The following is a 115343-nucleotide window of genomic DNA, read 5'->3' as shown; positions in this document are numbered from 1 at the left end:
CGATATTGCGGACGGCGAGACCATTTTTGAGGGCAGAGTTAACATTTGACAATCCTTCATAAATCATGGTTTGGGCGATGATCACCGAACCGACATTGGTATTGAGGTTATTGATATGTTCATTAATACTGCTCAGATATTGTTCATGGGTGGCTTCCGCGCTGCTCCGGGCAAGACCATTCTGATTTACGGCTGCTAAGTGCTGTTTGTCAAAAACTGCTTTTTGGCCCTGTACCGAAATCGCTGAGCCACCTAGCAGGATCAAGTCCACAATTAAAGCGATCAGCAATCTCATGGATGTAAGTATTTGGCATTCTGTATAATATCACGAGCGATACCTTCGTCCGCATCGATGAAATTCTGAAAAGGGTTTGCAGCTTTTAGAAGCGAGGCAAGACTGGAATACTGCATCATACTGAGCATGTTTTCCGACAGGTCCTGAATTTTGCTTAATTCAGAAAGTACATAATCAAAAAGGATTTTACGGTCGGATATTCTCATCTGGTTTACGGCTCCTATGGAGAGCGAAAGCCCTGTCATATATGCTATGAGGCTCCTGGCCTGAGAAGCAAATTGTAAAGCGGATTGATAGCCTACCGCGGTCAGTGCAGGGTTTTGATCGACCAAATGCAGAATCATCGCCTGATTACTGATAATCCGGTTGACCATCGGCGTGGCGTAAATACCGAGATCCGCAACATTTATCGCTGTGCCGAGGGCGTTATAACGTTGCTGCAAGGTGCGGTACATAACTTTAGTTTTGTCCAGGAGCGTGAGGTTGACCTGTTCATTTGCCGATACCTGGGCCTGCTCATTTTTAGCTTTAACCTGAAGTTTATTCTCCGATTCTGACTGCCCTACAAGTTGATGAAGCGCCGGGATATCCAGTACTTTTTTCTGAGCGAAAGCAACTGTCCTTTCAGCTGCCGAAAGCACCAGCAATACCACCAACGTTTTTATGATGGGTATTCTATTAATTTCTTTCATTGTTTTAAGTATTTGGCGTTGCTTAGTACCTCGTTAGCGATGCGTACATCCTGGTTCTTCCATTCAGCCCAGGGATTCAACGAGTGTAATACGCCGTTGATTTTTGCCCAATACATGGCCCGGTTCATACCATAGGCGATTCCTCGGAGAATACGCAGATGATCGGCAATATGATTAAGTAATTTCCCGCGTTCGCCGGAATCCATCAGGTTTCCTTTTCCTCCTTTGAGTACAAAAGCACTGACCTCCGCCGCGAGCATTGATGCGCGTTCTTGAAAATCCCTGGCCCCCTGTTCTGCAAAAAGCAGCAGGACAGGGTCTGATTTGGCAAGTTTCACCGCTGATTCAACGTCTCCGATAATATCCGACCCGCATTGCGCAATGTCCCTGATAGCGGATAGGTTATTAATTACAGCGGACACTTCGCTAAGGCCTTGATAGATCTTGTTTTGAAGGTTATTCACCACAGTCAACTGGCCGCTTACGGCAAGCTGCCCTTTTTGAATAAGGTCCAGCTTATCATTGGTATTGTTCAGTTGCCCGTTGATTGTGGACGAGCTGATCAGGATTGCGGAGGAAACTGCGGGGTCAACCACGAGTTCCTGCCCCCAGCTCCGGCGTAGACTTAAAACGAATATCAGCAAGACCAGGCCCGCTATGCGTTTAAGAAAATTCATCTTTTATATTATTAGTTTGTGCAATGAAAGCAGGCAGGGACTTCCCGCTGCTTTTGAAATCTGCGATAAATGCGTCAAGCCCGTCAGGGTAAGAACCATATTGCCTCACATAGCGTTCAACGGCAGACTTCTCGGGTTTCTCCGTGGTGTAAGTCAGGTATTGTTGCAGCGAAACTTCGACACCGTATACCTCACCGACTGCACCGCGACGGATATACACTTCCTTAAAGCGTCCCCGGTTTTCTGTATTATCTAGCTGATTGATCGTAAATATTTTCCGTCTTTCTGTTTCGTTGATAGAGAGCAGGGCGGCGATCTCGTTATAATTATCTTTAAATTTCGTCTGGTCCAGCAGGCAAACTGTATCCGAATTATTGATGATGCTGTCTTTAACTACCGCATTTCCAATAATATCCCCTAACTCCTGCGTGACTACTATGGCCTCGCCCCAGAACTTACGAATGGTTTTATAGAGATAAAGTAAATACCCCGCCATCAGGGGACTTGCAATCGCTTTCCACGCCTCCTCAACTACCAGCGCTTTTCGCCTGTCCGAGCGATAACGCATCTTTTGGATAAAGACGTCCATAATGATCAGCGTCACGATAGGGAAAAGTATCTTATGCTCTTTGATGCTGTCTATCTCGAATACAATAAAGCGCTCACTAAACAATGAACGGTCAGCTTCCTTATTCAGGATACTTGCGAATTCACCGCCCCTGTAAAACTTTTTCAGAACGTAGCGGAATTCATCAAAATCAAAAGCAATCTTTTCTTCGGTCCTGATCCGCGGAATGCGCTCGAGTGCAAACTCATAAAAAGTATTAAAGCTTAATTCTCCGTTCTTTGCAAAGAACTCGCCATAATAAGCAGTCACAACATTAGCGACGACATCCCTTTCGACCGGGCTGAAGAGCCCGTCAGCTCCTTTCCACGCTACGCCGATCAGCGTACACAGAAAATCTTTTTTTTCAATGTTATATTCCGTTTGATCGATACGAAAGGGATTCATGGTGATAGGCTTCTGGTCGGTATAGGTAATATACTTTCCGTTATAATAGGAACAAAGACCGCTATAGGAATGGCCCGTATCAACGATCACCATATCCATATTATACAGCATGTATTGTTCGATCAGGCTTGACATAAAAAATGACTTACCCGAGCCTGAAGGTCCTAAACAGAATCTATTTCTGTTGTTGATGCGCCCCGTTTGCATGGGCAGGTCAGAAAGATCGATCCCGATCGGCACTCCCTGCCTGTCGGTAAAGCGCAGGAGAAAATCAGAGGGTTCATCTTTAGGAAGGGACTCCTTGAAAAAGAAACAAAGGGCCGCATCGCAAGTGGTAAGGAACCAATCATATTCCTTCAATTCCACGCCGTTTCCCGGCAGGATTGTTCTGAAAAGTTCCAGTTGATTGTAAGCATTCCTGCTGGGAATAATACCAAGCTGAAACAAAGATGCTTCAATAAAATTAATGGCCTTTTGGATGGCTGAATTCCCTGTAGTGACCACAATATTAAAATGGCAGTTGACCAGCATCTGGTTCTCACGGGCGACGTCGTTCAGTAAATGATCGATATCTTCGACGCAAAGCAGGTTTGCTGGATCAGGAATCCCGGAATGGCGCTTCTTTTTCTGCTCCAGCTTTCTAAGGGTCATCACCTGGTTTGGAATTTCGATAAGCTGGTTAAATAAAATGGCATCCGCCCCGGGAACCTTAAAAAGGAAAGAAAGCAAATCCACAGGAAAGCCACGCATACTTTCTTTTTCATTCAGTTCGGTATGTGCAGTTACCTCGATGGGGAGGTCAATATGATCGATATTGACCAGACTGATACAACGCACTGACCTTTCCCCTATTTTCAATTCGGTTTCCGATGGCCGGATATTGTCGAGCGCCAGGGAGCCTTTACTGAAATTCATGTTAAGCACTTGCAGGACAAATTGGTTAAGGTCAGCCTCGCGCATCGGATGGGCTGGCGGGAGGATACCAACGATTTTCCCGACCGCATGCCTAAAGTCCGTGAGCATCTGTGCGTCATAGGCGTAAAAAGCCCCCTTTTTCACTACTCTGGTTATGGTAAGATAAGTACGTACCTCCAGGCATTCGCGACCTTCGAAATGGGCATTGTAGTGTTTTTGCAGGTATTCGTTTACGGGCTGGCTTTGATATGGATACCTGCTGATCACATCTTGCTTCTGCAGTATATAGCCATCGCCCAGAATCTTAACAATGTTGATCAGCTGACGATGAAATTCCTCGTAGCCGGCAGGGTAAGCAGAAAACCGAACAACCGGATTTTCCATACGGATGACCACAGAACATTCCCCATTGAGGCCAATCAGGAGGTCGTAGTCATCGTTTTTGTCAACGCCGGCATAGGGTATATTAAACATGTTTTTGATGCCCATAACGGTTGAGGATAAAAATTTTTGAAGTGCGGCTTTTTGCATGAAGCCCACCTTTTTGTCTGGCAGCAGTATAGAGGAGTCCGCCTACGACAAAGCCAATGAGGACAAGTGCGCCCAACCACATATTGATCATGGTCATCGTAAGAGCACCGAACACAAGGCCTGCCAGCAGGGAAGCGATTCCCCAGTAAATGAACTTACCTCTGAAGCCTTTAAAAATAAGGGGCTGCTGGAGCCCCTTATAAACCGGATATTTCCTGGCCATTACAAACCAAAGAAAGCTTTGATGATCAATGCGGAAACCACCAGAAAAACTGCTGATCCACCCCATCCCATCAACTCTTTGTTGATGTCCTGATCACCCGAGTTCCACTTCGAATAAACACGGATGGCCCCCACTATGCCAACGATACCGCCGATGACGAGCGTGATGTTGGTGACCGGGGCAATGTAGGTTTTAAGTGTTGTTGTTGCGGTGTTTAGTCCGTTAACACCATTTTGCGCGAACGCGGGAGCAGTAAGGGCCAGCAATAAGGCCAGTGCCCATAATTTTTTTGTTTTTGTAAACATTAAAGAGGAGAAAAAATGAAGGCGGAGATCTTTTAGGCCAACCTGGAGACGGGAGGCTATGGTAAAGGGCCGTTCAGATCACGAACAACGACCCTGTGGGATTACCCAATAGAAACAGGCTTGAGGTGCCATATGAGCCGGATTGCGGCTAAGAGAAGAAAATATTCCAGGAATCTTTTACAGATAAAGGCGATGAGCCATAGAAAGCCGGGGCAGTCAGATTCCGAATAATGCCCACAAAATGAATACGCTTAACCGGAAGCCCGGTAAAAATGTATTTATGACTGCTAAGTCCCGGCCGGACGTAGAAATCATAAAAAAACAAACCGGCCGGTAACTCAGAAAAAGGAAACGATAATATCAGTGTTGCTCAAGCGGATATACGAGCGATTATCCGTGGCTCAGAAACTGACCGCTTTTATATATTCAACAGATTCATCCCTGGCAAGGTTAAACAGGTCTTTAAGAGACACACCACCAGATGATATCACGGGAGATTCGGTTGTTAAAGCATCCGGTTCATCTCGTACCATGTGTACCGGTTCATCATCAAGAACAAAGGTCAGTTCCTGTTTATCATCGGAATGTCCGGTATACTTCGAGCGGAAGAGGTCCCATAAAATCAGGATTGCATAATAGCAGGTATAGATACCGAGCAACCAAACTGTAAATTTTATCCAGTTCATAATATCGTATTTTGCATGTAATTCCGGATCACTGTGATCAGTACCGGCTGGGTTTCAAAAAGATGATCAACAGCGAATGCGATCAGTTTGCTCATATCTACTTTGGTGGCCAGCTTGAATTTATTAAGCCTTTCGACGGTCAGTTTATCAACCCTGACGTGAACAAGGTTCCTGTGTTTGCTGTTGTCGTATCGGTATAGGGCCCGGAGGATACTGCCATTGTCAGCGGCTATTAAGTCGGCCGGCAGGATTCGGGGTTCCTCTTTGTCGTATCCGGCTACCGAAGCTCCGGGATCAGGAGCAGGTTTTGGTTTCGTTTTTTTTTCGGCCAGGACGCTCCGAGCAGCAATCCCAATCCCCCAAAGGATCAATCCAGTTTTAACATATTTCATAAACTTGAATTTTGAATGAACTGTCTAATTACTGTTTTTAGTTCAGGATTATTGTTGATCAAATGCCTGACAGCGAAAGCCACAAACCTGGTAACATCAACGCCTGTGGCTATTTTAAATTTATTGATAAAGTCGGCAGATTCCTTATCCAGCCTGAAATGAACCATTGTTTTATGATCGCTGTTATCATAATCCATTAGTTCGGTTAATATTGGGCTGCGAATTGTTCTTTCACCCTTAACGGTGGCTTTTTTGGATGGTCCAGCTTTGGCATTTTTTACCTCAGTCGCGGGTTTCTCCGTAGCTTTTGCCATTTGCTCGCGGAGCTGGCTGGCTAACGATTTCATTTTTTCCATAGGCGGTCTGCAAATATTTCTTCGAAAACCGGTGCTATAACCGGATAGAGGGACAGTGGCATCTGAAAAGTTGTAATGCGCTGGAAATCGATCTTGTCGGGCAAGGGCCGTGTGATCCTGCCGAATTTCGAGAGCTGTTCATTGACCTCCGACATGATCTCAAATTTGACGTTGGCCTTGATACGGTTAGGAATAAAAACCACATCGATCCTGGGGTTCACTTTTTTAATAACTACAGTAAACAGCACTGTGGATTCAAAAGTAAACTCCTCATAAGCGAACGGACAAACCACCATATCAGCGGATTTGAATACCGGAATGAGGCCATCATCATCCAGTTTACCGGGCAGGTCGATCAAAATCGCGTCGTTCTTACTCTTTGCTAGGACGGGGCTCAGCATGGGAAAAGTCTCCAGCGTTGAAGGGATTACCTCATAGGGTTCCGCATTCTCAAGGATCTTCGCCTTTTCGTATTTCTGTGAAACAGACTGCTGATAATCCATGTCGATTATAGTAACCGGCCATTGTTTAGCCAGGCTCAGGTAATTTCCTGACATAACGGTAAGCGTACTTTTTCCAACGCCTCCTTTTTGGTTTCCGAATAAACATATCATAATTTTTGAATAGAGAAGTTTAGCAATACGGTTCGTCAGCGCGTATTCGTCCTCGCTTTTTTCATCCTTCTGCGTTTCATCCCCAGTACCTGCTGATCATCGACGTCCTCAGCGATTATAATGGGGCCGATAAAGTCCTGAACAGAGGCATATTCGCTGTAAAAACCGGGTTGACGGTCGCATGGGTGACTATCTTTCCCAATTTCCCGGACGACAAACGCGGGTATGTGGCTTGCGGAACTGTCCAGTAATAACTTAAGACTGAGTATCTCGCTGCCCTTAAAAACCTGCCTGGTGTGGTGGTCAATGACCGTATATCCATACGGTTTTTGGCCTTGTGAAGAATGAAAGATAAATTCAACATTATAAGCCTCTTTCATGACCCGAATAAAATCCATCTCATGTTTTTTCGATTTAAAAAGTGCTTTGAGCACTTCGATCCGCTCTTTATCAGGGACGTACTTATCGATTTTTCGCTGTAGCTTTTCTTTATTACGATAGTCACGGCCAAGGAATCCGCTGTTCTCCAGGATCATATAAAACTGGGCCACTGTACTGAAACGATATTGCAAAGCGAAGGTATAGCCAAGCACCTTGTCAATACTTTTTAACGCCTTGTCATGTTCAAAATCACGATTGATCTGTATGCCATTTTTACCAACCCGGGAGCTGACTATATGTACATGATTATTGTCAGTGTCCTTATGAAAAACAACGAGATAGGGTTGATTGCTGTAGCCCATCTCCTTTAGCCACATCACTGCTGTCTTTGTCAGCTCCTGTTTATCATAATTTCGCCCTGACGCGGAAATCACAGCATGAAACTGTGTGTTCTTTTTTATCCGGGTGTTTTGAGAGGAAATCATCAACAGGTAATTGATCAAATCCTGCGGACGCGGGTGATTCAATCCCTGCAGTGCACCAAAATTGGCTTTCAACATCAGTTCTCCCCTGTTGAGATCCATTTTATCTGTATTGTACCGGACTCCTGCAAAAGTCATCGATGGTTTTTCGAGAATGTGTGCGATCATGAGTATAGAAAAGGTATCAGTAAATCGCGGGATCAAAAGAACAGCCGATCAGTCGAACAGGTCATCATGGTAACAGGAGATCAAGTTACCAGCGGCACTATCTAACGGATGATAGCCGGATCATTGGATCTTGAGAGAGTGTAAAATAAACTGTGTCAAGCGTTAAATGTTAACTTAAAACACAGTTTAAGATGAAGAGAGAAGAAGAATCGCTCGAATACGAGCAAATGAAAAAGAAAGCCCTTGAGCAACTCCGCTCGGGCAAATCGCTTTATGGCAAGGATGGAGCCTTTGCACCGTTGCTAAAAAGTTTCCTTGATGCCGCCCTTGAGGCGGAATTGGAAAGCCATTTAGATGAAGCAGAACGCAGTTCAGGCAATCGCAGGAACGGTAAGACCAGTAAGAATATCCGAACCTCTGATGGCACCATATCTATTAGTACCCCTCGTGATCGCAATTCCAGTTTTGAACCCGAACTGATCCGCAAACGGGAAACGATATTAGCAGAAAGTCTTGAATCCAAGATCATCGGCATGTATGGACTGGGCATGAGTTTCCGCGATATATCAAAGCATATCAAAGACATGTATGATACAGATATCAGTCACAGTACCTTATCTGCTATAACAGATAAGATCATTCCTGAAGTAAAAGAATGGCAATCAAGGCCGCTGGATGAACTTTACACCATTGTTTGGCTGGATGCGATGCATTACAAGGTTAAAGAGGAACACCGCATGGTAGCGCATGCTGTTTATAACATTCTTGGTATTGACCGTCACGGTCACAAGGAGTTGTTAGGAATGTATGTATCTCAAAGCGAAGGCGCTAATTTTTGGTTAAGTGTATTGACCGACCTTCAAAACAGAGGTGTAAAAGACATCCTGATTGCTTGCATTGATAACCTCAATGGATTCCCACAGGCCATAAATACAGTATTCCCTCAAACAGAAATCCAGACCTGTATCGTCCACCAGATACGCAACAGCCTGAAGTACGTGGCTTCTAAAGATCAAAAAGTATTTATGAAAGATCTTAAGCCGGTGTACCAGGCAGAAACCCTCGAACTGGCAGAACTTCGTTTAGAGCAATTAGAAGAAAAGTGGGGTAAGAAATATGAAAAGGTATTGGAATCATGGCGTAATAACTGGTCGAAGCTGACCACGTATTTTCAGTATGATACCACTATTCGTAAACTGATCTATACCACCAATACCATCGAAGGGTTTCACCGGCAAATCAGAAAAGTAACCAAAACCAAGGGTGGTTTCACATCCGATATGGCTCTGTTAAAACTGATCTATCTGGCTCATAACAACATTAAACAAAAATGGACGATGCCACTTTCTAATTGGGCGACAACGGCCCAGAAGCTGGCCATTTGGTTTCCTGGGAGAATGATATTAGATTTGATGTAGCAATCAGCCCCTGCCGGCCCATGGGCCGGCAGGGGCTGACACAGTTTATTTTACAGACCCGATCTTGATAACAAACGACCAGCTTAACAGAAGATCACGATATCGATAGCTCTGGCTAACGAATGATCTCCAGATCAATCGATCTTGATAACGAATGACCTCACGATCATGATGACCAGGAATCAATTCATCAAGGGATCGCCCGATCTGCCGCGCATACGATCTTCTGATCAGCTTATCTTCGGAACATGTGAACCAAAGAGAAGTATATCAACATGCATTTGGAACAGCATATCAACCAATCATCAGATCGTGATATCTGACCACCTTGCCCAGGCAATCTTTTTATAAAGTGATAGGATCTAACGCCCCATAGCCCTGATGATCTTTCGGAAAGTAGCCTCCAGGGCCTGCTGAACTTTGATATAATCATTAAACAGGTAGTTAAACCTATCGATGATCAAGGGATCCAGCTGGCCTTTCAGGCTGAGAACATTGGCGTGCTTTGTCAGCTGGTTAATATTATTGCCAATACGTCCCATCTCAGCACCCACATCATCAAGGTATTTGATAAGTACCCTGGAATCAACGACTGTTTTGCGACTATCAGCGAGGACGCGCATTCTGATAAGTTCTGTTCTTGATACGCCCAATTGCTGCTCCAATTCCACAATATCCTTAAACTCATCCTCTGTGAACCTGACGTTAACAAACTTAGTCCGCTTCCCATCTTTCACAATTGGGCGCCCCATCAGTTTCTTTAACTCAGCCATAGAAAAAACGAGTTGCGAGTTTTTTTAGTTCCTCCCGGGAGGGCAAGAGACTTTTTGTGTAACAAAAAGACATCTTGCCGTTGAAAAAACAACGGAATTTTAGCTTATGAATCAGCGATCAGATCGCTGAAATGGTAGGTTCCGTTTACCTCATTGAGTTCCGTCGCCTATGCGTTTTATGACGATTTGAATAAATTCGACGGAGTAGCTTATACACCGTAGTTAAATCCCTTACCTTACATGAAGCTGCCGTTGCGGCTTATTTCAAGATCAGGTTTGGTAATCTTCAATTGGGCCTTGATTTTGTCATTGTAGTCGTTAAACCCGTCATAAACATTCGACCGGTCTGTTGCATATGGTAAAGCCTTCAAAAACTCGCGGGTCGCGAGAACACCAGCTTTGTCCCTGTCAAAATATACATCGAGAGAGGAATACGCCTTGGCCTTATTGATACCCTGCTGTAAAAGCGACAGCGTATTCAATACGATGATAGAATGGGTCGCATCAGGATTTTCAAATCGCCAGCTTAGAAAGTCGATAAAACCTTCAAATATGGCTGCATTTTTCTCGTGAGCCGGAATAAATGTTATGGCTTTGTGTCCCATACAGCCTTTGAAATAACGGTTGCGAACCTCCCAGGATTGTTGCTCATTGAGCCAGCCGGCTGCGAAATAGTGTTTCCTGGTGTTCTTTTCATCCTCCATATAATAATATACCTCGCTGAGGTAAAATTTGGCAACTTCATAAACACCGCGGCTCTTCAGATAATCCGTAATAGCCGGATGGTTGCCGATTGGTTTGACCCGTTCAACTACATGATAGGTTTTTGTTTGTTTTCTCGGGCGTTTTTCCCTGACCGGTGCCCCATCCGGTGTGCAGATGTTCTGGATTCTATTGACCACTCCATTAAAATCCAGGTTCTTCCAGAACAAAAGTCCGAAATCAATAATGTTCCCTCCTTTGCCGATACCGTGATCGAACCATACGCCGAGGTCATCATTTACAGCAAACGAAGGATTGACATCGTTATCGCGGATCATACTGACGTACATTTTTTCTTTTCCTCTTTTAGGTACAGGATGAAATCCTAAGCGGGCCAAAAGATCGACAAGGGAAACCTGTTCCTTTATTTCTTTTGCAGTTATTGAATTTGACATAAATAATTATTAAGCGTTGATAATTAACCCTGAACATCTATTGGTACCGGCAGCGGGTAATGAACCCGTGATTGCTGTTCTGCCGGTATATATGATTCGGGACTACTCACGTCGGCTCCTACGAACCGGGCTTGCACCTGCCTATGCGTTTTCAGTTTGATTGCTCTCCCCTTCGCAATATTTCCCGCGGCTAAGCGGGATAATGCTTTGTCCCCCAATGTCAAAGAACCTTGTTCAACCTGTTAAAGCCCGGTCAAGCTTCCCACCGATGTGGATAAAGGTCTCCGGTAAACCTTTTGTCAGTGACTCGAGCCTCCGGATAACTTACCGTTGGTATCGTCACAGGAGGGATTGGCCGCCAGCCCGGCAAGCGGACCTTGTGACCAATCTTTTGTCCCGAGATATCCTTTCAGCTCGTTGAGATCAAAATTGGAGCTATTGCCAAAGCATTTTTCAGGAGCTTTTCGGTAGTACCGATAAATATTTTTGAAAAAATTGCTGAGCTGGAAGGATAAGGAATGTCCTGAAGAAATAAACCTCAATAGCCCAACTTACGTTAAGGTGCTGATAAAGAGATGGTAAAAGAAAGCTCTTGCCGTAAATCAGTTGCCGGTCAAATTTCGGCGCTTAAGAAATCTGACAGCATGCCAACTCATCAGAAATAGTGCAGCACAAAAAATGGCGCTTTTAGCGCCATTCGGTTATAAAGAATTATTAAAGAGTTCGTTTTACGAAAAAAACATAGTTGCTGGCTAAAAAGAAAAAGATCAAGCCCTCCCTAAGTCGATCTTACGGAGAACGGATTCTTTCATCTGATCGATGTACTTCGTATTACTAATGCGTTTACGTGATTCAATTTCCGCGAACCTTTTTTGGATGACTCCAATTTTAACCTGCAGATGAAATTCCATCCATCTGACAATCTCTGCAAGATTTGCGTTGCCGTCATTCAATTGTCCGGTAAGCCACAGTCCGTAAATCAGTTCAACAAGGTTGACAACATCTCCCGTCCATCTTAGAATAGGACTTTTCGCCCCGGGCTTTTGAAACTTTAAACATTCAGGATTAGTGAGTTCAAATATCTTCTCCCTCAACAGGTTTTGAATATTTTCATAAGCTATGAACTTGGCAAAAAGATAACTCATGGGTGTCGTATAATGAGTGTCAGCTATCTGAATTTCCGTCGAAGGAACCGGCAAGGGGCCGGATTCCCGCAGGAAAAACAACTCATCGAATGCTGTTGCTTTAGTTCGGTAATACTGATAATGAAATGCGTTCAGGCGGAAGAAACTTTCGAGTGATTCGATTTCCTTTTTATAATAATCCACTTCGACATCTAATGCCCCAATTGGTTTGTTGATCACGATGTTATAATTAATAATTTCTTCAATTTTCAGGGCGATGATCTGCGGCTTTATATTTTTGAAGAAATGAATTTCTTCATCAGGACCATCGAAATCCTCAATTTCCATTAATTCATTCAGCCCGGTTATCGCCTTTTCGACCAGCTCAAGTACTGCTGTAAGTTTCTCAAATGGGTTCTCGATTTGGTTGCTTTCGTCAAGAGCGGTGGTAAGCTCACTCCTTAGTTTTTCTATTCGCGCGTTTATCATAAGAGGTTTAGATAGATGTTTTTAATAAAAAGCACTGATATAGGATTCTCAAGAATACGGGCATGGCGTCGCCCGCTGTATCCGGCAATTAATTTCTTTTACATATTCATTTAATTAATTTATAACAACTGTACGGGAAATAACATCATTGGTAATTGATGCTTTGCTGCCGAGCAGAATCCAGCGCTTCTGCAACGATAAAATATGATGCGGATAAACGTGGAAACATCGAAGTAATAAGGAACGACAAAACGACAGATACCATGAATGTAGTGTAGTCCATACTTTTTTCCAATCTCAGGAGGCCCAGCGTAAAAACGATAATCACCGCCAAATTGCCGATGCATTCGAGCAGCAGGCTTTGTTTTACCAAGGCCATACCTATTTTTCTTTCAGAATCAATATAATTTTCGTGCAAACTTCGATGTACATTAATTTTCTTGCTGGTCTCCTGAGCGTTCAGGCCATTAAAAAATGGAAGTTCTGTCCTTATTTTCTGCTCAGCATTAGCAAGAGCACTGTGGCGTTCAGCCGATAAATACGAGGCTTCAGGGTAATCCTTCATAATGAAAAAAACTGAAATCAAGATATACAATACGATGATAAAGCACGCGAGCGGAAAGAAGTATGTCAATAATACGATAGATGAAAATAGAAAAGAGCCTTCTGTAAGGGCACACGATATAAATGTGGTAAGTCCCGCTTGTATTTTATGTGTGTCATTCAAACCATGTTTTAAGTTGGCAAACTCAGGATCACCAATTCCACCACGACCTTTGGTCAGAATATTTTCAACGAAGCGAGCAGTGAACTCGACGCTGATTCTCTTATTGATCGTGAGTAAAATTACCTGCCTCACAAAGCCCATCAAACTTTTAAACATGCTGATAATTAACAAGAGAACAGGTAATGCTATTAAATAAGATAGTGATTTATCAGCAAGGGAATTTGTTAGTCCCCGCTGTAATGTCCAGGTAATCGCAATGCCGCAAAGCATCGCCCCGACATTAATCAAAGGTATACTGCACCAGAGAGCGGGAGGAATCAGCCTCCGAAAAGACATCCATATCCATTTTAGTTTTAAACTATTAACAGATCGCTCGGGTAATTCATCGAAATACAGTGCCGCCTTGCTCTCCCACATATCATCGAGTTGGTTCTCCTTGCAATAGAAAACCTGTTTTGCGGGATCTGCGAGCAAGAATTCAACCTTCCCTTTTCTGATCCGGGAACCGAAGCACACCAGGTAATGGTATTCCTGGTATTGATTCAACACATGAAGAATAACAGGCTTGTGGATAGTTTTCAGGTAATCAATTGACATTTCAACGCTGCGGCATGGAAATCCAAGGGTTTGCGCCTGATTGGCCATATCAAATAACGACATTCCGAACTCTTTGACCCTGATTCCGCTGCGGAACGCCGCAATCTCCGGTCCGCGACCTGTATAATTCAGAATCATGGACAGGCAGGCGGCCCCACAATCAAAAGTCGACAGTTGTCTGACGAAAGCCTTTCGTACGGTAGAAATTTTAAACATATTTGACAGTATAGTATGTAGAATTTAGATAAAGTAAAGTTTCATGCTGTTCCTGGGAAAAACATGAGGCTTACGAATGTTACAAGACAAACCCAAATAAAAAGAGCGGGTAAATATGAGCTGACAACAATTTTTAAAGAAGCATCATAGGACATGCCTGTTACTGTTGATATTCCAAAACCAAGGATAAACCAATATACCACCTCAAAGACATTTAAGGTCTGTAAAGCATAGTACCAGTCCCCCGGAACAGCATCAAACATCGATAACGCGGAGAGCACATAAGTTTTGTGCCAGTCCGCTAATGTAGGATCATGATAATAGAAATAAAACCAGATGATCTTAATTAATGCTGGAACCAGAAATATATATTCCGACAATACAATTATTTTAAAAATCGCAGCAAGCGTCACAGTTTTACCCGAAAGAAACAGAGCAGTGTAAAAAATTAACGACAAGGCGAATAATTTAATCAGCAGATATATTGCTTCAGAGAAATATATCCACTTTTTCATATTTTCATAAACAATGATTTCTCCGCCGGGAATTCCGGACAAGGCACTACCGCTCCTCTGATAAAAATCGGGCGTTAAGATGTAATAATTTGTCAGCGCGATTAAAACATAAGTCAGCGCCAGCAGTACAGAAAAATAAAAAATACTGGATTTCGCGATCGAATTCATACCTAAAACTTTTAGGTAAATTTCTGTTTGATGCGGGCCAAAGACAATTACCGAGCACAGTAAAATATTAATTAAAGTAATTGCATGATTTTAAAATAATACTTATGTGAGATAGTCACAATTTAATCTGACAGTTACGATTAATTAACGCACGTAACAGAGATTAGCATTATGACAACCCAAGCAAAGATCATCAAAAACAAGATGGGCATATTGGAGCTTGCCCAGCATTTAGGTAACGTATCACAGGCCTGTAAAGTGATGGGCTATTCCCGTGATAGTTTCTACAGGTTCAAGGAACTTTACGAACAAGGTGGCGAACTGGCCTTACAAGAGATTAGCAGACGGAAGCCGATTTTAAAGAACCGGGTAGAAGAGCATGTAGAAAAAGCCGTTGTTGAAATGGCTATAGACCAGCCGGCCTTAGGTCAGTTGCGGGTATCCAATGAACTAAAAAAGCAAGGCATATTAATATCTCCGGGAGGCGTAAGGAGCATATGGCTTCGCCACGATCTGCAAACATTCAAGCTTCGTTTAAAGGCATTGGAAGCTAAGTCGGCACAGGAAGGATTAGTATTAACCGAAGCACAGGTAATTGCTTTGGAGAAGGCTAAAGAGGAAAAGAAAGCCCATGGCGAAATAGAAACGCATCACCCCGGCTATCTGGGTGCACAGGACACTTACTATGTCGGTAACATCAAAGGTGTCGGCCATATTTATCAGCAAACATTTATCGATACTTATGCTAAAGTAGCCTTTACCAAGCTATATGACCGCAAGAATGCACTCGTGGCGGCAGAGATGCTCAATGATAAAGTGGTGCCGTTTTATGAGCATCATGACCTGCGCTTATTAAGAATACTCACCGATAGAGGTACAGAATATTGCGGGTCAAGAGAGCAGCACGAATTCCAGTTGTACCTGGCTATAGAAGATATAGACCATACCAAAACAAAGGCTAAAAGCCCTCAAACCAATGGAATCTGTGAGCGCTTCCACCGCACTATCCAGGATGAGTTCTATGCTATCGCTTTTCGAAAAAAGATCTATCGCAGCATAGCTGAACTCCAGGCAGATCTGGACAGATGGATGTACAATTATAATAATGAACGGACACACAGCGGGAAATACTGCTTTGGTAAAACGCCCATGCAAACGCTCATCGACAGTATACCAATGGCACAGGAAAAGTTATTGGAGAGGCTCGCCGATGACCAGATTCTTCAGAGCCCTCACAAAAAGGGCTCTGAAGAATCTGAGTCGATGCATTTACACGAGAAAAAACTATATTCACAAATTCAATCTGACAACTTATAAAACACACAACTGTCAGATCAAATAGTGGCTATTACAACTTATGACTAAATACTTTCTACCCGATTCCTTTTCGCTTGCGCCTGCTACTTACACATTAATGATCTCCATTCTTTTTATCAGTGTTATAGGATTTTATCATCAAGCTTTTTTCTACAAACTTATTCTTCACCCATATACTATCGTACACAAGCGGGAATACTATCGCTTGTGTACATCTGACTTCGTACATGTAGATTTTGTTCACCTTATACTTAACCTGGTAGCCTTCTATGTTATTTGCTCAGATTTAGAAGAGCTGCTTAATAAAAAATCTGTTCACGGAAGCCTTCATTTTTTGACTATTTATGCAATAAGCATGCTGACTGCCAATATAACTGCGACAATAAGAAGCCGGAATAACTTTAATTATTCAAGTGCGGGGGCATCAGGAAGTATAATGGGCTGTCTTTTCGCTTTTATGCTTTTAGATCCATTTGGCCATGCAGTGAACATCGCGGTTCTCGGACCTGTTAAGAATATTTACACCGCTCCTTTATATATCGCGATGCTAACATATTATAAGTGGAAGAAGAAAAATGAAGCAATTAATCACGACCTGCATTTGTACGGCGCGATTGGAGGAATTGCTGCGAGTTTATTATTTTAAAGATATAGCCGGAAATAATCCGGCTATACTTAGGATTAGAGGATGCCCAGGCATGCTGGGCCCACTGCTGCTGCGATCCCGCCGACTACGGCACCAACACCGCCAAACAGGCCACCGATCGATGCGGAAAGAACAATACTTGTCGCACAAGCGCTAGCGCCTCCTGACAATTTCTTAGATTTTACCACTGAAAGTTCGTTCATTTTATAATTTTTTCAAGTTTCTTCCCCTTATTGGGAATTATTGTAAAAGTGACAGTCATTTTCCGCAGCGGGTACAACCTAAAGTTTTAATATATTATATTTGCTTATTGTTAATTTAATATTAATTATTATGACACTACCTATTGGAGAGAAGATTCGGTTGGAAAGATTAGCGAAGCAATACAGTCAGGAATATATGGCCTGGTCGCTCGAAATATCTCAGGCAGCATATTCCAAAGTAGAGAGAGATGAAACAGAATTAACAATACGGAGAATCTATCAAATTGCTGAGATACTTGAAATATCACCGTTCAGACTGTTGCCTAAACCTAAATACGGAACGGCTATTGTTGGTGAGTATTTTTGGAAGATGATCGCAAAAATTTGCGGGCTCTGGCAAAATAAGTCACAGAACAGAACTCCTGATGGGGTCTTTTAAAAGACCTGATTCCATCTCAAAGGGACATTTAGAATACCTTTTTTAAATAAATTAAAACTACTGGTTGTAATTTATTTCGTCACCATTTTTCAATTTCACGACGATACAGTCAACTGAAATTGAAGGCAATGGACTATAGATCGTACGAAAAACGTCTTGATTACGTATTGGAGCTAATAACGAAAAACCGATTTCGGTCTATTGACGTTGTTGCACAAAATTTCAGCTGCAGTACGCGTACGATCAAAAGAATGATCAACCACCTTCGCGACCGTGGCCACAACATCGTTTATGATAAGCGATTAAAAAAATATCTGGTCAAAGAAAAAGAGTGACATTTTCTGTCATTTGCTCGCCCCTACCTTTAATTCATGCTATCAAACATGAATCACAAGGAAAAAATAGGCCGGGAGATAATCAATGTATTACTAATCTTCTTATGGGTTTACGCGGCTTTCAGTAAGGCAATTAATTATCATTCCTTTATCTGGCAGATCAGGAACCAGGAACTTTGGCCCACGCTGAAAGAATTGGTTGTAAAAACCCTTATTCCCATTGAATTGATCACCGCACTTCTTCTGCTAATCCCCGGCATGAGAAGAACGGGCCTTCTGATCTCAGCACTTCTGCTAGCAGTATTCACCATTTACATTGCGCTTGTTATCCTTCATTTCTTCCCTAGAACCCCATGCTCCTGTGGTGGCATATTGGAAAGAATTGGTTGGAAGACGCATTTCTTCTTTAATGTTGGCTGCCTAATACTCAATATCGCATCATTAACACCTGAAAAAGAAAGGAGGTCTGCAACGAAATAAAACAACAACAGCAGCTCCTGGCAAGGCCTGCCTGCAGGCTATCGAGCCTACCATAAAGAATAAATCTAATCATTAACTAAAGTTTTTGTTGCTTTTTGATTTAACAAAGCAAAACATCGAAATGAAAAAGTTAAATATTAAGCTTTCCGTACTGGCAATTGTTTTAGGTGTAAGTGCAGCTTATGCATCTAAGCCGGAAGTAAAAAAAGACACCCATTTATGGGGGAAACAATCTTCGGGCGTTTGGCTGAACATCGACGGCAGAACAGAGGACGACACAGCCCCTTATGTTAGCAACAGCTACCGTTGTGATGAGAGTGCAAGCAGCTGTACTGTTCAGGCTGCAACACAACCCGCTAACGGCAGTGACCCTGCCGGGGCAACACTCGGGACATTTTCAATCAATAATTAATTGAAAAGGGCGGCAAAATGCCGCCCTTTCTTACCTTGGATCCTGTTCAATTCCGCTTCTTTGAATTTCATCAGGAGGAATCGGGAAAACATACTTTTTATCATTTGGAGGCAGTAAGTAGGTTACCCCTTCTACGACCCGCTTCAATGTGGTTGCCGTAGCTTCATTCGTATTTAACCTTCTCAAATCTGTCCACCTTAAATCCCGTCCAATCAATTCCTTTCTACGCTCTTCCAAGATTACCTTTAGGGTCGCGTCGCGATCATTTGCGACAATTGCTTTATAGGTACCTTTTTCATATCTTGTTTGCAGCAATGCATTTAACGTCATAATGCCAGTTGCCACATCCCCGCTCCTCACCGCGGTCTCCGCTTTGATCAGGTATTGTTCATCTATGCTCATCCCGTTGAAACCGGAATAGATAACACCGGTAGCCCCGATTTCGTAAAAAAACATTGGCTTTCTCAAATCGGTCGCAGCATAGGAACGGTAAACATTCGAATCTACCAGTATCCTTCCCCTGGAAAAAAAAGAGTATGGTACGAAACCCTGATAAAACAGCACCTCTTTATTATCATTCGGCAATGGCTCAGGAAATGGGAAATCAGTGTTCGGATCGAAATCATCAAATTCATACAATTCATTGGTCATCGAGAGACATTGGTCGGCCATTGCACCAGCATTCTTATAATCGCCCATACATAGATATACACGTGCCAATAATGCAGCGCAGGCAGCCTTAGATGGCCGGTTTTTGAAGGAGGCTTTTACCGGCAACAATGCTAAGGCCGAGATTAAGTCACCGACAATTTGCTTATAAGTGCCTTTTAAAGTCCCTCTGCCAACCTTTACATTAACATCTGAACTCAGGCGGACAGGTATGCCCGGCAGATTCGCCGCAGTAGCTTCGACATAAGTAGCTGCGAAGATTTGTGACAAATTGTAAAAGGCCAGAGAGCGATAAAACAAAGCGCTGCCTTTAAGGTTATTGATGGAATTATCATTGCTTCCGTCGCTTACTTTACCTGCCAGGCCGTCCAAAACTACATTGGCATAAAAAACCTGTTTGTACGGCGTATTCCAGTCTGAGGCAGTCTGTCCTTCAAAAATATCATCTTTCCACAGGTAACTGTTTTGCTGTACAGGCAGCAGGCTTTTAACTACATTTCCTGGAAGGTAATAATGATCGCTCGCAATGGTACCCAAGCCGGGCATGACGTTCATTATATTATAGTTGTCAAGGATTGCCTGAAAATCAGCAGCATCGGTCGGCACCAGCAGTGATTTATCCGGTTTCTTATCCAGGAAATCCTTTGTACAGGATGACAGGAGGCATAGTGCTGTAATATATAGGAATGTTATTTTCATTTTCTTATTATTAAAATCTGCTTCTTAAACCAAGTGAAACTGTACGGGGCGGCAAATAACCGCTCACGACATAATCGGGATCGTAACCACTTTTTGTTGCCTTCCAGATCATCGCAACATTGTCTGCATAACCATAAATGAATATTTTGCCCCACTGATAACCCAACTGAATATCCTGGAGCCTGATGTGATCGCCCTTTTCAACCAGAGCGGATGAATACGTATAGAAATGCTCCCTGTAATAATCGATCTGGTCGGGCGCAGATGGTACATTCGTGATCAGCTCATCACCGGGTTTCCGCCAGCGCTTGCTATAATCGCCGTTACCGCCAATTCCTGAAAGTACGGTTGTATAATCGACAGATGGTTTTCTGAAATAGTAATGCAGTTTGTAATTGATACTAACTGATAACGAGAAGTTCCTGTAGGAAAAATTGTTGCGCACCGCACCAAAAAATACAGGCCTCGCAGAACCATTGTAAATCATGTTATCCTTCGTGGTAGCATTGACAATCGATCCATAGCCCTGGCTCAATTTACCGTCAAGGTACCCCTGCGGATTGCCGCTATCGTGATCAAGACCACCCCATTTATAACTATAAATAGCGTAGAGCGGTCTCCCTTGTACAGGGATGCCTTGAGTCTGGATATATTGTTGTCCGCTGTAAAAAGTCTGGTACCTGCTAACCGCATCGTGCACGAAACTAAAAAGCGTCGCGGTATTCCATTTGAATTGCCCTGTCAGGTTTTGTGTTACGAGGTTTATGTCAATACCTGTAGTTTTGGTGTCTGCGGTATTTCCACGAAAACTTAAAATGCCGGTGGAAGGCGCAAAAGGCATATCTCCGATCAGGTTGATACCATTTTTTTGATAAACATCGACCGAGCCGCTTAAACGACGTCCTTTTGATGCAAAATCGATTCCGGCATTGATGATCTTAACTCTTTCCCAGCTTAACTCAGGATTTGGTGGATTGATGATCTGCGCATAGGGCTGCCGTATCTGTGAAACCGAACTTCCAAAGTACTGAGCCGTGGTATATGCTGATAACGTTTTATCTATGTTGCCATTGTAACCAAAGCTTAGCCTGAACTTCAGATCGGGCAGAAATGAAACGTTATAGAATTTCTCTTTCGATATACGCCAGGCCAAGCCAGCCGAGTAAAGCGGTACTCCTTTTTGATTGGTCTTAACACCGAATAAATTGCTTTTATCGACACGTCCGCTTGCTGTCGCAATATACTTGTCGTTGAATGTATAGGTTGCATTTGCAAAATAAGAAATGTAGTGATCGGTCAAGTCCCCGTTAGTTATATAATTGGGGACGTTAGTCTTCGAACCCGGGTTATAATACAAAGGGTAAAGATTGACATAATCGACATTTGAGTTTAAATCATGTTCTTCATCATAACCATATTTACGGTTATTGCCACTTTTTACATTGACGCTTTTTAGCTCCGCTCCTCCCATGAACTCAATATGGTGCACGTTATCCCAATTCTTATCAGCATTAACCAGCAACCTCACATTGTTACTTTCCAGCACGCTGTTGTAGGTGTCTAAAATGCTTCCTCTTGGAACGACATAGGAAAGGCTACCATCTGCTGCAACCTGGGTAAAACTGTTAACGAGATTCCTTGTGAAGTATGATTGCTCATTGTGAAGGTTCTCATTATTGTTTTCCGAGCGCTCGTACAGGTATTGCAGATTAGCATTCAGCCAGGACAATATCTTGTATTTCAATCCGCCCTGCAACCGCAGGTCCCGGGAGTAGGAATAATTCTGTTGCTGACGGAGATCATCCAGCGGGCGATAATTCCAATCGAGTAATTTCTGTTGCGCGGGATCGTTAATAAAAGACAGGGCGTAATCACGAACTACCGGTAGCGCGTTTCCCCTGGCATCTGCGAGACTCGCATAGGGATATAATGCAGTGCCGTTATTCCAGGTCAGGTCATTGATATTACTATTGACGGCAGCTTTGTTGTAAACGAAATTGAAGGCAGTATTGAGAGACAATTTATGATTGAGAAAGTCAAAAGTATTGGAAGCATTCACCGTCACCCTTGAAAAATCATTTCGCACCTCGCTCTCGCGATTACGATCAAGTCCTGCTGACAAGTAATAAAGATTATTGTCGCCTCCACCCGAAATATTCAGGGAGTATTGCTGCTTTACGCTATTTCTGTAGAAGTACTTGGCCAGGTCGTTCCTGATGTCTTTAGTTTTCATGACTGCGATACTTTGATCGGCTGATTGCTGAGTAACCAAGCCATTCCGGGTCTTAAAAAGCAGATCGACAACCGGTGAAACGGGTGATTGGTCGCTCGTTTTTTCGAGCCCATCATAATAGCCTTGAGAAAACAACAGTTTTTCGACATCAATAAAATCAGCGGAAGACATTTTTGGCTGGTAGAATAATCCCGGTTTTGCCCCAATCGTCAGGTTGGAATTAAAGGAAATCTGTGTCGGCGAACCCAATCGCCCCTTCTTCGTAGTGATTACGATAACACCATTACCGGCACGGGCACCCCATATGGAAGCTGATGCGGCATCTTTCAATACAGAAACGCTTTCTACATCATTGGGATTGATATTGGAGATATCGCCATCGTACGGAAAATTATCGACAACAATCAATGGTTGTGCATTACCATAAATTGTGCTGGTACCACGTATGCTAATACTGTTTTGTCCCGCGGTGAGGTCATGATTAAATATCAGGCCTGGGACAACATCCTGCAAGGGCCGTAAAACATCGGTACTCACCACCCGTTCGATCATACTCCTGCTCACTGTAGATACTGCGCCCGTCAGGCGTTCGGGGCTTATCTTCTGATAGCCTGTGTTTACCACTACCTCATTGATATTAATAAGTAGCGGCTTCATAACTAGAATAACAGGCTTTTCATTTATGATGACTATCGTGTCAATGTTATGGAAACCTGCACAGCTGACATGTACATTCAGCCGCTGATCTTTCCCCGGCTTTGCAAAGAGAAAAGCGCCATCTTTGTCAGAAAGTGTCGAGCGCTGCCATTCTTTAATGCTTATAAATGCTTTTGATATTGGCGCTTTGTCGGCTGAGTTGATCACCCTGCCACTCATGCTACCGCGCCCCTGTGAAAAACAGGCAGCAGCGTATAGTTGGAAAATACAAAATATATAAAAGTTTTTTTTAATCATCATGGTAATTGTTTAGGGTTATCGTTGACAGTAAGCATGGGAACATCCAATCTCTTTTCAATGAGCTTTAGGTCGTAAGCTTTAAGCGCCTGGTTCAAGGAGTCCACGTTGGACATATTGGCCTCCAGTTCGATATCCACGGTTTCCTTATAACCGGTATCATCGACAAGTGGAACCGGATTCAATTGCAGATAAGATGCATTGAGATAATTGACGAGCTTCGAAAGTGGTTGATTTCGCATCACACATCCACCGGGCGCCCACTTGAAAACATACTCGTCGTGTGTCGAGCCGATCAGGTCTGTTGTTGAGGTTCGGACAAGGGCGAGGCATTGAGCGTTCAGAGGTTTGATTTCTGCAGAATATTGCGGGAAGCGTTTTTGCAGATCCTTTTGCATCAGTTCAAAGAAAGAAGAGTTTAAAGCGGCAGGGACCGAAAACTCATAGCAATAGGCATTTTCCCTTGCCCAATCGTGGTATTCCGCGCCCATTTTCTTCGAAGTAAAATGGGATGAATCCCTGGTTTTATAAAGAATACGGTTTGGAGCGAGATACATCTTGCCTCCTCCATACGCTATTCTGTAGATCCAGTCGAGGTTGATATTGATGAAAGTAATTCTCCTTCCCTTTATACTATCTATCGCACCTAAACGATATTCAGCGATAAAGCCATCAGTGAATGGCGTAAGCACCGACACTGGCTGCCCTGCTTGTTTCTCTTCAATATTTTTGAAGCTTGCCAATGATTGCCGAAAATCAAAATGCACTGCTTTCGGATCCACCTTTTCGCGAAAATGGAACTTCTCCCCTTTTAACATCAATGCGATATTTTGGGCTGTCACCTCTCTAAATTCAGTGATCGCCTGCACAATCCCGTCCTTATCGATCCATACGAAATGAGGTAGGGTATTATGCGGAAATAAGAGCGTCAGGTTTTTATCAGCGACCACATCCGGCAAAGTGAAATGCTTTTTATGCTGTTTTTCAAATCTTGACAGAAAGGCCTGCACTTCGGCAACTGACTGGTAAGCTACGGGCAATACCTGGATTTTGCCTGCGAACTGGCTTTGCAACGAATCCAGTTTAGGGATCATAGCGACACAGGGAGAACACCAGGTTGCCCAGAAATCCAGGATAATTAGTTTCCCTTTGAAGTCGCCCATGGACACATGTTGTTTTGGATAGTTCAATACATTGGGGAGTACCAGGTCTGGTACCTTGTCCCCTATTTTCAGGGCTTTGAATATTGTATCCGTCTTCCTGGTATAATTGAGGACTGCCGTAGCCGGATTGATGAACAGATAAACTAAGAATGAGAAAGACAACAGCAATTGCTTGCGAAAGGAAAATTTAGGCAATAGTTGTCCTGTAAAGCAAATTTCCAGCTTCATGAGATATTAGATTAGGTAAAAAAATAGTTGAACAGGACTAAAAAAGCCCCGTAATCTGGGTTTCTCTAAACCAGAGGATTATCTATTTTCCGGTGCCTGTGGAGTTTAGGCCGGAACAATGAAAGCATGTCTTTGCGGGCTGAACTATCTCCTATAGTTAACCCAGAGAAAAACCAGTATCCACAGGATAAAAAGTGCGATCAGGTAACGAAACTGATCTTTTTTGTCTTTTTGATTTTCCATTTTTCAGTCTAAAAGCTTCATTACAAACAATAGCATTCCAGGAAGCCTAACAGCTTCAATTTTGGGGGATAGAGAAATCGGATATAAAGGAATAGCGGCAGTTAGAGTTTAACTATTAACTGACCAAACTGCCGCTATCCCTATTTTCATTCAGGAGGGCAGATAACTACAGAAAGGATGTTTTTACCAACTGTCATTCTCCGCTTTTTTTGATGGTTACAAAAATCGTAAGATGAGCCGGCCATAAAAAGTAAAGCGTGGAACTCAGCTTACTGTAACTTGGTACCTAGGAGAACCGACCACAATAAGTGAGCCCACGCTTATAGCGTGAGCATAACACTTATCATCTCGCGGTCATTGAAATTTCCTAGGTTTCAGTTACGAGATTCAAAGCGAATGCTTCAGATTTTAAATATGAAGAAAACGCAAATTTAAAATGTACTTTATATAATTCCTATTTTGAACTAATGAAATGCTAATATAAGCAAAAAAAAATAATTGTGGCAGAACTACCACAATTATTTTTAACCAATTGATCGACTTTTCCGATTCAAACGATGAAGGAAAAAGAGGAACACATATTGAAGACTTTAGGTGAAATAGTTCTGAGAATTCGAACTGATAAATCACTTAGCCAACAAGAAGTTTCTAATCGTTGTGATGTTGATCGAGCAAAAATCAGCAAAATTGAATCAGGATCTGCCAATTATAATATTACGACACTGATAGAGTTGGCAAAAGGTTTAGGGGTGTCTCCCAAAGATTTATTAGACTTTTAATCACTCTTAAAAGCTTGGCTACATTCAGCTATATAGGTCTGTATAAAGTTAAAAGATTTTAAGTTCCCGTTAATTCATTTCACAGGATAATCTCGTTTTACCTTAAGTTTTTGATACTCAAAAGCATTATCTGGATCAGTGGATATGGCATCATCATAATACTCATTTGTTAACTTTTTAAAGGCACCAAACTGCTTTCTACGTTCAGTGATTTGTTTATCGTTAAACTTCCAACTCTGATCATCTGAATATTGATAGCACAATTCACTACAAATTTGCGCGAGTAAGACTTTTAGCTTAAAATCTTGCATCTTTAAACTTATCGCTTTTTCAGCCAGACTCTTTGCTCTCAATAAATCCTGCATAACAGCTGATTCTCCAGGATATGGATGAAATAAGATACTATTGAACACAGAATATAGTAAAGCCCTATGAAATAATGCTGCTGTATCAGATGGACTTGATTTTAATTTGAATTCTAAACTATCGGTAAAGGCAATATATCTTTTGGGATCAGGTTTGAGAAAGTTGCCGTCATTCAATCTTAGTTGTCCATTAGCTATGATTATAGGGAGTTGAGCTTTGAGATTATTCATCAAAAAAACTAACAGTAATACAGTGATAAGATGTTTATTGTACGATTTCATAAGTTGTTGATTTATGGAATCTAAAATAAATTTTGCCTCGACGATTTGGTAGTATAAAATTATAACCTGTGGTTATAATACATTTACGATAACTTTAATCAAAAACTAAATCTATGCTAGTTTTTCTAAGTTAAAGTTATTGTAAAAGTGCCCTAAAGGACTGATTGAGCAGCTATAAAATGCCGATACCGGATATAAAATATCCATTTTAATTTATATGATAGTAGGCTTTCTTTTAATATGTCTCATTTACAAAATAGTTTATAATATATTAAAAAACCTACATATTTTTAATACCTAACAAAAATTTATCATTAACACCTATTTTGTAATGTATAATTCAAACATCTTAGACCCAATTCACGGTATTATTAAAGTTTCAGAAATTGAAAAATGGATTTTCAGCCAAAAGCCATTTAATAGACTTCGTAGAATCAAACAGAACACATTTTTATATTTGGTATTTCCAAGTGCAAACCACACGAGGTTTGAACATTCAATTGGAGTCATGCACTTGGCACATCAAATATTTATTCATGCAAACGATAACTACAATACGGGGCTGTACAAGAAAAAGAAATATCTATTGGATGAAACGAAAGAATTTCAGTTCTTCGATGTTCTATCTAATCTCGGTGATAACGGGGAACAAATAGTTCAAGAATTGAGAATTGCCGCTTTGCTACACGATGCAGGGCACGGCCCCATGTCACATTTGTTTGATCACTACACCATAACTGGTGATGATTTTTTTAAAATTATAGAATCGGATAAATCTTTAAGTCAATATGTATCAAATTTCAAAAATATTATTCCAGACCGTCAAGAAAAGATTGAGCATGAGGTAATATCTTGTTTGTTTGTAATCAAAATCATTGACCAATTAAAACTCATAGATAATCAATATCCTACTAAATTCAATCCGGAGCTTAAAACAATTATCAAAAAACTTGACGTTTATCGAATCATACAAATGATAGAACCAAAGTTTAACAATGAAAGCAAACTAATTTTTGATGAGCTCGATTATGGTGATTTTTTTAGTTCGATCATCTCTAGTTTTCCATTGGATGCAGACAGGATGGATTATATGTCTCGCGATAGTTATTTTGCAGGTGTTAATTATGGGTTATACGATAAAAGCCGCTTGTTTATGTCTTTAATTCCAATAAAATTCGGAAAAAAGATAGAATTGGCAATAAAAGAGAGCGGAATCGATTCTGTAATAAGATTTATTCAATCAAGGACTCATTTGTATAATCAGGTTTATTTCCATAAAACAAACCGCTCTGCTAACTGCATGCTTGATTTCGCTTGTAAAGAACTAGATAAAGATGGGCCAATTATCGACGCAACTAATTATAAAGATCTAGAGCAATTTTATTGGAGAAATTCCGACGAATTATTCTTATGGGAAACTTTGCAGGAAAAGATAGTCGATCAGCCGCAAAAATCTGTTTTATTTGAACTGCTTGAGCGGAATTTATTCAAACGAATTTACCAGAATAAAATAGTGCTAATTGAAAATGACACAGAAAAACTTAATGCTATTAAGGAACAACTTAACAATCTAAAAAAGGGCTTTGAAAAGATTGCTAAGAGCATTGAAAATGAAAATGTCGTTGTTATCGATTTTTTCCCAAATGTGGTATTTAAAGACGTAAAAAAATCAAAGATAAAAATTATTGGAAAAGAGGATGATAAATACCGATTAAGTTCAGATTGGAAGAGCTTCAACAAGGAACTTAAGATCCTTGAGCACGAAGTAATTATGTTTAGGATATATCTTCGCGGGAAATTTCAAAACAGAGAGACATTCAATGAAAAAAAAGCGGGCGTTTTAAAACATTTCAGTTCCTTAATCGAAGAATTGAATAACCTTAAGATGAGTTCTTGAAAAATTCACGCTTTCAAACGCTTATTTTGAGTTACTAAAAAAGTTCAAATTATGATTATCAGGAAAAATTAGTATTTGCCGTAACTTTTACTAATTTTTCCTAATAGTCAACTTTATCTACTATTCATATAAACAACTAAGTGTTTGCGATATGCTGTAGTATCACTTATTCAAATCTTTATACCCTTGCCAACAATGATGATATTTTCATTTGTGCAGTTTGAATTTCAGGTTGTTCAGTGCCTTTTCTCTCTAAAATCCGATGATCTTCCGATTCTATAATAAATTGGATATATGACAATAATTCCGAAGATTTAAAATGGTACATCAAACCTCTTGCTCCTTCAAATGTACAATTCAAGGCACTAAGCGCCTGACCGAAATCAAGTGCAAAACTGACTTCATCAATTGTTAAATTTTTAATAGTCTTATCATGAAATAAATTGTAAATTATACCAGCCGTACACCAATCTCCCGCTCCAGCTGAATCTACAACGTTTTCTATATAATATCCGCGTAAGTAAGTCCAAGTCGAACTTCCGATCATTCTAAACTTTAGACCTTTGGCACCCATAGTCTGAATTTCCAACGGAACTTTAGCACTTTCGAAGTATTTTTCATATAGTGGTATGCGGTCATCCGAAAACTTGATAACATCCGCAATTTCAATACATTCATTAAAGCCTTTTTCATCTTTAATACTAGATGGCTCGAAAAATATTACTGCACCAGCTTCTTTATATAATTTAGCAAGCTCTATAGCTCCCCTATTTATTCTATCAAAAAAAAAGACCTTGGGACGAGGTCCTGTCTGATAAATCTTATGGACATCTTTCGCCAAACATGGTTTATATGCTGGGAGATGCTTCCCATCTTCAGGGTTCCGGAATTCAAATCTATGTTTAGGAATTCCCATGCGATCTGTAAGTATCCTATGTATAATTACAGGAGTACTGCCGGTTTCGTTTATACTAAGAAGTGTATCCGTTACGTTCCATCGGTGTAAATCCTCCAGTAGAAGTTCTGCTGCTATGTTATTGGACAATCTGGCAATTGGATATGAATCCCAACCTAAATAAGCTAGAATCGTCAGAACATTCCCACAAGAACCTCCTGCCAAGAACTGTGTTACTTTTCCCGAAATTCCACTCATAATTACGTCTAGCGCAACCAAGCCGGTACCGATACATATAGGTTTTGTATCAACATTCATCATTTAATTTTCTGTGTAGGGTTCGCCAGTAAGCCAAATTAAGAAAAGTTCACTTTCAAATTTCATTTTTTTCATCTCTTCGAAATCGTCAATCTCGTATCCTTGAGAATCAACGTTTAAAACCCCAACCCCTATTTTACCAATAAGCTCATAAGCGGTAAGTAGTGTTCCTATAGATAACAATTTACTTGAAAATGTTGATATGACAGCCTTACATCCTCCTAAACTATTTAACGAGGTAAAATAATTGTGTATTGCTTTACTTAAACGAGTATATGCTTCAAATGGATTTCTTTCCGGAACATACATTAAATTCTGCGGCTCGATACCTAACCTATCAAACAAGAGCTGGTGATAATCTTTGATTAACTGATCGGATCGCCTTGGATCTTTGGAGGGAAATGGAAGTACCGGGCATATCTCATGGGGGCGAATTTGATTATGAGCTTTCTCTAAATGTTCAAGTTTATCTTCTCCTAAGATAGGAAACCAAACAACGGGTTCTTCAGTTTCAGATGCAAGTTCCAATGTTCCACCAAATCCTCGCAAATATCCAACATCTTCGTCAATGCCCCGCTCTTTGATATTTGAATCTATATTGGCATTTTCTGAAACAACTATAAAAAAGTTTGGTGGTGCCTCTTTCGCATAAAGATCTATAAAGGTTAGAAATCTTCCGATTAATGAAAAATACACCCCTCTTGGTAGTGCGCTTATATCAATGATTATATCGGTAAACTCGCTAATCTGTTTGTATTCGGTTAATAAATTTGTCGCTTGCCTATCACCTATCCGTTGTTTCTTTCCCTTGGTTTTGTTGCTCCAAAGTGCAATAGGTTTAGAGGTAACCGAACGTCCAGACAACAATGTCCGAAGCTCATCTAAATTTTCATAAGCATATTTCAAATATTTGTTAGAACTTGATCCCTCACCCTCTTCAAACTCGATTATCCAACATTCCACGTTAACATTGGGAGAATTTTCCAATAGGCTTTTTAACGCCATGTTCATTCTTACATCAAATCCTTTTCCTAAAATAAAAAGCAACTTTCTGTTATCTTTTTCAAAGTGTGATTTCCAAAACAAGGGCACCTGCTCACCTTGAATTAACACAGATGGGTTCCAACGCATTTCATTCATATTCTTGTCCATTTATTCAGCTCATCAGCGGTTCTGTGTCGCCAACCACCATAAGCGAAGGGTAAATTAAATTTTACGCACAACCATCTATTTAAATAATAGACTTCATTTAGTTGCCCCCCTTCTCCTTGTTTAACATCCTTAATTTCCAACAAGTTAAACGAAACGCAAGTGGCAATGACGTTCATTAAACTTTCATAATGCTCGTCTTTATACCATTGCCCGGATTTTCTAAAAAGCGAATGACCATCGCGAACTGCAAAACCAGTAACTCCATTTGAATAAGGGGCATTGGGCCTAAAAGTCTCCTTGTGGCAAAAGTCTCCGAGTCGACTTAAAAAATGAATAACCTGTTCAGAAAACGGAAGTATCTTTTGTAGCTCATTCCATTTACTTTCAGTCACATTTACTAAAATCCTATGCTGATCTGAGGATTCCAAATTAACTTGAAAGCCAGAAATCTTATTCGAAAGCATTTCTTCAAAAAGACTTGCGGAAAAAGACAGAAATTGCTCAATATTATTTGAAGACAAGCGCACTAAATTTTTAAATCCAAAATAGTAAGGCAATTCGTTCTCATGCGCTATGAATAAATCTGTTATGGTGTCAATCTCTGCTTTAAATTTCTCAACCAATTCCTGTTGGGCCAATGGAAATTCTAAAGCAAGTTGCGGTTTACCAAGATTTCTATTTATAATGATTTCCAACTTTTTGTAAAGAACGGCCTTTTCTAAAGGTTCAAGACTCAGCTCATCAACGTAATTTATCCAATTATCAAATTTTGCAGTGTAATTAGAGATTTTTTTAAGAGTTTCTTTTGACTTATTGATAGACATTAGAAAATCAGCTGTATACATTTGTTCTTCTAATCCATCAGCCAAGTAATCACCAAATGAATTAACATCCTCAGTTGAAGTAGCAGCCCTTTTTTCAGCAATATTAGAAAGTATTTTCTCAAATTTAGACTGTTTGTCAGCCCAAAATTGCTCTAAATTTAACTCTATATAATCCCGCTCTTCAAACGACCTCAAGTTGTCTATTGGTTCAAGAGCTTCTATTCGTTCTGCAATCCAAATACTAAAAGTACCGCGCTTCTCAATTACATATTTCCTCAAAAGCTGTCGTTGATTTTGGGAGAGCTTATGGGAATCATCCAACATAAACAAAAACCTTCCTATAAGTTCTTTGTCTGGAATGACAAAATATTCAGGCTTTAGAACCTCCATGATGAATAATTCATCATGACCTATCGGTTTTATTTCTGAGGCTGGCAAAAAACTATCAATCGCCTCATAAATGCGCTTTTCAATATCAGATGCCCAAAGGTAAAGAGCTTTCCCGCTACAAGGAAATTGTAAATCACGGAAATAATTATCCTTGTTGTCATAATTAAAACTAATTAAATCCAAAGACTCGGAAAACGTACGGTTGCCAGGCATAGCATTAACAACTGTCTTTAAAGTAGCAAGCAAAATTCTTGCATTGAGGAGCGAGAAAAAATAACGTTTCTTTTGAGCAGTTGAAACTTCAAGTTCCTCTAATATTTCGTAGTTGCGAGTGCAAACAAGGGATACACCATAAACTTCTATAGCATCCTCGGTTACGACTTTCATTTTTTTTAGAATGCCAAATAATGGCTTGTAATCTCCTGCTCTTTTATTATTAAGTAAAGTGATCAATGTATTGGGCTCAAATATTCGCAACAGAGATGTTTTGCCTGCACCAGGAGAGCTATGAATATATACGACGTTATTCCATAGTTTACTATCTTTATCCAACTCCTGTAATGATTCCAATACATTTGGGCTATACAATTTCAGAAAATTGCTATCTGATTCGATCTTTTCAGATGCGCGCAATCGAAATGGGTTTCTCAATTTACTCATCTTTATGGCGTGTTACGCGTGGAAATAGGCCTATATATTTCTTATCCTCTGGAAGCCAAAGAATAGGAAGTGAATTATTGGGAGTGTTGTGGTTTAATACCAATGGTAATGAACATTCATTGAAACCCAAATATGGTTCATTACACTTTCCCATCTCATAATGTTTATCAATAATATCCGCATCAAAATATTTTTTAATAAGCTGCAGAAAACTTTCTTCAGCAAGAACTTTAGTTTTGATGTCGTTTCCCAAAAGTTGTATTGAATGAATTTTCAATTGAAATCGATAAGTGGGATTTGCTATTTTATATTCGTTGATATTATTATTTAATTTTTCGAGTGCTTCTTCTGTTGCTATATAGAATATAACATGAATGTCAAGAACTTCATCTTCTTGTATAAGTTGCGAGATTGCTGATTCACTTCTGGCTTTAGGATCGAATATAGAGTTAATGAATTTACAAATCTTTCCTCCCCAAATACCATCCTTTTTTCTAAAATATGTTGTTCCGCTAGCTGTAAAGTCATCGATTAAAAATACTGTGTTAAATTTTTTATTCGATATTTTAGATTGTTTAAGTTCATCGAGCATATCTTTTACCTTATCCTGTGAAACCTGATATGTCGCTAACACCTGCTCATTGCTAATTCTGTTGTAGCTACGACGAAGTTGATCGATCTTCGAACCGTCACTTAATCCAATAAATAATGATCGACGAAGGAAGAACTTATACGTACTGCTTATAACGATTTTCTTTATTTTATAAGGACTGAATTTACTATGTTGAGCAGTTTTTTCTATAATTATAGGGTTAATTTTTTCCGCAAATGTAATATTAACTAGGTGTTGTATTTGGTTACTCGAAATAAAAATCAGCTGATTCATCACAAAAGCATATGCGATATGCCTTTCTTCTAATGATTCAAATTGTCCCAACCATTTTACTAGACTTTCCATAAATCTAATGCCAGGTGAAAACTGTTGATACTCATCATATTTTAGATTTGCAAGCGCTTGAAGCATCGGACGCTGTTTAGATATCTCATCAGAATTCCATTGCATTATTTTTACTAGTAGTCTCTCAGCAAGTGCAGATCTCATTTCAATTTAAGGTTTATGGCTTTATCTTTATAATTTAAGCAAGATAAATAATAAACCGTTGCATCAATATTTTTTTTTCCAGGGGCTGCTAAATTCCAGCAACTATCCATTAATGGTGAAACCTCGTCAACACTTAAAGAGTAAGCACTAGAAAGTAACTGATAATCATTTCCTGGCCATTGACCTTTATCTCCCAAATACAAACAATCAGTTGCAATTCCTCTTTCCATAGCCATTTGCTTGCAGATTGAAGTTATTAGTAATTTACCCGACTTACTTTGATCAATAACATCCATAGAATGACTTGACTCGAGTATTTGAATATTTGGCAGGTTCTGAAGCATAATTAACTGAATAATGGTCTTTCGCACTTGTCTCCATGCATTTCTTTCTTTTATTTGAATAGTAAGCTGCGAAGGCTTTATTAAGAATTCAACTTGCACTGGAAACGGATAAGTTAGTAAGGTCTGATGTACCTTTTGGAGAATCTGATTTACCTCGGATTTTTTGTCCGGAATGTTCTCGTCATCTAATGCTCCAATTTCATTTCCATTGTAATATGCGATGACGACCTGCTTCCTAAATTTCTCAGGAATAAATTTATGGAGATCCTCTCGCACTGACTTTCCTCTACCAGTTGCTACACCAATTAAAAAGCCTCGCTCCAAAATCTTTAGCAAGTATCCTTGTAATTCATCATCAACTCCTTTCCATCGGTTTTTAGAAGAACAGATAGTACCATCGTAATCGAAAATGATACTACCATAATTAGTTTTTTGTAAACCTTTCACAAATTTCTTGTAAGCAACAGTCCAATAATTTTCTTCTGAAATACTAAGTTCTCGATATAGCGAGATCCCCGATTTACGGATTATCGCGCTTCTCATCATTAACTCTGACCTAGAAAGGCTTGTCCTAAAGATTTTTTGATAATTAAGATGATACAAATCACTACCATAATCTGGTACTCCGGGCCGTCCCGGGTCGATTCCCTGAAGATTTCCGACCGCATTCACTAACATAAAGGATTTGAACAAAAGCTCAATAGAAGCTGCAGGCCCTTCCTTTTTTGAAACAATACGAATGATCGGAATATATTTTGGAAGGAGAGCAAATGTTTTCTCTGCTAATTCAATCTCTGATGGAGTTATAAGTGCTACAATGCAAGCATTAGCGCCGCGTTTGTCAAACCAATGATGGCGTCCATGTCCGAAATTTCGATAGTCAGCAATCAAAACGTCTCCAAGTGCTGCCTCTGAAAATTTTGACTCAAGGTCAATAGCAACCGGCTGCCCCCATCCTCCAAATAATACTGAAAACGTATAGTTAGGCGTTACCTGTAGCAAAAAATCATCTATTTCATTTTTAAATTTTTCGTCATCAATCTGTATAATTGATTCTGGCAAAATCGAAGCGGTACCTAAAGTTTTAAATAAAATCCCAAAAAAAGCAATAAGGCTGTTAGTTGCCAAAAAACCATCACCTCCTGTCGGTAAATTATAGCTATAATCTTTACTAATTGAAGTTGTATTTGATAATTGAGATAATGGACTATCCTTTTTCATACAAATACTAATCATTTTAGCAGGCTCGCATTCGATAGCCGTTTTGTATCCAAATAAGATATCATTATTCTTACCACTTGCGCTTATAAAAAGCACAAGAGATTCCCTTAGTATACTTTTAGAATGATACAATTCCAATGGTGTAACCGCTTTGGCCATCATTCCATATTCTTGAAAAAGCATGGCAGCAAAATGGCAGGCGCTTAAGGAACCACCGGAGCCAATGATTAGCAAAGGCCTTTTATCACATACAAGTTCATCCTTTAAACCATCAACGTTCTGATTTAGACTCCACTTAAGTGTATCTGGAATTTTTACTATTTCTTTTGCGAAAGGCTTTCCCATAGGCGGTAAAATTAAAAAACCTGAACCCGAATCAATATCGAGACTCTGATTAGTTATTCTAAATTTATTAACAAAACAATTATACTAAAATTATTAGCAATAAAATTCATTATTACGCAATTGTAATAGCGGGTTTTACTACATTGTTAAAGATTTATGTACTTATAGATGTAAATTTAAATCTATATCCTACCTCACCTATCTTAGACGTCTCATTTTCGGCGGGCATGGCAAGTGCCATACCCGCCGAAAATGTATTATATTTCACTGTCAGTCATAACTTTATTAGGAGCTAACAAGAAACCGGCTCAGGGATATCTGAACCGGTTCTCCTATGCTTACCAACCTTGCTTCTTAACAAACGCTTTTATCTCCTTCACGCTGATCTTATGGCAGCCTACCCTTATATAATCTTTATTAATCTCTTCAACCTCATACTTGTCCATCAGGGTCATGTTACAATTAGTACATCCCCCGTTATTGATTGTCTCAATAATAAACGTATAGAATCTTCTGGCAATGGCTTCCGGAATTTCGACACGTTGAGAAGTCTGCACCCGTCTGCTCTTCGAGTCAAAGCGAAGATAATCGAAGCCGATACGTGTCTTGATATAAGCAGTTTTGAAGGCTCGCCAATCCTTTAGCTGTACCTGATGAATTTTAAAATCCCGCTTGTATCTTTTTTCTTCTTCCGCTTTCCTGAAGGCAGCTTCTTTTTCTATGATGGCCGAGTATGCGTCTAAATTTTGAATAGCACCTGCCTCGATTAAATTTGCAGGTAACGTCAACCCGTAAAATTCTGCATACTGCTCAGCATCATTGAATACGCCTCTGATCTGTGAAATATATCTTTCCGGCTTTCTTGCCCTTTGCAGATTCTCAGCTATCCCCTTTATATCTTCATACCATTTTTCAAAAAGTTGATCCTTATCCATCCCACCCTGCGGCACACGTAATTGTTTGAGGTGATTAGATGCACTTAAAACAATATTAACCTGCCCGTTTGTAGTATTGCTGTTTTTTTCGCGGGTGATAACTACCGCGTGTTGCCCACTGTCATTCCACGTATGATAACCGATAAGAAAATGTGAGCCATACGACCAGATGCGGTCGCTTTCAAAGTAAAAGTTCCCTGAAGCTGTGCGTGCATCGCTCTGAGAGCGATTTGCCCAAAGGTGGGCAACGGTGTGTTTGTCAACTACTCTTTTCATCCTGTTCTGCCTTAAGTGTTTAGAAATCATTTCGGCAAAAGCCTCAATTGGCCTTTGATAGAGGCAGAATATTTGCGCGTGGGGCAAGGGAACAATGCTGACCTAAAAAATACTACCCGCGCGGAGCAAGGTGTGGAGATTTTTTAAAGGTCACTTGCATGGCATTGAAAGCTGAGGAGGTATAATTTCGCCTCAGGCAAAGGTCAAATGAAAGCATAGGTTAAAGACAAAAATGCCATTGTACAAAAAGGCTCTACCAATTGTTTACAAGGGGAAAAAGAGAACTGCATCCCGGTTTTGGTACCGGGCGCAGCACCCGTAGGGCTGGGTTGGCTTTTTACCCGGTACCCGACATTAAGAATCATATTTAATCAGGCACTAAAAATATTACCACCTTACACCGTGATCTATCATTGATATAAAATATTTATTATACTTGTATGCTGTGACTAAATAATAGCCGAGTAACTTATCACAATGCCCTTAGAACACCTACATGATGCAGTCGCAGAAGTTTTGCATCTGAACAACCGTCCGACAACCGTAACAGAAATCGCCGCCCAAATCGCTGAACATGACTTATGGCGCCGTCCATCCGACAATGCGCATCCACAAAGCAGACAGATATACGCCCGTTTGAACCACCATCGTGATAAGTTTTCCTGGGAGAACGGTGTAGTAACATTGCTTGGACAACAAGAATCAGGCGACCGTATGTTCCGTCTTACATGGAATACCAACGATTGGCAGACACCGGTTAAACACAAATGGCGGGCAGCCAACCAGGGCAACAGCAATATTGCGTTTGAAAACCAGTACGGGTTTGGCGGCGAAGAATGGCTGTTTAATACAAGATACCAACAGGATGGTTTTCAATACGGCTACATACGAGGAGCAAATGAATTGCACCCAGGCGGCGCACCAATCAGCACAGCTTATTTGTTTACCATCCAGCAGGAAACGGGTGAGCGATACCTGGTGGGCCGTATCAGAAACCTTGAAATTATCGGAGAAAGTACACGCAGTTATAAAATAGCTGAAAAGCTGTTCAATAAATACAAGGAAAATTTTCTCGAAGAAATCGATATCGCAGAGGGCGACCGGCAAGGTATAGAGACAGAGGGATTTATTCCAAATGTACGGTTCAAGTTCACGGGGGATGAGCTTTTCGAAAAACCGGTATTGGTGCCCGGATTGAACGGACGGAGATACAACCGGTTCAAGCCCTACTATGTCGATGCTGCATTACTTGCAATACTGAACGGCCATTTGCCTAAAGGCGGCTTTGTTTTCAATCCGGGCGTTGCCAGGAACAGTACCGGTTTCGAGCGGCATACCACAGCATCGGGCGTAGCTGTTAAACGCCATCATTCAACAATCACCAATGCGCTCAAAAAATTTCTGCAGCCGGACTTTACGGAGGCAAAAGGAAATTTGTCCATCGAGAAAACGAGCTTTGGCGTCAATACTGCCGACATCGTCCTGTTACATAAGAAAAATGAAATCTCCATCATCGAAGTAAAGACCTCAGGTATTGCCCGAAAAAATGTACGCGAAGCCATAGGCCAGTTGATTGATTATGCCTATTGGTTTGATGACATCATCGTTCATTCCCTGATCATTGTTTCACCTACCCCCCTTTCGTCGAATGAACGCGATCTGATCAGGCGGTTTCAATCACACTTCAAACTTAAGCTCGAATATTGGCAGTACCTGGAAAATATAACCGGGGGGCAGCCATCATTTACTAAGCATCTTTCATGAATCCACATCTCAATATTTTCAATAATTACCGTGAAGATTATAGTACGCCCCTGGAGAATAATTTAACGAGGGCATTTATCATCACACTCCACCACGAACCTAATCTTTTACGTGATTTCATGTACCTGATCAGCGGAGAAATGTCATGGGATAAGGTATCCGTATCGATTCAGGATAAGAATATCGATATCAGCGGATTCGAACGGGTTATCGGCCTTGCTTTGACTTCGAAAGAGATCGACGACCTGACAATAGCCGCTATCGGCGCTTACGGCTCGGCTACGCCCATTCCGGATTTCCTGATTTACAATACCCGTGTACTGATCGTAGGGGAAGTAAAAAAACATAGCGAAAACCCGGTGGCGCAGCTTAAAAACCAATTGAATTACCTCATCGAACAGCGGTCAGAGAAAGGAAAAGAAGTAGACATCAATTACAAAGCGTTGAGTTGGACTATGATACTTAGTAAGCTGATTATCCCACATATCAACTACCATAAGAAGTCAGCGATGCAACCGGTCTGGGCAAATAATTTCAAGGACTATATTGCGACCCATTACACGGACTGGCTCCCGGTCCCTACATTGGATAAGGTCGATTTTTCTACAGACGAGGATTCGGTAACCAAACAGCTAATTGAAAAAAGGCTTCACACAATACAGGGCTTTACCCGATTCGGGACACCAAATTATTGGGTTGGCGGGAGGATTACGATGCCTATCGACTTTGGCTGGGCCACAGAAGCATTGGTGCAGCTTACCAAACACCATAACAGAAATGCAATCCAGATAACAATCTGGCCTGCCGATACCAAGGCACAGGGTTACAGAATCTTCTATAAAGGAATGGATTGGGTTAACGCCACTTCTTTAACCACGTCAGATGGCTTATACGAATTGGATATCTATCCCTACGTCAAGTTCTCCCATGTTATGGGAAAATGGATAGGTGCAATCAACTTCAACGACGAGTTCCAGGACAGGGGAAAACAGTTTCATACGCGGAAGAATTTCGAAAAATTCTGCAAAAGCTGGGACCGTGGTGACTGGCCCGAGCTGGAACAAAAGTTTGACAATGAATTTTCAGAGGAGTTCGATTGGCGCGCAGAATCCGGGTGGGACCCTGAGTTCAGGCATTCCGGGCGCAATTTTGTTTTTATATCCATGGGATTTGAATGCAATATCTTCATACCCTTTGAGCAGTTACAGGCGGCTGAAAAGTCCGATCCTTCAGGTAATACCGCCGCCGCTCTCCTGCAAAATACCATAGAGTCTTTTCAAACCCTGGTTAATCAAACATAAACCAAACAAAGAATGCCTCCGGTTAACCGATACCACACAATAAACAAAGTAATAACAGCTTCTATTTGAGTGAATCCCAAACAAAAAATGAGCGCTAATTTATAGCAATTCCTTTTTTCTGACGTTCCGGTATGCCAATAACAAGAACCAGAAGGGATTCGGATTGGCAGGTGAAGCCTGGTCAGGCATATCGTTGCGCATCGACATTCGATTATAGCTCAAATAATTGTAATCGAAAGTAAAGTTCCGGTGAACCTCAAAAAACACACGGATGGTTGCCCCGTTTTCATTTTGCAAAACCTCGGAAAACTCCTTATCCTTTTCGTACCTATGCCTGCCAAATATCTTTTTGGATGGCAAAATGAAGGGTAGCGAATATTGGATGACGTAATGAGCTTCAGTGTCGCTTTCATCCTTTTGCGTATCACTCAATTCGGTGTAGTTAGCGTCATACGTCTCCGATAGGACAGTTAAAGCGTCCTCCAGGTCGGCTGGGCTGGCAAAAAAGCGTTCGGCATTACAGAGGAATACCAACAGCGGATGGTAGATTATATGTGTTCGGTTATTGTCGACCGTAATCTTTTTATTGGGCAATGTAAAATAGCGGAAACGCTGAAAATTTCTAATCTGTATGAGATTTTTATCGATAAGTCTTTCAAAGATGTAAGACATGAAGTCAAAGAAGCCATCACGTGACGAAAGACTATACTTTTCTGTGAACTCCTTGGCGAGTTTTCCGTCACTATACTCCCTAAGGGCCTGCTTATCATGAAAAATATTCTTCAAAGAGTCTTTGAGGTACTGTTTCATGTTGAAACGAAAAATCCCCGATGAATAGAATTTGTCGATATAGCCATTGAATTCAGCACTTATCCCATAACGATGGCTGAACATTTGCCTGACATTATTCACGTCGCAAACGAATATGATCTTATCAAATCCAAACTTGTTGGTATCCGTCAGTTCGTCATAATGGGCCGAAAAAATATTAAACAACCTGAATACGTGCTCCGGGTCGAGGCGATCAAGGTCATCGATCAGTAAGACACTCTTCACCTCTTTACCCATTACGGTTTTACTCTTTGCCTCGACAACTCTCTCCAGCATCGATGTGATCAGATCCGTGATCTCATCAGATTCATGAATATGCCCGCTTTTTCGTTTAAAAGTCCCGACAAAATGATTCAGTTGTTTCAATTCGTCCGGCGAAACGGCCGCCCGGTAATCTTTAAACTCACCGGCGATCTTTCCCAGGTCGTCAAGAATATCCGTCCCGCTGACCGGCTCCCCCGGAGACAAAGCTTCTTTTGCTTTCAGCATAAGCTTCAAAGGTGTGCTTAGCTTCAACTGGTGCATCCAAAACATCTGGCTGATCAGCAACATAGAATACTGTTCGCTGTTAAGCCTGACATCCTTACCATAAGACCTCAGCAGTTCATAGATCAAATCATACTTGATCAGTTCAAAAACATCCTGGTTACCTGCAATCGAATAATGTACCGGATATAGCTTAAGGACTACAAATTCCTCCCGAGATTCGAAATAGTTTTTGATGAATGTTGATTTTCCAGCGCCAAAGGGACCTGAAAACAAGATACGGTCGTTGAAGCTTTCGTTGATATGGGTATCAAAAAGTCCGGTAAGCGTCGGGGTCGGAATATATTGTATTTCTGGTTTATTCATATTGTCATTATCTATGTTAAATATTCTCAAAATAATCAGTGGATTTAACGCTTAGTCATCCTCCTCACCCCCGATCGCCGGCGCGGGCTTGAGCACCGTTTTGAATTCGAATGAGACCAATCCATAAAATTCCTGTAGTGCGAGCCGGTCGAAAAATTCCAGGAACTCCGTTTTTACAGCCGGGACCAGCATTTCATTATCCGCTACGATGTTTCTGAATTCCGCGGGACTATCAAACAATTGCCATAATTCAGGGTGAATACCGCAGTCAGATCTGTTACGCAAATCAGCATTGATAGCCGTCTTAAGAAATTCTGTGGGGTCATTTTTTTTGAGCGCTTCTTTTACGATCGGAATAAGAGGCGTTTCAAACAGGAAGCGATCGGGTCCTGCTGGCGTTCTTTCCGGCACCGGCGGCGATATCCGTTGCCGGATGCCCCAAAGCATCCACACCCCTTCTTTAGTCATGCCCCTGGTCTCGAAATATTTTTGAATGTATTTCATTTGCAGGCGAGTGAGGGTTTCTGCCGCAATGCCCGTAACTTTCCCCTCTCTTTTGAGAAGATGGATAACTTCGGCAGGAAAAACATAGGGTACTTCCGCCGCCTCAAACTCAGTGGTCAGGAACCCCGCAAAACCATTGGTAATGTTCTTGTAATACTTGTTATCAATGCTGCCATTGTAGTTGTAGATGAGGTCAGTGAATGCACCATAATCAAAACTTCTTTTATCTTTCTGCCTGACGTAGCTCGCTCCCAAATAAAACAGCGAACGGATTTTTAGCTCAAATGCCTGGCGATTGCCTGTCTTTTGCTGAAAGAGCCTGCCGGACAACTGGCTCAGCAGATCTTCGTCTGCGCATTCTGCTATTAAACTCTTCAATGCATCGGCACCTGATGCCCAGGCCATCCGGAAACGCTCCTCTGAAAGATCGTTAACAGCAAGCCTGTACCGGAAATAGCGATCAAAGCATGCCGGGTAAATAATCGCATTTTTGGAATCAACAAAGCGGTTGAACCTAAAGAACATATGTTTCAGCAGGGCCGTTATCAGGGAGATCTCATCCTCACCGAACATTTTTTCTTCAGTCAGGGTACGGCTGATCAGCGGCAGGTCCTCTTTGTCTTCCCTGTAGGTCTTTAACTCATAAAATTCCTCATGCTGAGATCTCCTCGGTACAGCGCGAACGAAGTCTTCTCTGCGCTCAAATAACCTGTCATAAATATCCGGGAACCTGAATTCAAGCAATTCAAGGACAAAAAGACTTTCAAACAAGACCTCCGTTCCCACGAAATGATAGGCCAGTTTGAATGTATTAACAAACTTCAACACATCGCGCGATTGCCGGAAGATTTGCCGGAAGTTAAATTCATAAGGGTCGGTGAATCCCGTCTGAACGATGTGTTCCTGATAAGCCTTCATATCATTTTCGTTTACGAAAGTCCCCAGGTGATTCTCAAGGATACGGAGGAGATCATCTTCTTCCCTTTTGGGCAAAGGAATTTCCAGCTGAAATATCTTGTCGAGGAAGCTGCTCCGCACCTGAGCGTTCATTGACTTCACCGCTTCTTCGATGTACCTCCGGTCATAGGCCACCAGGTAAAAAACATTATTGAAGCTGGCTGTATTCCTTATCAGCCGAAGCACCTCCATCACTTCCTCGTGGTACAAACGGTCAAGGTCATCAATGACGATAATAATTTTTTTTCCGGAGTCGAACAAAAGCTTGCTGATCAGATCAAAATCATCATTGTGGCTATAACTTTGAAAAAGGCTTTTGGCAAAACTAACCTGACGCACGAATTTGTCGTACGAGCTGTCCACCCTGCTCAGTTTTCTTGAATAATCCAAGACCATGGCTGAAATCTTCGGGTTGAGTGCGTACAATCTCCTGGCAAGAACATCGAAAAAATCCTTATGGATATTTCCCGCTCCTTCCGAACTCCATGGATTAAAATCAATCACCTCAGTCTTGCCTGCATCCAAATGACATTTTATTAAATTAAGGAAGGAAGTCTTACCGCTGCCGTATTCTCCAAGGATACCTATGGCAAACGAGCGGGTATTATTGGTATAGATGATTTTCCTGGCAATCTCGCCCGCCATTACGTTGCGACCGAAGAAATCATGCTCTTTCGATTGGATCGGTAAATCTTCATTAAAACCTTCAACGGAGTTCACTGTGCTGGGGCCTGGCATCCTTCGAAAAAAGCTGGTGGCAGCAGGAATGATAAGTCCCAGTGCAACCACATCCCAGTCCCGTATCGCTGGGAAAAAGCTCACTCTGAAATAGATCCAGCTATGTTGACTTAGCTGCAAAGCATAAAATACAAGAACAATCAGTGCCAGGTTCCTCAGCAGTATTTTGTCCCCGAATAATGTTAGCCATGTAGCTGCCGTTCCCATTAAGGCTATCAGAATAAGTTCGTTAAAAACATTGCTTTCGAATCCGGAGAGCAAAGGTGTAACCAGGAATCCTGTGAGCCAGCCATTGATTGGCCGGATGAAGAAAAGTAAGAATGCCGTAAAACAAAAAACAAGAAGGATCCGCGATAAATTAGTCTTTAAAAAAGTTTTAGATAACATCTACAGTGGTTTAGTACTATCCCGATTTATAATTAAAAAGGGATATTCCGTTCAATTCTTTATTTGTGAATGATATTTCAACGTATCGGCGTGGTGCGTTGGATGCACAGACAGGAGCTCAGGCCACATAGCACCTAATATTTAAACCCCCGTTAATATTGCGGGCGTATTGTAGAATCTTTTTAAAGATGACCAGTGAAATCTATAGGCACTCATTGAAATGAAATATGGTTTTAGGATTTAAATGTAAGCAAACATATTATCTAATATTATAGTTATTCATAAAAATAATAGAAATATGGTACAGGTACGCTATTGTTTGATTTTCTTACCAATGATTTCGCGTCAAGAACCAATTCGAATTCATTTTTAATGGATGTTTCTTTAACTTTAGGGAGATAACTTATGTCAGACCAGAAGATATATCTCACCATGCTCCGGATGCTGAAGGATGGCTACCAGGGGAACAACGGCGAACAGGAACTATATCTTCTGGAAGAACTTCGCCGGACAGATGACATTGACGAATTCAAGGCCATCGCGGGTGTTATTGGTGCTACCGGCGGATTATTTTGTATCCCAACGCTGATGGCGTTTTCGGTTGAACAAGGATCTCCTAAAGTTATGCCCGCCATTTTTGCGATAACCGACATTCACAGCAGGGTAGAAAAGACTGACGCTCCGGAAATACACAATCTTTTTACCCCGGCATGGTGGCAGCCAAGATGGAAAGGCAGCTTCCCGGCCTTTATCAGCTATGTATTTTGTATAACCGAAATGATAAGATCGGTACCCGAACACCGCCACGAAACTGTTGACACAATTGGAGAGCAACTGGTCAAAGAATTTGCTTTGAATCTATTTCCCTTTGAGACATTCCGCGAACTCAGGCTCAGCACACCCGGATGCGATTCAGAGTCTGACATCAGGAAATTAGTATCAGAAGTTGATGGTGACATGCTTATGATATCTATGTTTAAAGAACACAATATCCATAAAAGCAAAGAAACGCTCTATGAAGAAAATATACTCAATATGCGGTGCGACTACCTGTTGACCAGGTTGAACTTCAAATTGGAATATCAATTATTCCGTTACCTCCTGAAAACAGCAGAAATTTTAAATGCTCCTGAACAACATTAAAATTCCAGATTATAACCGCCCGTTTAAGCAACCCAATTGAAAGCCAAACACAATAAAATACTACGGCTGTATTCAGCTAAAACGAGACTGGCGAATGCGGGTATTGTTTTAGCTGAATTCAGGCAACCGAACACGCCGGGAGCCTGTTGCGGATGAAAGGAGCATTGGCTTCCGGCCGGAATTTTTCAGGCCGGTTCGTATACGGCGATCTCGCAATCCAAGCCACGCAGCGCCTCTACGATCATTGGTTTGACCTTATCCCAATTCAAACCACCATTACCGCAGCCCAATGCCGGCATGGCCAGGCTTGTGATTTTGTTGTCCTGAATGAATGCCCGGAGTTTGGTTAGTCCCATTGTCACGTATTCATATTCCGAAGGGTCGCGCCAATCCTTTTTGGTGGGGAAGTTAATAATGAGGCGTTGCCCCATGAGTAAGGTGCTGTCAGGCACAACAAATAACTCACCCACGCGCACGTTTCCGGCAAGACATGCAGTACGGTACCGCAGGTAATTATCCGGAAAAGCCTTTTTAAAGGCGAGGGCGATGCCCTTGCCCATGGCACCAACTGTATTAACCGTATTGACCAGTGCAAACGCCTCATCAGTCAGCAGGTCTCCTTTTTTATAAGTTATCATTCTTGTCAGTCGAGTTTCTCTGTTTCGTGGTTATCCTGTTGCTGCTCCAACAGCATTAATTTAATATAAATATCTTCCCAGTAAGCCTGTTGCTGACGGTTGTACTCCGCCTTATCCGAGCCGTTCAGCTGATAATGGCGGAAATCGTCAGCCTGTAAAATTGCCAATTGCAGGTCAATAATTTTAATCTTTTTGCCATATAAATCCATTATTTCCATTGCGCTGAGTATTAGGCCACTTTGAGGGGCTGCATCCGGTGGGCTTTGAGGTTATAAAAGAATCCGCGGTCGAACACCATCCCTTCCCGGAACATCCTGTTTAAAATTTCCACACCGGGGTAAGCCAGTGAGGCATTAATGAATAAATCCTGCTCTTCCAATGCAGAAGCCGTAGAACAATTATGTCCCGCATCTTTTTCTTCTCCCGCTTTTAAAAGTTCAGGAAACTCATCTGTTACCATTCGCAAAACGCTTCGGGTTTCATATTTTTCCGATTCAGGTTGTTTGATCTCGCCTATGGTCGACAGGATCACCTGTCCCGAATCACTGCTGTTGCCGAAATCCAGCCAATATCTTGGCTTGTTCCGGGAATAGGAAGCGTATTTGTGTACCATGCCCAGAATAGCAGCAATTTCAAATCGCGCGTTTACCGAATCTACGGCGGTAATGGTGATGGCAGCCATCGCCATTTCGGGAAGCTCTTTGATTAGTAGATTGTCAAACTTTTCGGTCACAGCTTTCCAGTTCAGACCAAACGCCCGGTTGATCCTGTTGATCAGGACGACAGATTTGTGCAGCCCCACTTCTGTATCGTTAAATAGCATGCGCAACCTGTTGTTATGTTCAATGATGTCATCGTCAAACAACCGGACATGCAACCCCGGATGGCCTAACTCATTCAGCATGAAGCTTAGCCTCATCAAACCTGTTAATACGTGGCTTCCGGTTCCGCCCGCGCCGATCAGGTTAACCATAACCGGGTTTAATGGCTGTAATAATTCCTGGTCAACAATATGTACCGGGATTTTTGGGGTAATGGTGGTATTCTTTTTCATTATAGTGTTTTTTGAAGTGTGAGGCCTGTTTTTACCAAATAATTTTCGGGGAACTTTTGTAACGTTCGCCCCTGTTCCTGCCAAAGCTGTACGATATTCACGGAGACCTTACTCCCGCCGTCGATGGTATGGCTGAAATAACTATTGAAAAAGTAACGTTCCCAAAGTGATATAAAATCTTCGAGGCTGGTATCTGGTCCGATGTTAATGCGGACAGAACCCATACAAACGCGTCCGTCAGGGTGCATATTGAAGTAAGGCGCATGGTAAAGCAAGCTTTGCACATGGGGCTTTCGGCAGCCTTTTACGGCAAAAATCTGCAGGCTTTCCCTCCCTGCTTTCCATATCATCGCAGGGATTTTGGCAGGAAGTGAGGGAATGCCGAGCCTTTCAACAAAAAAAAGTTGCCGTTCCATCGGCGGGGTATACCAAACGGCATAGCCATCGTTTTCAGAATTGATGGACAGTACATTTGGCGGGATGATGCCCCTGCATTTCAGGAAAGTATTTTTTGCATCCTGACCGCTGTTTAAAATATCAGCCAAAAGGATAGATTCTTTGGCTGACAGCGGGTGTGCATTAACTGGCCTCCCGTTTTTTGAAATGTCATAACTTTCTACATAAATTTCCTCATTTGTCCCGTAGTGGTTATCTTCTTCAGTCTTGCTTTTAGCATAGATGAGCAGCGCTTTAAAGGGCGTGTAGGTATGGCTGATATTATTCGTGATGTTTGTCGTCATAATCGTAATCTGTTAAAAAATCTATGAATTCAGTGATAAGGGCAAAAAGCCTTGGTTCATAATCAAAAAGAAGAAGCTCCTGTTGCTGCGGAGTGTCGAACCATTGGACGGCGATTGGTTCAATCTGTTCACCGCTTTCGTTCAGGTCATTATTGACCATATCAAAAAATACCTCCCGGAACATATCATTGGCACTCCAGTAAAAGGAAAGATATTGTTCAATGTGGATATTACCTGTTTCATCAAACTCATAATATCCTTTGGGAACACTGTCATAAATAGAACGTGCGGGATAATCGACAGCCATTTTTTCAATTTCCATCGCCAGATTGGCGAAACCTTTATCACAGCAGGAACTACTGAGATAGGCCATGAATACTTTATGGAAAGTATTGACGCGGAACGGCTTTTTAATGATGTCCAGAAACAGGTCTCCGAAATTCTTTATTCTTTCGAGTTCCTGCAATTGTTCATCCCGATATGCCTCTCCTTTTCCCTCATCGTCGTCGTTGATCCAGTCCTCTATCATCGAATAGGTAGATTGCAGGTAACAATAATTTCTGTAATAATCAATCTTGATGACCTGATAGAAGTAGGCGCAAATGTTACACAATAAATTAAAAAGAGGCTTTAATTCCGGTATGCCCATGATTCGCGCAATGGCATTGACCGGAATGTAATAAAGCGTGTAACCCGTATCGAAGCGTTTTGTAGTAGCTAATGTTGCAGGGCGGGAACTGTCCTGCATGATCCGGCAGGTCACTCCCTTTTTTCGTTCAAGTTTTTCCGCAATCTGCTGATGACAAACCATCATGTTTTGCGGAAAAGACAGGCCGGAAACATCCGGCCTGTCCACACCATATAAAGTGCAGATATTTTCTACCGACTGAAAAAAAACTGTCTCCGCTTTGCGCCAGTCCCGGAAGCAAAAGCCGTTGAAAGGTAAAAAGCGGTGTTTCAGAAAACCATATCGGTCAAATCCGTGGGGGCGCTTCTGCGCTGAAGGTTTTGCACCTCCCCTGTTTCGGGGAGCATGTCCAGTTTGTCCGATAGTTTTTTGAATTGCTGATAAAGTTTCCATTGGCTGTTTTTGGGGTTAATGTTTACCTTTCGTTCGATGATGATTGTTTTCATGCTTATCCTTTCGTTCCCATGGTGCTTTCAAAGCGGTACTGTATTTTATCGTTTTTGATCTCAGGCCCGGTAACGCGGGCGTTGGTGAGTATGGGATATGTGGGTGCGTAAAAGTTCAGCACCGCTTCGGGGCTGAAATTGTCGTTTGGGTCGGACAATTGAATTTCCTGCCCGTTTTCCTTATGTATAAAAATTCTTGGTAATAGCGTAGTACGTAACATATCGAATGAGTTGAGTTTAAAATAAAAGGTTCTTTTTCTGTTCCTGCTTGCGTTCCAGTTCTGCTTTTCGCTTGATGATCTCTGCTTCCCGGTCGGGATATTCCGCAACAGTTGGCAGGATTTCGAGCGCTTCGTCGTATTTGCAGAGGCTTTCGAGTTCGACGATCTTCCGGAGCAGGTCAGTATAGGCCTTGCGCTTTTCAGCGTTATCCGCATCCGCTTGCCCCGCCCCGCCCGAAGTACCATCAGTTTTGGCTTTCGGTGACTTACTTTTATTGTCCTGCACCATTTTCGATTGTTCTTTAGCCTTGGCGAGCCCTTTCAGGTAATCATCCATATTGTGCAGTAGGCCTGAGGTTTGCCTGACCGGGGCTTCGAGCATGCCGAAATAACCATCGTCAAACTCCTGTGCCGTGCCATTTAACACAAAGGGTTTGATGAATTTGGAAGCTGCATCCCCGGTTGCAGTAATAGTGAAATGAGTGGATACGGTGAACCCGCCCTTATCATCGGTCTGGACTACGATGTTCCAAATGCCGGGAACATTGATATCGGCGATATTTTGAAAAAAGTTCGTTTTCATGTGATGGAGTTTTAAATGTTATAGAGTTTTTCGAGATGATTGGCAGACTTGCCGTCAGCTGTAAACAGGAAATCGTTGTTTAAGAAGCTTTCTTCGACGGCAGCATCGCTGCACAGGTAATCGTATTGATTTTCAAGGCTGTTAAAAAGGTGATTGTTCAGCACTTCGCCGACGCTTCGCAGCCATTCTTCTAATTTTTGGAGTTCATCAAAGGTATTGGGGTGCTCTTTACCATTTCCATCAATGACATAGATGCCGAGGTCAACGACGATACCGAACTGCTTTTTCCGGCAGATGATCTGCGGTTCGTCGGGCAACAGGCCTTTAGCAACAAGGTTCATCACCCGATGGTCTATAGCTGCGGGCATCAGGTTAAATTCCTGCTTTGGCGCATAAGTTTTCCATGACTGCTCTTTAATGGCCAACTGCAAACGGGCTATATCAACTATAGCTGAAAAGCAGCTGCCGTCCCCCTGGCAATAAAAGCCACGGAAATTGATGGTTTCTTTCAGCACCCGGATACCCATGTACCCGCAGAGGTTCACAAAATCCTCCAGTTCGCCGTCCCACCATTCGAACCCGAAATTCAGTTCCCGGTTGCTGATCAGCGCCTTTGGTTTAGCTTCCCTGTCAAGTTCAGGGAAGCTGTATAAATTCAATGTGATTGTTTTCATGATTCGTTATTTTCGTCTGCCGGAGGCACAGCGGGGATTGAAGTGATTTCGTCGTTTTTGATACTGATCAGGGCGGGGTTGGCAAAGATGGAATCGAAGATTTCTTTGATTTCCCCGTCAGTAAGGTTCCGGGCGTAAACGGTTTCCCGGTACACCCCGGTGACATCAACGATACCGTCAGACTGGAGCGCCATAGCGACAGGCACGCCTCCAACCCCGGCATCCACCCATAGGCTCAGCCAAAGGTCATTGGCGTATTGCATACCTATAATCAGCGTATCATGTCCGGTCAGTCCGCCGTCCTCCCAATGTTGGTTGATACGTTCATCTTTAAACCATACCCTTGCAACCCGGTTATATTTAAAGGCGACAGATTCCGCCATTTCCTTTGCGAACAGCAAGGGGGACATAGCACCGTGAATGACACCTTTTCGTTGGCTAAGCAGGCTCTGAACTGAAAATTGAATTGGTTCGTTCATGGCTTCGGGATTAAAAAGGTAAATCATCATCGTCAGTACCCGATCCGGCAGCAGCGTTTGCCTTTTCAGGCTTGCCTGTTTCCTGTGTTGCTTTGGCAGCAACCGAAAACAGCTTGATGTTATCGCAGGTGCAAACCAACCTGCCATTGGCTTCACCCGCATTGGTCTTATAAGCCTGTGCTTCGACCCATCCTGAAATTTCAACTACCGCACCTTTGGCGAGGTACTCGGCGATACCCGTATTACGCCAGTAGGCGCAGTTAACAAATGCTGACTTTTCCTTTTTATCACCGTCTTTATTCGTCCATCTCTGGTTGATGGCCACAGTGAAATTAACTACCTGTTTGTCCCCTTTTACCGCTGTTACTTCTGCATTTGCGGTGATTCTTCCTGTGAATAGCATACTTTTAAATGTTTAAATGATGAATAATTATTTGTTTGCTCTTCTTTTGTCGCCCTGTCCTGGTGGATTATTTTTAAAAGAAAAAGGGAAAAAAGAAAGCAATAGGAAGTGCCGGAAGAAAGGGCAAAAGGAAACTGAATAATTGGAGGGGACCCTTTGGGGAGGCAGCCGTTTATGCGGTAGTCTTTTGACGAACCCAACGACAGGTCCGGCAGGATATTAGCTGCGCTTTTTACCCGTTTCGACTAAAAATAAAATGATTAAATTAAATATGCCATTGGAGCCGAAGGCGAAGTGTATTGCCGGAAACGTTCAAAATCAGGATGACGAACGGCGGATATTCCCGATTCGGCCAAGGAGGCGTTACGGATAGCAGCGGCATCCCGCATAGCGGATACAGCGAATAGCCGGGCCAGGCTTAACCAGGAAACGCTCTTGCCCCTTAAAAAAAATAAAAAAATCAACTACGCAAATACACTGCGCAGTATCACTTTTTCTTTGCTGTATTAAAAACATCGAAAGGCGAACAATACCATGAGTGAACCGGGCGTAAAATATTTAAATTCACCTTAATAAACCAGTTATCATGAATAGACGGTTGCTACCGGATCGGGAATAGTAGATATTAAAAAGTTATAGCGAAGCCTGATTTTTTCTTCGCCGAATTTACAGCAAAAGGTATTGATCAAACTTCGATACACTACTAATAGCGATTGGTGATCCGAGCATTTCAAATATTAACCTATAAATTTAAAGACATGAATATTCTTGCTGTGCTTAATCCATTATATAAAGATCTGCTTGCCATTGGCTTTGAAGGTTTGATGTCCAATTCTGACTTTACCCGAATGACCAATACGTTAGATCTTACAGATATTTACGCGGAGGCATTTAACGAGGCGCAAAAAGTGAAGGAAGACGATCCGTTTTCCTGGTTGCCCGGTGTTAGCGAAACTGAAAAAGAGATTTTGGGGCTATTCCTCAATAAGCTATTTTGCAAGCCCTTACCGGAATTCTCAGAATTACTGGTTTGCCTGTTAGAGGCGACGATACCTTTGCTAAACTATGTTCCCGATATTTCAGGTATTGTTAAGGATCTTGCCTCAATGGGCATCGGGAACTCATTTCAGGAAAGAATAACCTCTTCCTGGCAACAGCATGCGGGTGATTACTCGAAAAAGACAACTTACTTTTATCATTTAGTAAGGATCAGAGCACGGAATAACAGTGTGAACGAGCAGCATTACCATCTGTTAAGAAAGGACATCATGAAGCATCATTTGCTTCATGAACTTGTCCCGGATTATATCAGTGAAAACCCCCACATGGATGGTTTTTGGCAGTTCATCAAAGGCCAGGGCGGCTACCGGGAAAGGGAGGCGTTCATTGATGCTACCTTTGAACCCTTGTTAACAGCCAGCCAACAGATTTTAAATGTCACCCAGGAACATCTTTTCACTAAAGCTAACCCGCATGTTGATATGGCCTTCATTAATCAGGATTGGCGAAAAGCGCTCAACAGGCTTAAAGATGATCCGGCGGCAGCCATCACGTCTGCAAGATCATTGGTGGAAACCGTTTGCAAGTATATCCTGGATAAAAGTCTGGTGGAGTATGACGACGGGATGGATCTGCCAAATTTATACAGACTGACGGCAAAACAACTTAACCTGTCCCCCGAAGCACATACTGAGCCGATTTTCAGGCAGATCCTATCTGGCTGTGTCTCCATCGTAACCGGGCTGGGTAGTTTGCGGAATAAGCATAGTGATGCACATGGCAAGCGGATCACCAATGTCAAACCATCGGCCAGGCATGCTGAACTGGCAGTAAATATTTCAGGCTCGGTGTGCAGCTTTTTGTTACAGACCTACGAATTCAGGCGAGAAGAAAACATCGTAGACGTTCATTCATGAATCAGATAAAATAAGACAAAATGGGAACCATCAGGGATCTACAAAATAAATTAAAGAGTTTCAGAGAGGAAATCGAATCGCTGCAAGGCGATACGATGAATCTGACTATAGTTCCCGACGCAAAGGGTATGATAGACCGGCAATGCCCCAACGAGCGTTGCCATGAATTGTTCAAAGTAAACCAGGATGATTGGAGAAACATCGTCAGGGATGAAGAATGTTTCTGCCCGTCCTGCAGAAACAATTCTCCGGCGAAAAATTATTTGCCCGCGGGGCAAAGGTCGGCCTTCATAGAAGATCTTCGCCGGTCCATCATGGATAACTGGAACTACGGCCATGCCATTTTAGGCAATCTTAAAACGCTGAATTCCATGGCTGAATTTGAGGTGGACATACAATGTGAAAAATGTGACGTCCGGTTTTCAGTAATCGGCGCGGCCTATTTCTGCCCGTCCTGCGGTTACAGTTCAGTGTTGCGAAATGCTTATGAAGCGATACAAAAAACCATCCTCACCGCTTCGAGGACCGATGCCATCCGTACTTCATTAGAATTGTCTTTATCCAAAACGGAGGCCGCTATCCTGGTGAAAACCATTCTCGAACAAGCCGTATCAGCATGTATTGGAACTCTTCAGGCATTCAGCGAAATCAGGTACAATATGATTTCTGCTGTACCGGCACCTTTCAACGCTTTCCAAAATCCAGACCGCGCCGATAAACTATGGATGGCTTTGAAGCAACAAAGCTACGAGAGTTGGTTGACACCAAGCGAGCGCCAGACATTGCTGTTGTTTACGCAAAGAAGGCATTTGCTGGAGCATAAAGGCGGTATAGTTGATGCCAAGTATCTGAACGCTACCGGTGATCAAGATTACAAGATTGGCGATAAGCTCGTAATCAGCGAAAAAGACATCATTGATTTAGGCACGGTTATTCAAAAGGTTATCGATTCAATTAATCAGTTATAAGGAATATATGCAAACGGGATCAGTTGACCATAATAACTCTGATGGCATGGAAATGGGTGATGCGAAAGCAATCGGGCATTTTATCAAAAGCTTCGATCAAACTGAGTTGCTGGCGATTTCAGCTGCCTTGCAGTTAGAGGTTCAGAATCACGGAAAAAACACCCGGCTTGAAGAGTTTACCGACGAAATTATCAGGACCGGAGAAACCAACGGGCAACAAACAACTTACAAAGAGATCCAAAAGTTCTTTCAGGAACACCTTTTATTTGACTACATGGAAGATCCTACTGTAAGTTATTTCGTCGAAAATGTTGTTTTTTTCGGAGGTAATTATCGGGTACTACCGGGCATCAATACTGATTCGACTGAAAACCTGAACAACTTGCTTGAAGGTATCTTTATGACAAAGAACGACCTTTCCGTGAACTACAAAGAGAAAGTCCGGCAGGCTGCCCACTTATTGCTGATAATAAGTGAGGCCATGGTCAATACAACCAGCCTGCCCAGGTATAGCATTGAAGAAATTGAAGATGATACGATCCATGTGCCGCAACTTGAAAAGTTTAATGCCCTGATCGGTACTATACGTTTTAATAAAAAATGGCTCGGAAAATTATATGCTGAGTTTGAGATCGACGAAGAAACCATCACACATTTTCTGATCACAAAAACTGCGCTTGGCGAACAGCATGACCCGTTTGAGTCGGCTCTTTATTCCAAACCTTTTTTCGATGGTGATGACGAGATTATATGCCTGATACCGGCTACTATCACGAAAGCTATAGCGGATTATATTAAGACATTGGCAAAAGAAATGGATCAGACCGATGAGCTATCTGCCGCATTTTTTAAAAGACAATGGAAAAGGTTTTACCAGTATGCAGATGAAATGGGTTGGGCGCTCACCGATATTAAACCTCCTGCCGGAGAGGACGAAGATAAATTTATTGAAGGAGTCTTTCAGATTGACCTGGATAAATTCGCCTATGTCCAGTTACTCAAAGGGGAGATAGATCCATCTCCTGAAAAAATATTGGCACAGATGAAACCGCATGCTAAAATCGGGGCTTTAACAGACCCATATACGGCCAGGTACGAACAGGTCTCTTCATACCTGAATGCCATGGATGAGAGCCGGCGGATGAAAGTACTGACCCTTTTTATCGGTGCCGGTATCGGCGGAACAATGTATTTCGTTTGGCCGAAGCCCAATGGAGATAATCAAACATTGTTTTTTTCATTCGCCGACTTTGAAAAGATCGTCTTTGAGGGACAACTCGAACCCCTGAGTTTGTGGAAATATGCTAAGGCGGTCGGTCGCGCAGGGAAAACTACCAGATTTGGGCCTGGTAATTCTTCATTGGACAACTATGTTTATTATCAGCAAAACGGAGGCTCTTTATTACCCCGTGACGAAACGCCCGGCTATATGACGATGATGGGTGTTGGCACTGATTACCAGCGACAGATGGTTGCTTTTCGGGATGAACACGCTGCCCGGCTGTATAGAGGTCGTATGCCAAGCGATATCCCCGTAAAGCGGAACAGGGATTATGCCCCTATTTATACTATGCAGGATTATACCCCACAAAACATTCTCCTGATTGAAAGCTATGGAATACCGATCTGGATCATGAATACAGATGCTAAAAGCCGGTTACAAAAGATTGAGATCTCTTTGTACACTGAAGCCGTCGCGTTCTGGCTCTACAAAATGACCAGCCATTTAAAATTCTGCATCAGTTCTCTGCCGAACTTACCGGCCGAAGTGTATTTAGATATCGACCGAATGGTATTTGAAGACCATGATCCGAAAAATTGGTTAGAAAAGCGGCCAGTGCCAGTGCTGATGGAAATGTATGTTGAAGGACAGCGAATAACGATCGAGATCCCATTGGGACTTGGGCCCGCATTAGCAGATGAGGAAAATAACGATGCTGAACGTGCGATTATGGGGACTGTTCTTAAGGGATTCAATATATTATTAAAAAAACATAAAAAAGCTTCAATAACAGAAGATCAAATTGAGCATACCATACGTGAAGTTATGTCGCCCGGTCACGCGAAGATGATCCTTGTTACTAATAGTGATGACAATCCATTCCTGGACAATCGCGGGCTTTCTTTTGAACGCCATATCAATGACGCAGATAAAGCGCTGATAGACGATTACCTTGTGCCCAACCTTGATTTGGAAACGCCCGTACCCGAAAATATTACCGACACGAGAGAAAAAAACTCGCTATGCATGAAAATTGTTAATTCGCTGATAGCCCGCATCAGTAAACTACTTACCGATTTGGATGCTCCTGTGCTACTAAAGCACCTGGTCCTATTGAATGAACACTTGTTGCATGAAGCTGCATCAAACGATCTGCGTCTACCGCATCAGATCGCATGTTACAGCGATTTTCCGACGGCAGTAAAGGACCTTTATAAAAAGAACAGTGAAATTGTGCCAACGGCGTTAGCTGTAAGAGGACTTATCGAATTTATAGCAGCTGCTCCTACCGACGGAAAAAGAACAGTAGATCTTGATACGATGGATGAACTGATTGCTTTAATGTCAGAGACTATTCATTGGGCAAACGTTGCAGATTGCATCGCCCTGGAGCTGAATGACCCTGGGATGGGTCTGTTGCCCTCTGGCAGGATGGGTATGTCTTATGAGTTTTTTCGTGATTACCTTCAACCGTTCAGCCTATCCAAAACTGAACGCGAAGTTTATCATATGATGCAACAGTATGGTAATGATGGAGTTGACGAACATGACCATCAAAACGAACCGGCAAGGTCTTTATACAATGATCCGTTAACCGACAACGCATTTCTTGAAGAATGGGGAATCTCCTTAAGCAATATTTTGCTGATACAGGCAGTTTTAAGACGCATTGGCATGGGCGTTGGATCGTCATTTATGGTCATGAATGAAGAGCAGTTGATAACCGCAATCCAAAACGAACTTATTAATAAAATGCCGGACTCGGAGTTGAAGACCGGATTGACATTGCTTAGCCTGCAAAAACGTCCGGCATTAGGTAAAGCCCCCAAAGTGGATATTTCGGAAGGCTTGACTAGGCTATTCCGTGCGCTTTGGAGTACCGGGTTGTGTAAGCAATTAAGAAGATTGCAATTAATAATCAACAAACTAGTATGGTCAAAATATAATAAAGCTACGCACCCAAATCCTTTCCAACCCGAATGGAGCAGATGTGCGGCAAAAAGGCCAAGTGTTATACTTACGAAAAGGAAGGTTAATAATAAAAGCACAACAACAACCAAATCGGTGATTATTTCGGCAATGATGCCGCTTGCTTTATGTACCCCTTCATATTTTAATAACTTGAATTTTGTTTCGAGGTAATGCTCAACCTGTTTAATGATAGTTTCAGATGTAGTCGTTTTCTCCATTTGCGAACTTTATAGTTGATTGTTACGGCGTTTTTATTTCTTCTTGCAAACCCAGCTAAATATTAATGTATCGATAACAGCCGCTGTCACCGCCTTTTTTATTGCACTACTTCTGTTAAATTTCCATTCCATAGCCAAGCCGTGTACTTTGATAGGATTTGGGAATTGGCCTCAATATCCGAGGCAAATAATTGTAACCGGTATAAATCTGATGAGTTAAGAGTATTGGGATTTTCATAAGGCATTTTACTTATGAGCCCAATTACAATGCCATTTATTTTAAATTAAATAAATTAAATATAAATTAATTAAAACAATAGAAGTATAAATATGTAGAACGCTTTGAAATTAGTGAACGTTGTATAATTGCCACCTTAATAAGCCTTTATCAGTTCAATGAGTTTAACCGTTGCGCCACCTAACTTTGGTTGCACAGCCTTTAATCTACACGATACAGTTTTCGCTTTGAGTTTTACAAGATTATCTGACTATAGTGGCCCGGCTGTTCGGACAAAGCAAATGCTCACTATTTTATATTGATTGATTAGCAGATTGCACATCAAAAAAAAAATTAATAATTCGGTAGCAGCCCATGGCGCACAGCAAATACAATAAGGGCCAAAGAGTTTTGGGCTGCCGGTCTTGTCGATCAGCGATTGGCGGTGGCCTTCTACCGTTCGTTTACTGGTAAACAGACGGCTTGCCACTTCTTCGCTGGTGTAACCGGCCGCCATAAGTTGTAATACCTCCATCTCGCGTTCAGAAAACTCGATATTACCAATATTCCCTGCAGTCAGATTGCCAGGTGACATGATGCGTCCGATAATTTTTTGAGCATGGCCTGAACATAAATACGGCAATTGCCGGGCCGCTTGCCTTACCGCGAAAATGAGTTCTTCCGCGTCGGCAGTTTTAAAAATATAACTTTTAATGCCCGCCTGGAAGGCTTGTTGTATATAGCTTTCCTCTTCGTGCATAGTTAAAAAAATCATCTGCACCAGGGGATATTTTTCGTTAATAACTTTCGCCATTTCCAATCCCCGCATTACGGGCATATTTAAATCCGTAAGCAACACATCTGCCTCCAGCCCCGCATCCAGAAGGTTTAATACGTCCCTTCCGTTTTTACTTTCGCCAACAATTAAAAAATCCTTCTCTTGCTCCAGCAGTTGCCGGAGGCCGCGCCGAACTACATGATGATCATCAGCGATAAGGATTTTTATCATAGGTTAAATAATAATATTGAAAGTTTGTTATCACAATTATATAAGCACTATTGCACGATTTAAGAATATCAGCATAGCTGGTGTATTTCAAAACACCCTGCATTCATAAAAGTTTGAAAATTAAAAAGATATCACAGCGATGCTACCTCTTCGATATCGTTGCTGATGTATTTTTAGGGCTATCGCCAGACTTTTGAACTACTTTTAATAAAGTGATTTGTGATATTAAATTGGGGTTATCATTCCAATTAAATTCACTTAAATAAATATTTCCGTTAGTAATATCTTCAACAAGATCAAGCGGATTGGCAAAACCTGCCATCCCGTGCAGGCCGTAGTTACCCGAGCCGCCCGCCGACTTCACAATATCGTAGATTTGATCTTTATTAAGATCATGCAAAGGTACTTTTGATAAAGCACCAGGTTCTAAAACCATAATATCGCCTCCCCCGCTAAATCTGCATACCAATAGCTTCCCCTTTAAAGCGCCGTTAAATGTGTTACTCTTATATTCAATAACGCCATTTGGCGACTTGTTAAAGCCGAAATCGAAGGCCGGCTTCCGGTAATTGATATCTGTTTTAACAGATTGGCTATACATCGGGTTATCCGTATAGCCCCTGTTAATAACATACTCGCCCCGTAAAGGATTTGGATGCCCGTAGTAGCCCACGTTCCGGGCCGGGTTTATCCTGAATAACCAATCGCGCTGTACGGGAACATTTTGAGTGGATACCACGGTTGGTCCGTTATAAAAAGTGCCATCAGGCCGTCGGGTTCCGTTTACTGAAGCGGGTGAGTTCCCTCCCCCGCCCGATCCGTTGGCAGGTACGTATAACTGACCGTTACTATGCCAAACCATATCATATCCATTACGAATGCCAGAGGCATATATAGTTAAAGGCGAATTAACGCTGTACGGATTGTATGATCCGTCGGCCATGGTAAGTATGGTTGCAGGGGCTGTGTTGATTAGCCTTTGTTTGCTGGTGGTTTTCACATCAAGAGGCAGCTTAATATTAGTCAATTTTGCAACATCCAGCCTAAGGATGGCACCTGCCAGTAGTGTCTCTTCCCGTTGCCATCCCTTATCAAAGTTACCTGCAGAGCTATTGCTTCCCTGCGAAATGTACAAGGCGCCATCCGGCCCGAAGACTAAGCTATTTACCATATGATCGCGGGTGGAACGGGGCAGGTTGATTATTACCTGTTCTTCATTTTCAAGCTCAGGGCCGCTTAACCTCGAAATTTTACCATCAAACATCGGCGCTTCACTCAACCCGGAAGATGAGTATGATACCCACGCCACCAGGTTTTGAGCTGTTGATGCTTTATCGAAAGTTAAACCTATCGCAGTTGATTCGCCCCGTTTTTTAATAAGCGTATTGATAATCTTTAACCCGCTCAACATACCACTGGTGTGGTCAACGTTAAAACGCTCTATCTCCCCATTAATTTTAAGCGCGTAAAGCTTTGCATCCGGGCCAAATAACAATGAGGTATACTTTTTATTTTGAGTGCCGGGCATCGCTATTTTAGTAAATGACGCGTTTATTATATTGCCCGAATCAATAGCGGCACCTCCGGTTGAAAAAGAGCATTCATAAGGAAAAAATGATGCCCCCGAATATGATTTTACGCCGCCTGTTACTATAAATTTATAATTGGAGTTGGCTTCTAATGGCCTGGCCGGCGAAAAACTGATAGCATCGCCGCCGCCGGTACCCTGTACCACTCCGGGTACATTTTCTTCCCGGTTATAGGTAACCTTAAAAAGCCTGACCGTTTTACCGGTAATTGTGGTGTTGTTTGTACCCCCCTTCATCCCAGGTACTGCCGGTACGAAAATATTATTTGCAGCAATATTTATAATGCTTGCCGCGCAACTGCCATTTATGAGATTTGATGAGATAATATAGGGCTTACCATCATTCACAATCCTTAGTTGTACGTTGACAGTGAAAGCCGTAAATCCAGGCGAGGACGCGGTGATGTCCGCATAGTAAATGCCCTCATCCAACTTTTTTGCTTCGGAATAATCTAAAGTATAAACGGAATCGCCACCGACACCAGCCGGCGTAAATGACATCCAATTTTTGGCAGAGCCGGTGTACACCGCCGTTAGTGTATATTTTGTTTTGATATTTTCCGAATTATGCATACCTATAGAAAAGCTGCTGCTGTTAACACCATTTTTCTTAAAAAGCAAACTCTGTTTTTCAGGCACCATATATACATATGGTAACAGGTTAACGGGTTCAATCTGAATATAGCATATTTTAGTATTTATTCCTCCGCCGGCATCAACAGTTAAATAGCCATCATTAACATTAACCGTTACTTCGGATGATTTGAACCGGCCGGGGCTTCGCAGTTTACCCATCGGCGTAAAATCTGAAATTGCCCGTACCCCTTCAATGTTAATACAATCAACTTCGTCGGCTTTGTTAACAGCGCCATCGCCAACTGCAACCATTACTTTGTATACGCCATTTAACACTTTTAATTCCCAGTAGCCTTCGGCTTTTACCCCGTTAAACCTGCCGTATCGCAAACTGCTTATATCGTTGGCCTGCATATGAATAAATGTGGACAGCAAAACATCTTCCGGTTCGGGCCGCGCACGGCCATTTCCTTCCAGGCTCATCGGTTTTCCGGTTTCTTTACTTTTCCAGCCGTACATCAATTCCGCTCCCTGGTACGAGCCCGCATGGCTGGAAAAGGGTTCGCCAATATCCGCAAACCATCCCGAAGGTACCTGGGTACTACCATCCTGAAAGTTTATTTTAATTGATGCCGCATCTGGAACCGATGCTAAAGTAAAAACCCGGTTAAGAATAGCAACATTTTTATTAACAGGATGCGCTATCTGCACAATTCGTTCACTGAAAAATACAAAGAGCAAGGCAGTTGTTAAAAACAAAAGGAACAATAAACACCTCCTTATAAATCTATTAGTTCCATTCATGTAGACAAATTAAATTCCAAATATGATCACGCTTCCGCTTCCGGCCCATTTACATATTAATATCACACTGATACTAACAATAATAACTGTTTGAGGCTTATATTTCAGAAAGGACGAAGATTTGATCATTTTATGAGAAAATGTGTGAAAATGTGTGAAATCTGAACATATTTTGACTGTAAGCCTGCCGCTTCCGGTAGTCGTTACGGGCCACTAATACGCCTTTCATTTTGGGTAAACCAGCCACCTGTAATAAGCGTGAAATTTATTAACTATACAAAACCAGGCTATTTAAGCAACGCCTGCTTCTTCATATGTTCTTCAAAAATCAAGCTTAACTTGCGTTGGTTAAAACAACTCCTGTCTGATAGCTAATAATAAGCTGCACTAACAGGCATATGCAATACCTGTTTAATTATATTAATATTCCTAAAAATGGTAACCTGCGAAACCCTTTTAACGTATAACTAACTTTTATTGGCGCAAACCCTAATACGCCGCGAGGAAAACTACCATAATACTACGATTAAGCCGATGACTGGACGACAAAGAAAACGGATTGTAAATATTATCAGATGCCGTAACAACTTAAAAATGTTGAAGCTTATCCGTTTTGAAAAGGAAAAGATAGATGAGATACAACGGCTGGTAAAAACATCAACTGATCTTGAACTGATCAATTATGTAGAGGGCGAAATTAAAGTTGCCGATGGGTTTAACAAATACCAGGCCATCAAAATTGAACTCGAAGATCTGATGTCGTTAATTGATCAGGCACGTATTGGTATAGAAGATTATCATAAACAGCTCGATGTTTTATTAACCAAACTTAATACAAGCAGTCTGAATAGAAAACAACTTTAATTAAACTTAGGGGTCAATAACATTTGGGTCAGGATCTTTACTACTTCGCCGGGCTTAATTTGTTTCATGCAAATGTTATCATCGCACTCCAGCTTGCCGCATCCGGTACCCCAGTCACAGCTAACTGTTTTTTTTATAAGCGTTACCTGAGATTTGTAAACACTAAACGGGCTCCATACCTGGCTGTTTACCGTTCCGCTAAATAAAACCACTACTCTCCGCCCCAGTAATGCGGCAATGTGAGTAAAACCCGAATCGAGGCCTAAAAACAGCGAGCTTCGTTTTACGATATATACAGACTCTGTTATTGAATACCGGCCAACACATGATATTACATTGGGGATAGTTTTCAGTAAGGCATGTTCCTGTACGGTAATATCCTGGCTTGTGCCAAGCACGTAAACCGGTATAATGAAAGATATATCGCGTATGGTTTTGATAAAATTAGCCATCGGCCACTTCCGGGCCTGTGCGCCTGTACCCAAATGCACAACAATAAATTCCGGCGGAAAAACTTCATCGACTGCCACGTATGGCATGGAATCACTTACCCAATGCTTAGCAAAATCAGGCAAAGGTATTTTAAGGTAGTTAAAAAGCGGGTTGAATAAAGTTGTGATGTGCGCACCATGATTGTATTGAAATACAAGATCTAACAACGGCCCTCCCCCTCCCACATTATAACCTGCAAATAAGCGATGCCGGGTGAAGATTTTAATAAAGAATATATTACGCAGATCGCCCCGGATATCAAATATCAGGTGAGTGGAGACCTTTCTCAATTGCCTTATAAAATCGAGGTATGAGACCGTTTTACCTCTCGCAAAATACGGCGCATCGGCCACAGTTACATGATCTATAAAATCAAGCTGCCGGGCTATAGCGAGATTTTGACTGTTTACCAATAAATTAACCTTATAATTAGAAACACTTTTGAGTGCTTTAATGGCAGGCAGCATCAGGAACAGATCGCCGATGTGGGCAAGCTGTACTATGGTTATTTCCTGAATCGGGCATTGAGGTAACGCTTTTAACCTTCGCCTAAAAAAAAATGCCAGGATCCTATCTATCAACTTTATTTTATTGATAGCCTTTGAAGAAGTGCCCGGATAAAACCGGTATTTTACTTGTTCCATACCGCTTTATAAAATGATAGTTGATTTACCGCACTATACATGCTGCTTATTTCTGATCTTATCGATAAGTAAGGTTGACGAATGCCCTTCGATAAATTGTATAAGCTTCACCTCGCCGCCATATGCCAGCACCTCTTTGCAGCCAACAATATCTTCTACCCTGTAATCGGCCCCTTTTACCAAAATATCCGGTTTTACCTGGGTAATAAGCGATAGTGGATCATCATTATCAAATACAACCACCAGGTCGACATAAAATAATGAAGCCAGTAATGCAGCCCTTGATTGTTGATCGTTAATTGGCCGTTCCGGTCCTTTGATTCTTTTTACAGACAGATCTGAATTTATGCCTACAATCAATCTATCCCCTAAGCGGGCGGCCGCGGCCAAATAGCTAAGATGCCCCCGGTGTACAAGGTCGAACACACCATTGGTAAATACGATTTTGCTTTTGGCACTGCGCCAAAAATTAATCTGTTCGGGTAAAGATAGCACATCACCGATTTTATCAGCGAGTGTTAAATCAAGACTGTCCATAGTTAAACATCAAAAAGATTATCAACGGCTTTGCAAAGAATATGACCAATCAGAATATGCATTTCCTGGATCCTCGCGGTTATATCAGACGGAACTACGATGTTGAGATCGCAGAAATCGTTCATTTTACCGCCATCGCGGCCCGACAGGCCGAGCGTGCGGCAATTGATATTACGTGCAGATTCGAGCGCATTCAAAATACCTTTGCTATTGCCGCTGGTAGAGATCCCCACAAAAAGATCTCCCGGTTTAGCAAAAGCCTTCAGCTGGCGTGAAAATACCTGGTCGTAACCATAATCATTCGCTATCGCGGTTATTGCAGAGGTGTCGGTAGTAAGCGCCAGTCCGGGCAATGGTTGCCGCTCTATTACAAACCTGCCGGTAAGCTCGGCGGCAATGTGTTGGGCATCAGCAGCGCTGCCGCCGTTACCGGCTAAAAATATGCGGCCGCCATTCTTTATTGTTGTTGTAAAAAGTTCGCATCCCGCTTCAATATCGGCAACAATGGTGCTTACCAGTTTTTGTACAGTACGCAGGTGTGCATCAAGTTCTTCAGAGACCATGCAGTTTAATTTTTAAAGTGATAAATAATGAAGGAATTGCGAATTTTAAGCAATAGCGATTTTGCGTTCACCTGCAGCCAGGTGGCTTAAAATTTCTTCGATTGTGGTGGTAGCGCTGCCTAAATGTTTTATAACAATAGCCGCCGCATGGTTTGCCAACGTACATGCATCAGCAAGCGGCAAATTCAACGCTAAAAAATAGGCCATTGTGGCTAATACAGTGTCGCCGGCTCCTGTTACATCAAACACCTCGGTGGCTTCTACGGGCAATGCAATGTGGCTATCCCGGCTTAATACTACCATGCCCTGCTCGGATAATGTTACCACCAGGTTATCAGCATCAGTTTGTTTAAATATAACATCTGCTGCAATGCGGAGTTGATCGATAGTATTGATATGATCAACTTTTGCCGCTTCGGCCAGTTCCTTACGGTTGGGTTTGATAACCGACGCGCCTTTATATTTGGTAAAATCAGCGCCCTTAGGATCCACAAGCACCTTTTTTCCGGCCTGCCTGGCAGCCTTTATAAATCGTTGCGTTAATACTGACGAGAAAACGCCCTTGTTATAATCAGAAAAGATAATAACATCTGCAAAATCGATAAAACGCATTACCTTATTGTAAAGCGATTTTTCAATGGCGCCTGACAGGGAGTTTGTCACCTCTTTATCAAGCCTTAGCATTTGGTGATTACCTACCAGCACTCGGCTTTTAACGGTTGTGGCGCGGCTATTATCTTTGATGATGGAATGGTTACCCCCTCCTTCTTCTAACAATAAGTCCATTAGCTTTGCGCCCATATCATCGCAGCCCGTTATTCCGGCCACATGTACGTTTGCGCCAAGGGCTACGAGATTTTTCAATACGTTTCCGGCACCGCCCAGGGTTGTAGATTCATTGCTGATATTAACCACCGGCACCGGGGCCTCGGGCGATAACCGACTTGCCGTACCATATATATAATGATCAATCATCAGATCACCTATAAGCAAAATATTAGGTTTCACACCTGTCTTGCACAGGTACTGCACTTTATCTGTTAACATAATTTGAGTTTTGTAATGAATTAATAAGCGTTTTCTTCGCCCTTGAAAATATTGATGATGGTCATGTAAATGATTTTAAAATCAAGCCACATCGACCAATGCTCCAGATACCATACATCATGTACAATCCTTTTTTGCATCAGTTCAGCTTCTTTTGTTTCACCGCGAAAACCATTCACCTGTGCCCAGCCGGTAATTCCCGATTTAAGGAAATGCCGCACCATATACTGGTTAATAAACTGGCTGTATTCCTTGGTCATGTTTAGGGGATGCGGCCGTGGGCCGATCACGCTCATGTCGCCCAAAAAAACATTTAAAAACTGGGGTAATTCGTCAAGACTTGTTTTGCGTAAAAAGGCACCGATTTTGGTTATACGGTCATCATCTTTGGTAGCCTGCCTGTCGGTATCATTGTTAACCTTCATACTCCTGAACTTGTAACAAACAAAATTCGTATTGTCTTTACCGGTTCTTAACTGCTTAAACAGTACCGGCCCGCGGCTTTGCAATTTGATGAGAATAGCGATTAAAGGATAAAGCCAGCTAAGTATGAATACAATTACCAGTGAACTGAAAACAACATCAAATAACCTTTTCTTAAACCTGTTCTCAATCTCATCCAAAGGCTCATTACGGTGACTGAGTACAGCAAAATCACCAAGATAAGTTAATTGTAACGCGCCCGAAAAAGATGTTGACATATCGGGCACCAGCTTTAGCCGCAAACAATGCTTATCCGCTTCGCGCTGGAGGCGGTCAAATTCATTTATCCTGTTGGGGGAAAGGGATACATAAACATCCTTAATACCTTTAGCCGAGGCCGACGAGATCTGGTCAGTAACAGCGGGCAATATATTGCCCGAACTGTCGAGAAACGAGTTGTTTTCACTATCTAAAAAGCCCTCAAAATTAAAATGCGAGTCGCTGTTCTGAAAAAAGCCGGCGAGCCTTAACCCCATCGAATTTAAACCGATAACGGCAACAGGCCTTGCAATTTTAAAATGCTTTTTAAGGCTTTTTTCAAATGTAGAACCGACCAGGCGGCTCAGGATAAGGCCCGAAAACATGGTGAGATAAAAGCCTAATAACAAACCAACTGAAAGATGATGAGCCGACAGGAATACATACGAAAAGAAAAGCAATGTATACAAAGCGAAGCTTTTAATGGTTACCCGGTAAATATCTTCTGTTTTGTGCATGGCCTTGCCGGTATACAAACCGAAGGCGAGCGCGGCCAGTAACCACAGGTAATTTGCAACCATTTGCGTACTTGCATCGCCGATACTTTTGGGGTACAAAATGTAGTTTAAAATAAAAAAACTTAAATTAAGTACTACAATATCGGTAACCGACATGATAAAATAAATAACGTATAGGTATCGTGTTTTCATAAATGGTGGAATTATTTTAATAATAATGCAATTTTAGAGCGCCAGATACTATGCGTACTCAGCTGCATTTAACCTTTATGATAAATTTACGTAGCCGGATTGATGAATGAACTGCTTAAACCGGGCTTGGTACTTTATTGTGTAATAACGGAAGCCCATTTTACACAAAATGCACAATTAAACGGTTTGTTGTTTAAACTCATTGACAACCTGCCGGCCGATGCTGTTGTAATAAAAACCGTGTTCTTCCATTTTTTGCAGATCATATAAATTACGCCCGTCAAAAATGACTTTGTCTTTCATGTTTAATTTGATCGTATCAAAATCGGGGTTTCTGAATGCGCTCCACTCGGTTAAAATGAGTAAAGCGTCGGTACCAACTAACGCCTCGTACAAATCATTGGCATACAGAATACTATCCGCCAACTGACTTTTAACATTATTTATCGCTTCCGGATCATAAGCAACAACTACAGCGCCGGCTTTTAACAATTCGTCGATGATATACAAAGCCGGAGCTTCGCGGATATCGTCTGTTTCGGGTTTGAAAGCCAGGCCCCATAAGGCGAACCTTTTTCCTTCGAGGTTGCCGTTATAGTATTTTTTTAATTTTTCGACCAGTATTTTCTTTTGGATTTCGTTTACGCTCATTACGGAGTTGAGGATCCTGAAATCATAATTATTTTCGTCGGCCGCCTTAGCCAATGCCTGTACATCTTTTGGAAAACAGCTTCCGCCGTAGCCTATCCCCGGAAAAAGAAACCGCTTACCTATACGCTCATCCGATCCAACACCAAGCCGTACCATATCCACGTCGGCTCCAACCAGTTCGCACAGATTTGCTATTTCATTCATAAAAGAGATTTTGGTGGCCAAAAATGAATTGGCAGCATACTTTGTCAGCTCGGCCGACCGTTCGTCCATAAAAATAATAGGGTTACCTTGCCTAACATAAGGTGAATAGAGATCAGCCATGAGCTTGCGGGCGCGTTGGTCTGTGGTACCTACAACAACGCGGTCGGGTTTCATGAAATCTTCAACTGCTACACCCTCACGCAAAAACTCGGGGTTAGATACTACGGCAACCTCCACATCTGTATACTTTTCAAAAACCGCTTTTACTTTATCGGCAGTACCAACAGGCACGGTAGATTTTGTTACAATCACCTTGTACGAACTGATGAGGCAGGCAATGTCCTTAGCGGCACCCAACACGTAGCTCAGATCGGCGGAGCCATCACCGCCCGGAGGGGTTGGCAGCGCTAAAAAAATAATGCTGGCATTTTGGATAGCCCCCGCCAGATCGGTGGTAAATAATAACCGTTCATTGTTGATATTGCGGTGAAACAGCTGCTCCAGCCCGGGTTCGTAAATTGGCAGCTTACCCTGCTGCATCATTTTTACTTTTTGCTCGTTAATGTCAACACAGGTTACATGATTACCTGTTTCTGAAAGGCACGTGCCTGTAACAAGGCCTACATAGCCGGTTCCGATAATTGCAATTTCCATAAGATTTTAGTGATTTATATTATTAGGTGAATAAAAATTCGTTTAGCTCCTGCGCGCGCTGCGGCCAATGCTTACCATGAATTTTTCGCGGGCAGTAATTACAGAGAGGTAGTACCTGATATAAAAAACAAATACCATTTGCATAATGTGCATGCCTTTTCCTTTTGTCGCTATCAGTTTGATACTGCGTACCGGAGGCCTCAGATCGTACACCAATCTCAGCATTGGCTTCAGCTTATCACCGGGCGGAGGCGTATCAAGGCCGGCCTGTCCGCCGCCAACCCGTTTTGCTTTCTTTATCAGTTCGGCCATGGTGTGCCGCGCCGGGTGATTAACTACCACATCATCGGCATATTTTATTTTAAAACCAGCATCACGCGCCCTTACAGACCATTCATAGTCACCTCCCGACATCAGATCCTCCTTAAATAAACCAACCGTATCAAACGCCAACCTGTAGCTGAACATATTACCTGTTACACTTGTACCATCCTGGTTAACATACAGGTCCTGGTTAAAGGCGTAAACTTTTTCATATAATTCGGCACCGGTAAGTTTTTTTGAATGGTAGTATAAATTGATCCGGCCTGCCAGTCTTGTACATTCAATATCTGCTTCCAGAAACCTTACCGCGTTTGCTATCCATTCCCGCTCGGGGATACAATCCGAATCCGTAAATGCTAAAATCTCTCCTGTTGATAGGGCTATACCTGTATTACGCGCGGCATACGACCCAGGCTTACCCTCTGTGATCACTTTACAATTTGAGGGCAAAAAATAATTTGCCGGAACTTTATCGGCAGTGTAATTATTAACGATAATAATTTCAAAAAAAGCCTGGTTGTAGCTTTGCTCGTTAAGTGCACTTATACATAAAGCTAATCGGTTCCAGTCTTTATAAGTGGGTATAATTACTGATATAAATTTGTTGCTCATTATTGACAGGGGATAAATGATTTGGATTTTATAGCCGCGACAAGCGCTTCAGCAGCGATCTGCTTTTCTGTTTAAATTTGCTGAGCCAGTTTACCTTGGGAGCGTGCCGCATGATGACATCCGTTACATCATCCGGGATAAATGGATACATTCTCATGGCTTCGGCGTAGATATAATTATCTATTGCTTGCGAAAGCATGGGCGTAAGCCTGTTGCAGGCAATTAAATACTGCTTAATACTGGTTCTCAAATCAATGCGCCTGTTAAAAATACCTGCGAGTTTTTTACTATCCGTGCTTTTGGATACAGAATCTCCTGAAAAATATATTATGGTATTGAAGGCTTTATCCGCAGCTATCTTCGCTCCGTTTTTCAATAACCTGAAAAGCAGGTGATACTCCTGCGATGAGGTTTGAGATTCGTCCCAGCCGCTTACTTTTAGTAATGTGTTCCTGCGCCAAAGATTGGAACTGGTAATACCGAGATTGGATGAGATCAACCCGCGCCATACATTGTTATCTGTATGTCGCCATATCTCTTTGATATTGCCATTTGTATTGTACCTGAGCAAGCTTCCACCAATTACAACATCTGCCTGTTTTTTTAACGCTATAGTAAATTGCTGGAGAAGTTTATCGGGAAGTAATTCATCGTCCGCATCCAGAAACTGGATCCATTCGCCGCGTGCTATATTTAATCCGGCGTTTCGGGCAGCAGGTGCGCCCGGCTTTAGCTCATTGCAAATGAAAACTTTATCAGGGTATTTCATTTCATAGCCTTCTAATAATTGCCAGGTGCCATCGGTCGAGTTGTTGTTCACCAGTATCAATTCTGTATCGTGATAGCTTTGGCTTAATACACTTTGAACAGCCCTAGGCAGGCAATCCTCAGAATTATAACAGGGGATTATAACAGATATCATATTAGCGGTTATGTTGACGGTTTAAAAGGGTTTGAACAAGTGATTTTAACATGTTGCCTATCATGAGGTAAATAACAGCGCAATAAATAAGACTGATAGTGATACCTGTTATAATATAGTTAACACCTAACGTATTGAATACGATAGCAACAGTAAGCGATAATGCCGATGCCGCGAGCGGCGGTTTGATCTCATTAAAAAACTCGCTGATAGTGATCTTTACCGGGATGAGGTATTTGAAAGTATATTGCGCTACAATAACTACAATTACTTTATTGAGCAGGATTGCCCAGGCCGCGCCGGCTATGCCATAAAAATAGATCCCTACGGCCAATGATGGTAAAAATATTGCAGCCTTTAATATCTGCTGCTTCATTTCAAGGCCCGGTTTACCTAACCCCCGTATCAACGAGGTATTACCGCTTACCAGAATGTGGAACATTACGCTTACTGATAGTATTTGCAGCGGCATAACTGTACCCTGCCATTTTGTTCCAAATACGCTTACCACAAAGGGGCCACCCTCCGCAACAAAAAATATCATCACAGGAAAAACAAACAGGCAGTTAAATAAAACCACTTTTAAATAATAACGCTTCAGGGATACGATATCGTCCTGCTTTTTGCCGTAGATGGGGTACATTACATTATTAATGACGGCCATCAGCCTCCCTCTAAAGGTATCTGTAAGTACAAATGCCAGGGTATAAACACCCAAAGGGGTAGCACCGAGCAGTTTGCCTATTAAAAGATAATCGAGGTTATTGTACAGGTAGTTTAAAATATTCGATCCGGTTGTATAAGCGCCAAAACCAAAAACATCTTTAAAAGCCTGCTTCTGGAAAATAAACATCGGTTTCCAGCCGGTGGCTTTAAAAAACATAGGCATCTCAAAAAAAACATTGCCTACCACATTAAAAACCAGGGCCCATACGCCCGCGCCTCTAAAAGCCATGATCACCGCGATAATGCCAACCGTTATGTTGGATGTATTATCGATAAAAGCCAGTTTTTTAAAGTTCATCTGCCTTGTAAGCTGGGCCCGGTGTACCAGGTTTACCGGGCTGAATAGTATGCCTATGCTTAAAACGGGAATAATGGATTGCAAAACCGGTTTGTTGTAAAACCAGCTTGCCAGCGGTGCTATCCCGAAACTCATAATAAGGTAGAGTACTATAGACCATGCTACACCTGTCCAAAATGCGGTATGATAATGTGCTTTGCTTAGCTGGGTATCTTTGCGTTGCACAAGTGCCGCCCCGATACCAAGATCATTCAACACCTGTACAAAACCGGTAAATACGGTAGCCATCCCAACAACTCCAAACTCCGACGGGAACAGCAATTTGGCCAATACAAGTTTTAGTATAAAATTGAACGATTGATTTATGACGAGTTGAATAAGGTTCCAGAAGATACCAGAGGCTACAAGCTTTTTATCTGTGCTTTCCGGCGTTCGGGTAACTATGTTATCCATAGGTTTCAGTTAATTAAAGTTTTTGATTTTTATTTCAATACCGGGGGTTATTGCCGGTTCAGAAACCGGTATTTGAGCAGGGAGTAACCGCCTGTAAAGTTTTAAGTGATTATCGATATATGCTGTTGATGAAAACTTTTCGGCCTGTTTACGGCAGCTTTGCTTTTTTATAGCTATTTGAGCTTCGTTATCAATAATTTGGGTAATAAGATTTGATAGATTACCGTGCTTTGGCGTGAACATCCACGATGTGGCCGGATTATAAAGCTCTTTTAAACCTCCCGTATCAGCCTGGCAAACCGGCACGGAGTAAGACAGCGACTCGATAACCGTACGGCCAAAAGGCTCGTTCCATAGCGCCGGTACAATCAGGATATCAATGGCGGGGTAAAAATCCTGAGGTTTTACAACGTTCAAAAACACATGCTCTATGCCTTCAAGTTTGATCTTTAGCTCATCAATAAAGTCAGATTCTCCCTTCCCGGCAAAAAGTACTTTGATCCGGGATCGATGGTAATCGCCGAGGCTGGCAAGTTCACCGGCAAGGTAGGCTACGCCTTTATCGTCCGCTATTCGCCCGATATAACCTAAACAAATTTTACCTTCTGCATGATCTGCCCTGTTTGGTTGTGCGGGCAGGGTTACACCGTTGTAGATGAGAGAGGAGTTTTGGTGTTGTTTAAACGCAGGTTTATGCCTGTCAAGTATAAAATTACTTATCCCTATAAAATGATCAGGCAGCGTTATAAACCTGCTTTTTAAGCTATGCGTTATTTTGCATGGAGCGCATAGCTTTTTACAATTGCCGCCGTTATACAAGCTACACTTATGGCAAAGCAGATAATAATCGCGTGTGGTATGTATTAAGGGTATCTTGTAATTTTTTATTGCTACCCATATAAAAGGCGAAAAGCCCTGTATAGTATTGGTATGCACAACATCCGGCTTTATTTTACCAAGCAACCTGCTAATGGTTAAATGATAAAAAACATTACAGGAATCTACCAGGTGCCATAACACCTTTAATGCAGGGTGTCGGTTGCGGGTGCCTGCAATTGAAAAGACATTTCTTTGCTTTAGGCTAACAACTACTACCCCGCTAACGCGATATACTTTATTCGCGTTCCCGGTAACTAAAACGTAAACTTTGTTCCCGGCCTTTACAAGGCCTTCCGCAAGCATTTGCACCGATATTTCAGCCCCTCCAACAAATGACGGATAGTAAAAGCTGCTGATCAATAAGATGGTCACGCTATAACTTTTAGTTTGGGAACGTTAGGTTGCGCTACCTCAGTTATTCCTTTACGCTCTAAATATTTACCTATTACAAAAGATCTTATCTTTTCAATAAAACCCTGTTCGTCAAATGATTCGGCATGCCTGCGTATAAAATCCGGGTCAAATTCAAGCTTTTCGAAGGTTGCAATCGCCTGTTTTAGATCCTGTTTGGTTTGGTGGTCAAAAAAAACAGCGGTTGCTTTTGATGCCTTGCCGGTGTATGGGATCATTGTGTCAAGCACCCCGCCCTTACCGTATGCAATTACCGGTCGGCCAGAGGCATTCGCTTCAAGGGGAGTAATTCCATAGTCTTCCAGCTGTGGAAATATAAAGGCTATACAGTTGGCATACAAGCGTGCCAGATCCCCTGCTCCCAAGCCGCTTAAAAACGTTATATTTTTGCCTGCAATAAGTTTCAGCTGTTTCATCCTTGAGCCCTTCCCAACAATCACCAGCTTTTTATCGGGCATATCGTTAAAGGCTTCAATAACCAGGTCAACATGTTTGTAAGTTTCAAACCGGGATACAACCAGGTAATAATCGCCAACGGTTGAGGCAACATAAAAGTTTCCGCATTTTACCGGCGGGTTAATTATCGCAATTTTATTTTTAGGCTGATAAGCAGCCTCGATGCGCCCTACTACTTCCCTGGCATTGGTAATAAACCAGTCTGAGCGCTGGGCATACTTTTTATCGATATCTTTTAAAATGCTTATTACTTTTGACAATGCCAGCTTTTTAATGAGCCCGGCAGATTGCACATACTCATAAGAATCCGCGCTCCAAACCAACCTGAATGGATTATGGCAATAAGTAATTACAAGCGCGCCAGGAGATACTTTAATATATTTGGCACAATGGGTTGTTGATTGTAAAATAACCTCGTACTCCGTTAAATCCATTTGCTGCATAGCCGAGACACCCAGCGGGAAATAGTACCGTTTCATAGCGGCTTCCGATTTTACAAACCGGCCAAACCAGCTAACCCTTACATCGATATTTCGAAATTCCGGATAGGTGTTTCCAGCGTCATAGGCAAGCGTATAAATTGGCACTTCCGGAAACGCGCGGCAAAAACTTAGCGCAACTTGTTCCGCGCCGCCTTTGCGTACAAGGTCATCATGTACAATAGCTATTTTCATAAGGTAAGTATTTAAATTTAAAAGAGAGAGAAGGGTTTATTGCACCTGGCTATCCTTCAGCGCCGATTGTATAGCGGCGATAACAGATTCAACCGAAGCCGGATCAAAAAATGTAGCCTTATTGCCTACAAGGTTTCTGAAAGTTTTGGTATCTGAAAGCACCAGTCTGCAAAGCCACCGTTGTGCTTTAATAATTGTAAGCCTAGAAATCTCTGTAAGTGAACAGTTAATAAATCCCAATGCTTTGGTGTACAAATAATTGAGCAGCTCAGCATCACTACTACTCACTACTGTTACGTTTCGGGATCTACGCAGCTTTTCAAGGCTAATAACATCGGTTTGATTGCCGGCCGCGACAATTAAACTAACATGTTTTAAAAAAGAAGATGCAAAAGCACTTAAAACTACATCGATGTTTTTATGCTGATCGGATGTATATTTTAGTAAAAAATAGTTTTCCTTCTCCTCATTCAGTTCTTCCGGCTCCTGCGGATGGTCGTCAATATCAGACTTTCTGTGAACCACTGAAATTTTAAAACCGGCAGGTTTTGGTTCATCTTCGTAAGTAATCATATTTTCATAAATAATGGGCTTACTAAAAGTCAGTGAGTTATCAGTGCGGTATAATTAATTTGTAGGGTTTATTTTCCGGATACGGCTTGTTTAAAGCCATTATAAGCATCTTTCTTTTGATAATTACCCGCCGTGTCTTTATACATTATACCGTAACAACCTTCGTCGGGATAACGCGCTTTCAATGCGGGCTGATCAAATAGCTCATAAACAAAAAAGCCTTTTATAATACCCTTTTCACTTAATTTTGAAATATTGCGGGTTATGTAGTCATTTTGGGTGGCAAAATCTACTTTGGTCGTTCCCCTGAAATAATTAAACTCAGTTATCCAAACCGGCTTGTTAAACCGTGTTGTGATGGATGTCAAAACATCAGCAAATGGCTGTTTTTGATGAGCGATATCCCCCATGTTCGAATACCAATGGCAGCCTATTATATCATAATTTACATGATTATCCTGCAGCAGTTTCAGATAATAAAAGTGCGTATAACTCACCGACAGCGTTACCAATAAACCCGGTTTTACAGCTTTCACTCCGTCAATAAACCCTTTTATGGCGTTTATAAAACGGGAAGCTTTTATTGTATCATACTCTGGGAAGCCGCCGGTTCGTTTACCACGGTATCTGATTTTATTATCCACTTCGTTGTTCACTTCAATTACAGAAAGTAAACTGCCATATTTTATACCGAAATTGTATCCCTGGCTATACCCTTTGTTATAATTATCAGTAGCAGTAGTACCTTTCAGGCCGCTTTGCATCAGTGCCGGTAGGGCTGCGATATTTCTGGCCTTCAACCTGGCAAGTAATTGTAAAAAAGCGCTTTCTTTTTTAACGTTACCCTCCGCGTCCAGCAATACATCAAAGCGGTAGCTGTTTACGCCAAGATCGGTCAACGCGGATATTTGCTGATCAATATTGTTGCTGTAATCCCGCTGCGTTAAGGGGTGCCCGTTTATTCCCCAAACAAAATTTTTACTTTGGGCCATAACGCCCGTAGTATACGCGTTCATAGCCAAAGCGATTATCAACCAAAGAGATCGCCTAAACATGCGCAGCGTATTTATGGGCTGATATTTTCAGCTTATCGTCGGTGATCAGCAAGTTTCTGTATTCAACAGCGTCAGTCTTTCTTTGCAGTACGAATCCCATTGCTATAAATATCCACAATGAAGGATACGCGAATTCAGGTACCGATACCATCATGATCAAATAAACGATGACCAAACCGAGGCTGTAGCAGGTAGACAAAATTGGCACGCTGATTTTAAGCCAGATATTTCGCAACACAAACCAGGTGAAAATCAAAAAGCCAGCGATGCCATTATTGGGCAGCAGTGTCGAGAAGAAATCTGTAGAGCGCACGTAACCGAAACCTACCCCGAAAAACTGGCTGAAACCGTTAAGCCCCGACCAGAATTCTATTTGATTTTCGAAACTCCGGCCCCTATCCCGGGATGACACACTGTTTCCTTCAAGCTTGCCTCCGAAAATAAAGTTGTACAAACTATCTGCAAGGTGTTGAAAAACATTTAGCTGCAAGGCAAGGCATACTATAACTACAGCGATACCCAGATAATACAGTATGTGCAACTGGCGCTTGTATACAAACCAGTAGCACATAAATAATATAATAAAGAAATAAGCCGTGGTTGAAAACGTAAGTAAAAGGCAGCCTAAAAGCAGGTACATATCAAAGCGCCTTTTGAGGGCGAAGGTTATTACCCAAAACGGGAATACGGTAAACACAAACATCGAGGGTTCGCCGGTATAACCTTTAAGGCGCATAAGGCTTAAGCCACCGAGGTTAAATGTTTGAAAAAGCGATGCGGACTTGTCGCCATAACCAACTGTTCGGTTCACCATAAAATCGCCGTTGATGCCCGTAGCCGCGTAAAGCAGAAATTCGTAAAGTGCGTAGAAGCAAAGTAACCGCAATCCCCAGTAAATGTAATCGATCACCGAATTGTTAGAAAAGTACTTCACGTATCCATAGATCACAAAGCCCGCGATTAAAGATAAAGATTGAGTGATATGGCTTGCCCGGTAAAACGTTACGGTAAATTGCTGCCTGTTTATCAGCTTAAGATCGCTGGTGAGTTTAAGGTTGGTAACCAGGTTAATTAGCTGCGAACTGATACTTAATAAAATAATGATGCAAAAAAAGCCAGTAAGGTCCCCGTAAAACAACCGCTTTTCCTCCTTTAATGGCGATAACGGGATAACGAAAAACAGCAAACCCGCCAGCACAGTTATGATGGTTGTACCGGGAATTGAAGGTGCCAGCACAAATGCCGTTATCGGGAAAAACAGCATCAATATATTTACATAACGCTTTACAAAGGAATGCTGCGAATTGAATGTATAGGGCGAAGCCGGTATAGAGATCATGTAATTAATCAAATTGGTGGTAAAAAAAGATCAGCTGCCATAGCCAACGCCATAACCATAGCCAAAATACCCGGATTTAGAAAAGTTAACATCGTTGATCACGAGGTACAGGTTATCTACGTTGTCTTTATTTTTTATTTCATTGATGATCTCGATCTGGGCTTTATTGGTATAATTGTGCCTGCATACATACATGGTAAGATCAACGTATTTTTGAATAACAAGCGCGTCAGACACCAGGCCTACGGGCGAGCTATCGATAATTACATAATCAAATTCTGAGCGTAGCCGATCTATCAGGTAGCCCAGTTTATCATCCAGCAGTAATTCACCGGCATTTATCATTACCGGTCCTGATGGAACTACAAAACAATTTTCGTGAATATTGCCCGGTTTGATAATATCGGCTATAGGCACATCGTCCAGCACATAATTTGAAAAGCCTACCTGGTTATCAACCCCCAATCTTTGCGATAATTTGGGTTTGCGCAAATCAAGCTCCACTAAAACCACCCGCTTACCTGTCATTGCAAGCGTGTTGCCAAGGTTTCGGGTTAAAAAGGTTTTCCCTTCTCCGTTAACACTTGATGTTATCATGATCACAGCTGAACGCTTGTCCTCAAGTATATTGCGCAGTTTGGTGCGCAGGGTGCGGAGGCTTTCCGTTACCTGCGAACGTAAAACGAGATGCGATTTAGATCTTGTTTTGTATGACTGGTGGCCTATTTTTCCAATGATGGTCACATCTGTAAATTGCTCAATATCATTTTCCGAGCTTATCCGGCTCTGCATCATTTTTTTAGAGTTTATTACTCCAAATGGGACTAAAAAACCTAGGAAGACGGACATCAGGTAAATAAGCGGCTTAATTGGTTTCGCAGGTTCCTTTGAACTTTTAGCGCTGTCGACGATCCGCGAATAAGGCATGCTTGACGCTTTAGCCATCGAGGTTTCTTCGCGTTTTTGAAGCAGGTAAACATATAATTGCTGTTTAAGGTCCTGCTGGCGCGAAAAATCCATAATGCTGCGCTGCTTACCCGGTACGCCTTTAATAATGTTGTTCAATATATTATTTTGCCGGCCAATACCGCTGCTGCTAAGCTGCATTTCGCTTTCATAGCTATCTATACTTTGCAACAGGTTACGCCGCGCCAGATGAATTTGCTGATCGAGATTGACGATATCGGGGTGGGTTTCGGTGTATGACAGGCGCTGCTTTGCCCTTTGATTAAGCAAATCATTGTACTGCGCCAGGCTGGCTGAAAATGATGCCGTTTGAATGTTAAGCGAACTGGGAATAACCTGCGTATTATCAGGGCTGTTAAGTCGCTTTTTAAGGCTGTTAATGATAGACAGTTGAATTTTCTGCTGCTCGTAGCGATTATTATAATCGCTCGCGTTATTAACTAACAGCTTCGATTGCTCGTCAATATCAGTAATATTATTGGAGCTCCTGTAGCTTTGGTAGTTTTTTTCAATATCGGTAAGTTCGCCCCCCACCACTGCCAGCCGGGTATTAATAAAATTAATGGTACTATCTATCACTTCTTTTTTGTTCCGAATATTATCTGCAAGGTATTGGGTCATTAATGCCTGCAAAATAAGCTCCCCCTTTTTTGAGTTGGGATAGTAAAATGTTAGCCCTACGGTTGTGGTGGCTTTATCGGTAAATTCGGCATCATAACTTTTAAGCAGGGTTGTTACGGCATCGTCTTCAGATACAATTTGAGTAGAATACTCCTGGGATGACATGGTTTTACCTGCCACCCTCGCAAAAACAATATCATATTGTGGTAAAACAACCTTCTGATCAAAATCAACACTCCTGCTGATCCCTTCATCGGTGTTTTCAATATGAATTTTGTTATTGGCGGCTAAATGTACAACGTATTCACGCCTCTTAACCGAATCGACTTTGGTATTGATAACGTTGATCCCGAAAGGCGCTTCGTCGTAAATCTCTGTCGAGGTAAGACCGCTGCCGGATAGCAAACGGATATTTAAATGAAATTTTTGCACCACTTCCGTCATCAGGGTTCGCGATCTTAGTACATCCCCTTCGTTTTTGATCACCTCATCCATATTTAACGCGGAGGTGGCCCCGCCGTTGGCAAAAGCAGATGACGCGTCGTTATTGTTTGGCTGTTGTTGCAACAGCAAAGTGCTGCTTACCAGGTATTGTTTTGTTGAAAACTGATTGTACACATACGCCAGGCCGATAAACAATATCAACCCGAGTATAAAAAAGTACCAGTAGTTTTTTAGCTGTAACAAAAGGTTTTTTGCGTACATATCAATTAAATTAATTTCCGAATACGTTTGGTTTGATCTGATATTTAGAGGTAACGCTTAGCCAGTACAACGGCGGTAAACACTGTTGCGATAACCGTTATATATTTAATGAAATTGTTGTCGTTGTTAAGCGTTTTTGTAGGTAACGGCTCTACATATATAACGTCGTTCTGCCTCAGGTAGAAATAAGGAGAATTAAGCACTTCTTTCTTTGTAAGATCTAATTTCACCGTAAACGCTTTTTGATCTGTAGTTTTACGAATGAGTAATATGTTTGTACGGCGGCCATAGGTGGTTAAATCGCCGGCGTAGCCTATAGCATCCAGAACAGATACCTGCTCATTTGGTAAAACGTACGATGCAGGGTGATTCACTTCGCCGATTACAGTTATTTTGAAGTTAGAAAACCTGACATCAACAACCGGGTTGTTGAAAAAGTTAAGCGCCTGTTTCCTTACAACTTCCCGCGCCTGGAGTGTTGTGAGGCCGGCCAGTTTTACGCTACCGAGTACCGGGATATCCACCCCGCCTTCCTTGTTAATGCGGTAACCGGTAAGCGGATTGGCTGAACCTGATTGCGAACTGCTGCTGTTTACATAAATACCGTTTCGGCTGTTGATGCTGGCGGTAGCGCTCGGATCAGTTGTATTAACGTTAATAGATAAAATGTCGTCGGGCTGGATCACAGGATCCATGTAGGAAGCGATAGACACAGGCACCGCTCTGTCTGTTTCCTGCACATCCTGAAAATATTTCAGTTTTCTTGTACCCGAGCATGATCCTAATGCGAGGGTTAAATACATTGTCAAAATGCAAAGCACCGGAAAGCATGATGTTTTTTTCATGTTTACAAAAAATGAATAAGTGGGTTAATTAGTTGCGCCTGACTGTTTTATGATGGCTTTTAACTTGCCCGGGCCGGGCAAATTTTAAAGCTTCGCCATTTCGCTTACAAGGCAAATACTTTTTGTTAAAATTATCAGCGTTTAAAACTTTATGGGGTTTAGGCCATAATGTTTTTATTAAACTTTAACAAATATTGCCAAAATACTAACTAAAACGCCTTCATTTTCGTGTATGATACCTTATTGTGAAACATGAGCAATGATGTGTGAAAGTGCCGCTGTTGCCGTTTATTGCACCATTAATTTTGAATAAAGGTTGCCGCTTAAAGCGGTAGTGTTAATGATATAAATACCCCTGGACAGCCTGTTGTTCAGATTGATCAATACGCCTGCCGATCCGTTTTGATCGGTTACAAAACGCTGCGATTGCAGGAGCTTGCCTGCCATATTAGATATATGTAATTCAACCTGCTCGTTTTTGGCGAAGTTTGTAGCATTCACGAAAAAATTACTGCCCGAATTAGGGTTTGGATACACTATTATTTTCCTTTTTTCTGTTTGGGGCAAATCGTTTATAACCGCTGTAGAAAATAACGCCGGCGCGGATGTATCTATTTTAAAAATTTCCATACCTGCCAATGCCACGCGGTTAGCAGTTGGGTTAAATTTGATATTCATTACGCCATCATTTACAGTTGCCGTAAAGTCCTTTACAAGCGCGGCCCGGTAACCAACTTCTTTATAAATATCAAAATTTGGAAGCACCTGCTGGTTCTCTATCGATATGCTGAAAATGCGAGGTCCGGCCATCGTCCAATAATTTTCAACAAAATGCATCCGGACTGAGTAAGTTCCATTGGCAATCGGTATTTCGTAACGTGTTTCTGCAAGATCGGCAGCAGCCGACAAATATGTCCGGTATAAGGAATCGATGTCTGAAGCCATGATGTCCGTTGGTACCACCTGGGTATCCAGTTTGATGGAACCTTTCCGGTAGTTTTTATCAGCCTCAAATACCTGGTTACCGATGGTTAAATTCACATCAGAGCCCCCTTTAATACGCTTTACAACGTTAACGGTACTCATACTGCTGTTGCCAATGCTGTAAAGCGGAATCCTTAAGGGCGATGCCGCGCTGGCATAATTGATAAGTAAGGCAGCGTTTTTTATCCCGACAGAGGTTGGCGTGAATTTAACGGTGACTGTGGTTGTGGCTTGCGGCGCAAGGCTCGAAGTTTTGAGCGCGCTCACGGTAAACTCCGTGGCATAAGGCCCGGTGATCTGGGCACTCCTCAGCGCTATGGAGCCGTCGTTTGTACCATCGGGATAAGTAAGCCCCGTATTTTTGAGCGTCACTGTAACCGAAGTGTTTGACCCGGTTAACACCGGGGCAATATTAACAGTTGTATTAGGTATGGAGGCAAGCTCGGCGTGGTGTACCGAACCGGCATCGGGCCTTATATTTTCTACATAATATAAATTGTCCTGGTAATCATAATTGGTAAAGGATGTACCAAGGTAATCGCAATCCAGGATATAAGCATCGGGCACTATATTTCCGTTGGCATCATATACCTTTAAAAAACGGATCCCGATAAGGCCGTTAAAGTTTTTTGTTCTATCGGAGTTTGATGAACCTATCTGGATGCCGAACGCCCCTGTTGGGTTAAATGATCCCTGGGCAGGCAAGATACTGTTAGAAAGGCGGGGCATTACAGACTGGCCGTCGAGGTTATCGTGCGTAAATAAGGTAGTAACCGAAGATGATCCCTTACTATAATACCTGAAAGCCTCTACCGCCGAGCAGCAACCATGATACGCCGCCATCTGGTGAACTATGACCGGCCGGCTCGGATCAGCCCTTACAAAATACGCCGCATCAACCTCGCTCGAATTTGCTACGCGCGTAGTGCCGTTATTATCACCGTCGTCATGCGCGTAGCCTGTACTGCTGGTTAATCCAAAGGCATCGATAATCTGGTAGGCATAAGGTTCGTTGGTGCTTTCGCCCGCAGCCTGCCAGATACCGTGCAGCATTACTTTTTTTAACGGAGATACACTATCCGTGCTAACTATTTTAAGTGTATCATTAAATATTTTAACCCGTGTGGCGGCATCCTTTGCTTTAAACTGGATGGTTACATCTGTAAAAGCCCCGGCGCTTACAGAAACAGGGAGCACAGCTGTTGTGTCATTACCTATTGCCGCTATTTTCCAAGCGCTTGTATTGGTAAGGGTTAAGCCCGAAATATTTAATTTACCGGTGCCTTTATTATTGATCCGCAGCTTTATCTTATCGTGGTTGGCGTTGTAAGGTGTGGTATCCGGGCTTGTTCTTCGCCACGGGGTTTGTATCAGTGAAAAAACAAGATTATCATCAGCCGGAAAAAGATCGGGGTTTTTCAGCACCATATACGCTCCCGAGGCGGGCTGCGACGAAATACTGAAATTGTATGACGCTGTTCCCCGGTTTCCATTGGCATCGGCGGCTTTAACGTTAAGGCTGTAATTACCTGCTGAGGAAATTGTAAAAGGTGCCGTGTAATTGGTATAAGCTGCATTATTTAACGCGTATTGAAAGGTTTTTAAGCCCGAGCCACCGGCATCATTCGCTGTCAAAAAAACCTGCACCTGATCGCTATAAACTCCTGCCGATTTTAAGGTACCAGCAAATCGCGCCCCTGTAACAGGTTTTATAGTATCCTCTGTTTCAACAGCCGGGGCAAATAATATATAATTCATTTTGGTGTTTGCGCCACCATTTGCATCGATGGTTAGTTTTCCATCAGTTACCTGCACCGTGGCTGTGCCCGAACGGTATTTTTGCGAAGCGGAGGGTATAAAATCACTTACCGTGGGCAGGCCTTCAATGTTTACCTGGTGGTTGCTGTCGTAGTAACCATCGTCGCCCGTACTTACAGTAACCGTGTATGTTCCGTTGGGCATCGCGTATTCCCAGGCACCAATATTCTGGTTATTGGTATTGGCCTGCATTTGCACCAGCGAGCGTAATTTCGCATCGCCGGTTCCGCTGCGGATCCGCATGTTTGCCTGCAAACTGGTTGGTTGCCTGCTAACCGGATCAACCCATCCAAACTTCCGTGCCGCGTCGTACGGCAAACCCGTATCTCCGGTATAACCGGTGGGTACTGCCGAGCCCGACGGAAGAAAATCAATGTTCACGGACGACTGCGCGACAACCGCAGGACTGCTGATGGCAAAATCATCAAAAGTAAAGGTAACCGGGGCAGAGCCGTTGCGGTAGGAACTGTAAATACCGGCAAAAGCGTCGCTATCAGTTAACCCCATGCCAGCAATATTTAAAGCCGGTGATGAATACGCGGCACCGGTACTTTTATAAGTTGTACCATCGGTAGAGTAAAAACCCTCGGCCGTATTGGCAACGGAATCAATCACCATACGCAGGCGCAGGGTTTGCGTATTAAGGCCGGTAATAGCCGCGGTAACACGCTGATCGGGATTGGCGTTGCCGCTTGCCGCGCTCGATATATCATTAAGCTCTTTTCGCAGTTCAACTTTATTGCCGTTAACATCAAGCTTAATAAAGGTTTTGTCGTTAAGCCCATACCAAATCCCGGCCTGCTGGGACGATGTACCGTTATAGGGGTTAATGATCTTAACATCTATCTGCAGCTTATTCACTCCGGCTATTTTAACACCTAAAACGTTAAGCTGGTTATTGTTGGTGAGATAATCAATACCCTTATTGCTAACTATTTGCAAAGTGCCTGCCGACAGGGTGATTTTTGATGGTTCATATCCCGGCACCTGCGGGTTTGTTGGTGTTCCGTCGGCAGGCAGGCGGTTAGCCGAGTAATTGTTTACCGTGGTGAAGCCGGTGCCTGCACCATTTTTATCGGCTATAGTATTACTTGCCGGCGAATTGAACGACAGGTTAAAAGGGAGCGGAACTTTGAGGCTTTGGCATGGCAGGGTGCTTACCGGGCTGCATGTATCCGCGGGGAAACTTGTATACTTCGTGTTATTACCTGCATCGGCGTTTTTAACTACTCCGGTTAGTAATAACAGCATACTCAGTCGAAAAAAGTAAACTTTTGATAAACAGGCAAGTACTTTCATAATGTGATGTTGATGTTGTTTAAATAGAATGAAAAATGGGCGACATTATGCATCACCTGCAAGGGATAATATGTGGCATCAGTACCCGCTGCCTACAAATACCTTGGCGTATTTGTAGCCGGACAGGTACTCTACCCTAACCAAATAAAATTTATTATAAGTTGTGGAGAGGCTTTTAAACGCGGTATTAAACTCGCCGGCTTCATTGACTATGGTCCTGATGGTTTCAATGCTCGCCCCTTGTATGCTGTACAAATAAAGCGAAAACGCCTCGCGGGGCTTAAAATTCCGCAGCCTTACATAAATCCGTCCATCGGTGTTGGGGTTGGGATATACCTGTAACGTATGTGAATCGGCATTACGCTGATCAGCTTCCAACTCATAATCCTTTTTGCCCGGAGATGTATCTACGCGGACCTGGTTTTCTATCAACACTTCCTTAGTGGTATCTTCCCGGCTGGTTACCCGCAAATGTGTTTTAAAGCTACCGTTTAGCGTTGATGGAGATGAAACTTTGAATGATAACGCGCCATTCTTTTTTAGTGTTAAAGGATGCGTGTTATCGGGCATGGGGATACCGCTTATCTTAAACCGGGAGGCATCGGCACCTGTGAGGCCGATGTCATTTACATTTGATACGCCATCGCCCCTGTTGCTCAATGTAACTTCATAAACCTGGTCTGTATAAGCATTAACCTTTGGCAATGGGACCGCAGAGAGTGTTAGCATAGGCTGAGGCTGCGCGTTTGCCGATGCCCGGAGTAAAGTGATCTGAGCCGTAAGGTTGGGATTATCATTCCAGTTATATTCAATCACATAAAGGTTTCCACTCAGCGTATCCTCAACCAGGTCAAGTGGATTGGCAAAGCCCGACATGCCAACCAGTCCGCTGTTGGACGATCCGGTGTTTACTTTTACTACATCATAAATATGATCATTATTACCGGTATAGCTTGTTTTGGTTATCGATCCCGGCTGCATCACAATAATGTCGCCGCCACCGCTAAAACGGCATACCAGCAAACGACCTTTAAGCGCGCCATTAAAAGTATTGCTTTTATATTCGATAGCACCATCAGGCGAATTATTAAGGCCAAAATTGTATGCCGCCCTGTAGTTGCTATCGGGTACAACTGCCGGGGAATATAATGGATTGTCGGCATAGCCCCTGTTAATCACGTATTCGCCCCTTAAGGGATTGGGGTGGCCATAGTAACCGACAGCAAAATCAGGGTTTACACGAAAAAGCCAGTCATCCTGAACCTGTACACCTGTAGTTGCCGGCACAGCAGGCCCGTTGTAAAATGTGCCGTTGGGCCGGCGCGTTCCATTAACAGATGCAGGCGAATTACCTCCGCCACCCGAACCGTTAGCGGGCAGGTAAAGCTGGCCATTGCTATGCCACACCAGATCATACGCATTACGTACCCCGGAGGCATAAATAGTTAAAGGCGATAAGCTTCCGTATGGGTTATAAGTGCCGTCGCTCATGGTTGCCGAAACAGCGGGGGCATTGTTTATCAGTGCCTGGCTTGTGGTGGTTTGCACATTTAAGGGCAGGGTTAAACCGCCGAGTTTTACCAGATCAAGACGCAAAACTGCTCCCGACAGCAGGCTTTCGTTTCGTTGCCAATCGCTATCATATAACCCGGCCGAACTGTTGCTGCCCTGGCAAATGTATAAAGCATGATCGGGCCCGAAGGCCAGGCTGTTAACCATATGGTCGCGGGTTGAACGTGGCAGCTTGGTAATTATGAGCTGTTCTGTTTGCAGGCTGTCGCCCTCTAAGCGTGATATGTTACCATCAAACGCCGGTGCAGTAGTAAGCCCTGCCGACGAATGCGATACCCAGGCTACCGGGTTCGCGGCGGTCGACATCGGGTCAAAAGTGATACCGATAGCCGATCGGTTACCATATTTATTTACCAGCGTCCGGATAGTTTTATTCAGCGTGAGCGTGCCATCAGTATGATTGATGGAAAAGCGTTCAATTACGCCGTCAAGCCGTAAAGCGTACAAATTTCCATCAGGGCCGATGGTTAAAGAACAATATTTTTTTCCCTGGGTGCCGGCGACGGCAACTTTAACAAACTGCGCGTTAAGTATATTTGCTGAGTCGATTTTTGCCGCGTCGGTAGTAAAGGTGGCTTCGTAGGGGTTAAATGCAGCGCCGCTGTACGATTTTACATTAGCTGTTACCACAAATTTATAAGTGGTATTGGGCAGCAACGCCGATGATGGCGAAAAACTGATAGCATCGCCCCCGCCTGTACCTTGCACTACGCCTGTTACCGGCGTGAATGAAGTGTCGGCCTGTTGCAGCAATTTAACACTTGTGTTAGTTATAGTACTGTTATCAACACCTCCCTGATAGCCGGCAACTGCAGGAACATGCAAATTATTGGCGGCAAAACTTACTGTTGCCAGGCTTACCTTGCGTTCGTCGTTGGCCGGGGTTGAGGATATAACATACGGCCGCAAAGTATCAACAACATTGATCTGCACCGGGAATGACGCGCTGGTATATCTTTGGGACGTTGCCGTTATAACAGCATTGTACGTACCAACAGGCAGGCTTTTTGCTGCCGAATAATCAAACGAAACCAAAGGTTGTGCCCCTGTTTTTAAAGTTGTAAAATTTAGCCATCCACTTGCGCCCGCTGCATAACTTACGCCAAGGCTATAGGAGGAAGCAAGATTATTTGAACTGCCTAAAACGTTTGTAAACGAGGCGGTAGCAGCAGTTCCTTTTTTAATAATTAAATTCCGGCCCGGGTTTGACCAATATAAATAAGCGCTAAGTGACACCGGCTCGATGCCCGCAAAATTGATCTTGGTGTTGGTACCCCCATCGGCATTAATGGTTAAATGTTCATCATTTACAGAGATACGTTGTGTGGCCGCTTTAAACCGGCCGATACTCCCTTGCTTACCGCTGGGTACAAACCGGTTAATTGCGTTTACGCCTTCTATGTTTATAGAGTGAGCTTCGGGCGCAGTACCTACTGTACCGTCACCAACCGATGCTGTTACGTCATATGTGCCGTTAGGCACCTTCATCTCCCAGTATCCCTCCGTTTTTAGGCCCGTAAACGAACCGCTTATGTTATTGGCCTGCATGTGCATAAATGTGGCCAGTAATAAATCTTCGGGCACACTGCGATTGCGACCATTGGCTGTAAGGTTCAGTACAGTTCCGTCACTTCTTTTTTTCCAGCCAAACTCGTAACCGCTCATTTGATTGAGCCCGCTGTGCATACCATAGACCTGACCGAAATCCCTGATGTATCCCGGTGGCGGAACTGTTTGCGCGTCCTGAAAGTTAATTTTAACTATGGCTGGCTGAAGCGCGTCTATAACAGTTAAATTGACAAGCAATGTATCAGACCGGTAACCAGGTGCTGAGGAAACAATAACAGATTGATAATTACCTGCTGAAATGGTAGTATTGATTGCGTCCTGGTTAAAAACCAAAGTATCATTAGCGGCAGAAGGTAAAGTTAGCCAATTGGCATTCGAATTACTTAAGGATACCACCGGATGGCCCTGGTTAGGAATAACAATAACTTGCTGAGCTATCACCGCCGCGCCTTTCAGCGCGGTAAAGCTTAATGTTTTTTGTGAAAAGGCAAGCGCCTTAAACGCGGGCACCAAATCGGCGATGTTGAAATCGTCAAAGCTGTAAGTAACAGGAGCTGTTGCGTTACGATGACTGGCAAAAATCCCGGCGTAGGTTTCATTCCCTGTTAAACCCATACCAGAGATATTAAGATATTTTGTGGTATAGCTTGCACCCGTGCTGATAAACTGAATACCATCCCTTGAATAAAAACCTTCGGCTGTATGGGCCGCAGAATCAATTATCAATCTTAAGGTAACTGTTTTAGTGTTAAGGCCGCTGATTGTGCCGGTAACCCGCTGATCAGGATTAGCATTGCCCGCGGCCGCACTGGTTATATCGTTTAACTCTTTTCGCAGTTCTACCTTGTTGCCGTTAATATCCAACTTGATAAAAGTTTTATCGTTAAGGCCATACCAGATACCGGCTTGCTGAGATGAGGTGCCATTGTAAGGATTGATCACCTTAACATCAATCTGTAGTTTACCAAACCTTGTAATTTTTACCCCTAACACGTTAAGCTGATTGTTATTGCCCTGGTAATCAATCCCCTTATTGGTAGTTATTTGGATACGCCCGTTACTTAAAGCTATTTTTGATGCCTCATAACCGGGCACCGCCAGGTTGGAGGGTATGCCGTCGGCAGGTAATCTCGTGCCCGAATAATTGTTTACCGTTGTAAAACCGGTACCGCCGCCCGTTTTATCATTAATGCTTCCCGGTACTGGCGAATTAAACGTTAAGTTAAACGGCAATGTTACTGCTAAAGCATTACATGGTAAAGTACTTACATGGTTACAGGTATCAGTAATTTGAGAAACGATTCTTATTTTGTTTTCATCCCCCCTGCATGTAAATGCTGATAAGCAAAACCCTATTACAACCCCTGTTACAAGTAAGTATTTATGCATAAAATCAAATTAACAAAAGTGACTACTACCCTATTTAACTCTTACATATCAACTACATTTATATCTAAGCGCGTTATCCGACTTATGATATAACTCCACATAGCTACGCTCTTTCACTCACAACAATGCGGGCAATTCAATCACCGATATACTTGCCGCAATTTTAATTATTTTATTATGTGAAAGCTTTGATTGTAAGTTACTTGTGATGTGAATTGTATACAAGTGTGTATGCCGGTATTGGTTCATCAGAACTACCGCGCGATGTTGCAGGCCCGGCATGGCCGTAAAATGAGAAATTTATACAGTGCCAACACGTCACATTCACAACATGCTACACAACTCGCCACATAGTATAATACTATTGCTGTTATGACTTAACTTCGGAAGAAGTAAAATTTCTCAAAATGTAATACAGGTTAACGATCAATTTAAAAGTAATCCGACCAACTATTTATGATAACACAAAAAGAAAACAAAAACTGGCTGGTTCTTTACACGCGGTCCAGGTGGGAAAAAAAGGTTGACAGGTTGTTAAAAGAACAGAACATCGAATCATTCTGTCCGCTGGTTAAAACGAGGCGGCAATGGGTTGACAGAGCTAAGCTGGTCGACATCCCTCTATTCCCGTCTTACTTGTTTGTGCGCATTAAAACACACGAACAAAGTAAAATTATACAAACATCCGGAGCGGTAAATTTTATTACTTATTGCGGAAAGCCTGCTGTTATCCAGGATGCGGAAATTGAACGCATTCGTATGATAACTAAACATTATCCTGATGTTAAAACAATCTCGTTAACCGGTGTTAATATCGGAGACCATGTAACTGTGGTTAACGGGCCGTTAATTAATAAAATGGGTGAAATTATCAGCGTGAAGGGGCAGTCTGTAGTTATGGTTATAAAAAACATCAATTGTGCTTTAACAATTAAAACTGATCATTCCCGGATTTGCCTGGCTGAGTAACCCAAAAAAGGTTCAATAAGGTAGCAGGTAGATTGGCAAAGGGCTATTAAAAAAACTATGAACTTGAACAACACTTGTGTTTATGGATAAGCATTACGGCCAAATTGTAGAGCTGGTAGTACGCAAAAAGCAGTTCAGCATAAGTGAACTGGCGCGCCTTACAGATATGAACAGACGTTCGGTGTATAACTGGTTCAATCAAAAATATTTGAAGCAGGATGTGATAAAGCGTATAGGCATAATTATAGATCATGATTTCTCGGTTGAGTTTCCGGAATTATTCAGGCCAAGTGATTTCAATAAAGTAAAAATTAACGACAATCATGACGACCTGTTTTTTTGGGAAGCACCTAATACAGCAGCTTTAAAAGATAAATACATTGAATTGCTTGAAAAGTACAATTCACTATTAACCAGTAAAATCGAAAAAGAGCGATAAGCCGTTATTTCCACAGCAACTTTTGCTATCCCTAACAAACCAGATATGAAAAAAGCAGCAGTCGAACAATGACTGCTGCTGCTATAAATCATAAGATTCCGATACTTTTTACGGGATCAATATTTTTGATTCCCATACATCATTTAGCTTTCGTTTGGCCGCGTTATGAAAAATCTGTTTTTCCTCTCTGCTGTAAACATTCATAATAATATTTTGATCTACATCCGTCGGCGTGATAGATATATCAAGCTGGTATTTAGTTTGATATCTTATGTAATAAACTCCGGTATTTGCGTCTACATCATAAACGTTCATTCTATCTGCAGTTCCAAATGATATATGGCACTTGCTTTCGCACTGCACCGTCAGTTTACCATAGCCGTAATTGCTCTCGCTATCTTTTTGAACAGTTTGCAATTTGCGGCAACCTGATGCTGTAATCAAAGTAAACAGCATTAATACCGCGGCCGTTATCCCTATCCGTGTTGATTTTGGATGCCCTGCGCCTACATTATATGTACACGCGTACTTGTCTGATTTTAAGTTAATTTCTTTCATATTTCTCTCATTTTTTTAGTAAAAGTAAATGAATGCAGAGGCATTAAACCGGTTTAACAGCAAGTGTTTATCAAGTTGGGAAAATTTTTGATTTACTGAGCAACAGGTGAGCAACACAACACAAACCCGGAGGCAACCTTGCCACGTAACTGCATATTTTGGTATCAGTCGCGCATTGTTCTGTTTATACACTGCCGGTCAGGAACCGGGAAATAAATGAAGTTTATCGTGCTGATTATGAGAAATATAATGCCATTATTTTATTGTGTTACATTATATATTTGATAAGCAATAAACTTTAAAAGTGGCCGCTAAACGGCAAAAAATGAGACGAGATGATAGAAACACTGGTTATGGTAATTTTTGCAAACGCTATTGTTATAGTGTACAACAGACTTAAAGAAAAACCCTTTTAATTTTTATAATCATGTGTAGGGTGATCGTATTAGATGATGATAAGATCCAGCTTTTCATCATCAAAAAAATATTAGGCAAAAGTGGGCGGTTTAATGATACTTTATATACCGATGACGGCAAAAAGGTATTGGATTTTCTGATTAAACATATAAGCGAAGAGGCTGTATTACCGCAACTGCTATTTCTTGATCTGAATATGCCTATTTTAAACGGCTGGGAGTTTTTAAATCGGCTGGCCCTGGTATATGATGATTTAAAACGTCCTTTAGCGGTTTATATTCTTAGCTCCTCAATTGATCCGAGGGATATTAAACGATCGCACAAATATAATTTCATAAAATCTTACCTTATCAAACCTGTATCGGTTAAAACGATGGAAGATATAATTAAAGATGTGGAGTAGTACAACAAACAAATTAACACATTTATTACCAATTACTTAATTAAATCAGAGATAAGGTTTGTTGTGAGCTTTTGCTGATTTAAAGTATTTATATCATTTATTTAGCGTATTTATTACCATAAAATATTTATCCGGTGGCTTATATTTACGGAAAGCAAAATTAATTTGTTAGCGAACTGCCTGAGTCGCTTTTTATCACCACTAAATAAGATTAATTGAACTTTACATGGAAAAGCATTACGGTCAGATAGTTGAATATAGAGTAAGGAAAAATGGTTTCTGCATAAGTGATTTAGCGCGATGCACTAACGTTAACAGAAGATCGATTTATAACTGGTTCAATCAAAAAAAATTAAGAAGCGATGTAATCTTAAAGATCGGCTTTGCTATAAAGCACGACTTCGCTCAGGAATTCCCGGAGTTGTTTGAAAGCAATGATTTTAAAACTATTTATAAACTACCCGAACCTGATGCACAAGGCATAGCGCAGTTTGACGCGCATGAACATCAAAACTGGAAAAATAAATATCTCAATTTACTCGAAAGGTATAATGAAATGTTGCAAAAAGAAACCACTCAAGTTTAAAGAACCTTTGAGCCGGTAACGAATTTCCAGCCTATTCTACGCTGCATTTCCTTCTTTTCCGAATTGGATTATCCAATTTTCGGTCCTTTTTTCTGGTAAATTCAACCCGGATAGGGCTTATTTTGACTTTTTTTTAATTTTTTTTCGATACACTAAGTCAAGCTCTAACTATTTGATTAGTACAACTATTAGGAATATTTTTTAGCCTTAAAATTGTTTTAAAGCTTTACACTTTTATCATTATTTTAATCATAGCGATAATTAATATAACATTTTCAACAAATTAGCCGTTAAAATGCAAACTATTAATTAAATCGTTGTATGACTAAAACTATTTACAAATTAGTGGTAGCTATATTAGTCGCCGCTGGATTTTCCCTGATGTCCTGCTCAAAGAAAGATGATGCTGTCGCCATGCCTGCTCCGGCCCTGCCCGATAGCCTGATCACCCAATCGTTTGCTGCCACCAGCAGTAGTAAAATCAGCCTGTCGGGATCTAACCTGGAACTTGGCGTTGTAGGACATCCGATGGGCGATGCACCATACGTGCAAACACCCGCAACCAAACAAATCAGTTTGATAAAAGGAATGGGGATGACCTGGTACAGGGTGGGTTTCCAGACAAGATCAGACGGAACGATATCAGTACCGTGGTTATGGGAACCATTACAGGCAGCGGCAAAGGCAGGCGGCATAAAGTTGCTTCCAATGCTTTACACCCGCACGCTGGATCTTGAAGCCAGCCAATCTGAATCATACCAGGCCGGTAAAAAATTGGGAGCCGACTTTGCTGCCAAATATGGGCAGTATTTTACATACTATGATTTGGGTAATGATTTGGAATTGAAAGTTTTACTTCCTAAAACAACCGGGCAAAGCCAGGCCGATTATGATCGTAAAAAGTTTAACGTGATAGCGGCTTACCTTAAAGGCATGGATGAGGGCATAAAATCTAAAGATTCCGATGCGAAAACAATGGTCTCGGCCGGTTGGCTCCACTACGGCTTTATCCGGATGCTTGACTGGTATGGTGTAAATTTCGATGTGGTGGCGTACCACTGGTATTCAGAAATGGAAAATATCGCTCCTAAAGCGCCTTACAATATTCCCGACATTACACAAAAGCTTTCATCGCTTTTTCCGAATAAGCCTATTTGGATAACCGAGTTTAACCTTAGGTACAAAGATGTGAACACGCATGAAACAGATCAAAACAAGTTTATTAGTAGCTTTATTGCCAAGTGTAAAGCAAACCCGCAGGTTAAAGTTGCTATTATTTATGAATTGTTTAACGAGCCGCATAAAAGCAGTGAACTTGAAGCTAATTATGGTATTATAAAATGGGCAACACCCTATACATCATGGGTAAAAAAATTGGTTGCAAAAAATTTAACCTTGTAACAAGCTGTTTAATCAGCATAAAAAACGCCTGCCCTTGCTTTGGGGCAGGCGTTTTTTTATTTCACGTATTTCTCACTTCTATACAATTAATTACCATGTAATTACCGGCCTGTAAAACCAGTAAAATATTTATTCAACTTTGATCTGTAAGGCCGGGTGTAATAATCGGCATTCGCCTGGCTTACATTGCTTTTCAACCGCTCACGATTTAAATATCTTACTGAATGACAGTTAGCCAAACAAAAAAAAACCTTAGCATTGAAACCCTCAGGGGTGTAGCCATTATACTGATGGTTTTAGGCCATGTTATAGGTTCGTCATCAAACAACGGGCTTAAAGTTGCCGACGATTCGGTGTGGCGCTGGTCATATTATGCATTGCAGTATATCCGGATGCCGCTCTTTACGGTAATATCGGGTTTTGTGTACGCCTACAAGCCGGCAACCCGGTTTAACAGTAATTCAACTTTTTTATGGGGTAAGGTAAACAGGCTTTTAATACCGCTGGTGGTAGTTTCATCGTTGTTCTTTTTTTTGCAGTACATTACCCCAGGTACCAATTCAAAAAGCGAGCTTAGCGAAATATGGAAAATATACTTATTTCCGTATGCGGTGTTTTGGTTTTTGCAGGGCATGATGATCGTATTTATCATCGTTACCATACTCGAAAATTTCAACCTTCTTAACCGTTTAAGCTCCGCGCTTATGTGTTTTATCATAGCGGCCCTCATATTTGTGCTGCTTCCTTTTAAGCTAAGCTTTTTTAGTTTAACGCGGGTGCCTTTTTTACTGACATTTTTCCTGTTCGGTTTATTGTTGAAGCGCTTTTATGATAGCGTGTTTAAGGGGGCCTTTATCGGTATCGCGGCAATCATCTTTCTGCTGGCTTTCGGTTACCAAATATTTGTGTTTAATACAACAGTTTCCCGGCAACTGATCAATCTGTTAACGCTTTGTGTAGGCTGTTCGGCGTGTATACTATTGATCAGGCTTGGCTTTCAAAATAAAAAACTTACCTGGCTGGGCGATTTTTCGTACGCAATTTACCTCTTCCACATTTTTGGGGCCGTTACCGGCCGGATCCTGGTAGGTAAACTCGGCATCAATAATTTAACTGTCCAGATCATCGTCGAGCTTGCTTTCGGAGTTAGCTTCCCCGTGATGCTACGGTTGCTCTGCGGCTCTAACCGAACACTCACCGTATTGTTTTTTGGTGATAAGATAAGGGCTACAGCCATAGCCAAGCCGGTATCTGGCCTAAAAAGCCCCGGCGGTTTATTCAATAAACGTACAATTTCCAATTAATATATGCTTATGAAAAACCGTAAACGAATATTGATAACCGGCGCGGCCGGGTTTCTTGGCTCCCATTTGTGCGACAGGTTTATCACCGAGGATTATCATGTTATAGGGATGGATAACCTCATCACAGGCGATCTGCAAAATATTGAGCACCTGTTTAAACTGCAAAACTTTGAGTTTCATCATCATGATGTATCAACATTTGTATACGTTCCGGGCGATCTTGATTTTATACTTCATTTTGCCTCCCCCGCCAGCCCCATCGATTACCTGAAAATCCCCATTCAAACTTTAAAAGTGGGATCGTTAGGTACGCATAATTTGCTTGGCCTTGCCAGGGCAAAAAAAGCTAGGTTGCTTATTGCTTCTACGTCTGAAGTTTATGGTGATCCTAATATCAATCCGCAACCCGAAGAATACTGGGGCAATGTAAACCCTGTTGGCCCGCGCGGGGTTTATGACGAGGCGAAGCGTTTTCAGGAAGCGATTACCATGGCCTACCATACCTTTCACGGTCTGGAAACACGCATCGTGCGCATATTTAATACCTACGGTCCCAGGATGCGGCTTAACGATGGCAGAGTGTTGCCCGCTTTTATAGGCGAGGCTTTAAGGGGTGAACCGCTTACTATGTTTGGCGACGGATCGCAAACCCGCTCGTTTTGTTATGTAGATGACCTGGTTGAGGGGATTTACCGCCTGCTGCACAGCGACTATTCGCAGCCGATGAATATCGGGAACCCGGATGAAATTACTATCAAGGAATTTGGCGAAGAGATCATTAAGCTTACCGGTACCGGTCAAAAACTAATTTCCTTACCGCTTCCGCAGGATGATCCCAAACAGCGCCGCCCCGACATTACAAAAGCAAAGGCGATTTTAGATTGGGAACCAAAAGTATCACGAAGCGAAGGCCTGAAAATTACGCTCAATTACTTCAAAGCGTTAACCGAACGGGAACTTATCCATAAAGATTTCGCGCTTTTTAACAGATAATTAATACCTGAAATATGAAAACAAATTTATTTACATTCTTGTGCCTGTCACTTTGGCTAACATGCCTGGTATCATGTAAAAAGGAAAAATTTCCGGTTCCTGTTGTTGATAATGAAGGTGCCGTTAAAAGCGACATATCAAAGATCACAATTCCCGATTATACAATTTTAACTATAGCCGGCGGTCCGGCTGGTTTTAAAAACGGAGTCGGCAAGGAAGCTGCTTTTAATAGCGCGCAGGGTATCTGCCTGAAAAAAAGCGGTTTACTATACGTGGCCGATTACCTGAACAACGCTATCCGCAAGGTAGAAGTTAAAGCACTTAACGGGGTAAAAGAGCAATATACCGCTACGGTATCAACACTAAACACCCCGGCAGGTCCAAACGGCCTTAAGCTAACCTTTCCAATACATGCCGGTGTAAGCAACGATGGAACGATTAACGTAGAGTTTATGCCAAACCCCAATTTTGCAGGCGCGGTGCTTGGCCGCATTTATAAACCGGATGGTAGTATTTATACGGTACAAATAAGCCGTGGCGGGATGACGGGCATGAGCGGCGACCCTTCAGGTGATTTTTTTTGGTTTTGCAGCTTACAGGGAGTTGGGAAATTTTGGTCAGATCATATACAATTGCCTAATATACAATTACCTGCGGATAGCCTGAAACAATATTACGGCAATCATTACTTATACAACACTGCATCGCCAACAATTATTTACGCGGCTCCCAATGGTAACAAATACATGGCATCGTACAGCCAGCTTTATAAGCTGACCCAAAGCGGCGTGTTCACTAAAATAAAGCCCATCGCCGAATATCCTTATGAACCCTATGATGGTATGAGCGACCTGGTATCTACAGATGACGGCGACACCTTATACTTTATAAAAAACGGAGCTATCCTGAGTCTTAAAAACGGTAAGATCAGTACGCTGTATTACCCAAATGGTACTAATAGCGCCGATGGCCTGCCGGCTTTTATCAATGCCACCGGGCTTGCTATAGACGATAAGCAGCACCTGCTTTACTTTACCGACAATTACGAATTTTCAAGCACTATCAAGGTGCTCACTTTACCGGGGTATAAAGCACACTAAAAAAACTCGTTATGAAACGTTTTACATTTATTATGGTTATGGTATCCGCATTAATGGGGTGCAGGAAGGACCTGAAATTTACAAAATCGGCCGATCAGCCGCCTAAACAAGAGCAATCTCCATCCTACCAGGTGACTACCATAGCCGGAGGGTTCCCTTTACCTGAAGGAGAAAAGGACGGGGTGGGAAACCAGGCCGCTTTTTTTGACCCTAACGGGATAGCGGTTTCGGCAAACGGCACAATTTACGTGGCAGATGTTAACGGGAACAGCATCCGCAAAATTATCAGGGATAGCGTTGTTACCACAATTCATTTTCCCCCAAGCCCATATGGAGCTGAAATCCCTTTTGCCCCGCTCGAAATAGCGGTTACCGGGAATAATACGGTTACTTTTACGCAAAACGGAGGTTTCAGATCTGAGCCATCTATCATCAGTTATAATCCTGACTGGGCCGGTAACCCGATAGTACGGGCCCGCCCGCTTGAAGATTATAGTTTTTCGGGAGTGAGCGCCGACCCGCATTATGACCTGGTTTGGGTTACCACCGACGCTCCTTTTACAAGAGATTATCAATTATACCGGCTTGATCCTTTAAAGAACCAGCTTTATACCAAGCTTGTACCGGTTGATCATACCGACCCCATAGCAAGGTTTAAGTATATCGCTGCCTGCCTGAATAACGTTAAGTATGTTATCACAAATCAAAACACGCTTTACAAATATGACGAAGCCGGTAAGCTAAACCCTATCCTTCCCGGTGTAAAGTTTGATGATGTTACATCTCTTATAGCTACAAAAGATGGAAGCACACTTTACGTTGTTGACAGCAACTCAATAAAGAAACTCAATGTCTCATCGGGTGTAGTGCAAACCATTGCCGAGCCGGATGGCTCAAACACCCAAAAAGACGGGGCAGGCAAAGCAGCAGATGTAAACGCTATCAAAATAGCATTATCTGCCAATGAAAAAGCCCTTTATTTTACAAACTACAACTCGCTCATCAGGAAAATTTCGTTAATGTAATAGGATCGGTTTTAATTGTGAAAGCCCGCTCCGCAAGGGAGCGGGTTTTATTGAGATGCTAAAAAGGCTCAATTTTACAGACTATTTCAAATTTGACAAATGTTGCCGTTAGCGGCCTTATGGTTTTTCTGAAAGTAGCTTACTTATCAGGTTAATCTGAATTGTTGTCGCCTTTTTCTTACTCATGCCACATTAAATTGATGATCGCTGAAATAAGGATCGTTTCAATAAGCCTTTCTTAGTTTGATGATCTTTAACCAGTGCATCATTTTCATCACCGGGTAAACAGGATCGATCTCGAACCAGCGTTTACCAAAATTTGCGCTGTTGGGGTGGCGATGGTGGTTATTCTGAAATAATTCGCCAAGCATCAGGAAATCAAACGGCGTTGTGTTTTTTGATTTGTCCTTATTATCATAATTAGTGTAGCCATATTTATGACCGCACCAATTAACGATAGCGCCGTGAACAGGCCCCATCAGGTAATGAACAGGCAGTAAAAGAAACAACCACCAGTGCGTGGCAAAAGCAATGTAAAAGCACGTATAAGCCAGGGCAAAAATAACGCGCGACAGCAATGATGAGCCCATCCGGTCAATAAGCGGCCATTCGGGGTAGTAGCCGGTAAAGCGTGTATCCGGGTTTTTAGTCCTTTTTAAATGATCTTTAAAGGTATTTACCGTCGCTTTCACCATCTGGAAGATATCGGTAAAAAAATGCGGCGAATGCGGATCCTTCTCTGTATCACTATATGCATGGTGTTCACGGTGCATCATTGCGTAAGCGCGGGGGTTCAGAAAAGACGCTCCCTCAAAAAAGTAAGCCATCAAATAAAATGCCCGCTCCCATGCCTTACTTGTGGTGAACATACGATGGGAAGCATAGCGGTGCTGGAAAAAAGTTTGAAAAAATAACGACAGAAACCAGTGGGCAATAAAAAATGAAAAAATGATTAGCATAAATTTAATTAAATGTAAACGGAGAAATAAGGTGAGGTAGAAAAAGTACAGGATCACATTATCAGCCCGGTAAGTTTTTCACCGATCTTTTCTGCATATAGAGCGCTGATGTTTCGGGGTATAATCTCCCAACGTTCGTCTTTCCGGTAAAGCAAGACGTTTTTGCCACCAGGGATCAAAACCACCCATCCCGGAAAAGCGAAGTTATTTACCGGTTGTATTTTTAGTTCCCTGGTCAAACCTGATTCGGGATCCTTAACGCTGATGATGATCATAACGGTTATTGTTAAGAATAAACCTTGTTTGCGCTTCGTTATGGCCTTTTCTAAAAAATAAATAAGGCGTACCATCAATCAGCAAATTGATACGGGTTATAAGGTCAACCACATCAAATGGCTTGGCAATAAAATCATCACAACCGTAGGCTCCTTTGTCAAGGCCTTTGTTGGAGTAAGCGGTAAGAAGAATAACCGGGATGGCTTTAAATTCTTTACTTTTTTTTCAACAGGTTGCACCAGTCGCCGCCGTTCATGCCTCCTAAAGAAAAATCCATCAGGATTAACGAGGGTTTATACAACCGCACCAGGCTCAAAAAATCATCGCTTTTTTCTACAATATCTGCTTCAAAGCCCTCATAATCCAATACCATCTGTAAAACTTCCAGTACCGCTACGTCATCATCAAATATCAATATGCGCTTTTTCATAAGCTAACCTCCACAAAAATATTAATCTCACTTAAGTCTACCAGCACAATAGTTTCATCAATTCCCATGGCCATCTGCCGCGGCTCCTCACTTATCTTAAAATAGGTATCAAATCGTTCGGGCAGATTTTTTAATGAAGGGGCCCGTTTTACCGGCAGTAAAGTAATACAGATGTCGGCGTCTTCGCCCAAAATACTGGTGGTACGCGATAAACAATAGCGATAACCCTGCCCTATCAGGGTTACCAAAAGCTTGGTAGTTAATATTTTTTGCATCGCCGTAGATTTCTATCAAAGATACCCGGCCAGTTTTTTCTTATACTGATAATAATATCACAAGCTTAAGCGGTTAATACTCCTTTTTGCTATAAACGATTTTATATTACGCCATTAAGTATGGCAAAGCGGATCAAGGCCACCGTATTTCGGGAACCTGTTTTATCTATGAGTTGTTGCCGGTGATTCTCTATAGTGCGTTTGCTGGTAAAAAGTTTATCGGCAACTTCCTGGTTGGTGAACCCTTCTGAGATCAGGGTCAGAATTTCTACATCAAGCGTTGAGAACTCTATATTTTCGATGTTCTCATTGGTTATCGGGTCTGGAATTGTCAGCAACCGGTTCAGAAAGCGCCCCGAGAGCTCAGCGCAAATATACTGCCCAAACTGGTGGGTATGGCCAATGGCGAAGATCAGTTCGGCTGTGCTGATGTTTTTGAGCAGGTAGGCGCTGGCACCGGATTTAAACGCTTTGATCACATATTTTTCCGTATCCAGGGCACTTAAAATAATTACCTTCAGTTCGGGATAATCCTGCTTTAAGTGTTCGGTCAATTCTATCCCTCCCATCGCCGGCATATTCATATCTACCAGTGCAATGTCTGCTTTAACGCCTTGCTCCAGCAAACGAAGCACCTCAACACCGTTATTAGCCTCGCCGGTTATCTGAAACGACTTTTCCTTTTCCAGCATGGATTTAATGCCTCCCCTAACAATCAGGTGGTCGTCGGCTAAGATAATGTCGATGGGGGCGTTCGCCATGGGTATTTATTCTGGTTTTATTTCGAGTGTAATTTTTACTACCGTTCCTGCTCCCGGCTTAGAGTTGATATCGATACAGCCGTTATACAAGCTTAACCTGTTTTTGATGCTGCTAAGCCCCGAGCCTGAGGTAATATCTTCCGGTTTACCGGTTTCAAAACCTTTGCCGTTGTCTGATACAGTTAATTCAACATGTTTATTTTTTTTTACTTCGATGGTGATCAAACTTGCTTCCGAGTGCTTCATGGCGTTATTAACCAGCTCCTGCAAAATCCTGAATATATTAGATTCCACCGGCAGATCCATCCGCACGTTCAGCGTCATAAGCCTGGTTTTGATGAGCATCTTCGGGGTGCTTAAACGCCTGGCCATTTCCTCTATGGTGGCCCGAAGGCCAAAATCATTCAGGATAGCCGGTGCCAGTTCGAAGGAGATATTCCGTGTTTCTAAAACCGCTAAATCGAGCAGTTTATAAACTCCCCGCAATGCCTCGGCCGCGTTATCTGAATCTAATAGGGTACCCAGCTTGATCCTGATCCCGTACAGCAGTTGGCTCACGCTATCATGCAAAGCCTCACTGATGCGTGAGCGTTCATTTTCTTCTGCATGGATGGTTGCCAGCGCGATATTTCTTTGCTGCTCATGCTTAATTCGTATTGCTTCCTGCTCAAGTTCTTTTTTAGCCGTGATATCCATCATGATCCCTACAAAGCGGTTTGGATGCCCGGGTTCGGTGATCACATGGCCGCGGATGCTGGCAAAACGGGTATTCCCGCCTTGATTATCAAACCTGCAAACCAGGTCGATAGATTTTTGATTATTAAGCGCAATGCGAAATTGCTGATCTACGGCAAGGCGATCGTCCGGGTGGATGAGGCTGATGAATGTTTGATACCGACCGTCAAACTTACCGCCGGGTATGGCACAGGTTTGGTAATTGAATTCATCCAGATAAAACTTCATGGTATCCAGTTCCAACTCCCAGGTACCTGATAATGAAGCCTCCAGTGCCAGTTCCAACCGTTCTTTCGTTTTGGCCAATACCTTTTCGGCCTCAACCCTTTCCGTAATGTCCATAACAGCGATATCGCATTGCAAGGGCAAGCTGCGAACAGCCACAACTACTATACCTTCCATCTGTACGTAAAACTCGCGCCCTTTTCTGGATAACATTTTTAACTGGCGGCTTTGCTTTTTGCCACTGTTCAGCATCTCCCGAAAAAACAGATGATAAATATCCCGGTATTCGGGCGCTACAAAACTTTGCAGCCGGTTGCCTATAATATTACCCTTTCCAGTTTCCAATAGCAAAATTCCCGCATTGTTCACCTCACTAACCAGGCCTTCTTTAGTCAGGATATAATAGCCAATTGGTGCCAGGTCATATATACCCGAAAACTTAAGCTGCTGCAACTCCAGTTTTTCGTTGGCTATACGGAGTTCATCATTCTGCATTTCCAGCTCGGCCTGGTGCAAATGCAGTTCTTCAAGCACCTTTTGCAGGCGCATTTCATTAAGCGATGTTCCGCTTACTTCTGCTAACAGGTCATTATGAGCTGTTTTCACTTTCATTTATCCTTAAAACAATTAAAGGCGTTGTCTCCGTTTGCTCGAAAAATGGGCGGGCGTTTAGCTGGTATATTTTAGGCTGCCTGGTTTTGGTAGTTACGACTGCCGACACTTCCTTCCGTTCATTTAAACAATGGCTTAACAATTGTGCGGGCTCTTCTGTTTTCCATTGCTTTTTTAAAAACTCTGCCGCGTTTTTCCCCTGCACATCATGGTAGGTTGTTTTAAACAATTTCAGGGCTAAGGTATTCGCGCCTGTAATATTAAAATCCCCGTCCATTTGTATAGTAGCCTCCGGAATTTCATTTAAGATGGATGCGGCATAATCTTTCAAAACCTCGAGGCTGGATTCCATCAGCTTAAAATCGGTTATCTGGGTAAGCGTCAATACCGCCCCCGAAATATAGTTATCCAGGGTACGGTAAGGCATGATCCGCACACGGTACCACTCGTTATCCCTGGTGCGCAAATCTGTAACCTTAATGGTAAGTTTATCAATCACCTCGCGGATGTAATCCTCATTAATAGGCTTTTCAAAATTAGAAACCACGTGGCTGATAGGCCGTCCAACGTCACTTGCGATAAGGTTAAACAAATGGCGCACCTGCGGGGTATAGCGAAGGATATTCAAATCATTATCAAGAAACAGCGTACAAACTTCAGTTGCGTCCAGCAGGTTTTTCATGTCATTATTGAGCCGGGTCAGCTCTTCTGCTTTTAACTGGTACTGGCTGTTCACGGTCATCAGTTCCTCATTTAACGACTGCATTTCTTCTTTCGTGGTCAGTGATTCCTCATTGGTGCTCTGCAGCTCCTCGTTGGTGCTTTGCAATTCCTCATTACTTAGCCTGAGTTTTTCCATCGAGCTTTCCATTTCCTCTACAGTGGTAGTTAGCTGCTGCTTGGTATAAACCAGTTCCTTTTTTAACGCCTCGGCAAGTGCATCACCATCCGATGAGGATGGATGCTGCGATTTTTTATTTGTTTCTATCAACCCATGATCTTCAAATACAAACATTACCAGCGGCGGTATTTCCGGCTCGTGCACTGCTGTAGCCTGTATGCTCACCTGGCGGCTTTGTTTGCCGTCTTTTAAGGTGATATACTCCCTTACCTGTGTATCCCCGCTTTTAAGGGCCTGTTGTAAGCTGCTGGATAGTGCGTATTTAAGCTCCTCACGGGCCAGTTTTAAAATATTGTTCGAAACTGTTTCGCCCCGGGGCAGCTCCAGGTATTTGCCGGTATTACCGTTATTATACAGAATATCGCCTTTTTCATTAACCAGCACTGAGGGCGGTAGAAATTTATCGATCAGCACTTTGTTGAAAATATCTGAAAAAGAGCCTTTTTGCTTTTTGGTGTTCACTTCATGAGGTTTTACGGTGTGTAAAGGTTGTTTAGAGGCCTGATACGGAAAATCGATCATATCACGCAGCGCAACGTGACCTTCCTGCCGCTCAAATAATTTCCATTTGGGATCGAGTGAACGAAACAGGTCGGTGAAGCCACCTATGGTTTCGGCCGGCCCCATGAACATAATCCCGCCCGGGTTAAGGGCATAATGAAACAAGGGGATGATCTTTTTTTGAAGCTCTGGTGTAAAATAAATGAGCATATTGCGACAGCAAAGCAGATCGAGTTTGATGAATGGCGGGTCTTTGATCAGGTTTTGCTGTGCAAATACAATGAGGTCCCTCAATTCTTTTTTTACACGGTAACGGTCGTCTTCGCGGGTAAAAAATTGCCTCAGGCGCTCGGGAGATACCTCGGCAATTATATTTTCGTGATAAACGCCCGATCGTGCATGCTCAAGGGCGGCCGGGTCAAGGTCTGTGGCGTAAACCTGGATTTTGGGTATAATCTTGCGTTTAAGCATGTTGACACATTCAACCAGCAGCATAGCTACGGAGTATGCCTCTTCTCCGGTAGAGCAACCAGCTATCCAAACGCGTATTGGCTGATCCTCATTTTTTTGCCCAATCAATTGTTTCAGCAACTGTTTTAAAGACTCAAAGGCGGTAGCATCCCTGAAAAATTTTGTCACGCCAATCAGCAGTTCATTGAACAAATTATCGATCTCTTCCGGGTTATCCTTCAGGTAATCGGCGTATTGCGCATAATCTGTAAACTGGTAATAAGCTATCCTGCGTTCTATACGGCGGGTAACGGTGCTTTTCTTGTACAGCGCAAAATCATTGCCTGTATGTGAGCGCAATAGCATTAATATTTTATGGATGGCATTGTTGTTTTTCAATGACATCTTCAAACTATCGTCAACCTCCTCAGCAATAACGGGGTGGTTCAGGTATTGGATGATCTTTAAAGGCATTTCTTCCGGCGAGAGTACATAATCAACCAGGTTGGTACCTATAGCTGCCAACGGCATACTATCGTAGTCGGCGGTTTCCGGGTCCTGGGCAATTGTCATACCCAGGTTCTCCTTAATCATCCGGATGCCCGTTTCCCCGTCAGCGCCCATTCCCGATAGAATTACCGCTACCGATTTGTTCCATTGATCATTAGCAAGGCTCTGGAAAAAATAATCAATTGGTTGCCTCACTCCCTCTGGTTTTGACGCGGTTAGCAGCAGGAGTTTACCATTATGGATGCCCATATCTTTATTAGGCGGTATGATATAGATATGATCCGGCCGGATCGCCATGCCATCGGTAGCTTCAATTATCGGGATAGCCGTGTAGCGCTGCATCACTTCCGAAAGCTGGCTTTTGTGCAGCGGATCGAGGTGCATTATAATTACAATAGCCATACCGCTATCGGCGGGCATATGCGCGAAAAATTTTTCGTAGGCTGAAAAAGAACCCGCTGAACCGCCGATGGCAATAACCGGAAATGATTTCAATTTTTTACCGCCGGCCTTTACCGGCTTTTTTTTTTTAGCTATTTCCGGTACGACAGCTTTTTTTGATTTGACCATCTGGTTTCCGCCTGGTTTGTTTATAAGGTTAAAGGTAATTATAATCGGCGGCAATCTGCCATACACTCCTGTTTAAAGCAGGCTATGAGGGCAGATCGCTTTTAGTAGCCTTATCATCAGCCAATAAAATTGCCCTGATCCTATCAATATGCACCTGCGACAAAGCCGCGCGCTCTTCGGCCGAACGCGCGGCCGCCCCCGTTTGTCCTTTGGCGAGCGTGGTTAGCAGGTTTCGTCGTTCCTCAAACATGCGTAACGCTACCCACATGGTTTCCTCGATTTTATTGGTTTGCTCGGCTACCAAACTCGCAGCAGTATAGGCGTGGCCGGTATGGCATCGGTACCTTAAAAACGATCCTTTTTTTATTTTCCATAACACGCCGCCGCAACCGGGACAGTTAAAAGGCACCTGGTTGCCCAGTTCGTTAACGGCGGCAAGGTCGCTGAGCACGCGTTCGGCAATCTTCACCTCCAGTTCAATATCCTTTGGTATTTCAACTTGTTTTTTTGCCGGGGCTGCCAATATTTTCATGAGTGCAGCGCCCATTTTAGCTATAGGTAACCTGTAAATCGTTTTCACCTGGTTCAACGCGTTTTGGGGCATATCGGGATATTCCGCGTCGTTAGGTTCTTGTATTATACAGGTACCACCACAGCGTTTAATAGCAATAAGGCCCGCTGTGCCATCGTCCAGATATCCGGTAAGTATGATGCCAATTACCCGGTTGCCAAAAGCCACCGCTGCCGAGCGGAACAAAGGGTCGATGGCCGGCCTTGATCGGTTTTCCTGCGCTCCTTTGGTTATCTGCACATGCCCGCTTTTAGATACCATCAAATGGTGATCGGATGGGGCGAGATACACCTTTCCGTTTTCAAGATGGGCATCCTGTATTGCATGAACGCATTTAAGCTCAATACTTTCATTTAATGCCTGCAAAAGGGCATCGCCGGAGGCGTCACCGGATATATGTTGTACCATAAGTATAGGTGCCGGAAAATCAACCGGGAATTGTTGCAACAGTTTTATGGAAGCGCTCATGCCGCCGGCAGATGTACCAATTACAACAATTTTACCACTTTCCGGACTGAATATCGTTGATATTATCTTCATTTGTTGAGTTGAGATAAAGCGTGTTTGGCTAAGTCGTCGGCTATCGCTTTCATCCAGGTGTAAATTCGCTCTTTGTTTATTTTGTAATCAGGTATTGAATGCCAGACTTTTTTAAACGTTTCTTCAAGAAGTCGCTCTGCCAGCTCCCTGTTTTGTACTTTGCGCATGATATTGAGAAAAAGAAAATTCGCGTAAGCGTCATACAACATGCCGGCGCCTTTTTTCTCATCGCATCGTATCAGCGGGCAAAGGTCGGCATCGGAGATCCTGGTGCCTGCCGGGTAAATTTTCATATTTCTATTCTATCAGGCGCTTCTTCAAAATCGCTGCTTCTGCCCAACAACCTGAAATAAAACGCTACAACCTCGGTAATTTTTTTCATACCCGGAGGATCATCTAAAAAGCGGGTTTGAAGTTTGCCTTCCACACAAATCAGCTTGCCTTTTTTTAACACTTTAAAAGCATGCTCTGCTACGCTGCGCAACATCACAATATTATGGCATTCGTTATGCCCGGTTTTAACACCATTTTTAATGACTTGCTCCGCGGTAAGCAACCGGAAACTTGCAACAGCAATATCGTCTCCGATAAATCGGAGTGCCGGATCTTCTCCTACATTTCCTATAAGCACAACTTTATTTATCCCTGACATTGTTTTGTTGATTAATTGACGTACCGTGCGGCTATCAGGACAAACAAGCTCCTGTCTGCTTTCGATTCGTCGAAGTTTTCCTTAAGCAATTGTTGAATCCGCTTATCGGGCAACTTTACAGCAGCCATTTGTAATAATTTAAAGGAAGACAGTTCTACGCTTTCAATAACTGATAAATAAAATAATATGGAGAGATCACGTAGTTCCAGGTTTTCCTTTTTATGATAAATACCTGAAAACCCCGACTCTATGAAAACGATCAGTTCCTCACAGTTTCTTAAAGACGGAGCTTCATCAAGCAACGTAAATATTTCTTCTATCCGGGCTATTTGTTTGCCTATATCTTCCCAGGTTTCTAAAACAGCTTGTTTCAAATCTTTAAAATGGGCCTCATCTGCGAGTTCGGGCAATCGCTCAAATAAATGCGATTTAGCACAGAAAATTCGGCTGAGGTGATCAGTAAAAAAAATCCGAAGCTGATCCGGCTTTAATACATAACCGGAGGTTTTTTCAATATTTACGGGTTCACTCATTACGGGGCGTTGATTTGTATATTTAAGCTGATTACAGTTTTTGATTTAGGTTGGCTTTTTTATATGGCAGATAGTAGTGCTCATAAAACTGCTTTTTGTTATCCCTGTACTCCGTAACCGCGCCCAGCCAACTCATCATCCTGATATAATACCAGGCCAGATCTACCTGGTGCGGTTTAAAACCACTACGGGCGCTTTTAGGATATAAATGATGGTTGTTGTGCCATTCGCCGGCTACCAAGCCTGGCCATAACTGGTTGATCGATTTATCGTTCTGGTTATAATCCGTTCCCTCGCGTTGTTTGTCCTGGCCCTTGGCGTGGCCGTCATAATTAAAAGTGCGCACGCCAACTGCCCAAAAACCGGCAGCTCCAAACAAACTAAACACGAGTGCATTTCCGCCCAACAGGTAAAATGCCCCATACCAAAAGCCCCAGTTCAGAATCCATGATAATATTGCCTTGTAAGGATTAACGTACGATCCCCATTGCTGATATTGCGCGTAGGTATTGGCTTTTACACCTGTATGTTTCATGAGGGATCGCACCCTGCTGTAATCGCCTTCGCTCAGATCTTTAGCGATTGGCTGATGGTTCACATCGGCCAAAAAGCAATAAAGAAAACCGGCCTGCGCGTTATAAGGGTCGCCCGGCTGATCTGATTTAGAATGGTGAACATGGTGAGAGATCACATAAATTTCTTCGGGGATCACATTGATGGTGAGGTTTTGCGTAATAAAGCGCCAGAAACCGTTACGAAACTTATAGGCTCCGTGCGTGCAATACCGGTGATGCCAGATGGTACCATGGGTACCCATAATGATCATGCCATATACAAAGGCAGCCAGCAACGTCCACCAGCTCAAATAGTAAATCAAAAACATTGCAAAAAAAACAGAAAGGCAAATCACCTTCAGCCAGCTAAATACCGGCAGCCAGTTTTTACGGGTTCTAAACAGATTTAACCTTAAAAAAAACTCTTTTAAAATTTGACCGGACGTTGGTTTAACCAGGGCCCCGGCAGGGTCCTTCCAACCATACGATGGAGTTTGCAATACATAATCTAAGAATGGCATTTTTGCTTTTTAAGTAAACGACGATAAAACCACAGTTTTCCGCTTTTACCAAAGTTCGGGTTAGGGATTTTTACATCGGTGAGTAAAAACACACATTAACCGGGATAAATACCTGATGTTTTAAAGTAGCCGTTTCAATTATCAGTGACTTAACAAGGTTATATCATCCTGTAATTGCGTAAACTACGTTAAATTGTAGTTATAACTACTGAATATTGAACAAATTACTTTGATGGCATACAGAAAAACCGTTGGTTTTCAATAACTTAATAAATACAACTTTACATCCGCATACCTATTTTATGACCTGTTTGGGAGATGCCAAAAACTGCATGAACGGTGCCCATGTTATTTAAGCTGAAAACGAACAGGTTAGAAACTATAAAGTATGTATACATTAGGAATAAACGCCGTTTTTCACGACTCGGCGGCATGTTTAATAAAAGACGGACAGCTTATCGCGGCGGCCGAGGAGGAACGGTTCACCCACTTTAAACATGGTAAAAGGCCGGTACCGTTTTCAACCTGGGAATTGCCTTTTCATGCCATTGATTATTGCTTGTGTATAGCCGACATTCATGTCAACGATTTAGAACATGTAGCTTATTCGTTTGATCCTTACCTGCTGGTTGGCGAACAATACCGCGATAAATCAACCATAGAGATACCATTTGAAAACAACGGAAAAATTGATAACAACGATTGGCTGAACGTATGGGACCCGCTGTTTTTATCTTCCATTATTAATGCTCGCGCACAGCTTAACGATGGGTACCCTCATCACCTGCAAAAACGCTTTATCGGCGCTAACATAAAACCGGAGCAATGGCATTACGTGGAGCACCATTTGGCCCACGCCGCCAGCGCGTTCAATTGTTCGCCTTTTGATGAGGCCGCGGTGATGACCGTTGACGGGCGCGGTGAACTGGCCACAACAACTTATAATTTTGGCAGCGGGCAACAGCTAACGCGCATAGGCCAGGTAAATATGCCCCACTCTTTGGGCTTGCTTTACGAACAGGTTACAACCCACCTGGGCTTCCTGCACTCGTCGGACGAATATAAGGTAATGGCTTTGGCATCTTATGGCAATACCGATTTTGTGAAGGATTTTCGGGAGATGATCAGTTTAAGCGCTAACGGCCAGTATACTATTACCAATCAAAATTTCACAGAGCGGTTTGGCCCGCAACGGTTGCGCCATCACGAATTTACAGCTCATCATTTCAATATAGCGCATTCGTTGCAATTGGTACTGGAGGAAACTTTGCTGGATATAACCAGCTGGCTGCAAAAAGAAACCGGCTCGGCAAATTTGTGCATGGCAGGCGGCGTGGCACTTAACTGTGTGGCCAATGCACGTATAAGAGATGCCAAAGCATTTAACAATATCTGGGGGCAGCCGGCATCTGGCGATGATGGTACCGCTTTAGGCGCAGCATTATGGATAGACGCGCAGCAGCGAAAAAGCAATGAACGTGAATTTGTGATGGACCATGCCTATTTGGGACCGGAATACAACGACGATGAAATTGAAAAGTTCATGAAATGGAGCAAAGTGCCATACCGCCGCATGGAAAACATTGCCGAAGAAACAGCCGAAGTGCTTGCACAGGATAAGATAATAGGCTGGTACCAAAACCGGATGGAATTTGACCCAAGGGCTTTGGGTAACCGCTCCATACTGGCCTCCCCTATTAATCCCGAAATGCAGGCGCGCTTAAACGAGGTAAAAGACAGGGAAGACTTTCGGCCGGTGGCGCCGGTGGTGCTTGAAGAGGAAGCCGCCAACTGGTTTGAAAGTGCCGAATATTCGCCGTTTATGTTATTTATATACGATGTAAAAGCGGATAAAGCCGACCGCATCCCCGCCGTGCGGCATACCGATGGCACAGCCCGGATACAAACAGTGAACGAACAACAAAACAAAAAATATTATGATCTGCTAAAAGCCTTCTATCGCAAAATCGGCGTTCCGGTGCTGATCAATACTTCGTTCAATACGCTTGGCAAACCTATAGTTTGCACACCACGCGATGCTATTGAATGTTTTTGGAGCTCCCCTTTTGATGCTTTGGTCATTGGTTCATTTATAATTGAAAAAAATGCAGATATCAATAGTAATCCCGACATACAAACGACCACAATTACTCAGCAAATGCCTGAAAGCGCTGCAGTTGCAGTTACTGAATAAACAGGAATTTGAAATATTAGTAATAAGCGACGGCCCCGATCAGGAGACCCGCGCAGCCGTGAGTGATTTTAACAGGCTGTTAAATATCCGTTATTTCGGCTTGCCGGATAAAAAGGGGCCGGCCGCGGCGCGAAATCTCGGCTGGCTTAACGCTAAAGCTGCTGTGGTAGCGTTTACCGACGATGATTGTCGGCCAGATAACAGGTGGCTTACCGCAATACTTGCAGAAGTTGATCCAACCAGGGCGCAGGCATTTACCGGCCGTGTTATTGTACCGCGGGGACAGCGCCCTACCGACTACGAGCTTAACACAGCAGGCCTGGAAACCGCGGATTTTGTTACCGCTAACTGTGCCTGCACAAAACTCGCCTTGTTCATAACCGGTGGTTTTGACGAACGGTTTAGCATGGCCTGGCGTGAAGATAGTGACCTGGAGTTTAAACTGATCTTCCATAACATTGATCTAAAAAAGGTCAACCAGGCAATGGTAGTTCATCCTGTGAGGCGGGCACGCTGGGGCATCAGCTTAAAAGAGCAAAAGAAAACCTTGTTTAATGCTTTGCTTTATCAAAAGTTCCCGGCACTTTACCGTGCTAAAATTCAATCAATCATGGCCACCTGTTTTATATTACTTCATCATAGCCTGTTTTGTTGTTTTTTTAGCAGGCTTATTATCAAACACATCTTTAATTACGGCATCAGGAGGGATGGGTTGGTTAATACTCACAGCTTACTTCATCACAAGGCGATTGTACCGTACCAGCCGTTCGGTGGAACATGTGGCTGAAATGATCTTTACATCAACACTCATTCCTTTTTATTCCATTTATTGGCAATGGTATGGGGCTTTTAAATACCGCGTATTATTTATCTAAATATGAAATTACCTGTTCAGGAAATAAAAAAAATCGGCATTTTCAGGGCGCTCCAATTGGGCGATCTGTTATGTACCATCCCTGCTATCCGCGCGCTGCGACGCGCTTACCCGCATGCTGAAATCATTTTATTAGGTTTGCCATGGGCTAAAGGCTTTACCGAACGCTTTGATCATTATTTTAATGGCTTTATCCATTTCCCCGGTTTTCCCGGCTTACCTGAACAATATTTTGACGCAAAGGTATTTCCTGTTTTTATTGAACAAATGCAGGCAGAACAATTTGATCTGTTGTTGCAAATGCAGGGCAATGGCTCTGTTGTAAACCCCATGATGGAATTATTTGGCGCTAAGCATTTAGCCGGGTTTAAAACCGATGGACATTACGCGCCGGATAACGGGTTCTTTTTAGATTATCCAAACCACGGCTCGGAAATAGACCGCCATATTGCTCTGATGGAGCATTTGGGATGCGCCAACCCGGGTAATGAGCTTGAGTTCCCCCTATCAAACGCAGACTTATTGGAGTTAGGCCAATTAAACCTGCCGATAGAACCGCAGCGATACGTTTGTATCCACCCCGGCTCGCGCGGATCATGGCGGCAATGGCCGGTTAATTATTTTGCAGCACTTGCCGATTTTTGTATCGACCAGGGCTACCAGGCCGTAATTACCGGTACAAATGATGAAGCGGAGATTACCGATGCTATGATCAGTCAGATGAAAAACACGCCTATAGACACCACAGGAAAAACATCGCTGGGAGCAGTTGGCGCATTGATCTGGGATGCTGCTTTGCTTATTTCAAATTGCACCGGTGTATCGCACATTGCGGCGGCGTTTAAAACACCAAGCATAGTGATCAGTATGGATGGCGAACCACACCGTTGGGGACCTAAAGATTAATTTGCCGAATAAAAATTCAAATTTTTCTCAAAAAACTATATGATACGTGTGCTGATAGCAGATGGTAATGAACATACTTTGGCCGGTGTAAGAAACTTGTTGAATGATGAGCCGGGATTTGAAGTGCTTGCCCAGGCATCAGACGGTGAAAGTGTAATTGATTTAATAAGCGCGGGTGTTGTGCCAGATGTAGTTCTTACCGATATGCACCTGCCACGCATTAACGGGATTTTGCTGGCCGGGCATATCAGCCGGAATTTCCCTTTCATCAAAACTATCATGTTTACCATGGAAGACCAGGAACACTACCTGATTGACGCGTTTAAATCGGGGATAAAAAGTTATTTAACCAAATCGGTTGCGCGTGATGAACTGATTTTTGCCATCGGTCAAGTTAATCAGGGTAAATACTATATGTGCACGCAACTCGCATCAAGGCTTACCCTCCTTTTTTTAAAGGGAACCGAAATGGCATCACTTATTGTTGAGCCTAACATCGAATTTTCGGGACGTGAAATGGAGGTATTACAATTGATTGCCGACGGCTGTACTAACCAGGAAATAGCCGATCAGCTATTTACGAGTAAACGAACTGTTGAGGGCCACCGGCAATCCATGATCAATAAAACCGGTGTCCGTAATACACCCGCATTGGTTAAATATGCCATGCGCTATAATTTAATGAAAACGAGGGAAGATGCTACTCGCAGTACCGGGACGTGAACTATGCAATGTCAAATACCTATCACTATGAAAACATCAAAACGAAATATCACCGTTGCGCTTATCGTTGCTTTTGCACTCCCGATAGCTTTCGTATCCGCACAAGCGTGGTTCAGAAAAAAAGATAAACAACCCAAAAAGAAGCAGGCCACGGTTTGTAGTTGGACGAGCAAATCCTGATCATCAAGATTAACGCACCAAACACACTCTTGGAATAGTAATTGCACTTATATAAGCGATTGATTATCGCAGTCAAATCAAATCAATTAATATTAATAATCTACATTATGCCTACAAAAACAAACAAAAAAGCGACTGCAGCAGCTGCAAGCCGCACACCCGAAGCCGAAAGCGCTTTGAAAGAATTATTCGTTGACGAATTAAAAGACATTTATTGGGCCGAAAAGCATTTAGCTACCGCCCTGCCTAAACTGATTAAAGGCGCAACATCTGAAGATCTTAAACAGACCATCACCACGCACCTTGAAGAGACAAAGAACCAGATCACCAGGCTCGAAAGCGTATTTGAATCGGTAGGTGAAAAAGCAGCCGCGAAAAAATGCCTTGCGATGGAAGGGCTTTTGGCCGAGGCTACAGAACTATTAACCGATACCGAAAAAGGAACCGAGGTACGTGACGTAGCGATCATTTCGGCAGCGCAAAAAGTTGAACATTATGAAATTGCGTCTTACGGAACATTGCGTACGCTGGCCGGCACCCTGGGCTTTAGCGAAGCACAAAGCCTGCTCGACGAAACCCTCGCCGAGGAGAAAAACGCGGATTCCCTGCTTACCCAGGTAGCTGAAAACTATGTAAATGAAGCTGCCGCTGCAGAAACAAAATAATTTGCTAACAAAAACCAAGGGCTGCCAAAAGTCGGCCTTTGATTTTTTTTATCGTATCAGATGATCAACTGGCATATCGGCTGTTCAGGTTTTCATTATAAACATTGGCGGGGTACTTTTTATCCTGATAATTTACCGCAAAGGCGATGGTTTGAATATTACGCGGGTCAGTTTGACACCCTTGAACTTAACGTTACTTTTTACCGCTTTCCGCAGGTATCGGTCCTGAAAAACTGGTATGAGCAGGCACCTGCGGATTTCCGGTTCTCGGTAAAAACGCCAAGAGCTATCACCCACTTCAAGCAATTCCATAACACAGCAGATATGCTGAGCAGTTTTTATGATACCATCAGGGAGGGATTGAAGGAAAAACTCGGTCCGGTACTTTTCCAGCTTCCACCGCGGTTGGCTTACGCGGAAGACCGGTTGGAGCGGATCATTAACCAAATGGACCCGGATTTTAGCAATGTGATCGAATTCCGGCATGCCAGCTGGTGGGAACCAAAGGTTTATGAACGCCTGGCACAACAGGGCGTTACTTTTTGCGGAATGAGCCATCCCGACTTACCCGACCAGTTAATAACTAATATAGATACCATCTATTACCGCTTTCATGCGTACCTGATTTATATCGATCAGCATATTCAGATGATACCTTGAGGCGATTTGCTGATGAAGTAAAAGGAAATTCAAAAATAAACGAAGCCTGGTGTTATTTTAATAATGACGCGGCGGTTGCAGCAATTCCCAACGCCCAAAACCTAACCAGGTTTGCGAATGAGTGAACCTTGAATACTCACCATTACTAAATTTAAGCGATTAATTGCTGCTGCCGAACAATTAAACTCCGGCCAATTCTTTTAAATAATTAATTGACGATTC

At 42.5% G+C, this 115343-nt stretch carries 104 protein-coding genes (2 of these 104 running past the window's edge); 32 read left to right on the top strand and 72 right to left on the bottom strand.

Going from position 1 to position 115343, the window contains the following annotated elements; translation table 11 throughout:
• From HYN43_RS08435 to HYN43_RS08385, 11 genes are all read right to left on the bottom strand, one after another.
• A protein-coding gene (locus HYN43_RS08435; protein ID WP_119409023.1) for a hypothetical protein crosses the window boundary here: on the bottom strand, nt 1-295 show its beginning. Its footprint begins 383 nt before the window's first position; the window shows 295 of its 678 coding nt (coding positions 1-295); it begins with the start codon at nt 293-295; its stop codon lies beyond the left edge, outside the window.
• Nucleotides 292-987 carry a hypothetical protein gene (locus tag HYN43_RS08430; RefSeq protein ID WP_245447208.1) on the bottom strand — a complete coding sequence of 232 codons (696 nt, stop codon included), beginning with the start codon at nt 985-987 and terminating at the stop codon, nt 292-294. Before HYN43_RS08430 ends, HYN43_RS08435 begins: the two co-directional genes overlap by 4 nt.
• Entirely contained in the window at nt 984-1664 is a 681-nt protein-coding gene (locus HYN43_RS08425) for a hypothetical protein (protein ID WP_245447203.1), read from the bottom strand. Before HYN43_RS08425 ends, HYN43_RS08430 begins: the two co-directional genes overlap by 4 nt.
• On the bottom strand, nt 1651-4122 hold the full coding sequence (locus HYN43_RS08420) for a TraG family conjugative transposon ATPase (protein ID WP_245447201.1): 2472 nt from the start codon (nt 4120-4122) through the stop codon (nt 1651-1653). Before HYN43_RS08420 ends, HYN43_RS08425 begins: the two co-directional genes overlap by 14 nt.
• On the bottom strand, nt 4058-4345 hold the full coding sequence (locus HYN43_RS08415; RefSeq protein WP_119409021.1) for a plasmid transfer protein: 288 nt from the start codon (nt 4343-4345) through the stop codon (nt 4058-4060). The genes HYN43_RS08420 and HYN43_RS08415 overlap by 65 nt, the downstream gene beginning before the upstream one ends.
• The gene (locus HYN43_RS08410) at nt 4345-4650 is read right to left on the bottom strand and encodes a DUF4134 domain-containing protein (RefSeq protein WP_119409020.1); all 306 of its coding nucleotides are present in this window, start codon (nt 4648-4650) and stop codon (nt 4345-4347) included. The genes HYN43_RS08415 and HYN43_RS08410 overlap by 1 nt, the downstream gene beginning before the upstream one ends.
• A gap of 401 nt (nt 4651-5051) precedes the next feature.
• Entirely contained in the window at nt 5052-5336 is a 285-nt protein-coding gene (locus tag HYN43_RS08405; protein ID WP_119409019.1) for a hypothetical protein, read from the bottom strand.
• A complete protein-coding gene (locus HYN43_RS08400; protein ID WP_119409018.1) occupies nt 5333-5728 on the bottom strand; it encodes a hypothetical protein in 396 nt (131 codons plus the stop codon). The genes HYN43_RS08405 and HYN43_RS08400 overlap by 4 nt, the downstream gene beginning before the upstream one ends.
• Nucleotides 5725-6084: a hypothetical protein gene (locus tag HYN43_RS08395; protein ID WP_119409017.1), complete on the bottom strand. Its 360-nt coding sequence runs from the start codon at nt 6082-6084 to the stop codon at nt 5725-5727. The genes HYN43_RS08400 and HYN43_RS08395 overlap by 4 nt, the downstream gene beginning before the upstream one ends.
• Nucleotides 6072-6698: a ParA family protein gene (locus HYN43_RS08390; protein ID WP_119409016.1), complete on the bottom strand. Its 627-nt coding sequence runs from the start codon at nt 6696-6698 to the stop codon at nt 6072-6074. The genes HYN43_RS08395 and HYN43_RS08390 overlap by 13 nt, the downstream gene beginning before the upstream one ends.
• A gap of 35 nt (nt 6699-6733) precedes the next feature.
• Nucleotides 6734-7729 carry a relaxase/mobilization nuclease domain-containing protein gene (locus HYN43_RS08385; RefSeq protein ID WP_119409015.1) on the bottom strand — a complete coding sequence of 332 codons (996 nt, stop codon included), beginning with the start codon at nt 7727-7729 and terminating at the stop codon, nt 6734-6736.
• Between the two features lie 227 nt (nt 7730-7956).
• Between HYN43_RS08385 and HYN43_RS08380 the strand changes: the two genes are divergently transcribed.
• The gene (locus HYN43_RS08380; protein WP_245447287.1) at nt 7957-9147 is read left to right on the top strand and encodes an IS256 family transposase; all 1191 of its coding nucleotides are present in this window, start codon (nt 7957-7959) and stop codon (nt 9145-9147) included.
• Between the two features lie 362 nt (nt 9148-9509).
• On the opposite strand, the gene HYN43_RS08375 is transcribed toward HYN43_RS08380, so the two are convergent.
• The 5 genes from HYN43_RS08375 to HYN43_RS08355 all read right to left on the bottom strand — a co-directional run bounded on the left by HYN43_RS08375 (nt 9510) and on the right by HYN43_RS08355 (nt 14913).
• Nucleotides 9510-9920, bottom strand: coding sequence for a plasmid mobilization protein (locus HYN43_RS08375; RefSeq protein WP_119409014.1), 411 nt, complete (start codon nt 9918-9920; stop codon nt 9510-9512).
• Nucleotides 9921-10156: 236 nt separating this feature from the next.
• Nucleotides 10157-11077 (bottom strand): toprim domain-containing protein, encoded by a 921-nt coding sequence (locus tag HYN43_RS08370; protein WP_119409013.1) that lies wholly within the window; start codon nt 11075-11077, stop codon nt 10157-10159.
• A gap of 767 nt (nt 11078-11844) precedes the next feature.
• The gene (locus HYN43_RS08365; RefSeq protein WP_119409012.1) at nt 11845-12690 is read right to left on the bottom strand and encodes an RteC domain-containing protein; all 846 of its coding nucleotides are present in this window, start codon (nt 12688-12690) and stop codon (nt 11845-11847) included.
• Nucleotides 12691-12835: 145 nt separating this feature from the next.
• Nucleotides 12836-14230 (bottom strand): cysteine peptidase family C39 domain-containing protein, encoded by a 1395-nt coding sequence (locus HYN43_RS08360; protein WP_119409011.1) that lies wholly within the window; start codon nt 14228-14230, stop codon nt 12836-12838.
• A gap of 41 nt (nt 14231-14271) precedes the next feature.
• Nucleotides 14272-14913, bottom strand: a complete 642-nt coding sequence (locus tag HYN43_RS08355; protein ID WP_119409010.1) for a hypothetical protein — start codon at nt 14911-14913, stop codon at nt 14272-14274.
• 171 nt (nt 14914-15084) lie between these two features.
• Between HYN43_RS08355 and HYN43_RS08350 the strand changes: the two genes are divergently transcribed.
• From HYN43_RS08350 to HYN43_RS08325, 5 genes are all read left to right on the top strand, one after another.
• The gene (locus tag HYN43_RS08350; RefSeq protein WP_119409009.1) at nt 15085-16230 is read left to right on the top strand and encodes an IS481 family transposase; all 1146 of its coding nucleotides are present in this window, start codon (nt 15085-15087) and stop codon (nt 16228-16230) included.
• Nucleotides 16231-16270: 40 nt separating this feature from the next.
• The gene (locus HYN43_RS08345) at nt 16271-16876 is read left to right on the top strand and encodes a rhomboid family intramembrane serine protease (RefSeq protein ID WP_119409008.1); all 606 of its coding nucleotides are present in this window, start codon (nt 16271-16273) and stop codon (nt 16874-16876) included.
• A gap of 333 nt (nt 16877-17209) precedes the next feature.
• Nucleotides 17210-17518: a helix-turn-helix domain-containing protein gene (locus HYN43_RS08340; RefSeq protein WP_119409007.1), complete on the top strand. Its 309-nt coding sequence runs from the start codon at nt 17210-17212 to the stop codon at nt 17516-17518.
• Between the two features lie 383 nt (nt 17519-17901).
• On the top strand, nt 17902-18333 hold the full coding sequence (locus tag HYN43_RS08330; RefSeq protein WP_162996383.1) for a MauE/DoxX family redox-associated membrane protein: 432 nt from the start codon (nt 17902-17904) through the stop codon (nt 18331-18333).
• Nucleotides 18334-18454: 121 nt separating this feature from the next.
• Complete coding sequence (locus tag HYN43_RS08325) at nt 18455-18745, top strand: DUF6520 family protein (RefSeq protein ID WP_119409004.1); 291 nt, start codon at nt 18455-18457, stop codon at nt 18743-18745.
• A gap of 30 nt (nt 18746-18775) precedes the next feature.
• On the opposite strand, the gene HYN43_RS08320 is transcribed toward HYN43_RS08325, so the two are convergent.
• From HYN43_RS08320 to HYN43_RS08310, 3 genes are read right to left on the bottom strand one after another with little or no spacing between them, the layout of a single operon-like run.
• Entirely contained in the window at nt 18776-20113 is a 1338-nt protein-coding gene (locus tag HYN43_RS08320) for a RagB/SusD family nutrient uptake outer membrane protein (protein WP_119409003.1), read from the bottom strand.
• 10 nt (nt 20114-20123) lie between these two features.
• Nucleotides 20124-23303, bottom strand: coding sequence for a SusC/RagA family TonB-linked outer membrane protein (locus HYN43_RS08315; RefSeq protein WP_119409002.1), 3180 nt, complete (start codon nt 23301-23303; stop codon nt 20124-20126).
• Nucleotides 23300-24691 (bottom strand): TlpA family protein disulfide reductase, encoded by a 1392-nt coding sequence (locus tag HYN43_RS08310; RefSeq protein WP_119409001.1) that lies wholly within the window; start codon nt 24689-24691, stop codon nt 23300-23302. The genes HYN43_RS08315 and HYN43_RS08310 overlap by 4 nt, the downstream gene beginning before the upstream one ends.
• Before the next feature lie 800 nt (nt 24692-25491).
• On the opposite strand from HYN43_RS08310, the gene HYN43_RS08305 reads away from it, so the two are divergent.
• Nucleotides 25492-25713 carry a helix-turn-helix domain-containing protein gene (locus tag HYN43_RS08305; RefSeq protein ID WP_119409000.1) on the top strand — a complete coding sequence of 74 codons (222 nt, stop codon included), beginning with the start codon at nt 25492-25494 and terminating at the stop codon, nt 25711-25713.
• A 74-nt stretch (nt 25714-25787) separates the two neighbouring features.
• Here the strand turns inward: HYN43_RS08305 and HYN43_RS08300 are convergent, their stop codons facing one another.
• Nucleotides 25788-26360, bottom strand: a complete 573-nt coding sequence (locus tag HYN43_RS08300; protein WP_119408999.1) for a hypothetical protein — start codon at nt 26358-26360, stop codon at nt 25788-25790.
• A gap of 331 nt (nt 26361-26691) precedes the next feature.
• Here HYN43_RS08300 and HYN43_RS08295 point away from each other — a divergent pair, with 331 nt between their 5' ends.
• Nucleotides 26692-28257, top strand: a complete 1566-nt coding sequence (locus tag HYN43_RS08295) for an HD domain-containing protein (RefSeq protein WP_119408998.1) — start codon at nt 26692-26694, stop codon at nt 28255-28257.
• 178 nt (nt 28258-28435) lie between these two features.
• Here the strand turns inward: HYN43_RS08295 and HYN43_RS08290 are convergent, their stop codons facing one another.
• The 6 genes from HYN43_RS08290 to HYN43_RS08265 form a co-directional block, all read right to left on the bottom strand.
• Nucleotides 28436-29473 (bottom strand): PfkB family carbohydrate kinase, encoded by a 1038-nt coding sequence (locus HYN43_RS08290; RefSeq protein ID WP_119408997.1) that lies wholly within the window; start codon nt 29471-29473, stop codon nt 28436-28438.
• Complete coding sequence (locus HYN43_RS08285) at nt 29474-30622, bottom strand: hypothetical protein (protein ID WP_119408996.1); 1149 nt, start codon at nt 30620-30622, stop codon at nt 29474-29476.
• Complete coding sequence (locus HYN43_RS08280) at nt 30607-32496, bottom strand: ORC-CDC6 family AAA ATPase (protein WP_119408995.1); 1890 nt, start codon at nt 32494-32496, stop codon at nt 30607-30609. Before HYN43_RS08280 ends, HYN43_RS08285 begins: the two co-directional genes overlap by 16 nt.
• Complete coding sequence (locus tag HYN43_RS08275; RefSeq protein ID WP_119408994.1) at nt 32489-33598, bottom strand: phosphoribosyltransferase-like protein; 1110 nt, start codon at nt 33596-33598, stop codon at nt 32489-32491. The genes HYN43_RS08280 and HYN43_RS08275 overlap by 8 nt, the downstream gene beginning before the upstream one ends.
• Entirely contained in the window at nt 33595-35508 is a 1914-nt protein-coding gene (locus tag HYN43_RS08270) for an SIS domain-containing protein (RefSeq protein WP_119408993.1), read from the bottom strand. The genes HYN43_RS08275 and HYN43_RS08270 overlap by 4 nt, the downstream gene beginning before the upstream one ends.
• 338 nt (nt 35509-35846) lie before the next feature.
• Nucleotides 35847-36719, bottom strand: a complete 873-nt coding sequence (locus HYN43_RS08265; protein WP_162996382.1) for a hypothetical protein — start codon at nt 36717-36719, stop codon at nt 35847-35849.
• Between the two features lie 477 nt (nt 36720-37196).
• Between HYN43_RS08265 and HYN43_RS08260 the strand changes: the two genes are divergently transcribed.
• A complete protein-coding gene (locus HYN43_RS08260; RefSeq protein WP_162996381.1) occupies nt 37197-38483 on the top strand; it encodes a hypothetical protein in 1287 nt (428 codons plus the stop codon).
• A complete protein-coding gene (locus HYN43_RS08255) occupies nt 38480-39784 on the top strand; it encodes a hypothetical protein (protein WP_119408990.1) in 1305 nt (434 codons plus the stop codon). The genes HYN43_RS08260 and HYN43_RS08255 overlap by 4 nt, the downstream gene beginning before the upstream one ends.
• Nucleotides 39785-39883: 99 nt before the next feature.
• Here HYN43_RS08255 and HYN43_RS08250 read toward each other — a convergent pair whose 3' ends face one another.
• A complete protein-coding gene (locus HYN43_RS08250) occupies nt 39884-41467 on the bottom strand; it encodes a P-loop NTPase fold protein (RefSeq protein WP_119408989.1) in 1584 nt (527 codons plus the stop codon).
• A 51-nt stretch (nt 41468-41518) separates the two neighbouring features.
• Nucleotides 41519-44053 (bottom strand): KAP family P-loop NTPase fold protein, encoded by a 2535-nt coding sequence (locus HYN43_RS08245; RefSeq protein WP_119408988.1) that lies wholly within the window; start codon nt 44051-44053, stop codon nt 41519-41521.
• A 405-nt stretch (nt 44054-44458) separates the two neighbouring features.
• Here HYN43_RS08245 and HYN43_RS08240 point away from each other — a divergent pair, with 405 nt between their 5' ends.
• Nucleotides 44459-45196, top strand: coding sequence for a hypothetical protein (locus HYN43_RS08240; protein ID WP_119408987.1), 738 nt, complete (start codon nt 44459-44461; stop codon nt 45194-45196).
• A 185-nt stretch (nt 45197-45381) separates the two neighbouring features.
• Here HYN43_RS08240 and HYN43_RS08235 read toward each other — a convergent pair whose 3' ends face one another.
• From HYN43_RS08235 to HYN43_RS08190, 10 genes are read right to left on the bottom strand one after another with little or no spacing between them, the layout of a single operon-like run.
• The gene (locus HYN43_RS08235) at nt 45382-45834 is read right to left on the bottom strand and encodes a macro domain-containing protein (protein ID WP_119408986.1); all 453 of its coding nucleotides are present in this window, start codon (nt 45832-45834) and stop codon (nt 45382-45384) included.
• Between the two features lie 5 nt (nt 45835-45839).
• Nucleotides 45840-46052, bottom strand: coding sequence for a hypothetical protein (locus HYN43_RS08230; protein ID WP_119408985.1), 213 nt, complete (start codon nt 46050-46052; stop codon nt 45840-45842).
• Nucleotides 46053-46063: 11 nt separating this feature from the next.
• Nucleotides 46064-46888 (bottom strand): PRTRC system ThiF family protein, encoded by an 825-nt coding sequence (locus HYN43_RS08225; RefSeq protein WP_119408984.1) that lies wholly within the window; start codon nt 46886-46888, stop codon nt 46064-46066.
• Nucleotides 46888-47628, bottom strand: coding sequence for a PRTRC system protein B (locus HYN43_RS08220; RefSeq protein WP_119408983.1), 741 nt, complete (start codon nt 47626-47628; stop codon nt 46888-46890). Before HYN43_RS08220 ends, HYN43_RS08225 begins: the two co-directional genes overlap by 1 nt.
• A complete protein-coding gene (locus HYN43_RS08215; protein WP_162996380.1) occupies nt 47606-48709 on the bottom strand; it encodes a hypothetical protein in 1104 nt (367 codons plus the stop codon). Before HYN43_RS08215 ends, HYN43_RS08220 begins: the two co-directional genes overlap by 23 nt.
• A 55-nt stretch (nt 48710-48764) precedes the next feature.
• Complete coding sequence (locus tag HYN43_RS08210; RefSeq protein WP_119408981.1) at nt 48765-48983, bottom strand: PRTRC system protein C; 219 nt, start codon at nt 48981-48983, stop codon at nt 48765-48767.
• Nucleotides 48984-48999: 16 nt separating this feature from the next.
• Nucleotides 49000-49566, bottom strand: a complete 567-nt coding sequence (locus HYN43_RS08205; RefSeq protein ID WP_119408980.1) for a hypothetical protein — start codon at nt 49564-49566, stop codon at nt 49000-49002.
• An 11-nt stretch (nt 49567-49577) separates the two neighbouring features.
• A complete protein-coding gene (locus tag HYN43_RS08200; RefSeq protein WP_119408979.1) occupies nt 49578-50240 on the bottom strand; it encodes a hypothetical protein in 663 nt (220 codons plus the stop codon).
• Nucleotides 50237-50719, bottom strand: coding sequence for a hypothetical protein (locus HYN43_RS08195; protein ID WP_119408978.1), 483 nt, complete (start codon nt 50717-50719; stop codon nt 50237-50239). The genes HYN43_RS08200 and HYN43_RS08195 overlap by 4 nt, the downstream gene beginning before the upstream one ends.
• 10 nt (nt 50720-50729) lie before the next feature.
• The gene (locus tag HYN43_RS08190; protein ID WP_119408977.1) at nt 50730-51122 is read right to left on the bottom strand and encodes a single-stranded DNA-binding protein; all 393 of its coding nucleotides are present in this window, start codon (nt 51120-51122) and stop codon (nt 50730-50732) included.
• A 758-nt stretch (nt 51123-51880) separates the two neighbouring features.
• On the opposite strand from HYN43_RS08190, the gene HYN43_RS08185 reads away from it, so the two are divergent.
• The 3 genes from HYN43_RS08185 to HYN43_RS08170 are packed head-to-tail and all read left to right on the top strand — an operon-like array spanning nt 51881 to nt 57370.
• Nucleotides 51881-53038, top strand: a complete 1158-nt coding sequence (locus tag HYN43_RS08185) for an abortive infection family protein (protein ID WP_119408976.1) — start codon at nt 51881-51883, stop codon at nt 53036-53038.
• Nucleotides 53039-53058: 20 nt separating this feature from the next.
• Entirely contained in the window at nt 53059-54006 is a 948-nt protein-coding gene (locus HYN43_RS08175) for a hypothetical protein (RefSeq protein WP_162996379.1), read from the top strand.
• Nucleotides 54007-54013: 7 nt separating this feature from the next.
• The gene (locus HYN43_RS08170) at nt 54014-57370 is read left to right on the top strand and encodes a hypothetical protein (RefSeq protein WP_119408973.1); all 3357 of its coding nucleotides are present in this window, start codon (nt 54014-54016) and stop codon (nt 57368-57370) included.
• 535 nt (nt 57371-57905) lie between these two features.
• Here the strand turns inward: HYN43_RS08170 and HYN43_RS08165 are convergent.
• Both HYN43_RS08165 and HYN43_RS08160 read right to left on the bottom strand, forming a co-directional pair.
• On the bottom strand, nt 57906-58643 hold the full coding sequence (locus HYN43_RS08165; RefSeq protein ID WP_119408972.1) for a response regulator transcription factor: 738 nt from the start codon (nt 58641-58643) through the stop codon (nt 57906-57908).
• 142 nt (nt 58644-58785) lie between these two features.
• The gene (locus HYN43_RS08160; RefSeq protein WP_162996378.1) at nt 58786-61518 is read right to left on the bottom strand and encodes a PQQ-dependent sugar dehydrogenase; all 2733 of its coding nucleotides are present in this window, start codon (nt 61516-61518) and stop codon (nt 58786-58788) included.
• A gap of 687 nt (nt 61519-62205) precedes the next feature.
• On the opposite strand from HYN43_RS08160, the gene HYN43_RS08155 reads away from it, so the two are divergent.
• A complete protein-coding gene (locus HYN43_RS08155) occupies nt 62206-62475 on the top strand; it encodes a hypothetical protein (protein WP_119408970.1) in 270 nt (89 codons plus the stop codon).
• On the opposite strand, the gene HYN43_RS08150 is transcribed toward HYN43_RS08155, so the two are convergent.
• From HYN43_RS08150 to HYN43_RS08065, 18 genes are all read right to left on the bottom strand, one after another.
• Nucleotides 62472-63611, bottom strand: a complete 1140-nt coding sequence (locus HYN43_RS08150; protein WP_119408969.1) for a glycosyltransferase family 9 protein — start codon at nt 63609-63611, stop codon at nt 62472-62474. The genes HYN43_RS08155 and HYN43_RS08150 overlap by 4 nt on opposite strands.
• 33 nt (nt 63612-63644) lie before the next feature.
• Nucleotides 63645-64148, bottom strand: a complete 504-nt coding sequence (gene rfaE2, locus HYN43_RS08145) for a D-glycero-beta-D-manno-heptose 1-phosphate adenylyltransferase (protein WP_119408968.1) — start codon at nt 64146-64148, stop codon at nt 63645-63647.
• Between the two features lie 2 nt (nt 64149-64150).
• Entirely contained in the window at nt 64151-64711 is a 561-nt protein-coding gene (locus tag HYN43_RS08140) for a D-sedoheptulose 7-phosphate isomerase (RefSeq protein ID WP_119408967.1), read from the bottom strand.
• A gap of 45 nt (nt 64712-64756) precedes the next feature.
• Entirely contained in the window at nt 64757-65758 is a 1002-nt protein-coding gene (rfaE1, locus tag HYN43_RS08135; RefSeq protein ID WP_119408966.1) for a D-glycero-beta-D-manno-heptose-7-phosphate kinase, read from the bottom strand.
• 20 nt (nt 65759-65778) lie between these two features.
• Nucleotides 65779-67149, bottom strand: a complete 1371-nt coding sequence (locus HYN43_RS08130; RefSeq protein WP_119408965.1) for an undecaprenyl-phosphate glucose phosphotransferase — start codon at nt 67147-67149, stop codon at nt 65779-65781.
• 177 nt (nt 67150-67326) lie between these two features.
• Nucleotides 67327-68658 carry a UDP-glucose dehydrogenase family protein gene (locus tag HYN43_RS08125; RefSeq protein WP_119408964.1) on the bottom strand — a complete coding sequence of 444 codons (1332 nt, stop codon included), beginning with the start codon at nt 68656-68658 and terminating at the stop codon, nt 67327-67329.
• 42 nt (nt 68659-68700) lie between these two features.
• Entirely contained in the window at nt 68701-69594 is an 894-nt protein-coding gene (locus tag HYN43_RS08120) for a glycosyltransferase family 2 protein (protein ID WP_119408963.1), read from the bottom strand.
• Between the two features lie 28 nt (nt 69595-69622).
• On the bottom strand, nt 69623-70516 hold the full coding sequence (locus HYN43_RS08115) for a glycosyltransferase family 2 protein (protein WP_119408962.1): 894 nt from the start codon (nt 70514-70516) through the stop codon (nt 69623-69625).
• Nucleotide 70517: 1 nt separating this feature from the next.
• The gene (locus HYN43_RS08110; RefSeq protein ID WP_119408961.1) at nt 70518-71993 is read right to left on the bottom strand and encodes a lipopolysaccharide biosynthesis protein; all 1476 of its coding nucleotides are present in this window, start codon (nt 71991-71993) and stop codon (nt 70518-70520) included.
• Between the two features lie 9 nt (nt 71994-72002).
• Nucleotides 72003-73244: a glycosyltransferase family 4 protein gene (locus tag HYN43_RS08105; RefSeq protein ID WP_119408960.1), complete on the bottom strand. Its 1242-nt coding sequence runs from the start codon at nt 73242-73244 to the stop codon at nt 72003-72005.
• The gene (locus HYN43_RS08100) at nt 73241-74413 is read right to left on the bottom strand and encodes a glycosyltransferase (protein ID WP_205589900.1); all 1173 of its coding nucleotides are present in this window, start codon (nt 74411-74413) and stop codon (nt 73241-73243) included. Before HYN43_RS08100 ends, HYN43_RS08105 begins: the two co-directional genes overlap by 4 nt.
• A 36-nt stretch (nt 74414-74449) precedes the next feature.
• The gene (locus HYN43_RS08095) at nt 74450-74986 is read right to left on the bottom strand and encodes a glycosyltransferase (RefSeq protein WP_119408959.1); all 537 of its coding nucleotides are present in this window, start codon (nt 74984-74986) and stop codon (nt 74450-74452) included.
• A 68-nt stretch (nt 74987-75054) separates the two neighbouring features.
• Nucleotides 75055-76002 (bottom strand): glycosyl hydrolase, encoded by a 948-nt coding sequence (locus tag HYN43_RS08090; protein WP_162996377.1) that lies wholly within the window; start codon nt 76000-76002, stop codon nt 75055-75057.
• A 31-nt stretch (nt 76003-76033) separates the two neighbouring features.
• Entirely contained in the window at nt 76034-77380 is a 1347-nt protein-coding gene (locus HYN43_RS08085) for a hypothetical protein (protein WP_119408957.1), read from the bottom strand.
• 30 nt (nt 77381-77410) lie between these two features.
• Nucleotides 77411-79672, bottom strand: a complete 2262-nt coding sequence (locus tag HYN43_RS08080; protein ID WP_119408956.1) for a GumC family protein — start codon at nt 79670-79672, stop codon at nt 77411-77413.
• 44 nt (nt 79673-79716) lie between these two features.
• Nucleotides 79717-80517, bottom strand: a complete 801-nt coding sequence (locus HYN43_RS08075) for a polysaccharide biosynthesis/export family protein (RefSeq protein ID WP_119408955.1) — start codon at nt 80515-80517, stop codon at nt 79717-79719.
• Nucleotides 80518-80805: 288 nt separating this feature from the next.
• Nucleotides 80806-84618 carry a malectin domain-containing carbohydrate-binding protein gene (locus tag HYN43_RS08070; protein ID WP_119408954.1) on the bottom strand — a complete coding sequence of 1271 codons (3813 nt, stop codon included), beginning with the start codon at nt 84616-84618 and terminating at the stop codon, nt 80806-80808.
• A gap of 78 nt (nt 84619-84696) precedes the next feature.
• Complete coding sequence (locus tag HYN43_RS08065; protein ID WP_162996376.1) at nt 84697-88992, bottom strand: PQQ-dependent sugar dehydrogenase; 4296 nt, start codon at nt 88990-88992, stop codon at nt 84697-84699.
• Nucleotides 88993-89604: 612 nt separating this feature from the next.
• Between HYN43_RS08065 and HYN43_RS08060 the strand changes: the two genes are divergently transcribed.
• Nucleotides 89605-90117 carry a UpxY family transcription antiterminator gene (locus HYN43_RS08060; protein WP_119408952.1) on the top strand — a complete coding sequence of 171 codons (513 nt, stop codon included), beginning with the start codon at nt 89605-89607 and terminating at the stop codon, nt 90115-90117.
• 82 nt (nt 90118-90199) lie between these two features.
• On the top strand, nt 90200-90556 hold the full coding sequence (locus HYN43_RS08055) for a hypothetical protein (protein ID WP_119408951.1): 357 nt from the start codon (nt 90200-90202) through the stop codon (nt 90554-90556).
• Nucleotides 90557-90664: 108 nt separating this feature from the next.
• Here HYN43_RS08055 and HYN43_RS08050 read toward each other — a convergent pair whose 3' ends face one another.
• Complete coding sequence (locus HYN43_RS08050) at nt 90665-91114, bottom strand: hypothetical protein (protein ID WP_119408950.1); 450 nt, start codon at nt 91112-91114, stop codon at nt 90665-90667.
• Between the two features lie 427 nt (nt 91115-91541).
• Here HYN43_RS08050 and HYN43_RS08045 point away from each other — a divergent pair, with 427 nt between their 5' ends.
• From HYN43_RS08045 to HYN43_RS08015, 7 genes are all read left to right on the top strand, one after another.
• Nucleotides 91542-91934: a response regulator gene (locus HYN43_RS08045; protein WP_119408949.1), complete on the top strand. Its 393-nt coding sequence runs from the start codon at nt 91542-91544 to the stop codon at nt 91932-91934.
• A gap of 226 nt (nt 91935-92160) precedes the next feature.
• On the top strand, nt 92161-92520 hold the full coding sequence (locus tag HYN43_RS08040; protein WP_119408948.1) for a hypothetical protein: 360 nt from the start codon (nt 92161-92163) through the stop codon (nt 92518-92520).
• A 321-nt stretch (nt 92521-92841) separates the two neighbouring features.
• Complete coding sequence (locus HYN43_RS08035) at nt 92842-93921, top strand: glycosyl hydrolase (protein WP_119408947.1); 1080 nt, start codon at nt 92842-92844, stop codon at nt 93919-93921.
• Nucleotides 93922-94145: 224 nt separating this feature from the next.
• The gene (locus HYN43_RS08030) at nt 94146-95225 is read left to right on the top strand and encodes an acyltransferase family protein (protein WP_119408946.1); all 1080 of its coding nucleotides are present in this window, start codon (nt 94146-94148) and stop codon (nt 95223-95225) included.
• Nucleotides 95226-95234: 9 nt separating this feature from the next.
• Nucleotides 95235-96218 carry a UDP-glucuronic acid decarboxylase family protein gene (locus HYN43_RS08025; RefSeq protein WP_119409308.1) on the top strand — a complete coding sequence of 328 codons (984 nt, stop codon included), beginning with the start codon at nt 95235-95237 and terminating at the stop codon, nt 96216-96218.
• A 14-nt stretch (nt 96219-96232) separates the two neighbouring features.
• Entirely contained in the window at nt 96233-97318 is a 1086-nt protein-coding gene (locus HYN43_RS08020; protein WP_119408945.1) for an NHL repeat-containing protein, read from the top strand.
• A gap of 11 nt (nt 97319-97329) precedes the next feature.
• Nucleotides 97330-98343 (top strand): NHL repeat-containing protein, encoded by a 1014-nt coding sequence (locus tag HYN43_RS08015; RefSeq protein ID WP_119408944.1) that lies wholly within the window; start codon nt 97330-97332, stop codon nt 98341-98343.
• A gap of 224 nt (nt 98344-98567) precedes the next feature.
• Here the strand turns inward: HYN43_RS08015 and HYN43_RS08010 are convergent, their stop codons facing one another.
• The 12 genes from HYN43_RS08010 to HYN43_RS07955 form a co-directional block, all read right to left on the bottom strand.
• A complete protein-coding gene (locus HYN43_RS08010; protein ID WP_119408943.1) occupies nt 98568-99302 on the bottom strand; it encodes an acyl-CoA desaturase in 735 nt (244 codons plus the stop codon).
• 53 nt (nt 99303-99355) lie between these two features.
• Nucleotides 99356-99577, bottom strand: coding sequence for a hypothetical protein (locus tag HYN43_RS08005; RefSeq protein ID WP_162996375.1), 222 nt, complete (start codon nt 99575-99577; stop codon nt 99356-99358).
• Nucleotides 99578-99792: 215 nt separating this feature from the next.
• Entirely contained in the window at nt 99793-100008 is a 216-nt protein-coding gene (locus tag HYN43_RS08000; RefSeq protein ID WP_119408941.1) for a response regulator, read from the bottom strand.
• The gene (locus tag HYN43_RS07995) at nt 100005-100283 is read right to left on the bottom strand and encodes a hypothetical protein (protein WP_119408940.1); all 279 of its coding nucleotides are present in this window, start codon (nt 100281-100283) and stop codon (nt 100005-100007) included. Before HYN43_RS07995 ends, HYN43_RS08000 begins: the two co-directional genes overlap by 4 nt.
• A 101-nt stretch (nt 100284-100384) precedes the next feature.
• Entirely contained in the window at nt 100385-101044 is a 660-nt protein-coding gene (locus HYN43_RS07990; protein WP_119408939.1) for a response regulator transcription factor, read from the bottom strand.
• Between the two features lie 6 nt (nt 101045-101050).
• The gene (locus tag HYN43_RS07985) at nt 101051-102616 is read right to left on the bottom strand and encodes a PAS domain-containing sensor histidine kinase (protein WP_119408938.1); all 1566 of its coding nucleotides are present in this window, start codon (nt 102614-102616) and stop codon (nt 101051-101053) included.
• Nucleotides 102594-105548: a chemotaxis protein CheB gene (locus HYN43_RS07980; RefSeq protein ID WP_162996374.1), complete on the bottom strand. Its 2955-nt coding sequence runs from the start codon at nt 105546-105548 to the stop codon at nt 102594-102596. Before HYN43_RS07980 ends, HYN43_RS07985 begins: the two co-directional genes overlap by 23 nt.
• 82 nt (nt 105549-105630) lie before the next feature.
• Entirely contained in the window at nt 105631-106659 is a 1029-nt protein-coding gene (locus HYN43_RS07975) for a chemotaxis protein CheB (protein WP_119408936.1), read from the bottom strand.
• A complete protein-coding gene (locus HYN43_RS07970; RefSeq protein WP_119408935.1) occupies nt 106656-106952 on the bottom strand; it encodes an RNA polymerase sigma factor in 297 nt (98 codons plus the stop codon). The genes HYN43_RS07975 and HYN43_RS07970 overlap by 4 nt, the downstream gene beginning before the upstream one ends.
• Nucleotides 106949-107311 carry a single-stranded DNA-binding protein gene (locus tag HYN43_RS07965; RefSeq protein WP_119408934.1) on the bottom strand — a complete coding sequence of 121 codons (363 nt, stop codon included), beginning with the start codon at nt 107309-107311 and terminating at the stop codon, nt 106949-106951. The genes HYN43_RS07970 and HYN43_RS07965 overlap by 4 nt, the downstream gene beginning before the upstream one ends.
• An 11-nt stretch (nt 107312-107322) precedes the next feature.
• On the bottom strand, nt 107323-107844 hold the full coding sequence (locus HYN43_RS07960; RefSeq protein ID WP_119408933.1) for a DUF892 family protein: 522 nt from the start codon (nt 107842-107844) through the stop codon (nt 107323-107325).
• Nucleotides 107845-107875: 31 nt separating this feature from the next.
• Nucleotides 107876-108919 carry a fatty acid desaturase gene (locus HYN43_RS07955; protein WP_119408932.1) on the bottom strand — a complete coding sequence of 348 codons (1044 nt, stop codon included), beginning with the start codon at nt 108917-108919 and terminating at the stop codon, nt 107876-107878.
• Nucleotides 108920-109307: 388 nt separating this feature from the next.
• On the opposite strand from HYN43_RS07955, the gene HYN43_RS07950 reads away from it, so the two are divergent.
• From HYN43_RS07950 to HYN43_RS30945, 8 genes are all read left to right on the top strand, one after another.
• Nucleotides 109308-111113 carry a carbamoyltransferase family protein gene (locus HYN43_RS07950; protein ID WP_119408931.1) on the top strand — a complete coding sequence of 602 codons (1806 nt, stop codon included), beginning with the start codon at nt 109308-109310 and terminating at the stop codon, nt 111111-111113.
• A complete protein-coding gene (locus HYN43_RS07945; protein WP_205589899.1) occupies nt 111025-111900 on the top strand; it encodes a glycosyltransferase family 2 protein in 876 nt (291 codons plus the stop codon). Before HYN43_RS07950 ends, HYN43_RS07945 begins: the two co-directional genes overlap by 89 nt.
• A 90-nt stretch (nt 111901-111990) precedes the next feature.
• A complete protein-coding gene (locus tag HYN43_RS07940) occupies nt 111991-112893 on the top strand; it encodes a glycosyltransferase family 9 protein (RefSeq protein WP_119408930.1) in 903 nt (300 codons plus the stop codon).
• 39 nt (nt 112894-112932) lie between these two features.
• Entirely contained in the window at nt 112933-113616 is a 684-nt protein-coding gene (locus HYN43_RS30610; RefSeq protein WP_205589898.1) for a response regulator, read from the top strand.
• Between the two features lie 27 nt (nt 113617-113643).
• The gene (locus HYN43_RS30250) at nt 113644-113796 is read left to right on the top strand and encodes a hypothetical protein (RefSeq protein ID WP_162996373.1); all 153 of its coding nucleotides are present in this window, start codon (nt 113644-113646) and stop codon (nt 113794-113796) included.
• 107 nt (nt 113797-113903) lie between these two features.
• Complete coding sequence (locus HYN43_RS07925) at nt 113904-114461, top strand: YciE/YciF ferroxidase family protein (RefSeq protein ID WP_119408928.1); 558 nt, start codon at nt 113904-113906, stop codon at nt 114459-114461.
• A 60-nt stretch (nt 114462-114521) separates the two neighbouring features.
• Complete coding sequence (locus tag HYN43_RS07920; RefSeq protein ID WP_205589897.1) at nt 114522-115121, top strand: DUF72 domain-containing protein; 600 nt, start codon at nt 114522-114524, stop codon at nt 115119-115121.
• Nucleotides 115118-115246, top strand: a complete 129-nt coding sequence (locus HYN43_RS30945) for a hypothetical protein (RefSeq protein WP_205589896.1) — start codon at nt 115118-115120, stop codon at nt 115244-115246. The genes HYN43_RS07920 and HYN43_RS30945 overlap by 4 nt, the downstream gene beginning before the upstream one ends.
• 55 nt (nt 115247-115301) lie before the next feature.
• Here HYN43_RS30945 and HYN43_RS30245 read toward each other — a convergent pair whose 3' ends face one another.
• Nucleotides 115302-115343: the end of a hypothetical protein gene (locus HYN43_RS30245; protein ID WP_162996372.1), read on the bottom strand. The gene runs 129 nt beyond the window's last position; the window shows 42 of its 171 coding nt (coding positions 130-171); its start codon lies beyond the right edge, outside the window; it ends in the stop codon at nt 115302-115304.

It is taken from the genome of Mucilaginibacter celer (assembly GCF_003576455.2).
GTDB classification, from domain to species: domain Bacteria; phylum Bacteroidota; class Bacteroidia; order Sphingobacteriales; family Sphingobacteriaceae; genus Mucilaginibacter; species Mucilaginibacter celer.
This window is presented reverse-complemented; position numbering and strand designations above follow the sequence as displayed.

Coding starts and splice junctions, on each gene's coding strand:
- HYN43_RS08430 (WP_245447208.1), bottom strand. CDS start 987: ATGAAAGAAATTAATAGAATACCCATCATAAAAACGTTGGTGGTATTG.
- HYN43_RS08425 (WP_245447203.1), bottom strand. CDS start 1,664: ATGAATTTTCTTAAACGCATAGCGGGCCTGGTCTTGCTGATATTCGTT.
- HYN43_RS08420 (WP_245447201.1), bottom strand. CDS start 4,122: ATGCAAAAAGCCGCACTTCAAAAATTTTTATCCTCAACCGTTATGGGC.
- HYN43_RS08415 (WP_119409021.1), bottom strand. CDS start 4,345: ATGGCCAGGAAATATCCGGTTTATAAGGGGCTCCAGCAGCCCCTTATT.
- HYN43_RS08410 (WP_119409020.1), bottom strand. CDS start 4,650: ATGTTTACAAAAACAAAAAAATTATGGGCACTGGCCTTATTGCTGGCC.
- HYN43_RS08405 (WP_119409019.1), bottom strand. CDS start 5,336: ATGAACTGGATAAAATTTACAGTTTGGTTGCTCGGTATCTATACCTGC.
- HYN43_RS08400 (WP_119409018.1), bottom strand. CDS start 5,728: ATGAAATATGTTAAAACTGGATTGATCCTTTGGGGGATTGGGATTGCT.
- HYN43_RS08395 (WP_119409017.1), bottom strand. CDS start 6,084: ATGGAAAAAATGAAATCGTTAGCCAGCCAGCTCCGCGAGCAAATGGCA.
- HYN43_RS08390 (WP_119409016.1), bottom strand. CDS start 6,698: ATGATATGTTTATTCGGAAACCAAAAAGGAGGCGTTGGAAAAAGTACG.
- HYN43_RS08385 (WP_119409015.1), bottom strand. CDS start 7,729: ATGATCGCACACATTCTCGAAAAACCATCGATGACTTTTGCAGGAGTC.
- HYN43_RS08380 (WP_245447287.1), top strand. CDS start 7,957: ATGAAAAAGAAAGCCCTTGAGCAACTCCGCTCGGGCAAATCGCTTTAT.
- HYN43_RS08375 (WP_119409014.1), bottom strand. CDS start 9,920: ATGGCTGAGTTAAAGAAACTGATGGGGCGCCCAATTGTGAAAGATGGG.
- HYN43_RS08370 (WP_119409013.1), bottom strand. CDS start 11,077: ATGTCAAATTCAATAACTGCAAAAGAAATAAAGGAACAGGTTTCCCTT.
- HYN43_RS08365 (WP_119409012.1), bottom strand. CDS start 12,690: ATGATAAACGCGCGAATAGAAAAACTAAGGAGTGAGCTTACCACCGCT.
- HYN43_RS08360 (WP_119409011.1), bottom strand. CDS start 14,230: ATGTTTAAAATTTCTACCGTACGAAAGGCTTTCGTCAGACAACTGTCG.
- HYN43_RS08355 (WP_119409010.1), bottom strand. CDS start 14,913: ATGAATTCGATCGCGAAATCCAGTATTTTTTATTTTTCTGTACTGCTG.
- HYN43_RS08350 (WP_119409009.1), top strand. CDS start 15,085: ATGACAACCCAAGCAAAGATCATCAAAAACAAGATGGGCATATTGGAG.
- HYN43_RS08345 (WP_119409008.1), top strand. CDS start 16,271: ATGACTAAATACTTTCTACCCGATTCCTTTTCGCTTGCGCCTGCTACT.
- HYN43_RS08340 (WP_119409007.1), top strand. CDS start 17,210: ATGACACTACCTATTGGAGAGAAGATTCGGTTGGAAAGATTAGCGAAG.
- HYN43_RS08330 (WP_162996383.1), top strand. CDS start 17,902: ATGAATCACAAGGAAAAAATAGGCCGGGAGATAATCAATGTATTACTA.
- HYN43_RS08325 (WP_119409004.1), top strand. CDS start 18,455: ATGAAAAAGTTAAATATTAAGCTTTCCGTACTGGCAATTGTTTTAGGT.
- HYN43_RS08320 (WP_119409003.1), bottom strand. CDS start 20,113: ATGAAAATAACATTCCTATATATTACAGCACTATGCCTCCTGTCATCC.
- HYN43_RS08315 (WP_119409002.1), bottom strand. CDS start 23,303: ATGATGATTAAAAAAAACTTTTATATATTTTGTATTTTCCAACTATAC.
- HYN43_RS08310 (WP_119409001.1), bottom strand. CDS start 24,691: ATGAAGCTGGAAATTTGCTTTACAGGACAACTATTGCCTAAATTTTCC.
- HYN43_RS08305 (WP_119409000.1), top strand. CDS start 25,492: ATGAAGGAAAAAGAGGAACACATATTGAAGACTTTAGGTGAAATAGTT.
- HYN43_RS08300 (WP_119408999.1), bottom strand. CDS start 26,360: ATGAAATCGTACAATAAACATCTTATCACTGTATTACTGTTAGTTTTT.
- HYN43_RS08295 (WP_119408998.1), top strand. CDS start 26,692: ATGTATAATTCAAACATCTTAGACCCAATTCACGGTATTATTAAAGTT.
- HYN43_RS08290 (WP_119408997.1), bottom strand. CDS start 29,473: ATGATGAATGTTGATACAAAACCTATATGTATCGGTACCGGCTTGGTT.
- HYN43_RS08285 (WP_119408996.1), bottom strand. CDS start 30,622: ATGGACAAGAATATGAATGAAATGCGTTGGAACCCATCTGTGTTAATT.
- HYN43_RS08280 (WP_119408995.1), bottom strand. CDS start 32,496: ATGAGTAAATTGAGAAACCCATTTCGATTGCGCGCATCTGAAAAGATC.
- HYN43_RS08275 (WP_119408994.1), bottom strand. CDS start 33,598: ATGAGATCTGCACTTGCTGAGAGACTACTAGTAAAAATAATGCAATGG.
- HYN43_RS08270 (WP_119408993.1), bottom strand. CDS start 35,508: ATGGGAAAGCCTTTCGCAAAAGAAATAGTAAAAATTCCAGATACACTT.
- HYN43_RS08265 (WP_162996382.1), bottom strand. CDS start 36,719: ATGAAAAGAGTAGTTGACAAACACACCGTTGCCCACCTTTGGGCAAAT.
- HYN43_RS08260 (WP_162996381.1), top strand. CDS start 37,197: ATGCCCTTAGAACACCTACATGATGCAGTCGCAGAAGTTTTGCATCTG.
- HYN43_RS08255 (WP_119408990.1), top strand. CDS start 38,480: ATGAATCCACATCTCAATATTTTCAATAATTACCGTGAAGATTATAGT.
- HYN43_RS08250 (WP_119408989.1), bottom strand. CDS start 41,467: ATGAATAAACCAGAAATACAATATATTCCGACCCCGACGCTTACCGGA.
- HYN43_RS08245 (WP_119408988.1), bottom strand. CDS start 44,053: ATGTTATCTAAAACTTTTTTAAAGACTAATTTATCGCGGATCCTTCTT.
- HYN43_RS08240 (WP_119408987.1), top strand. CDS start 44,459: ATGTCAGACCAGAAGATATATCTCACCATGCTCCGGATGCTGAAGGAT.
- HYN43_RS08235 (WP_119408986.1), bottom strand. CDS start 45,834: ATGATAACTTATAAAAAAGGAGACCTGCTGACTGATGAGGCGTTTGCA.
- HYN43_RS08230 (WP_119408985.1), bottom strand. CDS start 46,052: ATGGAAATAATGGATTTATATGGCAAAAAGATTAAAATTATTGACCTG.
- HYN43_RS08225 (WP_119408984.1), bottom strand. CDS start 46,888: ATGAAAAAGAATACCACCATTACCCCAAAAATCCCGGTACATATTGTT.
- HYN43_RS08220 (WP_119408983.1), bottom strand. CDS start 47,628: ATGACGACAAACATCACGAATAATATCAGCCATACCTACACGCCCTTT.
- HYN43_RS08215 (WP_162996380.1), bottom strand. CDS start 48,709: ATGGAAACTTTATCAGCAATTCAAAAAACTATCGGACAAACTGGACAT.
- HYN43_RS08210 (WP_119408981.1), bottom strand. CDS start 48,983: ATGTTACGTACTACGCTATTACCAAGAATTTTTATACATAAGGAAAAC.
- HYN43_RS08205 (WP_119408980.1), bottom strand. CDS start 49,566: ATGAAAACGAACTTTTTTCAAAATATCGCCGATATCAATGTTCCCGGC.
- HYN43_RS08200 (WP_119408979.1), bottom strand. CDS start 50,240: ATGAAAACAATCACATTGAATTTATACAGCTTCCCTGAACTTGACAGG.
- HYN43_RS08195 (WP_119408978.1), bottom strand. CDS start 50,719: ATGAACGAACCAATTCAATTTTCAGTTCAGAGCCTGCTTAGCCAACGA.
- HYN43_RS08190 (WP_119408977.1), bottom strand. CDS start 51,122: ATGCTATTCACAGGAAGAATCACCGCAAATGCAGAAGTAACAGCGGTA.
- HYN43_RS08185 (WP_119408976.1), top strand. CDS start 51,881: ATGAATATTCTTGCTGTGCTTAATCCATTATATAAAGATCTGCTTGCC.
- HYN43_RS08175 (WP_162996379.1), top strand. CDS start 53,059: ATGGGAACCATCAGGGATCTACAAAATAAATTAAAGAGTTTCAGAGAG.
- HYN43_RS08170 (WP_119408973.1), top strand. CDS start 54,014: ATGCAAACGGGATCAGTTGACCATAATAACTCTGATGGCATGGAAATG.
- HYN43_RS08165 (WP_119408972.1), bottom strand. CDS start 58,643: ATGATAAAAATCCTTATCGCTGATGATCATCATGTAGTTCGGCGCGGC.
- HYN43_RS08155 (WP_119408970.1), top strand. CDS start 62,206: ATGTTGAAGCTTATCCGTTTTGAAAAGGAAAAGATAGATGAGATACAA.
- HYN43_RS08150 (WP_119408969.1), bottom strand. CDS start 63,611: ATGGAACAAGTAAAATACCGGTTTTATCCGGGCACTTCTTCAAAGGCT.
- rfaE2 (WP_119408968.1), bottom strand. CDS start 64,148: ATGGACAGTCTTGATTTAACACTCGCTGATAAAATCGGTGATGTGCTA.
- HYN43_RS08140 (WP_119408967.1), bottom strand. CDS start 64,711: ATGGTCTCTGAAGAACTTGATGCACACCTGCGTACTGTACAAAAACTG.
- rfaE1 (WP_119408966.1), bottom strand. CDS start 65,758: ATGTTAACAGATAAAGTGCAGTACCTGTGCAAGACAGGTGTGAAACCT.
- HYN43_RS08130 (WP_119408965.1), bottom strand. CDS start 67,149: ATGAAAACACGATACCTATACGTTATTTATTTTATCATGTCGGTTACC.
- HYN43_RS08125 (WP_119408964.1), bottom strand. CDS start 68,658: ATGGAAATTGCAATTATCGGAACCGGCTATGTAGGCCTTGTTACAGGC.
- HYN43_RS08120 (WP_119408963.1), bottom strand. CDS start 69,594: ATGAGCAACAAATTTATATCAGTAATTATACCCACTTATAAAGACTGG.
- HYN43_RS08115 (WP_119408962.1), bottom strand. CDS start 70,516: ATGATATCTGTTATAATCCCCTGTTATAATTCTGAGGATTGCCTGCCT.
- HYN43_RS08110 (WP_119408961.1), bottom strand. CDS start 71,993: ATGGATAACATAGTTACCCGAACGCCGGAAAGCACAGATAAAAAGCTT.
- HYN43_RS08100 (WP_205589900.1), bottom strand. CDS start 74,413: ATGAAAATAGCTATTGTACATGATGACCTTGTACGCAAAGGCGGCGCG.
- HYN43_RS08095 (WP_119408959.1), bottom strand. CDS start 74,986: ATGATTACTTACGAAGATGAACCAAAACCTGCCGGTTTTAAAATTTCA.
- HYN43_RS08090 (WP_162996377.1), bottom strand. CDS start 76,002: ATGAACGCGTATACTACGGGCGTTATGGCCCAAAGTAAAAATTTTGTT.
- HYN43_RS08085 (WP_119408957.1), bottom strand. CDS start 77,380: ATGATCTCTATACCGGCTTCGCCCTATACATTCAATTCGCAGCATTCC.
- HYN43_RS08080 (WP_119408956.1), bottom strand. CDS start 79,672: ATGTACGCAAAAAACCTTTTGTTACAGCTAAAAAACTACTGGTACTTT.
- HYN43_RS08075 (WP_119408955.1), bottom strand. CDS start 80,517: ATGAAAAAAACATCATGCTTTCCGGTGCTTTGCATTTTGACAATGTAT.
- HYN43_RS08070 (WP_119408954.1), bottom strand. CDS start 84,618: ATGAAAGTACTTGCCTGTTTATCAAAAGTTTACTTTTTTCGACTGAGT.
- HYN43_RS08060 (WP_119408952.1), top strand. CDS start 89,605: ATGATAACACAAAAAGAAAACAAAAACTGGCTGGTTCTTTACACGCGG.
- HYN43_RS08055 (WP_119408951.1), top strand. CDS start 90,200: ATGGATAAGCATTACGGCCAAATTGTAGAGCTGGTAGTACGCAAAAAG.
- HYN43_RS08050 (WP_119408950.1), bottom strand. CDS start 91,114: ATGAAAGAAATTAACTTAAAATCAGACAAGTACGCGTGTACATATAAT.
- HYN43_RS08045 (WP_119408949.1), top strand. CDS start 91,542: ATGTGTAGGGTGATCGTATTAGATGATGATAAGATCCAGCTTTTCATC.
- HYN43_RS08040 (WP_119408948.1), top strand. CDS start 92,161: ATGGAAAAGCATTACGGTCAGATAGTTGAATATAGAGTAAGGAAAAAT.
- HYN43_RS08035 (WP_119408947.1), top strand. CDS start 92,842: ATGACTAAAACTATTTACAAATTAGTGGTAGCTATATTAGTCGCCGCT.
- HYN43_RS08030 (WP_119408946.1), top strand. CDS start 94,146: ATGACAGTTAGCCAAACAAAAAAAAACCTTAGCATTGAAACCCTCAGG.
- HYN43_RS08025 (WP_119409308.1), top strand. CDS start 95,235: ATGAAAAACCGTAAACGAATATTGATAACCGGCGCGGCCGGGTTTCTT.
- HYN43_RS08020 (WP_119408945.1), top strand. CDS start 96,233: ATGAAAACAAATTTATTTACATTCTTGTGCCTGTCACTTTGGCTAACA.
- HYN43_RS08015 (WP_119408944.1), top strand. CDS start 97,330: ATGAAACGTTTTACATTTATTATGGTTATGGTATCCGCATTAATGGGG.
- HYN43_RS08010 (WP_119408943.1), bottom strand. CDS start 99,302: ATGCTAATCATTTTTTCATTTTTTATTGCCCACTGGTTTCTGTCGTTA.
- HYN43_RS08005 (WP_162996375.1), bottom strand. CDS start 99,577: ATGATCATCATCAGCGTTAAGGATCCCGAATCAGGTTTGACCAGGGAA.
- HYN43_RS08000 (WP_119408941.1), bottom strand. CDS start 100,008: ATGAAAAAGCGCATATTGATATTTGATGATGACGTAGCGGTACTGGAA.
- HYN43_RS07995 (WP_119408940.1), bottom strand. CDS start 100,283: ATGCAAAAAATATTAACTACCAAGCTTTTGGTAACCCTGATAGGGCAG.
- HYN43_RS07990 (WP_119408939.1), bottom strand. CDS start 101,044: ATGGCGAACGCCCCCATCGACATTATCTTAGCCGACGACCACCTGATT.
- HYN43_RS07985 (WP_119408938.1), bottom strand. CDS start 102,616: ATGAAAGTGAAAACAGCTCATAATGACCTGTTAGCAGAAGTAAGCGGA.
- HYN43_RS07980 (WP_162996374.1), bottom strand. CDS start 105,548: ATGGTCAAATCAAAAAAAGCTGTCGTACCGGAAATAGCTAAAAAAAAA.
- HYN43_RS07975 (WP_119408936.1), bottom strand. CDS start 106,659: ATGAAGATAATATCAACGATATTCAGTCCGGAAAGTGGTAAAATTGTT.
- HYN43_RS07970 (WP_119408935.1), bottom strand. CDS start 106,952: ATGAAAATTTACCCGGCAGGCACCAGGATCTCCGATGCCGACCTTTGC.
- HYN43_RS07965 (WP_119408934.1), bottom strand. CDS start 107,311: ATGTCAGGGATAAATAAAGTTGTGCTTATAGGAAATGTAGGAGAAGAT.
- HYN43_RS07960 (WP_119408933.1), bottom strand. CDS start 107,844: ATGAGTGAACCCGTAAATATTGAAAAAACCTCCGGTTATGTATTAAAG.
- HYN43_RS07955 (WP_119408932.1), bottom strand. CDS start 108,919: ATGCCATTCTTAGATTATGTATTGCAAACTCCATCGTATGGTTGGAAG.
- HYN43_RS07950 (WP_119408931.1), top strand. CDS start 109,308: ATGTATACATTAGGAATAAACGCCGTTTTTCACGACTCGGCGGCATGT.
- HYN43_RS07945 (WP_205589899.1), top strand. CDS start 111,025: ATGCAGATATCAATAGTAATCCCGACATACAAACGACCACAATTACTC.
- HYN43_RS07940 (WP_119408930.1), top strand. CDS start 111,991: ATGAAATTACCTGTTCAGGAAATAAAAAAAATCGGCATTTTCAGGGCG.
- HYN43_RS30610 (WP_205589898.1), top strand. CDS start 112,933: ATGATACGTGTGCTGATAGCAGATGGTAATGAACATACTTTGGCCGGT.
- HYN43_RS30250 (WP_162996373.1), top strand. CDS start 113,644: ATGAAAACATCAAAACGAAATATCACCGTTGCGCTTATCGTTGCTTTT.
- HYN43_RS07925 (WP_119408928.1), top strand. CDS start 113,904: ATGCCTACAAAAACAAACAAAAAAGCGACTGCAGCAGCTGCAAGCCGC.
- HYN43_RS07920 (WP_205589897.1), top strand. CDS start 114,522: ATGATCAACTGGCATATCGGCTGTTCAGGTTTTCATTATAAACATTGG.